This is a genomic window from Pseudomonas sp. yb_9, from assembly GCF_043103635.1.
GTDB classification, from domain to species: Bacteria; Pseudomonadota; Gammaproteobacteria; order Pseudomonadales; family Pseudomonadaceae; genus Aquipseudomonas; species Aquipseudomonas monteilii.
On record NZ_JBICKA010000041.1, the window covers coordinates 1 to 110775 of the forward strand.

General features: G+C 62.9%; 104 protein-coding genes (1 of these 104 only partly in view). 69 read left to right on the top strand and 35 right to left on the bottom strand.

The annotated features are described in order from the left end of the window. Positions 1-8: 8 nt before the first annotated feature. The gene (locus tag ACF8MI_RS09695; RefSeq protein ID WP_060497355.1) at positions 9-650 is read right to left on the bottom strand and encodes a TetR/AcrR family transcriptional regulator; all 642 of its coding nucleotides are present in this window, start codon (positions 648-650) and stop codon (positions 9-11) included. Positions 651-889: 239 nt separating this feature from the next. On the opposite strand from ACF8MI_RS09695, the gene ACF8MI_RS09700 reads away from it, so the two are divergent. The 10 genes from ACF8MI_RS09700 (at position 890) to ACF8MI_RS09745 (ending at position 11656) form a co-directional block, all read left to right on the top strand. Next, the gene (locus ACF8MI_RS09700) at positions 890-2293 is read left to right on the top strand and encodes an LLM class flavin-dependent oxidoreductase (RefSeq protein WP_104834091.1); all 1404 of its coding nucleotides are present in this window, start codon (positions 890-892) and stop codon (positions 2291-2293) included. A 19-nt stretch (positions 2294-2312) separates the two neighbouring features. Then, positions 2313-3275 carry an AMP-binding protein gene (locus ACF8MI_RS09705; protein ID WP_060497353.1) on the top strand — a complete coding sequence of 321 codons (963 nt, stop codon included), beginning with the start codon at positions 2313-2315 and terminating at the stop codon, positions 3273-3275. After that, the gene (locus ACF8MI_RS09710; RefSeq protein ID WP_060497352.1) at positions 3272-4039 is read left to right on the top strand and encodes an ABC transporter ATP-binding protein; all 768 of its coding nucleotides are present in this window, start codon (positions 3272-3274) and stop codon (positions 4037-4039) included. Before ACF8MI_RS09705 ends, ACF8MI_RS09710 begins: the two co-directional genes overlap by 4 nt. Beyond that, the gene (locus tag ACF8MI_RS09715; protein WP_060497351.1) at positions 4039-4920 is read left to right on the top strand and encodes a branched-chain amino acid ABC transporter permease; all 882 of its coding nucleotides are present in this window, start codon (positions 4039-4041) and stop codon (positions 4918-4920) included. The genes ACF8MI_RS09710 and ACF8MI_RS09715 overlap by 1 nt, the downstream gene beginning before the upstream one ends. A 4-nt stretch (positions 4921-4924) precedes the next feature. Next, positions 4925-5989: a branched-chain amino acid ABC transporter permease gene (locus ACF8MI_RS09720; protein WP_200928754.1), complete on the top strand. Its 1065-nt coding sequence runs from the start codon at positions 4925-4927 to the stop codon at positions 5987-5989. Between the two features lie 80 nt (positions 5990-6069). Then, on the top strand, positions 6070-7434 hold the full coding sequence (locus tag ACF8MI_RS09725) for an ABC transporter substrate-binding protein (RefSeq protein ID WP_060497349.1): 1365 nt from the start codon (positions 6070-6072) through the stop codon (positions 7432-7434). Then, positions 7431-8201, top strand: a complete 771-nt coding sequence (locus ACF8MI_RS09730) for an ABC transporter ATP-binding protein (protein WP_156868141.1) — start codon at positions 7431-7433, stop codon at positions 8199-8201. The genes ACF8MI_RS09725 and ACF8MI_RS09730 overlap by 4 nt, the downstream gene beginning before the upstream one ends. A 319-nt stretch (positions 8202-8520) precedes the next feature. Then, complete coding sequence (locus ACF8MI_RS09735) at positions 8521-9864, top strand: OprD family porin (protein WP_392517475.1); 1344 nt, start codon at positions 8521-8523, stop codon at positions 9862-9864. Positions 9865-10032: 168 nt separating this feature from the next. After that, positions 10033-11268, top strand: coding sequence for an SfnB family sulfur acquisition oxidoreductase (locus ACF8MI_RS09740; protein ID WP_060497346.1), 1236 nt, complete (start codon positions 10033-10035; stop codon positions 11266-11268). A gap of 10 nt (positions 11269-11278) precedes the next feature. Continuing rightward, on the top strand, positions 11279-11656 hold the full coding sequence (locus ACF8MI_RS09745) for a hypothetical protein (RefSeq protein WP_060497345.1): 378 nt from the start codon (positions 11279-11281) through the stop codon (positions 11654-11656). 44 nt (positions 11657-11700) lie between these two features. Here the strand turns inward: ACF8MI_RS09745 and ACF8MI_RS09750 are convergent, their stop codons facing one another. Then, complete coding sequence (locus ACF8MI_RS09750) at positions 11701-12942, bottom strand: acyl-CoA dehydrogenase family protein (RefSeq protein WP_200928752.1); 1242 nt, start codon at positions 12940-12942, stop codon at positions 11701-11703. Between the two features lie 282 nt (positions 12943-13224). Between ACF8MI_RS09750 and ACF8MI_RS09755 the strand changes: the two genes are divergently transcribed. Together ACF8MI_RS09755 and ACF8MI_RS09760 are read left to right on the top strand one after the other, a co-directional pair. Beyond that, positions 13225-14325: an efflux RND transporter periplasmic adaptor subunit gene (locus tag ACF8MI_RS09755; RefSeq protein WP_200928751.1), complete on the top strand. Its 1101-nt coding sequence runs from the start codon at positions 13225-13227 to the stop codon at positions 14323-14325. A 6-nt stretch (positions 14326-14331) separates the two neighbouring features. Then, a complete protein-coding gene (locus tag ACF8MI_RS09760; RefSeq protein WP_104834096.1) occupies positions 14332-17397 on the top strand; it encodes an efflux RND transporter permease subunit in 3066 nt (1021 codons plus the stop codon). Between the two features lie 139 nt (positions 17398-17536). Here ACF8MI_RS09760 and ACF8MI_RS09765 read toward each other — a convergent pair whose 3' ends face one another. The 3 genes from ACF8MI_RS09765 to plsB all read right to left on the bottom strand — a co-directional run bounded on the left by ACF8MI_RS09765 (position 17537) and on the right by plsB (position 21218). Next, positions 17537-18223 carry a DUF4197 domain-containing protein gene (locus ACF8MI_RS09765; RefSeq protein ID WP_060497341.1) on the bottom strand — a complete coding sequence of 229 codons (687 nt, stop codon included), beginning with the start codon at positions 18221-18223 and terminating at the stop codon, positions 17537-17539. Positions 18224-18256: 33 nt separating this feature from the next. Next, complete coding sequence (locus ACF8MI_RS09770) at positions 18257-18655, bottom strand: YbaY family lipoprotein (protein ID WP_060497340.1); 399 nt, start codon at positions 18653-18655, stop codon at positions 18257-18259. A gap of 76 nt (positions 18656-18731) precedes the next feature. Next, on the bottom strand, positions 18732-21218 hold the full coding sequence (gene plsB, locus ACF8MI_RS09775; RefSeq protein WP_060497339.1) for a glycerol-3-phosphate 1-O-acyltransferase PlsB: 2487 nt from the start codon (positions 21216-21218) through the stop codon (positions 18732-18734). Between the two features lie 232 nt (positions 21219-21450). Between plsB and ACF8MI_RS09780 the strand changes: the two genes are divergently transcribed. After that, positions 21451-21660, top strand: a complete 210-nt coding sequence (locus ACF8MI_RS09780; protein ID WP_003252255.1) for a cold-shock protein — start codon at positions 21451-21453, stop codon at positions 21658-21660. A gap of 76 nt (positions 21661-21736) precedes the next feature. Here ACF8MI_RS09780 and ACF8MI_RS09785 read toward each other — a convergent pair whose 3' ends face one another. The 4 genes from ACF8MI_RS09785 to ACF8MI_RS09800 all read right to left on the bottom strand — a co-directional run bounded on the left by ACF8MI_RS09785 (position 21737) and on the right by ACF8MI_RS09800 (position 26784). Beyond that, positions 21737-22114 (bottom strand): hypothetical protein, encoded by a 378-nt coding sequence (locus ACF8MI_RS09785; protein ID WP_016712948.1) that lies wholly within the window; start codon positions 22112-22114, stop codon positions 21737-21739. Between the two features lie 17 nt (positions 22115-22131). Further along, entirely contained in the window at positions 22132-22944 is an 813-nt protein-coding gene (locus ACF8MI_RS09790) for a putative RNA methyltransferase (protein WP_060497338.1), read from the bottom strand. Next, complete coding sequence (gene dapE, locus ACF8MI_RS09795; RefSeq protein ID WP_060497337.1) at positions 22944-24095, bottom strand: succinyl-diaminopimelate desuccinylase; 1152 nt, start codon at positions 24093-24095, stop codon at positions 22944-22946. Before dapE ends, ACF8MI_RS09790 begins: the two co-directional genes overlap by 1 nt. A gap of 97 nt (positions 24096-24192) precedes the next feature. Further along, positions 24193-26784, bottom strand: a complete 2592-nt coding sequence (locus ACF8MI_RS09800; RefSeq protein WP_060497336.1) for a glycosyltransferase — start codon at positions 26782-26784, stop codon at positions 24193-24195. 119 nt (positions 26785-26903) lie between these two features. On the opposite strand from ACF8MI_RS09800, the gene tcdA reads away from it, so the two are divergent. After that, a complete protein-coding gene (tcdA, locus tag ACF8MI_RS09805; RefSeq protein ID WP_164524974.1) occupies positions 26904-27713 on the top strand; it encodes a tRNA cyclic N6-threonylcarbamoyladenosine(37) synthase TcdA in 810 nt (269 codons plus the stop codon). 49 nt (positions 27714-27762) lie between these two features. On the opposite strand, the gene ACF8MI_RS09810 is transcribed toward tcdA, so the two are convergent. The 4 genes from ACF8MI_RS09810 to ACF8MI_RS09825 form a co-directional block, all read right to left on the bottom strand. Next, positions 27763-28173 (bottom strand): SufE family protein, encoded by a 411-nt coding sequence (locus ACF8MI_RS09810; protein ID WP_200928749.1) that lies wholly within the window; start codon positions 28171-28173, stop codon positions 27763-27765. After that, positions 28170-29375, bottom strand: coding sequence for a cysteine desulfurase (locus ACF8MI_RS09815; RefSeq protein WP_060497333.1), 1206 nt, complete (start codon positions 29373-29375; stop codon positions 28170-28172). Before ACF8MI_RS09815 ends, ACF8MI_RS09810 begins: the two co-directional genes overlap by 4 nt. Positions 29376-29456: 81 nt before the next feature. Continuing rightward, positions 29457-30491 carry a 2,3,4,5-tetrahydropyridine-2,6-dicarboxylate N-succinyltransferase gene (gene dapD / locus ACF8MI_RS09820; RefSeq protein WP_060497332.1) on the bottom strand — a complete coding sequence of 345 codons (1035 nt, stop codon included), beginning with the start codon at positions 30489-30491 and terminating at the stop codon, positions 29457-29459. 31 nt (positions 30492-30522) lie between these two features. Beyond that, positions 30523-30870 carry an ArsC family reductase gene (locus ACF8MI_RS09825; RefSeq protein WP_060497331.1) on the bottom strand — a complete coding sequence of 116 codons (348 nt, stop codon included), beginning with the start codon at positions 30868-30870 and terminating at the stop codon, positions 30523-30525. A gap of 309 nt (positions 30871-31179) precedes the next feature. Here ACF8MI_RS09825 and ACF8MI_RS09830 point away from each other — a divergent pair, with 309 nt between their 5' ends. After that, positions 31180-32826 carry a Na+/H+ antiporter gene (locus ACF8MI_RS09830; protein ID WP_104834099.1) on the top strand — a complete coding sequence of 549 codons (1647 nt, stop codon included), beginning with the start codon at positions 31180-31182 and terminating at the stop codon, positions 32824-32826. Positions 32827-32931: 105 nt separating this feature from the next. On the opposite strand, the gene dapC is transcribed toward ACF8MI_RS09830, so the two are convergent. Genes dapC through map form a run of 3 tightly spaced genes read right to left on the bottom strand, consistent with a single transcriptional unit; the run spans position 32932 to position 37685 of the window. Next, complete coding sequence (gene dapC, locus ACF8MI_RS09835) at positions 32932-34128, bottom strand: succinyldiaminopimelate transaminase (RefSeq protein ID WP_060497330.1); 1197 nt, start codon at positions 34126-34128, stop codon at positions 32932-32934. A gap of 30 nt (positions 34129-34158) precedes the next feature. Beyond that, positions 34159-36861 carry a [protein-PII] uridylyltransferase gene (locus ACF8MI_RS09840; protein ID WP_060497329.1) on the bottom strand — a complete coding sequence of 901 codons (2703 nt, stop codon included), beginning with the start codon at positions 36859-36861 and terminating at the stop codon, positions 34159-34161. 41 nt (positions 36862-36902) lie between these two features. Further along, a complete protein-coding gene (gene map, locus ACF8MI_RS09845) occupies positions 36903-37685 on the bottom strand; it encodes a type I methionyl aminopeptidase (protein WP_060497328.1) in 783 nt (260 codons plus the stop codon). Between the two features lie 335 nt (positions 37686-38020). Between map and rpsB the strand changes: the two genes are divergently transcribed. The 23 genes from rpsB (at position 38021) to ispD (ending at position 64038) form a co-directional block, all read left to right on the top strand. Then, complete coding sequence (gene rpsB, locus ACF8MI_RS09850; protein ID WP_003252287.1) at positions 38021-38758, top strand: 30S ribosomal protein S2; 738 nt, start codon at positions 38021-38023, stop codon at positions 38756-38758. A 185-nt stretch (positions 38759-38943) separates the two neighbouring features. Further along, positions 38944-39807 carry a translation elongation factor Ts gene (gene tsf / locus ACF8MI_RS09855; protein ID WP_104834100.1) on the top strand — a complete coding sequence of 288 codons (864 nt, stop codon included), beginning with the start codon at positions 38944-38946 and terminating at the stop codon, positions 39805-39807. A gap of 180 nt (positions 39808-39987) precedes the next feature. Then, on the top strand, positions 39988-40731 hold the full coding sequence (gene pyrH, locus ACF8MI_RS09860; RefSeq protein ID WP_003252294.1) for a UMP kinase: 744 nt from the start codon (positions 39988-39990) through the stop codon (positions 40729-40731). Beyond that, positions 40728-41285, top strand: a complete 558-nt coding sequence (gene frr / locus ACF8MI_RS09865) for a ribosome recycling factor (protein WP_060497326.1) — start codon at positions 40728-40730, stop codon at positions 41283-41285. The genes pyrH and frr overlap by 4 nt, the downstream gene beginning before the upstream one ends. Before the next feature lie 15 nt (positions 41286-41300). Next, on the top strand, positions 41301-42056 hold the full coding sequence (gene uppS, locus ACF8MI_RS09870) for a polyprenyl diphosphate synthase (protein ID WP_016712933.1): 756 nt from the start codon (positions 41301-41303) through the stop codon (positions 42054-42056). Continuing rightward, positions 42056-42871, top strand: a complete 816-nt coding sequence (locus ACF8MI_RS09875) for a phosphatidate cytidylyltransferase (RefSeq protein ID WP_104834101.1) — start codon at positions 42056-42058, stop codon at positions 42869-42871. Before uppS ends, ACF8MI_RS09875 begins: the two co-directional genes overlap by 1 nt. Beyond that, positions 42868-44058 (top strand): 1-deoxy-D-xylulose-5-phosphate reductoisomerase, encoded by a 1191-nt coding sequence (gene ispC / locus ACF8MI_RS09880; RefSeq protein ID WP_200928748.1) that lies wholly within the window; start codon positions 42868-42870, stop codon positions 44056-44058. Before ACF8MI_RS09875 ends, ispC begins: the two co-directional genes overlap by 4 nt. 33 nt (positions 44059-44091) lie before the next feature. After that, on the top strand, positions 44092-45444 hold the full coding sequence (rseP, locus tag ACF8MI_RS09885) for an RIP metalloprotease RseP (RefSeq protein WP_200928747.1): 1353 nt from the start codon (positions 44092-44094) through the stop codon (positions 45442-45444). A gap of 73 nt (positions 45445-45517) precedes the next feature. Continuing rightward, positions 45518-47878, top strand: coding sequence for an outer membrane protein assembly factor BamA (bamA, locus tag ACF8MI_RS09890; RefSeq protein ID WP_060497323.1), 2361 nt, complete (start codon positions 45518-45520; stop codon positions 47876-47878). Positions 47879-47922: 44 nt separating this feature from the next. Continuing rightward, the gene (locus tag ACF8MI_RS09895) at positions 47923-48426 is read left to right on the top strand and encodes an OmpH family outer membrane protein (RefSeq protein WP_003252311.1); all 504 of its coding nucleotides are present in this window, start codon (positions 47923-47925) and stop codon (positions 48424-48426) included. Between the two features lies 1 nt (position 48427). Continuing rightward, a complete protein-coding gene (gene lpxD / locus ACF8MI_RS09900) occupies positions 48428-49483 on the top strand; it encodes a UDP-3-O-(3-hydroxymyristoyl)glucosamine N-acyltransferase (RefSeq protein ID WP_060497322.1) in 1056 nt (351 codons plus the stop codon). A gap of 114 nt (positions 49484-49597) precedes the next feature. Further along, positions 49598-50038, top strand: a complete 441-nt coding sequence (gene fabZ, locus ACF8MI_RS09905) for a 3-hydroxyacyl-ACP dehydratase FabZ (protein ID WP_003252314.1) — start codon at positions 49598-49600, stop codon at positions 50036-50038. Next, on the top strand, positions 50035-50811 hold the full coding sequence (lpxA, locus tag ACF8MI_RS09910; RefSeq protein ID WP_016712927.1) for an acyl-ACP--UDP-N-acetylglucosamine O-acyltransferase: 777 nt from the start codon (positions 50035-50037) through the stop codon (positions 50809-50811). The genes fabZ and lpxA overlap by 4 nt, the downstream gene beginning before the upstream one ends. Position 50812: 1 nt before the next feature. Beyond that, positions 50813-51940, top strand: coding sequence for a lipid-A-disaccharide synthase (lpxB, locus tag ACF8MI_RS09915; RefSeq protein WP_156867814.1), 1128 nt, complete (start codon positions 50813-50815; stop codon positions 51938-51940). Between the two features lies 1 nt (position 51941). Next, the gene (rnhB, locus tag ACF8MI_RS09920) at positions 51942-52565 is read left to right on the top strand and encodes a ribonuclease HII (protein WP_060497320.1); all 624 of its coding nucleotides are present in this window, start codon (positions 51942-51944) and stop codon (positions 52563-52565) included. 126 nt (positions 52566-52691) lie between these two features. Further along, positions 52692-56216: a DNA polymerase III subunit alpha gene (gene dnaE, locus ACF8MI_RS09925; RefSeq protein ID WP_104834104.1), complete on the top strand. Its 3525-nt coding sequence runs from the start codon at positions 52692-52694 to the stop codon at positions 56214-56216. 106 nt (positions 56217-56322) lie between these two features. Then, positions 56323-57270 carry an acetyl-CoA carboxylase carboxyltransferase subunit alpha gene (locus ACF8MI_RS09930; RefSeq protein WP_028698702.1) on the top strand — a complete coding sequence of 316 codons (948 nt, stop codon included), beginning with the start codon at positions 56323-56325 and terminating at the stop codon, positions 57268-57270. A 140-nt stretch (positions 57271-57410) separates the two neighbouring features. Further along, positions 57411-58694 carry a tRNA lysidine(34) synthetase TilS gene (gene tilS, locus ACF8MI_RS09935; protein ID WP_200928746.1) on the top strand — a complete coding sequence of 428 codons (1284 nt, stop codon included), beginning with the start codon at positions 57411-57413 and terminating at the stop codon, positions 58692-58694. Between the two features lie 269 nt (positions 58695-58963). Beyond that, entirely contained in the window at positions 58964-60592 is a 1629-nt protein-coding gene (locus tag ACF8MI_RS09940; protein WP_060497317.1) for a CTP synthase, read from the top strand. 3 nt (positions 60593-60595) lie between these two features. Continuing rightward, on the top strand, positions 60596-61441 hold the full coding sequence (gene kdsA, locus ACF8MI_RS09945) for a 3-deoxy-8-phosphooctulonate synthase (RefSeq protein ID WP_060497316.1): 846 nt from the start codon (positions 60596-60598) through the stop codon (positions 61439-61441). A gap of 153 nt (positions 61442-61594) precedes the next feature. After that, positions 61595-62884 carry a phosphopyruvate hydratase gene (eno, locus tag ACF8MI_RS09950; RefSeq protein WP_060497315.1) on the top strand — a complete coding sequence of 430 codons (1290 nt, stop codon included), beginning with the start codon at positions 61595-61597 and terminating at the stop codon, positions 62882-62884. Between the two features lie 168 nt (positions 62885-63052). Next, positions 63053-63334 (top strand): cell division protein FtsB, encoded by a 282-nt coding sequence (ftsB, locus tag ACF8MI_RS09955; RefSeq protein ID WP_016712918.1) that lies wholly within the window; start codon positions 63053-63055, stop codon positions 63332-63334. Continuing rightward, positions 63331-64038 carry a 2-C-methyl-D-erythritol 4-phosphate cytidylyltransferase gene (ispD, locus tag ACF8MI_RS09960; RefSeq protein ID WP_060497314.1) on the top strand — a complete coding sequence of 236 codons (708 nt, stop codon included), beginning with the start codon at positions 63331-63333 and terminating at the stop codon, positions 64036-64038. Before ftsB ends, ispD begins: the two co-directional genes overlap by 4 nt. Positions 64039-64095: 57 nt before the next feature. Here ispD and ACF8MI_RS09965 read toward each other — a convergent pair whose 3' ends face one another. Then, complete coding sequence (locus tag ACF8MI_RS09965) at positions 64096-64992, bottom strand: LysR substrate-binding domain-containing protein (protein ID WP_156867812.1); 897 nt, start codon at positions 64990-64992, stop codon at positions 64096-64098. Between the two features lie 107 nt (positions 64993-65099). On the opposite strand from ACF8MI_RS09965, the gene ACF8MI_RS09970 reads away from it, so the two are divergent. The 8 genes from ACF8MI_RS09970 (at position 65100) to rpoS (ending at position 72546) form a co-directional block, all read left to right on the top strand. Then, positions 65100-66212, top strand: a complete 1113-nt coding sequence (locus ACF8MI_RS09970; RefSeq protein ID WP_016712915.1) for an S-(hydroxymethyl)glutathione dehydrogenase/class III alcohol dehydrogenase — start codon at positions 65100-65102, stop codon at positions 66210-66212. A gap of 8 nt (positions 66213-66220) precedes the next feature. After that, positions 66221-67075 (top strand): S-formylglutathione hydrolase, encoded by an 855-nt coding sequence (gene fghA, locus ACF8MI_RS09975; protein WP_060497312.1) that lies wholly within the window; start codon positions 66221-66223, stop codon positions 67073-67075. A gap of 341 nt (positions 67076-67416) precedes the next feature. After that, positions 67417-67890 carry a 2-C-methyl-D-erythritol 2,4-cyclodiphosphate synthase gene (ispF, locus tag ACF8MI_RS09980; protein WP_016501146.1) on the top strand — a complete coding sequence of 158 codons (474 nt, stop codon included), beginning with the start codon at positions 67417-67419 and terminating at the stop codon, positions 67888-67890. Then, positions 67887-68945 (top strand): tRNA pseudouridine(13) synthase TruD, encoded by a 1059-nt coding sequence (gene truD, locus ACF8MI_RS09985; protein WP_200928745.1) that lies wholly within the window; start codon positions 67887-67889, stop codon positions 68943-68945. The genes ispF and truD overlap by 4 nt, the downstream gene beginning before the upstream one ends. Then, positions 68933-69682 (top strand): 5'/3'-nucleotidase SurE, encoded by a 750-nt coding sequence (gene surE / locus ACF8MI_RS09990; protein ID WP_016712911.1) that lies wholly within the window; start codon positions 68933-68935, stop codon positions 69680-69682. Before truD ends, surE begins: the two co-directional genes overlap by 13 nt. A 35-nt stretch (positions 69683-69717) precedes the next feature. Further along, positions 69718-70356 (top strand): protein-L-isoaspartate(D-aspartate) O-methyltransferase, encoded by a 639-nt coding sequence (locus ACF8MI_RS09995; protein ID WP_164525271.1) that lies wholly within the window; start codon positions 69718-69720, stop codon positions 70354-70356. Positions 70357-70569: 213 nt separating this feature from the next. Beyond that, a complete protein-coding gene (locus tag ACF8MI_RS10000; RefSeq protein ID WP_200929485.1) occupies positions 70570-71430 on the top strand; it encodes a peptidoglycan DD-metalloendopeptidase family protein in 861 nt (286 codons plus the stop codon). 108 nt (positions 71431-71538) lie between these two features. Further along, positions 71539-72546, top strand: coding sequence for an RNA polymerase sigma factor RpoS (gene rpoS, locus ACF8MI_RS10005; RefSeq protein WP_003252351.1), 1008 nt, complete (start codon positions 71539-71541; stop codon positions 72544-72546). 514 nt (positions 72547-73060) lie between these two features. Here rpoS and fdxA read toward each other — a convergent pair. Beyond that, complete coding sequence (gene fdxA / locus ACF8MI_RS10010; protein WP_012270863.1) at positions 73061-73384, bottom strand: ferredoxin FdxA; 324 nt, start codon at positions 73382-73384, stop codon at positions 73061-73063. 140 nt (positions 73385-73524) lie between these two features. Then, a complete protein-coding gene (gene mutS / locus ACF8MI_RS10015) occupies positions 73525-76098 on the bottom strand; it encodes a DNA mismatch repair protein MutS (protein WP_060501900.1) in 2574 nt (857 codons plus the stop codon). 186 nt (positions 76099-76284) lie between these two features. On the opposite strand from mutS, the gene ACF8MI_RS10020 reads away from it, so the two are divergent. The 4 genes from ACF8MI_RS10020 to recX all read left to right on the top strand — a co-directional run bounded on the left by ACF8MI_RS10020 (position 76285) and on the right by recX (position 79553). After that, entirely contained in the window at positions 76285-77352 is a 1068-nt protein-coding gene (locus tag ACF8MI_RS10020; RefSeq protein ID WP_164524966.1) for a hypothetical protein, read from the top strand. 55 nt (positions 77353-77407) lie between these two features. Then, positions 77408-77890 carry a CinA family protein gene (locus ACF8MI_RS10025; protein ID WP_060501896.1) on the top strand — a complete coding sequence of 161 codons (483 nt, stop codon included), beginning with the start codon at positions 77408-77410 and terminating at the stop codon, positions 77888-77890. 103 nt (positions 77891-77993) lie between these two features. Next, positions 77994-79061, top strand: a complete 1068-nt coding sequence (recA, locus tag ACF8MI_RS10030) for a recombinase RecA (RefSeq protein ID WP_060501894.1) — start codon at positions 77994-77996, stop codon at positions 79059-79061. Positions 79062-79082: 21 nt separating this feature from the next. Then, positions 79083-79553: a recombination regulator RecX gene (gene recX / locus ACF8MI_RS10035; protein WP_016715436.1), complete on the top strand. Its 471-nt coding sequence runs from the start codon at positions 79083-79085 to the stop codon at positions 79551-79553. 51 nt (positions 79554-79604) lie between these two features. Here the strand turns inward: recX and ACF8MI_RS10040 are convergent, their stop codons facing one another. Next, positions 79605-80723, bottom strand: coding sequence for an LOG family protein (locus tag ACF8MI_RS10040; protein WP_060501893.1), 1119 nt, complete (start codon positions 80721-80723; stop codon positions 79605-79607). 160 nt (positions 80724-80883) lie between these two features. Here ACF8MI_RS10040 and ACF8MI_RS10045 point away from each other — a divergent pair, with 160 nt between their 5' ends. After that, complete coding sequence (locus ACF8MI_RS10045) at positions 80884-81093, top strand: hypothetical protein (protein WP_060501891.1); 210 nt, start codon at positions 80884-80886, stop codon at positions 81091-81093. 15 nt (positions 81094-81108) lie between these two features. On the opposite strand, the gene ACF8MI_RS10050 is transcribed toward ACF8MI_RS10045, so the two are convergent. After that, positions 81109-81528: a quorum-sensing-regulated virulence factor family protein gene (locus tag ACF8MI_RS10050; RefSeq protein WP_104834109.1), complete on the bottom strand. Its 420-nt coding sequence runs from the start codon at positions 81526-81528 to the stop codon at positions 81109-81111. Positions 81529-81745: 217 nt separating this feature from the next. Between ACF8MI_RS10050 and ACF8MI_RS10055 the strand changes: the two genes are divergently transcribed. From ACF8MI_RS10055 to ACF8MI_RS10065, 3 genes are all read left to right on the top strand, one after another. Beyond that, positions 81746-82456, top strand: coding sequence for a tRNA-uridine aminocarboxypropyltransferase (locus tag ACF8MI_RS10055; protein WP_060501888.1), 711 nt, complete (start codon positions 81746-81748; stop codon positions 82454-82456). Positions 82457-82635: 179 nt separating this feature from the next. Continuing rightward, on the top strand, positions 82636-83286 hold the full coding sequence (gene erdR, locus ACF8MI_RS10060) for a response regulator transcription factor ErdR (RefSeq protein ID WP_016715442.1): 651 nt from the start codon (positions 82636-82638) through the stop codon (positions 83284-83286). 73 nt (positions 83287-83359) lie between these two features. Then, positions 83360-83725: a diacylglycerol kinase gene (locus ACF8MI_RS10065; protein WP_010952700.1), complete on the top strand. Its 366-nt coding sequence runs from the start codon at positions 83360-83362 to the stop codon at positions 83723-83725. Here ACF8MI_RS10065 and finR read toward each other — a convergent pair. Then, on the bottom strand, positions 83722-84648 hold the full coding sequence (gene finR / locus ACF8MI_RS10070; protein ID WP_016715443.1) for a LysR family transcriptional regulator FinR: 927 nt from the start codon (positions 84646-84648) through the stop codon (positions 83722-83724). The genes ACF8MI_RS10065 and finR overlap by 4 nt on opposite strands. A 118-nt stretch (positions 84649-84766) precedes the next feature. Here finR and fpr point away from each other — a divergent pair, with 118 nt between their 5' ends. Then, complete coding sequence (gene fpr, locus ACF8MI_RS10075; RefSeq protein WP_004375483.1) at positions 84767-85546, top strand: ferredoxin-NADP reductase; 780 nt, start codon at positions 84767-84769, stop codon at positions 85544-85546. 123 nt (positions 85547-85669) lie between these two features. On the opposite strand, the gene ACF8MI_RS10080 is transcribed toward fpr, so the two are convergent. Together ACF8MI_RS10080 and ACF8MI_RS10085 are read right to left on the bottom strand one after the other, a co-directional pair. Beyond that, the gene (locus ACF8MI_RS10080) at positions 85670-86164 is read right to left on the bottom strand and encodes a SprT family zinc-dependent metalloprotease (protein ID WP_060501886.1); all 495 of its coding nucleotides are present in this window, start codon (positions 86162-86164) and stop codon (positions 85670-85672) included. Positions 86165-86295: 131 nt separating this feature from the next. Then, a complete protein-coding gene (locus ACF8MI_RS10085) occupies positions 86296-86895 on the bottom strand; it encodes a Yip1 family protein (RefSeq protein WP_003252385.1) in 600 nt (199 codons plus the stop codon). A 261-nt stretch (positions 86896-87156) separates the two neighbouring features. On the opposite strand from ACF8MI_RS10085, the gene ttcA reads away from it, so the two are divergent. Both ttcA and ACF8MI_RS10095 read left to right on the top strand, forming a co-directional pair. Beyond that, positions 87157-87981 carry a tRNA 2-thiocytidine(32) synthetase TtcA gene (ttcA, locus tag ACF8MI_RS10090; RefSeq protein WP_060501884.1) on the top strand — a complete coding sequence of 275 codons (825 nt, stop codon included), beginning with the start codon at positions 87157-87159 and terminating at the stop codon, positions 87979-87981. 3 nt (positions 87982-87984) lie between these two features. Continuing rightward, complete coding sequence (locus tag ACF8MI_RS10095) at positions 87985-88656, top strand: DNA-3-methyladenine glycosylase I (RefSeq protein WP_200928744.1); 672 nt, start codon at positions 87985-87987, stop codon at positions 88654-88656. A 30-nt stretch (positions 88657-88686) separates the two neighbouring features. Here the strand turns inward: ACF8MI_RS10095 and ACF8MI_RS10100 are convergent, their stop codons facing one another. Genes ACF8MI_RS10100 through arsC form a run of 3 tightly spaced genes read right to left on the bottom strand, consistent with a single transcriptional unit; the run spans position 88687 to position 90048 of the window. Further along, on the bottom strand, positions 88687-89100 hold the full coding sequence (locus ACF8MI_RS10100; protein ID WP_016715447.1) for a DUF2069 domain-containing protein: 414 nt from the start codon (positions 89098-89100) through the stop codon (positions 88687-88689). Next, the gene (wrbA, locus tag ACF8MI_RS10105) at positions 89093-89698 is read right to left on the bottom strand and encodes an NAD(P)H:quinone oxidoreductase (protein WP_200928743.1); all 606 of its coding nucleotides are present in this window, start codon (positions 89696-89698) and stop codon (positions 89093-89095) included. Before wrbA ends, ACF8MI_RS10100 begins: the two co-directional genes overlap by 8 nt. Next, the gene (arsC, locus tag ACF8MI_RS10110) at positions 89695-90048 is read right to left on the bottom strand and encodes an arsenate reductase (glutaredoxin) (RefSeq protein WP_060501877.1); all 354 of its coding nucleotides are present in this window, start codon (positions 90046-90048) and stop codon (positions 89695-89697) included. The genes wrbA and arsC overlap by 4 nt, the downstream gene beginning before the upstream one ends. An 85-nt stretch (positions 90049-90133) precedes the next feature. Here arsC and ACF8MI_RS10115 point away from each other — a divergent pair, with 85 nt between their 5' ends. Beyond that, the gene (locus ACF8MI_RS10115; protein ID WP_060501875.1) at positions 90134-90598 is read left to right on the top strand and encodes a TlpA disulfide reductase family protein; all 465 of its coding nucleotides are present in this window, start codon (positions 90134-90136) and stop codon (positions 90596-90598) included. Positions 90599-90685: 87 nt separating this feature from the next. Here the strand turns inward: ACF8MI_RS10115 and ACF8MI_RS10120 are convergent, their stop codons facing one another. The 4 genes from ACF8MI_RS10120 to ACF8MI_RS10135 all read right to left on the bottom strand — a co-directional run bounded on the left by ACF8MI_RS10120 (position 90686) and on the right by ACF8MI_RS10135 (position 95585). Continuing rightward, the gene (locus ACF8MI_RS10120; protein WP_016715450.1) at positions 90686-91090 is read right to left on the bottom strand and encodes an META domain-containing protein; all 405 of its coding nucleotides are present in this window, start codon (positions 91088-91090) and stop codon (positions 90686-90688) included. Next, positions 91087-91524, bottom strand: coding sequence for a hypothetical protein (locus ACF8MI_RS10125; protein ID WP_060501873.1), 438 nt, complete (start codon positions 91522-91524; stop codon positions 91087-91089). The genes ACF8MI_RS10120 and ACF8MI_RS10125 overlap by 4 nt, the downstream gene beginning before the upstream one ends. A 31-nt stretch (positions 91525-91555) precedes the next feature. Continuing rightward, complete coding sequence (locus ACF8MI_RS10130; RefSeq protein ID WP_060501872.1) at positions 91556-92545, bottom strand: 2-hydroxyacid dehydrogenase; 990 nt, start codon at positions 92543-92545, stop codon at positions 91556-91558. Positions 92546-92831: 286 nt separating this feature from the next. Further along, positions 92832-95585 (bottom strand): response regulator, encoded by a 2754-nt coding sequence (locus ACF8MI_RS10135; RefSeq protein ID WP_104834111.1) that lies wholly within the window; start codon positions 95583-95585, stop codon positions 92832-92834. 193 nt (positions 95586-95778) lie between these two features. On the opposite strand from ACF8MI_RS10135, the gene ACF8MI_RS10140 reads away from it, so the two are divergent. From ACF8MI_RS10140 to ACF8MI_RS10170, 7 genes are all read left to right on the top strand, one after another. After that, positions 95779-96498, top strand: coding sequence for a response regulator transcription factor (locus ACF8MI_RS10140; protein WP_060501868.1), 720 nt, complete (start codon positions 95779-95781; stop codon positions 96496-96498). Positions 96499-96501: 3 nt separating this feature from the next. After that, positions 96502-97887: a cell wall metabolism sensor histidine kinase WalK gene (locus tag ACF8MI_RS10145; RefSeq protein WP_060501865.1), complete on the top strand. Its 1386-nt coding sequence runs from the start codon at positions 96502-96504 to the stop codon at positions 97885-97887. Between the two features lie 102 nt (positions 97888-97989). Further along, positions 97990-98889: a cysteine synthase CysM gene (cysM, locus tag ACF8MI_RS10150; protein ID WP_060501863.1), complete on the top strand. Its 900-nt coding sequence runs from the start codon at positions 97990-97992 to the stop codon at positions 98887-98889. Further along, positions 98890-100248, top strand: a complete 1359-nt coding sequence (rlmD, locus tag ACF8MI_RS10155; RefSeq protein ID WP_060501861.1) for a 23S rRNA (uracil(1939)-C(5))-methyltransferase RlmD — start codon at positions 98890-98892, stop codon at positions 100246-100248. A 96-nt stretch (positions 100249-100344) separates the two neighbouring features. Continuing rightward, positions 100345-102585: a GTP diphosphokinase gene (gene relA, locus ACF8MI_RS10160; RefSeq protein WP_200928742.1), complete on the top strand. Its 2241-nt coding sequence runs from the start codon at positions 100345-100347 to the stop codon at positions 102583-102585. 64 nt (positions 102586-102649) lie between these two features. Further along, positions 102650-103483: a nucleoside triphosphate pyrophosphohydrolase gene (gene mazG, locus ACF8MI_RS10165; RefSeq protein ID WP_060501859.1), complete on the top strand. Its 834-nt coding sequence runs from the start codon at positions 102650-102652 to the stop codon at positions 103481-103483. Between the two features lie 26 nt (positions 103484-103509). Then, on the top strand, positions 103510-104049 hold the full coding sequence (locus ACF8MI_RS10170; protein WP_060501857.1) for a DUF2058 domain-containing protein: 540 nt from the start codon (positions 103510-103512) through the stop codon (positions 104047-104049). A gap of 46 nt (positions 104050-104095) precedes the next feature. Here the strand turns inward: ACF8MI_RS10170 and ACF8MI_RS10175 are convergent, their stop codons facing one another. From ACF8MI_RS10175 to purM, 4 genes are all read right to left on the bottom strand, one after another. Next, positions 104096-104278, bottom strand: coding sequence for a hypothetical protein (locus tag ACF8MI_RS10175; protein WP_016715461.1), 183 nt, complete (start codon positions 104276-104278; stop codon positions 104096-104098). Between the two features lie 183 nt (positions 104279-104461). Then, positions 104462-105172 (bottom strand): DUF3108 domain-containing protein, encoded by a 711-nt coding sequence (locus ACF8MI_RS10180; protein ID WP_016715462.1) that lies wholly within the window; start codon positions 105170-105172, stop codon positions 104462-104464. A gap of 8 nt (positions 105173-105180) precedes the next feature. After that, positions 105181-105834 (bottom strand): phosphoribosylglycinamide formyltransferase, encoded by a 654-nt coding sequence (gene purN, locus ACF8MI_RS10185; protein ID WP_060500788.1) that lies wholly within the window; start codon positions 105832-105834, stop codon positions 105181-105183. Further along, entirely contained in the window at positions 105834-106892 is a 1059-nt protein-coding gene (purM, locus tag ACF8MI_RS10190) for a phosphoribosylformylglycinamidine cyclo-ligase (protein ID WP_003252437.1), read from the bottom strand. The genes purN and purM overlap by 1 nt, the downstream gene beginning before the upstream one ends. Positions 106893-107213: 321 nt before the next feature. On the opposite strand from purM, the gene ACF8MI_RS10195 reads away from it, so the two are divergent. The 4 genes from ACF8MI_RS10195 to ACF8MI_RS10210 form a co-directional block, all read left to right on the top strand. After that, positions 107214-108272, top strand: a complete 1059-nt coding sequence (locus ACF8MI_RS10195; RefSeq protein WP_104834113.1) for a DUF2066 domain-containing protein — start codon at positions 107214-107216, stop codon at positions 108270-108272. A gap of 12 nt (positions 108273-108284) precedes the next feature. Further along, positions 108285-109358, top strand: coding sequence for an AI-2E family transporter (locus ACF8MI_RS10200; RefSeq protein ID WP_019099297.1), 1074 nt, complete (start codon positions 108285-108287; stop codon positions 109356-109358). A gap of 153 nt (positions 109359-109511) precedes the next feature. Further along, positions 109512-110219: a DnaA regulatory inactivator Hda gene (hda, locus tag ACF8MI_RS10205; protein ID WP_003252443.1), complete on the top strand. Its 708-nt coding sequence runs from the start codon at positions 109512-109514 to the stop codon at positions 110217-110219. Positions 110220-110346: 127 nt separating this feature from the next. Next, positions 110347-110775, top strand: partial view of a C40 family peptidase gene (locus tag ACF8MI_RS10210; protein WP_200928741.1) — the 5' portion only. 210 nt of this gene lie beyond the right edge of the window; only the first 429 of its 639 coding nucleotides appear in the window; the start codon lies at positions 110347-110349; its stop codon lies beyond the right edge, outside the window.

The window sequence follows — 110775 nt, forward strand, 5'->3', positions numbered from 1 at the left end:
CCCGAATTTCAGGGTTTGAACGCCCGCACAAACACCCCCACCACCTCCCGCACATGCGCCTCGGCCTCTTCGCCTTCCAGCGGCCCCGCACAGCCCAGCAGCAAGCGATAATCCGGCGCGCCTTTCACCAGGCAGAAGAAGTGCTCCGCCGCCCGCAGCGTGTCGTCAATGCGCAGCAGCCCACGTTCATTCGCCCCGCGCAGCAGCGCTTCCATCCCCGCCAGCACACGCTTGGGCCCGGCCTCGTAGAAATACTCGCCAAAACTCGGGTCCAGGCTGCCCTGAGCCATGATCAGGCGGCTGAGCTTGACCGCTTCGTCACTGCTGATCAGTGCCTGGAAACCACGGGCAATGGTCAGCAGTACCTCTTCTATTGGTACACCTTCGGGGTACTCGAACAACAGGTCAGGCAGCTGGATCTGGCAGGTGGCCATGACCGCCGAGCAGAACAAGGTCTGCTTGTCGGTGAAGTGGCTGTACACGGTGAGCTTTGAAACACCTGCCGCCGCAGCGACCGCATCCATGCTGGTGTTGGCATAGCCAAGGCTAAGGAACAGCGCCTTGGCCGCTTCGAGAATCGCTTCGCGCTTGGCCAGGTCCTTTGGCCGGCCTGGGCCGATGGGTGCGTCGTTGGGCATTGTGGTCTGCATCTGGTTGAAGAGTCGTTCATCTTAACGGGTCAGGCGCCATCCGGCTAAAACCAACCCGCAAAACCTGCTGTTCGCCAGTAGACAGTTGATCGACACTGGTGTCGTCACGCAAGCATTGGACGTGTTGCTTTGTTTTGTAAAGTACTGATTTTTAACGACTAATTTGTTGGCATGAATCGTGTTGATAGAGCAGTAAGGGCACCTTGCAAGGGTGCCGAGCCTATCGAACAGGAGTCCCCATGCCACGTGAAATTCGTTTGAACGCCTTCGAAATGAACTGTGTCGGCCACCAGTCGCCCGGCTTGTGGCGCCACCCCAAGGACCGTGCCTGGCAGTACAAGGACCTGGACTACTGGACCGACCTGGCCAAGCTGCTGGAGCGCGGCAAGTTCGACGGCATCTTCATCGCCGACGTGATCGGCATCTACGATGTGCTGGGCGGCAATGGCGACGCGGCCATCCGCCAGGCGGCCCAGGTGCCGGTGAACGACCCGCTGGCACTGATCACACCCATGGCGCTGGTCACCGAGCACCTCGGCTTCGGCCTGACGGCCTCGCTTACCTTCGAGCACCCGTACCCGTTCGCCCGTCGGCTATCGACCCTCGACCACCTGACCAAGGGCCGCATCGGCTGGAACATCGTCACCTCCTACCTCGACAGCGGTGCGCGCAACCTGGGGCAAAAGGCGCTGAGTGACCATGACGCCCGTTACGACTACGCCGACGAGTACCTGGAGGTGCTGTACAAGCTGTTCGAAGGCAGCTGGGAAGACGGTGCGGTGGTGCGCGACCGCGAAACCGGGCTGTTCACCGACCCGCGCAAAGTCCACGAGATCCGCCATCAGGGCAAACACTTCCAGGTCCCGGGCATCCACCTGTGCGAACCGTCGCCGCAGCGCACACCGGTGTTGTACCAGGCCGGAGCGTCCAGCCGTGGCAAGCACTTCGCCGCTGGCCATGCCGAATGCGTGTTTGTCGCCGCGCCGTCCAAGGTCATTCTGAAAAAGACCGTGGCCGATATTCGCCGCCGCGCCGCCGAAGCCGGGCGCGACCCGCGCAAGGTGCTGATCTTCAACATGCAGACAGTGATCGTCGACGATACCGATGCCAAGGCCCAGGCCAAATGGCAGGAGCTGAAAAGCTACGCCAGCTATGAAGGCGCCCTGGCGCTGATTTCCGGCTGGACCGGCATCGACTTCAGCAAGTACCAGCCCGACCAGGTGCTGGAGCATATCCACACCAATGCCATCCAGTCGGCTGTCGAGGCGTTTTCCACCGCCGACCCGAACAAGCGCTGGACCGTGCAGGAGCTGGCCGACTGGGTCGGCATCGGCGGCTTTGGCCCGCTGATCGTCGGCAGTGCGCAGACCGTAGCGGACGAGTTGCAGGCCTGGGTTGAAGAAACCGATGTCGACGGCTTCAACCTGACCTATGCCCTGGCCCACGAAACCTTCCGCGATGTGGTCGAGCTGCTGGTGCCCGAACTGCAGCAACGGGGGGCCTACAAGACCGAATACCGCCCCGGCACCCTGCGCGAGAAGCTGTTCGGTGACGGCCCACGGCTGCCGGCCACGCACCCGGCTGCCGGTTACCGCGACCTGAGCCGCCAACCCACCCCGGCCAGCATTACCGAGCCGGCCTGAGCCGACAGGGAGCCACGCGATGAATGTGCATGAATTTACCCCGCCGCAGGCTGATGCCGTGGCCGACAGCCACTTGCAGGCCCTGCAGCGCTGGGCCCGGGAGCGCCCAACCCGGGTCGCCCTGCGCCATCGGCGCCTGGGCGTGTGGAAGGCCTGGCGCTGGATCGACGTACAGCGAGAGGTCGAACGCCTGGCCGATGGTTTGAGCCAGCAGGGTTTTGTGGCAGGCGCGCGGCTTGCCTTGAGCGGTGCCTACGAGCCCAGCCTGGTGTTGCTTGCGTTGGCCGCACGGCGCCTGAATGGCCATACCCTGCTGATCCCCGCCAACAGCCGTGGCGAAGACTTGCAACGCCAGCTGCGCCTGGCCCACCCGGGGTTCGCCTTTGTCCAGCGCCGCGAACAAGTGGCGCAATGGCTACAAACGGGGTTGCACGGCCAATGGCCGCTGCAGTTGTTTGTGCCGCAAGCCGACGCCGTGCTCACAGGCCAATGGCAGGTTCAGCCGCTGTCGGCGCTGTTTGTCGGTGCTGCACCTGCAGCGCAGCGTTTGGGGTGGGCACAGGTCACCCGGGACGAGGTGCTCTGGGTCGATGAAGGCAGTGAATGGCGCGAAGGCCTGACACACCTGCTCGACCGCTGGCTGGAGCGGGGTGAAGGCCTGGCGTTTCCGGAAACGGCCGAGTCGGCCAGCCGCGATCGCCGCGAAATCGCCCCGACGGCGTTGCTGCTGTCTGCTGAACGGGTGCAGGCACTGGCCGATGAAATAGAGGCACGGCTGCCGCCTGCTGGCAGTTGGCAACGGCGGCTGTGCGACTGGGTGCAGCAAGATCCGCAACGCGGCTTGCGGCGCTGGCTGAAAACCCGCGTGCGGCAATTGCTCGGCTTCCAGCGCCTGCAACGCATCGATGTGCCCAGCGCCCCTGTTGCCTCGGGCACGGCGCGGCCGGCCTGGCTGCGTGATTACCTGGAGCGTGCGGCATGAGCGCCTTGCTGGAGGTGCGCAACGTGTCGCTGTCGTTCAAGGGCGTCAAGGCAATATCAGACCTGTCATTCAGTGTAAGGCGTGGGGAGATCTGCGCCCTCATCGGGCCCAATGGCGCGGGCAAAAGCTCGCTGCTGAACATCCTCAACGGCGTCTATCGCGCTGATGCCGGCCAGCTGTTTTTCGCCGAACAGCCGCTGCGCCGCCCGCACCCGCTGACCGCCGCACGGCTGGGCATTGGCCGCACGTTCCAGAACAACGCGTTGTTCAAGAAGATGAGCGTGCTCGACAACCTGCTGACCGGGCTGTCGCGTTTTCAGCGCAGTTTCTTCCTGGAGCAGGCGCTGGGGTTGCCGCGTGCCCGCCGCGAGGCGCGGGCGTTTGCCGAACGCGCCGAGCAGGTGCTGGAGTTTCTGGAATTGCAGGCCTGGCGCGAGGTGGCCGTTGGCAGCCTGCCCTATGGCCTGCAGAAACGCGTGGAGCTGGGCCGTGCGCTGATCGCCCATCCGACGCTCTTGCTGCTCGACGAACCGATGGCCGGCATGAACACCGAAGAGAAGCAGGAAATGAGCCGCTTCATCGCCGATATCAATCGTGACCTTGGCACCACGGTGATCCTGATCGAGCACGACATTCAAGTGGTGATGGGCCTGTCCAGCCATGTGGTGGTGCTGGATTACGGGCGCAAGGTGGGGGATGGCTCGCCCGCCGACGTGCAGGCCAACCCCGATGTAATCGCCGCGTACCTGGGGGCCGCACACTGATGAACTTCTTCCTCGAAACCCTGATCGGCGGCCTGCTCGCCGGCACCATGTATTCGCTGGTGGCGATCGGCTTCGTGCTGATTTACAAGGCCAGCGGCGTGTTCAACTTTGCCCAGGGCGCCATGCTGCTGTTTGCTGCACTGACCTTCGTCAGCCTGCACCAGCAAGGCCTGCCGTTTGCCGTGGCGCTGGCCATTACCGTGGTGGTGATGATCATCGGCGCACTGCTGATCGAACGGCTGGTGCTGCGGCCACTGGTCAACCGCTCACAGATCACCTTGTTCATGGCCACGCTGGGCCTGTCGTTCATCATCGAAGGGTTGGCCCAAGGGCTGATGGGGGCTCAGGTGCGCGCGCTGGACCTGGGCATCGAAGACGTGCCGCTGTTCGTCGGCGACATCATGATCAGCCAGTTCGACCTGGTGGCCGCTGGTGTTTCCGCTGCACTGGTAGCGCTGCTGGCCGTGCTGTTCAACCGCACCCGTATCGGCCTGGCCTTGCGCGCGGTGGCCGACGATACCCGTGCGGCGTTATCGCTGGGCATCAACCTCAACCGCATCTGGCAGGTGGTGTGGGCCGTGGCAGGCGTGGTCGGGCTGGTGGCCGGGCTGCTGTGGGGCGCACGCCAAGGCGTGCAGTTCTCGTTGTCGCTGGTGGTGCTCAAGGCGCTGCCGGTACTGATCATCGGTGGGTTCACCTCGATTGGCGGGGCGATTGTCGGCGGCCTGATCGTGGGTGCCGCAGAGAACCTGGCCGAAGCCTACATCGGGCCGTTGATCGGCGGTGGCATCACCCCTTGGTTCGCCTACTTCCTGGCGCTGATCTTCCTTTACATCCGCCCGGCCGGCCTGTTCGGCGACCGAGCCATCGAACGGGTATGACCGCATGACCACGACTGCCGCGCGCCTGACAGCGCGCTTCGACGATGCACCGCTGACCCTGGTGGCACGCCACCGCCCGTTGGGCCTGGCCCTGTTGCTGCTGGTGGCCTTTGTCGTGCTGCCCTGGTTGGGCAGCGACTACTGGCTGAATGCGATTCTCATCCCGTTCCTGGTGCTGTCGCTGGCCGGCCTTGGCCTGAACCTGCTGACCGGCTACACCGGGCAGACCTCGGTGGGGGCGGCGGGCTTCATGGCGGTGGGGGCCTTTGCCACCTACGGCTTGCTGCTGCGTGTGCCGGGGCTGCCATTGCCGCTGGCGCTGCTGGGCGGTGGCCTGATCGCCGGGGTGGTAGGGCTGGTGTTCGGCCTGCCCAGTTCGCGCATCAAGGGTTTCTACCTGATGGTCACCACCCTGGCCGCGCAGTTCTTCCTGGAGTGGGTGTTCGCCAAGTTCCCGTGGTTCTACAACTACGCCTCGTCCGGCACCATCAGCGCACCGCGCCTGGAACTGTTCGGGCATAACCTGGCCACGCCAGCAGGGCGCTACCTGCTGACCCTCAGTTGCGTGGTGGTACTGACCTGGGTGGCGGTCAACCTGGTGCGTAGCCAGATGGGCCGTAACTGGATGGCGATCCGCGACATGGACACCGCCGCCGCTGTCATCGGCATCCAGGTGGAGCGCTACAAGCGCCTGGCCTTTGCCGTCAGCGCGTTCTACCTGGGCATTGCCGGGGCGTTGTGGGCCTTTGCCTACCTGGGCACGGCCAGCGCCGGCAGCTTCGACATCAACCGCTCATTCCAGATCCTGTTCATCATCATTATCGGCGGCATGGGCAGCATTGCCGGCAACTTCATTGGCGCGGCCTTCATCAGCCTTACGCCGATCTTGCTCAGCCATGCCGGGCAGTGGCTGTTCAACGGCCATGTCGATGCCGGGCAATTGCAGAACCTGCAGAAAATCCTGTTCGGCAGCCTGATCATCTGGTTCCTGATCAAGGAGCCCGAGGGTCTGGTGCGCCTGCTGGGCAACCTGCGTGAACGCATTCGCGTCTGGCCGCTGCGCTTCTGAGCGATCCCACACCCATCGACAGCACCTTGACCCGGCCACGGGAGAGGAGGTTCACAACCCTTCACCTAAAAGTATCGACCATGCGAAAAACCATCACTCACGTACCTTTCAAACGTCACGCCGCTGCCCTGGGGCTTGCTCTGGGCCTTGCCTCGGCCTGGCAGCCGGTGGCCCAGGCCGCCAGCAACGAACAGTTCTTCCCGTTGGCCACCTACCGGGTTGGCGCTTACGCCTCCAGTGGCATTCCGGTATGGGCCGGGATGATCGACTACCTGCGCTACATCAACGAGGTCGAAGGCGGTATCAACGGCGTAAAGCTGGTCTGGCAGGAATGCGAAACCGAATGGACGGCCGAGAAGGGCATCGAATGCTATGAGCGCTTCAAGAATGGCCTGAACGGTGCGCCGGTGGCGTTGTATCAGCCTAACGGCGCACCGGCAGCCTACGCCCTGGCGGAAAAGGCCGAGGCCGACAAGATTCCGCTGATCACCCTGGGCTATGGCCGCACCGAAGCCACCGACGGCCGGGTGTTTCCCTACAACTTCCCGGTGATGCTGACGTTCTACAGCGAGGCCTCGGCGTTCATCAACTACGTGGCCGAGCGCGAAGGCGGGCTGGACAAGCTCAAGGGCAAAAAGATTGCCACTGTCTACCACGACTCCGCCTATGGCCGCGAAACCCAAGGGCCAATGGCACTGCTGGCGCAGAAATACGGCTTCGAGAACATCCAGATACCGGTGGCCGACCCGGGCAACGAACAGGCCGGCCAATGGCGCCAGGTGCGCCAGCAGAAGCCGGACTGGGTGTTCTTGCGTACCTGGGGTGTGTCCACGCCGGTAGCGATCAAGACGGCGGCACGTTTCGGCTTCCCGGTAGACCGCATCGTCGGCGACATCTGGGCCAGCTCCAACGAAGACGTGCTGCCGGCGGGCGAGGCTGGCAAGGGTTACCTGGCATTGACGCCCTATCCCGGCGGCGCCGATTTCGACATTCACCAGCGTATCCGCAAGTACATCGTCGACACCGGCAAGAGCGACCTCAAAGACCCGAAAAGCTTCGGCAGCGTGTACTACAACTCTGGCCTGGTGAACGCGGCCATCGCCGTCGAGGCCATCCGCACCGGGCAGAAGAAGTTCGGCAGCCGCCCACTGACTGGTGAGGAAGGGCGCTGGGGCCTGGAGCACCTGGACCTGGGCGATGCCCGTCTGAAGGAAATCGGCTTCCTTGGCCTGATGCAGCCGCTGAAGCTGTCGTGCAGCGACCATGAAGGGGGGGGCGCGGCCAAGGTGCAGCAATGGGATGGCCAGAAGTGGACGCTGGTGACCGATTGGGTACAGGCCGACCGCGCCACCCTGCGCCCGCTGATCGATGCCAAGGCAGGCGAGTTTGCCCGTGAGAAAGGTGTTACCCCCCGCGAATGCGCCAAAGACGAGGCCACCCCATGACCCACAGCCCGCTTGCTGCCGAGCATGCCCACCCGCTGTTGGGCGTGCAGGATATCGAAGTGATCTACGACGGCGCGATCCTGGCCGTGGCCGGGGTTTCCCTGCGGGTCGGGCAGGGCGACATCGTCGCCTTGCTGGGTGCCAATGGCGCAGGCAAGAGCACCACGCTCAAGGCCATTTCCGGGTTGCTGCAAGCCGACCGTGCGCGGGTCAGCCGTGGCCACATCCTCTTCCAGGGCCAGGACACCGCCGGCATCGCTGCCAACCGCCTGGCGGCCCAAGGCATTGTGCATGTGCTGGAGGGGCGGCACGTGTTTGCTCACCTCACGATCGAGGAAAACCTGCGTACCGGGGGCTTTCTGCGCAAGCCGGCACGGCGCGAACTGGAACAGGCGCTGGAGCGCATCTATGCCTGGTTCCCGCGTTTGAAAACCAAGCGCAAGACCCAGGCCGGGCTGACCTCGGGTGGCGAGCAGCAGATGCTGGCCATCGGCCGTGCGCTGATGACCCAGCCACGGCTGGTGCTGCTGGACGAGCCCTCGATGGGGCTGGCGCCGATCATCGTCGAAGAAATTTTCGACATCGTCGCCCAGCTCAATGCCAAGGAAGGCATGAGTTTTCTGGTGGCCGAACAGAACATCAACGTTGCCCTGCGCCATGCCGACTATGCCTACATCCTGGAGAACGGCCGGGTGGCGGGTCAGGGGGCTGCTACGGAGTTGGCTGCGCGCGAAGACCTGCGGCATTTCTACCTGGGGGGCAACTGAAAGGGTAATGCCGGTGGTTTATCGGCGCCTGTGCGATCGAGCGCCGCCCGCGCGGCGCATCGCGAGCTGCGCTCGCTCCTACGTTTGTTTCCGACCAGTAACGCCTGTGGCTGGCGTGCGCGACCGCTTGGTTAATACGACGCGATATCGCGCCATGCGCCAAGGCGTACGCGCACAAATCCCACAGGAATAACTGGCCCGAAACAAACGTAGGAGCGAGCGCAGCTCGCGATGCGCCGTGCGGGCGGCGCTCGATATCCGGCTCACCACAAAACTCCCCGCCCCGGCGGGGTTATCCAACTCATAAGGACGTTCTGCCATGCGCTCGCGCAACTACCCATCCGTCACCCTCGCCCTGGCCATCGGCTTGACCACGCCGGCATTCGCCGAAGACGAAGGTTTTCTCGGCGGCACTCAACTGCAAATCATCAACCGCAACTATTACTTCAGCCAGGACTACCGCAACGGCGATTTCATCCGTAACCCCAACACCGGCGAACGCCAGAGCCAGCACCGCGAATGGGGCCACGGCATCATCGCCAACCTGCAGTCGGGGTTCACCCAGGGCACGGTCGGCCTTGGCCTGGACGTGCAAGGCCTGGTCGGGCTGAAGCTGGACGGTGGCAATGGCACGGTGGGCAATGGTGTAGGGGTGCCGGGCATAGTCTCGCGCTCGGGCAGCAACTTCGATGGCGAGCCCAAGGATGCCTATGGCAAGGTCGGCGTAGCGCTGAAGGCGCGCGTGCGGGACACCGAACTGCGCTACGGCGATGTCAGCCCGACCAGCCCGGTGCTGCATGCCAGTGACATCCGCCTGCTGCCGCAGACCCTGCGCGGTGTCATGTTCAATGACCACTCACTGCAAGGCCTGAGCCTGCAGGGCGGCAAGCTGGAGTCCAGCAGCGACCGCAACGCCAGCAACCACCGTGGCGACCTTGGCACCGTGTACGCCGGGCGGCTGAAGGGCGCCAATGACGTGGTGTACCTGGGTGGCGACTACCGCTTCAACGACCAGCTGAACCTGCGCCTGCACGCCAGCCGGCTGGACGATGTGTGGAACCAACAGTTCTTCAACGTTGACTACGTACAGCCGCTGGTCGACAGCCTGACCCTGAAAACAGGCCTGGATTACTACCGCACCCGCGACAGCGGCCAGGCGCTGGCCGGCAAGATCGACAACGACTCATGGAGCGTGCATGCCGGGGTCAACGCAGGCGGGCATGGCTTCAAGCTGTCGTATACGCGCATCGACGGCGACACGCCGTTCGACTATGTGTGGAACACCTACGACATCCAGCTGGACGCGGCATCGCAGGTGTCCGACTTCAACAACCCCAATGAACGGGCCTGGGAAGCGCGCTACGACTACAACTTTGCTGTGCTCGGGCTGCCTGGCCTGTCGCTTACCGCCCGCTATGTGCGTGGCAGCGATATCGATGGTACCCGCGCAGGCGGCGCCTACAGCTACTACAACGGCATCGAGGATGGTCGCCACTGGGAGCGCAACCTGTGGGTGCGCTACGTGGTGCAGGGCGGGCCGGCCAGGAACCTGTCGTTCAACGTGATGCAAGCCACCCATCGGGTAGGCGGCGGCCATACCGCCGAGGCCAACGTCGACGAGTTGCGGGTGATCGTCGAGTACCCGCTGGACATCAGCCTTTGAGTGGCCCCGGCGAACTGTTTGCGGGGCAACAGACAATCTGCAGTTTGTCGGCCTCGGGGCTTTTCGAATGCCAGGATAATTCGCCTAAATATCTGAATTAAAAGGATTTTTAAGGTTGGCACAGGTTCTGCTCAACAACTGTGGAACCTGTTACGCATGGAGCAGCACATGACGACCTTTTCACCCGCATCCAGCCTGCCTGGGCAGGCCCGTTCGGCGCCACGGCGCGCCGCCCATGTCATCCGCAGCGATGCCGAAGCCATCGAAGTCGCGCAGCGCCTGGCCGAGGAATTTGCCCAGGAAGCTGCCCTTCGCGACCGTGAGCGGCGCTTGCCGTGGGATGAGCTTGACCGCTTTTCCGACAGCGGCCTTTGGGCAATCACCGTGCCCAAGGAGTACGGTGGCGCGGGCGTGTCCTACGCCACGCTCAGCGAAGTGATTGCAACCATTTCGGCGGCCGATTCGTCCCTCGGCCAGCTGCCGCAAAACCACTTTGGTGTACTCAGCAACCTGCGCCTGACCGGCAGCGAAACGCAGAAGCGTGACTACTTCGCCAAGGTGCTGCAGGGCTACCGCTTCGGCAATGCGTTTTCTGAGTCGCGTGGCCAGTATGTGACCACCTTCCAGACGCAAATCCGCTTCAACGGCGACAGCGCCGTGGTCGACGGCGAGAAGGCGTACTGCACCGGCGCCTTGTTTGCCCATATCGTTCCTGTTGCTGGCGTTGATGAAGAAGGGCGGCCGCATATCGCCTTTGTCCCGCGTGATGCCGCAGGTCTCACCGTGATCGACAGTTGGGACGGCTTTGGCCAGCGCATTACCGCCAGTGGCCAGGTGCGCCTCGATGGCGTGCGGGTTCCGGCGGGCGATGTGATACCGGCCTGGAAGGCCTACGACCAGCCCACCGCCGATGGCCCGATCTCGCAGATCATCCAGGCCGCTGTGGACACCGGTATCGCCCGTGGCGCTTTCGCCGCGACCTTGCAGGTGGCCCGCCAGGCAAGGCCATGGGCCGACAGTGGCCTGCAGCATGGCTGGCAGGACCCGTTGAGCCAGGCGCTGATCGGCGAACTGGCCTGGCGCCTGCAGGCAGCCGAAGCCATCTTGCGTCGTGCGGCGCAGGCCGTGGACCTGGCGGTTGCCCAGCCTGACGAAGCGCACGTGGCGCAAGCCTCGGTGATAGTCGGCCAGGCCAAGGTGCTGTCAACGGCCATTTCGCTGGAGGCTTCCAGCCGCCTGCTGGAACTGGGTGGTACGCGCAGTGTTTCGGCCAGCCGGGGGCTGGACCGCTTCTGGCGCAATGCCCGCACGCACACCCTGCATGACCCGGTGCGCTGGAAGTACCACTTGGTCGGTAACCAGTTGCTTAACGGCATCAAGCCGCAACGTCACGCCTGGAACTGAGGAGGCGCACATGTCCAATACACATTCCCACGGCCGGAACGATCTGGTCTATGCCCGTCAGGTGGAAGCGGCCCTGCTTGAGTTCTTGCGTGACCGCGATGCCCGCCACGAAACCCTGGTGATTGCCACGGTGGGTGAGGTGCGCATTGCAATTGATGCGGCCGATGCATTGCTGGAGCGGGCCGATGATTCGCAGGCATCGGCAATTGCGTTTCGCCTGGCGGCTGCCGAGGGCGCTCGGCTTGCTGGCGAAGCGTATTTCGAGTTGGCCGGTCGCAGCGTGGCGCGGCCAGAGGTGAGCGGTGGTGAGCCTGTGCTGGCAACCCAACGGCGGTTGTTGGGGGATCACTACCTCAACGGTGCGGCGTTGGCCGATGGCCTGGAGTAAACGCTGATATTGTCGGGGCTGCAAAGCAGCCCCAATCCGGCCATTCAGGACTGCTTGGCCCCCCCACCAATCTGCCACACATACGGCGGTTCAGTACCGTTCACATGCCAGTCGCCGACAATGCGCTCCTTGTAGATTACCGGGTTGTGCGAAGCCGCCGTGCGGGCGTTGCGCCAGTGGCGGTCGAGCTGGCGGCTGGTGCTGGTGGTGGACGCACCCAAGGCATTGAACAGGTCGCTGGTGGCGCGCAGTACCAGGTCGATGGCTGCCACCTGAGCCTGGGCCGACTCCAGTTCGGCCAGCACATTGGCCTGCTGCTCTGCGGCCGGGTCATTGGCAAAACGTGCCAGGTAAGCCTGTTGGCTAGCCTCGGCGGCGCGCAAGGTCGCGGCTTCGGCGGCATACACCTGGCCCGAGGCCTTGCCGATCACTTGCAATACCTGTGGGTCCTCACTGACTGCCGCGCCGTTGCCATGGCTGAACACCCGGGTGCGCTTGCGAATCTCGTGGCTGAAGTCGCGCACGGCGGCACGCCCGGAACCGGTGATCACCGCCAGCAGCACCAGCTGGTAGAACGCGGTCTGGTATTTGAAGCGGGTGGCGAAGTCGATGATGTTCTCTTCCTCGACCACGGCATTTTCGAACACCGAGGTACCGCTGCCGGTGGTGCGCTGTCCGAATCCGTCCCAATCGTCGCTCTGGCGGATGCCGGGTTGTCGGGTGCGAATGGCGGCGATCACGTCGGCCCCGGTGTCGTCGCGGCGGGCGAACAGGTCGATCCAGTCGGAGAAAAGGCTGCCGGTGCTGTAGTACTTGGTGCCGTTGACCACCCACTGTTCGCCCTGACGCGAGACGCGGGTGATGACATCGCCAATCTTCACCGCGCCTATCTCGGTCCAGGCGCAGCCCACCAGGTCACCCGCAACGAAGCGCTTGAACCACACATTTTGTGGCGCGCTGGCATGGGCGTTGAGGCGGTCCTCGACGAAGGCGAAATGGCCGCGCAGGGCCTGGGGCACGTTGGAATCGGCTTCGGCCAGTTCGATCAACAACTGGAACAGCTGTGGCAACGAAGCGCCGCCACCGCCGTGCTCGACCGGTACGCGCACGGCACCAAAGCCGGCCTCCTTCAGCCAGCGGATCGGGTCGTGGGGCAGGGTGCGGTTGCGTTCGCGTTCCACGCTGCTTTCGGCAATGCGCGTGAAGATGGGCCTGAAGCGTGCCGCGAGCGTGGCGTAGTCGGCGCCGTTGGCGGGGACGGGCAGGTGTTGTTCGAGGGCAGTCATCGGAGTACTCCAAGTACATGAAGGAGGGGGTGTACCTTTGATTGCACAGGTCGTGCCGGTTGGTGGAACGCCCGTGATACGGGGCTTTCGGCGTATACAAAGGATTTCTGGCTGTGGCGGGGCGGGGCAAGTTGTTGATTGGCTGTGGGCTGTGCAACAGCTGGCGGCCGTTGAAAATCCGTCTGGATTTCTTTGTAACGCCAGCTTCCCGGCACCGACTGCCTGATTTAATATACTTGCCAGTATAAATATTCGATGTGCACCTCTGCGAAAGGATTCATCATGTTGCGCCATGCCTTGTCCATCGCTCTGCCCGCCGTTGCCGTGCTGTTACTGGCGGCGTGCGGTCAGGAAGCCACACCACCTGCAGCGCCGCGCCCGGCGCTGGTGGTGCAGCCGCAGCCGGCTGAAGCCGCTGCCGACAGTTACCCCGGTGAAGTGCGTGCGCGCTTCGAGCCGGAGCTGGCTTTCCGCATTGGCGGCAAGGTCAGCAAACGCCTGGTCGAGGAAGGGCAGCGGGTCAAGGCCGACCAGCCGCTGGCTGAACTGGACCCGCAGGACGTGCGCCTGCAACTGGAAGCCAACCGCGCCCAACTGGCAGCCGCCGAGGCCAACCTGGCACTGGTGCGCGCCGAGCGCGACCGCTACCAGAAACTGCTGGACCGGCAGATGGTCAGCCATTCCCAGTTCGATAACGCTGAAAACCTCTACCGTGCCGGCCTCGCCCGCATGAAGCAGGCCAAGGCCGAATTCGATGTGGCCGGCAACCAGGCCGAATATGCCGTGCTGCGTGCCCCACAGGCCGGGGTGATCGCCAAGCGCCAGGTTGAAGTGGGCCAGGTGGTCGCCGCCGGGCAGACCGTGTTCACCCTGGCCGCCGATGGCGAACGGGAAGTGGCTATCGGCCTGCCAGAGCAGCAGTTCGCCCGCTTTGCCGTGGGCGAGCCGGTGAGTGTGGAGCTGTGGTCGCACCCACGGGAGCGCTTCCAGGGCCGTATCCGCGAGTTGTCGCCGGCCGCCGACCCGCGTTCGCGCACTTTCGCGGCGCGCATCGCTTTTACTTCGGCGGCTGCACCGGCCGAACTGGGCCAGAGCGCCCGGGTGTTCATCGCTCATGATGGGCTGATTCCGTTGGCAGTGCCGTTGTCGGCGGTGACGGCCGAAAACGGGGAGGCCTATGTCTGGCGGGTTACCAAGGACAGCCGCTTGGAGCGGGCCGTGGTGCGCCTTGGCGCCTATGGCAGCGACAGCGTGCCAGTGCTCGAAGGCCTTGCCCCGGGCGACTGGGTGGTCGCCGCCGGCGGTCATGTGCTGCGCGAGGGCCAGGAGGTTCGCCCTGTGGACCGCAGCAACCGTGTAGTGAACCTGACGGCCAAGGAGTAAGTCCCGATGGGTTTCAACCTTTCTGCATGGGCGCTGCGCAACCGCCAGATCGTCCTGTTCCTGATGATCCTGCTGGCGGCCATTGGCGCCATGTCCTACACCAAGCTGGGCCAGAGCGAAGACCCGCCGTTCACTTTCAAGGCCATGGTCATCCGTACCCTGTGGCACGGTGCCAGCGCCGAGGAAGTGTCGCGCCAGGTTACCGAGCGCATCGAGAAGAAGCTGATGGAAACCGGCGAGTACGAGAGGATCGTCTCGTTTTCACGCCCCGGCGAATCGCAGGTCACCTTCATGGCCCGCGACTCGCTGCATTCCAAGGACATCCCCGAGCTGTGGTACCAGATCCGCAAGAAGGTCGCGGACATCCGTCACACCTTGCCACCGGAAATCCAGGGCCCGTTCTTCAACGACGAGTTCGGCACCACCTTCGGTAACATCTATGCGCTGACCGGTGAGGGCTTCGACTACGCGGTGCTCAAGGATTACGCCGATCGCATCCAGATCCAGCTGCAGCGGGTCAAGGATGTGGGCAAGGTCGAGCTGGTCGGCCTGCAGGATGAGAAAATCTGGATCGAGCTGTCCAACCTCAAGCTGGCCACCCTTGGCGTGCCACTGCAGGCGGTGCAACAGGCCCTACAGGAGCAGAACGCGGTGAGCACCGCCGGCTTCTTCGAAACACCCAGCGAGCGCCTGCAACTGCGGGTGAGCGGGCGCTTCGACAGTGTCGAGCAGATTCGCCAGTTCCCCATCCGCGTGGGTGACCGCACCTTCCGCATCGGCGATGTCGCCGAAGTGCACCGCGGCTTCAACGACCCGCCCGCGCCGCGCATGCGCTTCATGGGTGAGGATGCCATTGGCCTGGCCGTGTCGATGAAGGACGGCGGCGACATTCTGGTGCTGGGCAAGGCCTTGGAAGGCGAATTCGAGCGCCTGGCGCGCAGCCTGCCGGCCGGCATGGAGCTGCGCAAGGTGTCGGACCAGCCAGCGGCGGTCAAGGCCGGCGTGGGTGAGTTCGTGCAGGTGTTGGTCGAGGCCCTGGTCATCGTCCTGCTGGTGAGCTTCTTCTCGCTGGGCCTGCGCACCGGCCTGGTGGTGGCGCTGGCCATCCCGCTGGTGCTGGCCATGACCTTCGCCGCCATGCATTACTTCGGCATCGGCCTGCACAAGATCTCCCTCGGCGCTTTGGTGTTGGCGCTGGGCTTGCTGGTGGACGATGCGATCATTGCGGTAGAGATGATGGCGATCAAGATGGAGCAGGGCTACGACCGCCTCAAGGCGGCCAGCTATGCCTGGAGCAGTACTGCCTTCCCGATGCTCACCGGCACCCTGATTACCGCAGCGGGCTTCCTGCCCATCGCCACGGCTGCGTCCAGCACCGGCGAATACACCCGCTCGATCTTCCAGGTGGTGACCATCGCCCTGCTGACTTCATGGGTGGCGGCGGTGGTGTTCGTGCCTTACCTGGGCGAGCGCCTGCTGCCAGATCTGGCCAAGTTGCATGCCGCACGCCACGGCAAGGACGGCCACGCGCCAGACCCTTACACCACGCCGTTCTACCAGCGTGTGCGGCGAGTGGTGGAGTGGTGCGTGCGGCGGCGCAAGACCGTGATTCTGCTGACCATCGCCGCCTTTGTCGGCAGCATCCTGCTGTTCCGTTTTGTGCCCCAGCAGTTCTTCCCGGCCTCCGGGCGCCCGGAACTGATGGTTGACCTGAAGCTGGCTGAAGGGGCCTCGCTGACCAATACCGCCGAGCGGGTCAAACAGTTGGAGGCGCTGCTCAAGCAGCAGGACGGTATCGACAACTACGTGGCCTATGTAGGCACTGGCTCGCCACGCTTCTACCTGCCGCTGGACCAGCAGTTGCCGGCCGCCAGCTTTGCCCAGTTCGTGGTGCTGGCCAAGTCGATGGATGACCGCGAGCGCCTGCGCAGCTGGTTGATCAGCACCGTGGACCAGCAATTCCCCGACCTGCGCGCCCGCGTTACGCGCCTGGAAAACGGCCCGCCCGTGGGCTACCCGGTGCAGTTCCGGGTGACCGGCGAACACATCGAGAAGGCCCGCGCGCTGGCGCGTGAAGTGGCTGACAAGGTGCGGGAGAACCCGCATGTGGTCAACGTGCACCTGGACTGGGAAGAACCGAGCAAGGCGGTGTTCCTGGAGATTGACCAGGACCGCGCCCGTGCCCTGGGCGTGAGCACCGCGCACTTGTCCAGCTTCCTGCAAAGCTCGCTAACCGGTACTACGGTCAGCCAGTACCGCGAAGACAACGAACTGATCGAGATTCTGCTGCGCGGTACACAACAGGAACGCGGCGAACTGGGCAACCTCGGTAGCCTGGCATTGCCCACCGATAACGGCCAGAGCGTGGCGCTGTCGCAGGTAGCCACCCTGGAATACGGCTTCGAGGAGGGCATTATCTGGCACCGCAACCGCTTGCCGACCGTGACCGTGCGTGCCGATATCTACGACAAGGAGCAACCGGCCACGCTGGTGAAGCAGATCGAGCCTACCCTGCGTGACATCCGCGCCAAGCTGCCGGATGGCTACCTGCTGGAGGTCGGCGGCACGGTAGAGGACTCCGAGCGCGGTCAGAAGTCGGTCAACGCCGGCATGCCGCTGTTCGTGGTGGTGGTGCTGAGTTTGCTGATGATCCAGCTGCGCAGCTTCTCGCGCACGGTGATGGTGTTCCTCACCGCGCCGCTTGGGCTGATTGGCGTCACCCTGTTCCTGCTGGTGTTCCGCCAGCCGTTCGGCTTTGTCGCCATGCTCGGCACCATTGCCCTGGCGGGGATGATCATGCGCAACTCGGTGATTCTGGTGGACCAGATCGAGCAGGACATCGCAGCGGGCATGGAGCGCTGGCAGGCAATCATCGAAGCCACGGTGCGGCGCTTCCGCCCGATTGTGCTGACCGCGCTGGCGGCGGTGCTGGCGATGATTCCGTTGTCACGTAGCGTGTTCTACGGGCCGATGGCGGTGGCGATCATGGGGGGGTTGATCGTGGCCACGGTGTTGACCCTATTGTTCCTGCCGGCGTTGTATGCGGCGTGGTTCAGGGTGAAGAAAACCTGAAGACCGCAGGGGAGGGCTTTGCCCTCCTTTCGCAACACAAGGCCGCTCCTACAGACGATCGCATACCCATGAAGTATCGCGTTCCGGTGTAGGAGCGGCCTTGCGTCGCGAGAGGGCTGCAAAGCAGCCCCCGGGGCTATCACAGGGCGCCGAATACCTTCTTGGCCAGGCTGGTAGCTGCCTGGGCCGGGTTCTGGCGAATGCTCTGCTCCTGCTTGCCGATCATCTCGAACAGGCCATCCAGCGCCTTCTCGGTCACGTAGTTCTCGATGTTGGCGTCATCTTTGACCAGCCCAAGGCCTTTGGCCTGTGCGGCAAAGGCATTGTACTGCTGCGCCACGCCAACCTTGTCGGTAGCTTGCTTCACAATCGGCAGGAACTTGGCGCGGATCTGCTCGCGGCTGCTCTTGTTCAGGTACTGGGTGGCCGAGTCGTCACCGCCGCTGAGGATGCCTTTGGCATCGGTCACGCTCATGTTCTTCACAGCATCCACCAGAATTGCCTGGGCCTGCGGCACGGCAGCTTCGGCGGCCTTGTTCATGCTGGTTTCCAGGGCTTCGACCTGTTCACCTTTGCCGAACATTTTCATTGCCTTGGCGGCTTTGCCCAGGTTGCCCGGCAATTCGATGCGCACGTCCGGGTTGTTGCTGAAACCGCCCGGGGTGCTCAGTTGCTTGACGGCCAGTTGCGCGCCTTGGGTCAGGGCATCTTTCAGGCCGCCGGTGGCGTCTTTCTGGGTCAGGTCACCCAGCGACAGGGCCAGGGCACTGGCCGACAGCAGCAGGCCGGCGCACAGGGTGGTGAAACGCAGGGAGGTGCGGATCATGAAGCTTTCCTTGTAAACAGATAGAGGCGGGTATCAGCGAACCGGGTCGACCTTGATGCGTACAGATTTCGGGTCGCTGCCGTCGAGCGTCACACCATGGTGCTCGGTACTGATAAACAGCAGTTTGCCATCCAGCTCGATGCGCGCACTCACCGAGTAGCGGTGGCCGGGCTTGACTTGCGCAGGGTCGTAGGTGAGGTGGAACGGCAGCGGCACGTTGCCTTTGACCGGGCCGGCCTGGCGGGCCAGGGTCACGGCAGGGGCGTCCATCAGCGAAACATCCTGCAGTTCCACGCTTAGGGTAGCGGCAGGTGGCAGGGCAATACGTTGCAGGTAGAAGACTTCACCGTCCAGGCTGGCCTGGGTGGATGGGGTTTGGCTGGAACAGGCTGCGAGCAGTGATGCGCAACACAGCATAAAGAGTTTTTTCATGGAGTCTCCGGTGTCCTTGGCGTTGGCTTGTGGCCAACCCCAGGGACTTTAGCGGATTTTCCCGGCAGATAAAGCGTTAGAGGGTCGAAGTTTCCAGGCCATCGTCACGGTGCAGGGCCACTTGGCGGATCGACAGGCGTAGCTCCGCAGACAGCACACGCTTGGCCACGCCCTCGGCCAGTTCGCCGAGCTTGTCGTGGTAACCCAGCTTGCCTTGAGCGTCGGCATGCAGCACGCCTTGCTCAAGCAGGGTCTGGATGAAGTGGCGGAACAGCGTTTTGTCGAAGAACTCCGGTGCATTCAGGCCATGCAGGATCGACAGGCGTTGGGCCATCATCACGCACAGGTCCTCCAGCGCCTCGGCGCTGAGGCTGTTCTGCCCGTTGTTGAGCAGCAGCGAAGTGGCCATGTAGAAGCGCTGCAGGGTCTGGGTGATGGTGCGGGCGAGCAGGGTCAGCAACACGAACTGCCGCGAGCTGGGCGCCGGGCGTACATACACCTCGCCGTCCAGACGCAGCAGGCCTTGCTCCACCAGCGCGGCCAGCCACTGGTCGATCACTTCCTCCAGCTGCTCTGGCGTCCAGCGCAAGAACAGTTCGGCCTGCAGGTACGGGTACAGCGCCTGTACATACTGGCCCAGCAATTCGCGGCTCATGCGCGAGCTGCTGAGGAAGAAGCTGGCCAGCAGCGCCGGCAGGGCGAAGATGTGCAGCACGTTGTTGCGGTAGTAGGTCATCAGGACCGCATTGCCTTCATCCAGGTACAGGATGCGGCCCAGGGCGTCCTTCTGTTCGGCCACCAGGTTCATGCTGCGCACATGTTCGATCAGTGCCTGGCCGTCGCCGTCGGGCAGGGTGGTATGGGGCGAGTAAGGCACTTGGCGCAGCAGCGCCAGGTACAGGTCCAGTACGCGGGTCAGGGCACGTTCGTCCAGGGCCATGCGGCTGGTGGACAGCAGCGCCAGGGCCACCAGGTTGACCGGGTTGATGGCAGCCGCCTCGTTCAGATGACGGGCCACGGTTTCACCCAGGCGGGTGGTGGCAGCGTTGAGCCATTCCGGGCGGTACTGCGGGCCATGGTCTTGCTCACGCCAGCCGGGCTGTTGTTCGTCGAGGAAGCCGGCCAGGCGGATCGGCTCGCCGAAGTTGACGTAAACCTGGCCAAAGCGCTGCTTGAGCGCGCCAAACACCTTGAAAATGTCGAACACCGACTCCTTCTTCTTGCTGGCGCCGCGCAGTTCGCCCAGGTAGGTGCGGCCTTCGAGTACGCGCTCGTAGCCGATGTACACCGGCACGAATACGATCGGCGTGCGCGACGAGCGCAGGAAACTGCGTAGGGTAATGGCCAGCATCCCGGTACGTGGTTGCAGCATGCGCCCGGTGCGCGAGCGACCGCCTTCAACGAAGTACTCGACCGGGAAACCCTTGGTGTACAGGGTGTGCAGGTACTCGTTGAACACGGCGGTGTACAGCGGGTTGCCCTTGAACGTGCGGCGCATGAAGAACGCACCGCCACGGCGCAGCAGGTTGCCCACTACCGGCATGTTGAGGTTGATGCCCGCGGCCACGTGCGGCGGGGTGAGGCCGTTGCGGAACAGCAGGTATGACAGCAGCAGGTAGTCGATGTGGCTGCGGTGGCACGGCACGTAGATCACTTCGTGGCCGGGGGCGATGCCCTGCACGTGCTCGATGTGGTTGACCTTGATGCCGTCGTAGATCTTGTTCCAGAACCAGCTCAGCACCACTTCAAGGAAGCGGATGGCGGTGTAGGTGTAGTCCGAGGCGATCTCGTTGCCGTAGCGCAGCGCCTGGGCTTCGGCCTTGGCCAGTGGCAGGTTTTCGCGCTGCGCCTCGTCGACGATGGCCTGGCGCACCTGCGGTGCGTGCACCAGGCCTTTGACCAGGTTGCGCCGGTGCGAGATGTCCGGGCCGATGACCGCCGTCTTGAGGTTGCGAAAATGCACGCGCATCAGGCGTTGGGCCATGCGCACGGTGCGCTCGTGCCCCTTGTTGTGCTGCACCAGTTCGCGCAGGTGGATAGGCGCGGAGAACTGCACCCGGGTCTTGCGCCCCAGAATCAATACGGTCAGCAGCCGGCGCAGGCGCCCGGTAACCGCCCAGCTGTCGGCGAACAGCAGCTTCCACGGGCTGGATTCACTGGCCGGGGTCTGGCCCCAGAACACACTGACGGGAATGATCTGCGCATCTTCCTCGGCATGCTGGGTGACGGCAGCGACCAGGCGCTCAAGCGTTGGTGGCGCGCCGCGTTTGTCCTGGCGGCCCAGCCAGTCCGGGTCGGGGGTGAGGTAGAAGAACCCGGCCGGCTCCTGCAGTGGGCCCACGGCTACCGGCAATACCGGGCGCGGCAGCCCCGCTTTGGTGCATTCGTGGTCGAGCACGGCCAGGTCGGTGAGCGCGGGCGACGGCAGCGCATAGAACACCGGCCGGCTGCGGTCGAGGTTGAGGGACATGGACGACTGGTTGATGGTCTCGGAGCGCACCCACAGGTACAACAGGCGACGCAGGCCGCCGAAGATCAGGCGGTGCAGGGGGGAACGGGTCATGGGGTGTGTGCCCTGGGTGTGATGTTCAGGTGAGTATCCAGCTAATTAGTCTGCCGTATCGGCGTAAGTTCAGCAAAAATCGGCCAACTGCGGGACCGTCATCAATTTTTTTTGTTCTGTGTCATATACTCGGCCTGCCACTTGCAGGATATTTCGGCAAGCGGCGTTGGCACGGGGCCGTGAGCTCATGCCTACAAGGCGATCTTCACAATAAAAATCCGGAGTAGTTCAGATGTCGTCTCGTGAGACTGGGAATGTAAAGTGGTTCAACGATGCCAAGGGTTATGGCTTCATTCAGCGCGAAGGTGGAGCGGATGTATTCGTCCACTATCGGGCGATCCGCGGTGAGGGGCATCGTACCCTGGTCGAAGGGCAGCGCGTGGAATACGCCTGCGTGCAGGGCCAGAAAGGCCTGCAAGCCGAAGACGTAGTAGGGCTCTGAGCCTCAAGCTGTAAGCCTCAAGCTGCAAGTGACCGTGTACTTGCAGCCTGATGCGATCCCTCTTGTAGCTTGCTGCTCAAGAAGTACGCCAGGTGATTTCCTCTTCACCGTCGGCGCTGATGCGGACCCAGCGGTCGGCATCTTCTTCCCCGTCTTCCTCCACCCAGCCACCCGGCGCACAGCGCACTTCCACACCCAGTGCGGCGAAGGCGGCGCGGGCACAGGCGACATCATCCGCCCATGGCGTCTGGTCGCTTTCCAGGTACAGGCTGTTCCATTTCCCTACAGCCTTGGGTAACCAGGTGACCGGAATGTTACCGGCCTGGCATTTGAAGGTATGACCTTTCTGCTTCCATTCGCTGCACGGGCCGATTGCCTGGGCGAGCCACTCGGCAATCTGCTTGTGGTCGACGTCGGCGTCCTTCAGGTAGATCTCGATATCAGGTTGGCGCATAAGGGCTCCGGGTGTGCTCAGTCTTGGCGCACGAAATAGTCATAACGCATGGAAACCGTAACCTCGAACGGCTCGGCCTGGTCGATGACCCGCGCGCGTTTTTCGGCGCTGGCGCGCCAGCCGTGCGGGGTCATGGCCAGCAGGTCGGCGCGGGCCTTGGGTTCGGCCAGGCTCAGGCGGAACTCAAGGGTTTCGCTGTGGGCATGGGCCATCCCGTCGGGGACCAGGACCAGGTGTTTGTCGTCGGCGTAAGGGCGTACTTCATCGTAGAGCACTTCGCGCAGTTCCATCAGGTGGCCGCTGGTAGGGCCGACCCGCATCAGGCCGCCGCCGGGGCTGAGCAGGCGCTTGGCCTCGGCCCAGTCCAGTGGGCTGAATACACTGGCGATGAACTGGCAACTGGCGTCGGCCAGGGGCACGCGGGCCATGCTGGCGACCATCCAGGTGACTTCCGGTGCACGACGGCAGGCACGCTTGACCGCCTCGCGGGAAATGTCCAGCGCGTAACCGTCGGCGGCCGGCAGGGCCTGGGCGATCTGTGCGGTGTAGTAACCCTCGCCGCAGCCGATGTCCAGCCAGGCGCCGGGCTGGCGCTCGGCGGCAAGCTCGGCCAGGCGACTGGCCACCGGGGCATAGTGCCCGGCATCGAGGAAGTCGCGACGGGCCTCGACCATGGCCTGGTTGTCACCCGGGTCGCGGCTGTTCTTGTGCTGTACCGGCAGCAGGTTCAGGTAACCCTGGCGGGCGCGGTCGAAGTGGTGGCCGGCCGGGCACACCACACCGTTGTCGAGCCGGCTCAGCGGCGCCTGGCAAAGGGGACAGGCGAGCATCAGGCGAGCAACCGGACCAGGGTCTGGTAGTAGATTTCGGTCAGCAGGTCGAGGTCGCTGGCCAGAATCCGCTCGTCCACCTGGTGAATGGTGGCGTTGACCGGGCCCAGCTCGACCACCTGCGTACCCATGGTGGCGATGAAGCGGCCATCGGAGGTACCGCCGCTGGTGGACGGCTGGGTGTCGCGGCCGGTGACGCCCTTGATGCTGGCCGCCACAGCGTCCAGCAGTTCGCCCGGTTCGGTGAGGAATGGCAGGCCAGACAGCGCCCAGTCGATCGACCAGTCCAGTTCATGCTTGTCGAGAATCGCCGAGACGCGCGCCTGCAGGCCTTCGACGGTGGACTCGGTAGAGAAGCGGAAGTTGAACAGTGCAGTCAGCTCGCCCGGGACCACGTTGGTGGCGCCGGTGCCGGAATTGAGGTTGGAGATCTGGAAGCTGGTCGGCGGGAAGAACGCGTTGCCTTCGTCCCAGTGCTCGGCTGCCAGCTCCGCCAGGGCCGGGGCGGCCAGGTGGATCGGGTTGCGTGCCAGGTGCGGGTAGGCCACGTGGCCTTGCTTGCCGCGCACGGTCAGTTTGGCACCCAGCGAACCGCGACGGCCGTTCTTGACCACGTCACCCAGCAGGGTGGTGCTGGAGGGTTCGCCGACGATGCACCAGTCCAGGCGTTCGTTGCGCGCTTTCAGGCGTTCGACCACCGCCTTGGTGCCGTGGTGAGCCGGGCCTTCCTCGTCGCTGGTGATCAGGAAGGCGACCTTGCCACGGTGGTTCGGGTAGTCGTGCACGAAGCGCTCGCTGGCGATCACCATGCAGGCCAGGCTGCCCTTCATGTCGGCAGCGCCACGGCCGCAGAGCATGCCGTCGGCGTCGATCAGCGCTTCGAACGGTTCATGCTGCCATTGCTGCACCGGGCCGGTCGGCACCACGTCGGTGTGGCCGGCAAAGCACAGCACCGGGCCCTCCTGGGTGCCGTGGGTGGCCCAGAAATTGTCGACGTCTTCAATGCGCATCGGCTCCAGCTGGAAGCCCACAGCGCCTAGACGGTTCATCATCTGCGCCTGGCAATCGGCGTCGACGGGGGTGACCGAGGGGCGACGGATCAGGTCGCAGGCCAGTTGAAGGGTAGGCGAGAGCTCGGCAGGGGCCGTCATGGGGGACTCCGGGGCAAGGCAAGGCGGGGAAATCTGAGGGGCGTTATCTTATATCAAACAGACAGTCCAGTGGGGCCGCTTTGCGGCCCCACTAGTCTCAAGCTTGTTGCGGTTCCGCAGCCTTTTCCACCGGCTTGGGCAGCGAAGACAGCAAGGCCATCACCAACGCCGCGACATACGGCAATGACTGTACCAGCAGCATCGCCACCCAGAAGCGCATGTCCGAACTCGGCAGCCCCTGCACCAGGTAGATGCCCAGCGCCGCGCCCCACAGCAGCAACATGATGAACAGCTCTTCGCGCGCTTCGGAAAGCGCCACCAGCAACCCATGGCTGTCGGCATTCTTCGGTGTGCGGAAGAACGGCATGCTGCTGGTGAAGAACCCGTACAGCACCGCCTTGGCGATGGTGTGCGACAGCGCCAGGCCAGCCAGCGCTGCGGCGAAGGCGTCTTTCAAGTTCACGCCTACTGCACGGCGATACAGGAAGATGATCTTGCCCACCTTGAAGAAGAACAGCGCCAGCGGCGGGATTGCGAAGATCATCAGCGGCGGGTCCACGCGGTGCGGGACGATGATCATCGCCGCCGACCACAGCAGCGCGCCGATGGTGAAGAAGATGTTCATGCCATCGGCGATCCATGGCAACCAGCCGGCCAGGAAGTGATAACGCTGGCCCCGGGTCAGCTCGCTGTCCTTGCCGCGCAGCAGGGCGCTGGCGTGGTGCTTGATGATCTGGATGGCGCCATAGGCCCAGCGGAAGCGTTGCTTCTTGAAGTCGATGAAGGTGTCAGGCATCAGGCCCTTGCCGTAGCTGTTGTGGGCGTAGGCCGCCGACAGGCCTTTTTCGAACACACGCAGGCCCAGTTCGGCGTCTTCGCAGATGCACCATTCGGCCCAGCCCAGCTCTTCTAGCACCGTGCGCCGGGTCATGGTCATGGTGCCGTGCTGGATGATCGCGTCACGGTCGTTGCGGGTGACCATGCCAATGTGGAAAAAGCCCTTGTACTCGCTGTAGCACAGCTTCTTGAACGCGCTTTCGTGCTGGTCGCGGTAGTCCTGCGGCGACTGCACCACGGCAATTTTCGGGTCGGCGAAGTGCGGCACCATGTGCTTGAGCCAGTTGCGGTCGACGCAGTAGTCCGAGTCGATCACCGCGATCACTTCGGCGTCCTTGGCGGTGTGCGGGATCAGGTAGTTCAGCGCGCCACCCTTGAAACCGGCCAGGGGCGCGACGTGGAAGAACTTGAAGCGCTCGCCGAGCTTCTCGCAGTGGGCCTTCAGCGGCTCCCATACGGCTGGGTCCTTGGTGTTGTTGTCGATCACCAGCACTTCGTAGTCGGGGTAGTCCAGTGCGGCCAGGGCATCGAGGGTCTGCTTGACCATCTCGGGTGGCTCGTTGTAGCACGGCACATGCACCGACACCTTGGGCCGGTAAGCGCTGTCGGCCTGCACCGGCAGGAATTCGCGGCGGCGCTTGTGTATCCATACCGCCTCGGCCAGTTCGTGGGCTTCGGTCAGCAGCACAATGAACACGCCCAGCGCGCCAAGGGCCAGCAGCACGCCCACGGTCAGGCTGAACCAGGTGCTGTATTGCTGGCTGTAGTCGTAGGCGATCCACACCAGCACCGACCCGCACAGGAAGGTGATGAAGGTGAGGAAGGTGCGGCCGCGCTGACGCAGGGCCGAGCCGTCGATGAACAGCACCATCAGGGCGATCATGGCCAGCACGACCGACGCCACGGCCAAAGCACGCCACTGCGGGATCGCCACCACCGGGCCGTCGAAGTTGAACTTTTGCTGGCGCTCGGCGTTGTACACGCCCCAGTAGGCCCCTACCGAGCCTTCATCGCTGGCCTTCCACGGCTGGTCATAGGCTTCGATGACGAAGTAGTTATAGCCACGGCGGTTGAGGGTGTTGACCAGCGTTCGCAGGTAGATGGCCTGGTCGGCCTGGGTGGCATCGGCACCTCCGCGCATGCGGCCGTTGCTCGGCCAGCCGACCTCTGACAGCAGCAGGGGTTTACGCGGGAACTGGTGCCGCAGTTCACGGGCACGGTCGAGCACGAACTCGACCGAATCCTTCATTGGCACGAACTCCCAGTAGGGCAGGATGTGCGCAGCAATCAGGTCGACGTGCTTGGCAATTTCCGGGTTTTCCTTCCAGATGTGCCATTGCTCACTGGTGGTCACGGGCACCTTCACCGCTGCACGCACCCGGTCCAGGTACTTGATGAGGTTTTCCGGGGTAACCTCTTCACGGAACAGCGCCTCGTTGCCGACCACGACCCGCACCACACTGCGAGAGGTGTTGGCCAACTGGATGGCGGTGGCGATTTCGCGCTCGTTGCGTTCCAGGTCCGGGCTGATCCAGATGCCCAGCGTCACCCGCAGGCCGAACTCCTCGGCCAGGCGCGGGATGTCGGCCTGGGTGCCCTCCACGGTGTAGATGCGGATGCTGTCGGTCAGTTTGCTCAACTGCTCCAGGTCCTGGCGCATCTCGTCGTCCGTGGGGTACTGGCCTTTTTGCGGGCTTTCACCCAGGCGGAACGGCGAATACGAAAAGCCAGAGATCTGCTCTGGCCAGGCGGGGGCGGAAACCGGGCGGTTGATCAGTGCCCAGAACCCGGTGAACAACGCGGCGATGGCCAGGACCACGACCAGGTTCAGGCCAAATTTACGTGAAGACATTGTCGTCCATTTGTGTCGAAGTGATAGGACATTAAAGCAGGGTTGGCAGTGTCTTTCCTAACGATGCAGGCGATGGGCCGGCTGGCTTATAATGCGCGCCGGTTTTTTGGGGTATGAAGATGAGCACAGAAGATCCACGCTTCGCCGGCGTTGCCCGGTTATACGGCGACCAAGGGCTGCAGCGCCTGGGCCAGGCCCACGTGGCTGTGGTCGGGATTGGCGGGGTAGGCTCGTGGGTGGCTGAAGCGCTGGCCCGCAGCGGCGTAGGGGAAATCACCCTGTTCGACCTGGACGATGTGTGCGTCAGCAACACCAACCGCCAGGCCCATGCCCTGGAAGGCCAGGTGGGGCGGCCCAAGGTCGAGGTCATGGCCGAGCGCCTGCGGGCGATCAACCCGGCGTGCACGGTGCATGCGGTGGCCGACTTCGTTACCCGCGAGACCATGGTTGAGTACATTACCGAAAACCTCGACTGCGTGATCGACTGTATCGACAGCGTCATGGCCAAGGCGGCGCTGATCGCCTGGTGCCGTCGGCGCAAGATCGCCATCGTCACCACCGGGGGTGCCGGTGGGCAGATCGACCCCACGCAAATCCAGATTGCCGACCTGAACAAGACCTTCAACGACCCGCTGGCTTCGCGGGTGCGTTCCACCTTGCGTCGCGATTACAACTTCTCGCGCAATGTCAGCCGCAACTATGGCGTGCCATGCGTGTTCTCCAGCGAACAGCTGCGCTACCCCAAGGGCGATGGCAGCGTTTGTCTGCAGAAGAGTTTCGTGGGTGAGGGGGTGCGGCTGGACTGCTCGGGTGGCTTTGGTGCGGTGATGATGGTGACCGCGACCTTTGGCATGGTGGCGGCGAGCAAGGCGATCGAGAAGCTGGTGGCCGGTGCGCGGCGGCCTTCGGAGCGGGTCAAAGCTGAATAAATTGCGCTGGCTTCTTCGCGGGCTCGCCCGCGAAGAAGCCAGCGCCGATTTAGCGGTTGGACGCCAACTCCGCCATCCGCTGCAGCACTGCATGTAGCCCATTACTGCGCGATGGCGACAGCTGACGCTCCAACCCCAGCTGGGTGAACCAATCGCGCAAGTCGAGCCCAACCAGCTCTTCACTGGGCAAGCCTTGCACTCGCACCAGCAACAACGCCAGCAAGCCGCGTAATAAGCGCGCATCGCTACTGGCCTTGAACCGCCAAAGCCCGTCAACGTGCTCGGCCACCAGCCAAACCAGGCTTTCGCAGCCATGCACCCGGTTGGCGTCGGTCTTCTCGGCATCATCCAGCGGTTCCAGCCGCTCTCCCCACTGCATCAGCAGCCGCGCCCGCTGTTCCCAACCCTTGCCCTGTTCAAAAGCCTCCAGCGCCAGACGTGCTTGCTCCGGCATGCTCATCGCAGCAGCTCCAGGCACTGATCCAGCGCAGCGAAGAAGCGCTGAAGGTCATCGCTGTCGTTGTACACGCCCAGCGACACTCGAATTGCGCCTTCAAGGCCCAAGCCTTTCAGTAGTGGCATGGCGCAATGGTGCCCGGCTCGTACGGCAATGCCTTGCTCGGTGAGCAGGTGGGCGATATCGGCATTGTGCACCCCCTCGATAACGAAGCTGGCCAAGGCCGCCTGTGGCGCACCGAGCACCCGCACGCCCTCGCGGTCGGCCAGCCCACGGAGCAGGTGCTGGTGCAGGCTGGTTTCGTGGGCTTCGAGCGCCTGGGCGTCGAGGCTGGCCAGATAGTCCAGGGTTGCGCCCAGACCAATCACCCCGGCGATTGGCGGTGTACCCGCCTCGAAGCCCAGCGGGGCCGGGCGGAAGCTGGCGCTCTGGTACTCGGCCAGTTGCACCATCTCGCCCCCGAACTGCCAGTGGCGCAACAGTTCCAGTGCCTGAGGGCGGCCATACAGCACGCCAACCCCGTCCGGGCCATACAGTTTGTGGCTGGAGAACACATAGAAGTCGCAACCCAGGTGCTGCACATCATGGCGACCATGCACCACCCCCTGGGCACCGTCGACCACGGTCAGTGTGCCCTGGGCGCGGGCATGGGCCAGTAGCGCCGGCAGTGGCTGCCAGGTGCCCAGCACGTTGGACAGCTGGCTGACCGCCAGCACCCGGGTGCGGGGGCCGATCAGTTGCAGCGCCTGCTCCAGGTCGATGCGGCCTTGGGTATCCAGCGGCAGCACCACAAGGCGCAGGTTGCGCCGACGCGCCAGCTGTTGCCAGGGCAGCAGGTTGGCATGGTGCTCCAGCGCGCTGACGGCGATTTCGTCACCGGCTTCGAAGCGATGTTCCAGGCCGTAGGCCAGAAGGTTCAGCGCCGAGGTGGCGCCGTGGGTGAACACGATCTGCCGGGAGTCCGCGGCATTCAGCCAGGCGGCGACCTTGTCGCGGCTGGTCTCGAACGCCTGGGTTGCCAGTGCGCCGGGCAAGTGCTGGGCACGGTGCACGTTGGCCGCGCCATGGCCGTAATAATGGCTCAGGGCGTCAAGCAGGGCTTGCGGCTTCTGGGTGGTGGCGGCACTGTCCAGGTAGGTCTGGTGCTGCCGTTGCAGGGCGGCGATGGCGGGGAAGTCGGCACGCCAGGGGGAGGGCTGGAACATGTTCACGGGGCCTGGAATGAAAATCGGGTCTGGCGCGGTGGCGCCAGACCCGATCTTAACACCTCAAACCCGGGAAGGTTCTCAGTTGTGGGCGTGCAGCGCTTCGTTCAGCTCGATGGCCGACTTGTGGGTCTTGCACTCCACGGCGCCGTTCAGCGAGTTGCGGCGGAACAGCAGGTCGGTCTGGCCAGCCAGGTCGCGGGCCTTGACCACTTTGACCAGCTCGTTGTTCTCGTCCAGCAGGTTCACCTTGGTGCCCGCGGTGATGTACAGGCCGGCTTCGACGGTGTTGCGGTCGCCCAGCGGAATGCCGATACCGGCGTTGGCGCCGATCAGGCAGCCTTCACCCACCTTGATGACGATGTTGCCGCCACCGGACAGGGTGCCCATGGTCGAGCAACCGCCGCCCAGGTCCGAGCCCTTGCCAACGAATACGCCAGCGGACACGCGGCCTTCGATCATGCCAGGGCCTTCGGTGCCAGCGTTAAAGTTGACGAAGCCTTCGTGCATGATGGTGGTGCCTTCGCCGATGTAGGCGCCTAGGCGCACACGGGCGGTGTCGGCGATACGCACGCCGGCAGGGACCACGTAGTCGGTCATTTTCGGGAACTTGTCCACCGAGAACACTTCCAGCAGCTCGCCCTTCAGGCGCGCTTCCAGTTGCAGCTCGGCCAGTTCGGCCAGATCGACCGCGCCCTGGTTGGTCCAGGCCACGTTCGGCAGCAGCGGGAAGATACCGGCCAGGCTCACACCGTGCGGCTTGACCAGGCGGTGCGACAGCAGGTGCAGCTTCAGGTAGGCCTCTGGGGTGGAGGTCAGGGCAGCGTCTTCGGCCAGCAGGGTGGCGACCAGCGGCTTGTGGCTCTCGGCCAGGCGGGTCAGCAGGGCGGCCTGGGCCGCGTCAACGCCTTTCAGGGCTTCGGCCAGTTGCGCGGCCTGGGCGTTGCTGAAAGCGATGGCCTGGTTGCCACCTTCATAGCCCAGCACCGGGGCTACAGCAGCGACCAGTTCGGCGCTCGGGTTGAGCAGGGGTTGTGCGTAGAACACTTCAAGCCAGGCGCCCTGGCGGTTCTGGGAGCCGACACCGAAGGCCAGGCTGAACAGGGTATTGGACATGTGATTACCTCGTGCGAAATAGGGGAGGGGCTCAGGCCAGGGCAGCGGCGTACAGGTCGGGCTTGAAACCGACCAGGGTACGCGCGCCAAGGTCCAGCACCGGGCGTTTGATCATCGACGGCTGGGCCAGCATCAGCTCGACGGCCTTGGCCTGGTCGAGGTCGGCCTTGCTGATGTCGTCCAGCTTGCGGAAGGTGGTGCCAGCACGGTTGAGGATGACTTCCCAGCCGTGTTCGTCGCACCAGCGGTTCAGGCTGTCACGGTCGATGCCTTGGGTCTTGTAGTCGTGGAATTCGTAGGCGATGGCCTTGTCTTCGAGCCAGGTACGCGCCTTTTTCATGGTGTCACAGGCTTTGATGCCGTAGAGCGTGTAGGTCATTGTGTGCATTGGGGTCACAGGTTGCCCCAATCTCTCCGTTTTCCGAATGTCAGTCGCGGGATTATGCGGGAACGAACCTGTGAGCGCCACGGGTGTGCTTGTCTTGAGCCTTACAGTGTGTCGGAGATCGAGCGCCGCCCACGCGGCGCTCGATCTCCGATCTACCGAGGTATCATCATGTTACATATTCCAGGGCGACCTGCGACTATCGTGCAGCGGCCCCAAACCGCCGCTCGCCGCTAACATATTGTTTCAATGGCGATGTTTCGCCCTGCTATCGTTTCTGGTTCACAAAGGAAGCTTTCCCGGATGCAGTCCGCTTACACCGTCCTCATCCTGCTGACGCTGGTCAGCCTGTCGAAGCTGGTTGGCCGCATGGTGCCGCTGCCCTTGCCGTTGGTGCAGATTGCCGCCGGTGCCTTGCTGGCCTGGCCGACATTGGGCCTGCATGTGGCCCTGGACCCCGAATTGTTCCTGTTCCTGTTCTTGCCGCCGCTGCTGTTTGCCGACGGCTGGCGCATCCCCAAGCGTGAGTTGTGGCGAATCCGTGGGCCGGTGGTGGCATTGGCCGTAGGGTTGGTGTTGTTCACCGTGGTCGGAGCCGGTTACTTCATTCACTGGTTGTTGCCGAGCATCCCGCTGCCGGTGGCCTTTGCCCTGGCGGCAGTACTGTCACCCACCGATGCTGTGGCCGTGTCGGCCATCACCCAGGACCGCCTGCCCACGCCGCTGATGCACATGTTGCAAGGCGAGGCGCTGATGAACGATGCGTCTGGCCTGGTGACCTTCAAGTTTGCCCTGGTGGCGGCAATCACCGGGGTGTTCTCGCTGGCTGATGCGAGCTTCACCTTTATTCTGGTGGCGTTGGGCGGCCTGGCGGTGGGTGTCGCCCTGAGCTGGCTGATCGGCCGCCTGCGTGCCTGGATGATCGCCCGCGGCTGGGATGATCCGGCCACCCACGTCGTGTTCATGTTGCTGCTGCCGTTTGCCGCTTATGTATTGGCAGAGCGCCTGGGCGTATCGGGCATCCTTTCGGCGGTGGCGGCCGGCATGATGCAAAGCTGGCTCGACCTGTTGCCACGGCAGACCAGCACGCGGCTGCTCAACCGCAGTGTGTGGTCACTGCTGGAGTTCGCCTTCAATGGGCTGATCTTCCTGCTGCTGGGCCTGCAATTGCCGGACATCATCAAGGCCGTGGTCAGCCACGAACCCACTGTTTGGCCGACCCTGGCCTACCGTTGCCTGGATGTAGTAGCGATCTTTGCTGCGCTGATCTTGCTGCGGTTCATCTGGGTACAGAGCATCTGGCGGTCGATTGGCGTGGTCCGCCGCTGGCGCGGCAAGCCCGCGCTGGTGCTGATGCCCACGGCGCGCTCCTGCTGGTTGCTGACGCTGGGTGGCGTTCGCGGTGCCGTTACCTTGGCCGGTGTGATGTCTATTCCGTTGTTGATAGGGGCGGGCAAGGCCTTCCCGGAACGTGACCTGCTCATCTTCATTGCCGCAGGGGTGATCTTGTTGTCGCTGATAAGCGCCTGTATCGCGCTGCCGTTCTTGTTGCGCGGGGTAACCAAGAGCGCAGACGAGCGCTTGCACCAGGAGGTGCAGGAGGCCTGGCGGCGTACGGCCGAGGCGGCGATCCACGCCCTGGAGGCTGAAGAGGTGATCGACAGCAATGCCCCGCAGGACGCCGCGCAGGCGACACTGGCAACCGAGCTGAAGGCGCGGTTAATGGCGGAGTACCGGGATGAGCTGGACAGCTATAACGACAGTGCCGAGGCGAAGGCGCTGGCCGAACAGATGGACTTGCTGGAGCGGCGTTTGCGCTTGCGTGCGCTGCGGGCGCAGCGGCTGGAGCTGTATAACCTGCATCGCCAGCACGAGGTGGGGGATGAGGTGGTGCGGCAGGTGCTGGGGGAGCTGGATATGAGCGAGGCAAACCTGGGGCCGGTCAAGTAGACCCTATCAAGGCCATTCGCGGGCAAGCCCGCTCCCACAGGTACTGCGCTGATTATGAATGCAGCGTAGTACCTGTGGGCGCGGGCTTGCCCGCGAATAGGGCTGTCAGCGGCTTTGCAGGAATGCGCGAATCCGCTCTGCCGCCTCGATGCATTCAGCCAGCGGTGCAACCAGCGCCATGCGCACACGCCCGGCACCCGGGTTTACGCCGTCCACCTCACGCGACAGGTACGACCCCGGCACCACGGTCACATGTTGGGCTTCGAACAGGTCACGGGTGAATTCGGCATCGTCACCCGGCACCTTGGCCCACAGGTAGAAGCTGCCGTCCGGGCGCTGCACGTCCAGCACCGGCTGCAGAATGTCCAGCACGGCATCGTACTTGGCGCGGTACTGGTCGCGGTTCTCGCGCACATGCGCCTCGTCCTGCCAGGCGGCAATGCTGGCCAGCTGGGTTTGCACCGGCATGGCGCAGCCGTGGTAGGTGCGGTACAGCAGGAACGGCTTGATGATCTCGGCGTCGCCCGCCACGAAGCCCGAACGCAGGCCCGGCAGGTTGGAACGCTTGGACAGGCTGTGGAACACCACGCAACGTTTGAAGTCGCTGCGGCCCAGTTCGGCGCAGGCGGTCAGCAGGCCTGGAGGCGGCGCATCTTCGTCGAAGTACAGCTCGCTGTAGCATTCGTCGGCAGCGATCACGAAGTCGTGCTCGTCAGCCAGGGCGATCAGCTTCTTCAGGGTTTCCATCGGCACTAGCGCGCCAGTGGGGTTGCCTGGCGAGCACAGGAACAGGATCTGGCAATGTTTCCACACTTCGGCTGGCACCGCGTCGAAGTCGGGGTTGAAACCATTGCTTTCCAGGCACGGCAGGTAGTGCGGAGTGGCCCCGGCCAGCAGCGCTGCGCCTTCGTAGATCTGGTAGAACGGGTTGGGGCTGACCACCAGGCCATCATCGGCGCGGTTGACCACGGCCTGGGTGAAGGCGAACAGCGCTTCGCGGGTACCGTTGACCGGCAGGATGTGGCGGTCGGCGTCCAGCCAGCCGGCGGGCACGCCAAAGCGCCTTTCGCACCATTGGCCAATCGCCTGGCGCAGAGCCGGCAGGCCGATGGTGCTGGGGTATACCGCCAGCTTGTCGAGGTTGTCGGCCATGGCCTGGGCGACGAACGCCGGCGATTCGTGCTTCGGCTCACCGATCGACAGGGCGATGGCGCGTTTGTCCGCCGCAGGCTTCACACTGCCCAGCAGGGCGCGGAGCTTTTCGAAGGGGTAGGGCTGAAGCTGGGTTAAGGCATGGTTCATCGGCGCAAGGTCTCGTCAATCGTCTAATCGTTAAAAGGTCACGCGGGTCGGGCTGGCGTCGCTACCTTGGCCGGCCTGCAGTTGCTGCACGATGGCTTCCTGCAGGCGGCTGCACAGCTGCGGGTCGGACAGCGGCTGGTTGTCGGCATCGGTGATGAAGAACACGTCTTCCACCCGTTCGCCGAGGGTGGCGATCTTGGCGTTTTGCAGCGACAGGTCGAACTCCAGGAAAATCCGCCCAAGCCGGGCCAGCAGCCCCGGGCGATCGGGCGCCGTGATTTCGAGGATGGTCACCGGGCGCTGGGCATCGTTGAGGATGGTCACCTGCGGCGGGAAGTCGAAGTGCTTGAGCTGGCGCGGTACCCGGCGCTGGATGATGGTCGGGTAGTCCTCGGGGTTGCGCAGTGCTTCGGTCAGGCCGTCGCGAATCTGTTTGACCCGCTGCGGGTTGTCGCCGATCGAGCCGCCGTCGTTATCCAGCACGATGTAGGTGTCGAGGGTGAACTGGCTGCTCGACGTGATGATCCGCGCGTCATGAATGTTCAGGTTCAGCTGCGACATGGCGGCCACCGTCACGGCGAAGAAATCATGCTGGTCGGGGGCATAGATGAAGATCTGCGTGCCGCCTTCGAACTCGCGCTGGGTGGTTTCCTTGATCAGCACCAGCGGCCCGCCATCGGCGGGTTGCTGCAGAATCGCGTCACTGTGCCAGGCCACGTCGGCGGCGTTGTGCTTGAGGAAGTAGTCATCGCCCAGTTGCGACCACAGCTGCTCGACGTCGTCCGGGTCGGTGCCTTCGCGCACCAGGATGTCCAGCGCTGCGGATTGTGTCTGGCGAATTTGCTCTTCGCGGTCCAGCGGGTTTTCCAGGCCCCGGCGCAGGGCACGCTTGGTCTCGGTATACAGCTGACGCAGCAGGCTGGCCCGCCAGGAGTTCCACAGGCTGGGGTTGGTGGCGTTGATGTCGGCCACGGTCAGCACATAGAGGTAGTCCAGGCGTGTCTCGTCACCCACGTGCAGGGCAAAGTCGTTGATCACCTGCGGGTCGGACAGGTCCTTGCGCTGGGCGGTGGTCGACATGACCAGGTGGTTCTGCACCAGCCAGACGATCAGGCGGCTGTCCCAGGCCGGCAACTGGTGGCGCTCGCAGAACTTCTTCGCATCCACTGCACCCAGTTCGGAGTGGTCGCCCTGGCGGCCTTTGCCGATGTCGTGGTACAGGCCAGCCAGGTAGATCAGCTCGGGCTTGGGCAGGCGGCCCATGAGCTTGCTGGCCAGCGGGAATTTCTCGGACACCGGCGTGTATTGCAGCTTGCGCAGGTGCTTGATGAGGTTGAGGGTGTGCGCATCGACCGTATAGATGTGGAACAGGTCATGCTGCATCTGCCCGACAATCAGCCCGAACTCCGGCAGGTAGCGGCCAAGGATGCCGTAGCGGTTCATCCGACGCAGGTTGCGGTGGATACCGATTTCGCACTTGAACAGCTCGATGAACAGGCTGGTGTTGCGGATATCGGTGCGGAACGTGTCATCGATCAGGTGCCGGTGCTCGCGCAGCAGGCGCACGGTATCGGCACGCACGCCTTTGATTTCCGGGTGTTGGGCCATCAGCACGAAGATTTCCAGCATGGCGAACGGCGTGCGCTTGAACACGTTCGCGTGGGTGGCCTCGATATAGCCATCATGCAGGCGGAAACGCGCATTCAGCGGCTGGGTGGTGCCGCTGTCGTCGTCGGCGAGGATCACTTCCTCGAAATGCTGGATGATCAGGTCGCACAGCTGGCTGATGCTCATCACCACCCGGTAGTACTGCTGCATGAACTGCTCGATTGCCCGCTTGGGGTTTTCGTCGCTGTAACCCAGCAGTGCGGCCAGGCTGCGCTGATGATCGAACAGCAGTCGGTCCTCGGCGCGCCCGGCCAGCATGTGCAGGGCGTAGCGCACCTTCCACAGAAAGTCCTGGGAGGAGGCCAGCAGCTCGTTCTCGCTTTCCAGCAAAAAGCCTTCGCCAGCCAGTGCATGCAGGTTCAGGGTGCCGTACTGGCGGCGCGCCACCCACAGTACCGTCTGGATGTCGCGCAGGCCGCCTGGTGAACCCTTGACGTTGGGTTCGAGGTTGTACTCGGTGTCGTTGTACTTGTGGTGGCGGGCCTTGAGTTCGGCGCGCTTGGCCAGGAAAAATTCCTTGCTCGGCCACATGTGTGCGGTGCTGGTTACCTCCAGCATGCGCTGGCGCAGAGCCTCGGGGCCGGCAATGGTGCGGCTTTCCATCAGGTTGGTGATGACCGTCAGGTCGGCGCGGGCCTGTTCGGCGCACTCGTCGACGGTGCGCACGCTCTGGCCCACTTCCAGGCCGATGTCCCACAGCAAGGTGAGAAAACGTTCGATGGCATCGCGGTACTGCTCGTGCTCGGCGGCGCCCAGCAAGATCAGCAGGTCGATGTCCGAATGCGGGTGCAGTTCACCGCGCCCGTAGCCGCCCACCGCAACCAGGGCGATGCCGCTGTGGTCGCCCCAGTCGAATTGGTTCCACGCCTGTTGCAGGATGTTGTCCACGAGCCAGGCGCGGGCTTCGATCAGTGGGCGGATTTCGCCGCCCGCGCGAAAACGCTTGTCGAGCACCTCGCCGGCCAGGCGGATGGCTTTCTTGAAGGCGGCGATAGGGCTCGCCTTGAGGGCCAGTTCCGCCTGGAACTGGCCGCGGTCGAACAGCTCGGGATCCACCTGTGGCATCGCGTCACGTTCCTGTCGTGGGGTGGCCTGTCGGAGTACGGTCAGGCCGAGGTGCGCGGGATGGTGTCGTCCTTGCGCAGGGTGAAGATCTCGTAGCCGGTCGCGGTCACCACCAGGGTGTGCTCCCATTGGGCCGAGAGCTTGCGGTCCTTGGTGATGGCGGTCCAGCCATCGCCCAGTACCTTGGTGTCGGCCTTGCCCTGGTTGATCATCGGCTCGATGGTGAAGGTCATGCCTTCTTTCAGTTCCATGCCGGTGCCGGCACGGCCGTAGTGCAGGATTTGCGGCTCTTCGTGGAACACCTTGCCGATGCCGTGACCGCAAAACTCGCGCACCACCGAGAAGCCGTTCTTTTCCGCGTGCTTCTGGATCACTTCACCGATGTCGCCCAGGCGGCAGCCCGGCTTGACCAGCTCGATGGCCTTGTACATGCACTCCTGGGTCACCTTGGACAGGCGTTCGGCCCATACCGGTACGGTACCCACGTGGAACATCCGGCTGGTGTCGCCGTGGTAGCCGTCCTTGATCACGGTGACGTCGATGTTGAGCGTGTCACCGTCTTTGAGCGGCTTGTCGTTGGGGATGCCATGGCAGACCACATGATTGATCGAGGTGCAGATCGACTTCGGGTAGCCCTTGTAGTTGAGCGGTGCCGGGATGGCCTGCTGGACGTTGACGATATAGTCGTGGCACAGGCGGTCGAGCGCTTCGGTGGTGATACCGGGCTTGACGTGCTCTTCGATCATTTCCAGCACGTCGGCGGCCAGGCGGCCAGCGATGCGCATCTTTTCGATGTCTTCTGCGGTCTTGATGGTGACGGTCATTACAGGCTCTCTACGGCGCCGTATACGGCGCGAACAAACGGGAAAGGCCTTATTCTATCAGAGCGTCAAGGATCAAGCTGCAAGCTGCAAGAAGAAGCGGATCGCGTGCAGGCTGCTTTTTCTTGCAGCTTGTCGCTTGCAGCTTGCAGCTGTTCTCACCGGGTTCCGTTCGGCCGCGGTCTGTGGTATAAAATGCGCCGCTTTCGGGGACGACCCCGTCAGCACTTAAACCCACACACGTGTCGACACGATGACCTGGGTGCCCCGAGTTGCGAGATTCGCGGGTTGGTCATTGGGATACGTGGAGGCCCAACCCGACTTATCAAGGAACTATCATGTCCCAAGTCAACATGCGCGATATGCTGAAGGCCGGTGTGCACTTCGGCCACCAGACCCGTTACTGGAACCCGAAAATGGGCAAGTACATTTTCGGCGCGCGTAACAAGATCCACATCGTCAACCTGGAAAAAACCCTGCCAATGTTCAACGACGCTCTGTCGTTCGTTGAGCGCCTGGCCCAGGGCAAGAACAAGATCCTGTTCGTCGGCACCAAGCGTTCCGCTGGCAAGATCGTCGCCGAGCAAGCTGCTCGTTGCGGTTCGCCATACGTTGACCACCGTTGGTTGGGCGGCATGCTGACCAACTACAAGACCATCCGCGCTTCGATCAAGCGTCTGCGCGACCTGGAAACCCAGGCCGAAGACGGCACTTTTGCCAAGCTGACCAAGAAAGAAGCCCTGATGCGCTCCCGCGACCTGGAAAAACTGGATCGCAGCCTGGGCGGCATCAAGGATATGGGCGGTCTGCCAGACGCTCTGTTCGTTATCGACGTTGATCACGAGCGCATCGCGATCACCGAAGCCAACAAGCTGGGCATCCCGGTTATCGGCGTTGTCGATACCAACAGCAGCCCTGAAGGTGTTGACTACATCATCCCGGGTAACGATGACGCCATCCGCGCTATCGAGCTGTACATGACTTCGATGGCTGACGCAGTCATCCGCGGCCGCAACAACGTTGCCGGCGGCACCGAAGTTTACGCTGAAGAAGCGGCTGCACCTGCTGCTGAGTAATAGGCGCTAGCGTCTACTTGGCACGCAAAAAGGGGGCTCTGCCCCCTTTTTGCCACCTTGAAATCCTGCTGTCAGCATCGGCCCCGCATCATGGGCTCGCTGAACTGAAAACAGCGGATTAGCAGAATTGAACGCCCGTGACGAACGGGTGGAATGGTTGAAAAACTTTCCAAGAGGATTTTGAAATGGCAGCAATTACTGCAGCGCTGGTAAAAGAACTGCGCGAGCGTACCGGCGAAGGCATGATGGATTGCAAGAAGGCCCTGGAAAAGGCCGGCGGCGACATCGAGAAAGCCATTGACGACATGCGTGCCTCGGGCGCCATCAAGGCCGCCAAAAAGGCTGGCAACGTCGCTGCTGAAGGCGCTATCGCGGTCAAGACCGACGGTAAATCCGCCGTCCTGCTGGAAGTGAACTCGCAGACCGACTTCCTGGCCCTGCAAGACGACTTCAAGAGCTTCGTCGCCGAAAGCCTCGAGCAAGCCTTCGCCGAGAAGCTGACCGACGCTGCTCCGCTGATCGCTTCGCGTGAAGCTGCTCGTGAAGCCCTGGTTGCCAAGTGCGGCGAGAACGTCAACATCCGTCGCCTGGTGCGCGTTGAGGGTGACGTTGTCGGTGCCTACCTGCACGGCAACAAGATCGGCGCTGCCGTTGTCCTGAAAGGCGGCGACGTCGAGCTGGCCAAGAACATCGCCATGCACGTTGCGGCTTCGAACCCTGAGTTCCTGGATTCGTCGGAAATCTCCGCCGAGGCCATCGAGCGCGAGAAGGGTGTCTTCCTGCAGCTGAACGCCGACAAGATCGCCGGCAAGCCGGAAAACATCGTTGAGAACATGATCAACGGCCGTATCACCAAGTTCAAGGCCGAAGCCTCGCTGAAAGAGCAAGCTTTCGTCATGAACCCGGAAGTCAAGGTTGGCGAACTGGCCAAGAAAGCCGGCGCTGAAATCGTTTCCTTCACCTACTTCAAAGTAGGCGAAGGCATCGAGAAGCCAGTCGACGACTTCGCTGCTGAAGTTGCCGCTCAGGTAGCTGCTGCCAAGCAGTAAGACAGCCCCGTCTGTCGCCCAAAAGAGGCTGCCCGCTCACGCGCGCAGCCTCTTTGTCAAAACGGCGAAGGGTTTATAAAACTCGCCGCCGCTGGCACCAAAACGGTGCCACGCTACAGTTAGCAGGCTGCAAACAGCCCGCACGAATTTTCTAAAAGTACGCCGCAGGAGAGACTCGCAATGGCTCAGCAGGTGAGTGGTCGCCAACCTCGCTATAAACGCATTTTGCTCAAACTTAGCGGCGAGGCCCTGATGGGCTCGGAAGACTTCGGGATCGACCCGAAAGTGCTGGATCGCATGGCCCTTGAAGTTGGCCAGCTGGTAGGGATCGGTGTCCAGGTCGGCCTGGTGATCGGTGGTGGCAACCTGTTCCGCGGCGCCGCGCTCAGCGCAGCCGGCATGGACCGCGTCACCGGCGACCACATGGGCATGCTGGCCACCGTGATGAACGGCCTGGCCATGCGCGATGCGCTGGAGCGCTCGAACATCCCGGCCCTGGTCATGTCGGCCATTTCCATGGTCGGTGTCACCGATCATTACGATCGTCGCAAAGCTATTCGCCACCTCAACTCCGGGGATGTGGTAATTTTCTCCGCCGGTACCGGCAACCCGTTCTTCACCACCGACTCCGCGGCCTGCCTGCGCGCCATCGAAATCGATGCCGACGTGGTGCTGAAGGCGACCAAGGTCGATGGTGTGTACACTGCCGATCCATTCAAGGACCCACACGCCGAGAAGTTCGATCACCTGACCTACGATGAGGTCCTGGATCGCAAGCTAGGTGTGATGGACCTGACCGCAATCTGCCTGTGCCGTGACCACAAGATGCCATTGCGGGTATTCAACATGAACAAGCCTGGCGCCCTGCTGAACATCGTGGTGGGTGGCGCTGAAGGTACTCTGATCGAGGAAGGCCAAGCATGATCAACGACATCAAGAAAGACGCGCAGGAGCGCATGGGCAAGTCCATCGAAGCCCTGGCTCGCAACCTTGCGGCGATCCGCACCGGTCGCGCTCACCCAAGCATCCTGGACAGCGTCAAGGTCACTGCCTGGGGTAGCGAGATGCCGCTGAACCAGGTGGCCGCGATCACCGTCGAAGATGCCCGCACCCTGAAGATTGTCGCGCACGACAAAAACCTCAGCGCTGCCATCGAAAAGGCCATCCTCACCTCCGACCTGGGCCTGAACCCGTCCAGCGCCGGTACCACCATTCGCGTGCCAATGCCGGCCCTGACCGAGGAAACCCGCAAGGGTTACACCAAGCAGGCCAGCGGTGTGGCCGAGGATGCCAAGGTCGCTGTGCGCAATGTGCGCCGCGATGCCCTGGGCGACCTGAAGAAGCTGACCAAGGACAAGGAAATCAGCGAAGACGAAGAACGTCGCGCGGCGGACGAGATCCAGAAGCTGACCGACAAGTACATTGCTGAAGTCGATGCTGCTTACAAAGCCAAGGAAAAGGACCTGATGGCCGTCTAAGGCCGGGGTTTTTTAATGGAAAAGTCCAAGTTGGCGGCACCGTCCTCGGTGCCGCGTCATGTCGCGATCATCATGGATGGCAACAACCGCTGGGCGAAAAAGCGCCTGCTGCCCGGCGTTGCCGGGCACAAGGCGGGTGTCGACGCCGTTCGCGCGGTCATCGAAGTCTGTGCCAAGTCCGGGGTCGAGGTACTGACCCTGTTCGCCTTCTCCAGTGAAAACTGGCAGCGCCCGGCCGAAGAGGTTGGTGCGTTGATGGAGCTGTTCTTCTCGGCCCTGCGCCGTGAGGCCAAGCGCCTCAACGAGAACAACATCAGCCTGCGCATCATCGGTGACCGTTCGCGTTTCCACCCTGAATTGCAGGCCGCCATGCGCGAAGCCGAGGCGCTGACCGCCGGCAACAATCGCTTCATCCTGCAGATCGCAGCCAACTACGGTGGCCAGTGGGATATCGCCCAGGCCGCCCAGCGGCTGGCGCGGGAAGTGCAAGCCGGTCACCTGCGCCCGGAAGACATCACCCCGGGGCTGCTGCAGACGTGCCTGGCAACCGGCGAGCTGCCGCTGCCGGACCTGTGCATCCGCACCGGTGGCGAGCACCGCATCAGCAATTTCCTGTTGTGGCAACTGGCCTACGCCGAGTTGTACTTCTCCGACCTGTACTGGCCGGACTTCAAACACGAGGCCATGCGCAATGCCCTGGCCGATTTCGCTTCGCGCCAGCGCCGCTTCGGTAAGACCAGCGAGCAGGTCGAGGCTGGAGCTCGTGCTTAATGCTTAAACAACGCATCATTACCGCGCTGATCCTGCTGCCGATCGCGCTGGGCGGTTTTTTCCTGCTCAACGGTGGGGACTTTGCCCTGTTCATCGGCTTCGTGGTGACCCTTGGCGCCTGGGAGTGGGCGCGCTTGGCCGGGCTCATGGCCCAGCCGCTGCGCATTGCCTATGCCTTGGTGGTCGCCGGGGCGCTGATGCTGCTGTACATCCTCCCGGAACTGGCGCCCTGGGTGTTGGGCGCTGCGGTGATCTGGTGGGGCATGGCCACCTGGCTGGTGCTTACTTATCCGCGCAGCAGCGAGCTGTGGGCCAGTGCCGCCTGTCGGTTGCTGATTGGCCTGCTGGTATTGCTGCCAGCCTGGCAGGGGTTGGTGCTGCTCAAGCACTGGCCGCTGGGCAACTGGCTGATCCTCTCGGTCATGGTGCTGGTCTGGGCTGCCGACATCGGCGCGTACTTCTCTGGGCGGGCGTTTGGCAAGCGCAAGCTCGCCCCGCAGGTCAGCCCTGGCAAGAGCTGGGAAGGTGTGTATGGCGGCCTGGCCGTCAGCCTGTTGATTACCCTGGGTGTCGGCATCAGCCGCGACTGGGGCTTTGGCCAGCTCTTGCTGGGCCTGCTGGGCGCCGCGTTGCTGGTGATGTCCTCGGTGGTCGGTGACCTGACCGAGAGCATGTTCAAGCGCCGCTCCGGCATCAAGGACAGCAGCAACCTGCTGCCTGGCCATGGGGGTGTGTTGGACCGCATCGACAGCCTGACCGCAGCGATCCCGATCTTCGCTGTGCTGCTGTGGGCTGCCGAATGGGGTGTGATGTGAGTCGCCCGCAGCGTATTACCGTGCTCGGAGCCACTGGCTCCATCGGCCTGAGCACGCTGGATGTGATTGCGCGACACCCCGATCGCTACCAGGTGTTTGCCCTCAGCGGCTATTCGCGTATCGATGAATTGCTGGCCCTTTGCGTGCGCCATCGTCCGGCGTTCGCCGTGGTGCCGAGCGCTGAGGCCGCTTCGCGGCTGCGCGAAGGCCTGTCTACGGTCGGTTGCGCTACCGAAGTGCTGGAGGGGGAGGCCGGGCTTTGCCAGGTGGCGTCGGCAGCGGAAGTACACGCCGTGATGGCAGCCATTGTCGGTGCGGCCGGCCTGCGTCCTACCTTGGCCGCCGTCGAGGCGGGCAAGAAGGTGTTGCTGGCCAACAAGGAAGCCCTGGTGATGTCTGGCGCGCTGTTCATGGAGGCGGTACGGCGCAGTGGTGCCGTGTTGTTGCCAATCGACAGCGAGCACAACGCGATTTTCCAGTGCATGCCCGGCGATTATGCGCGCGGTTTGAGCGCGGTCGGCGTACGCCGGATTCTGCTCACGGCGTCCGGTGGCCCGTTCCGTGAAACACCGGTCGAGGCACTGCTGGACGTGACCCCGGAACAAGCCTGCGCGCACCCTAACTGGTCGATGGGGCGCAAGATTTCCGTCGACTCGGCCAGCATGATGAACAAAGGGCTTGAGCTGATCGAAGCCTGCTGGCTGTTCGACGCCGCGCCGGCCAAGGTAGAGGTGGTGGTGCACCCGCAGAGCGTGATCCACTCCCTGGTCGACTATGTGGACGGTTCGGTGCTGGCGCAGCTGGGGAACCCGGACATGCGCACGCCGATCGCCAATGCCCTGGCGTGGCCCGAGCGGATCGACTCCGGAGTGGCACCGCTGGACCTGTTCGCCATCGCCCGTCTGGATTTTCAGGCGCCCGACGAACAGCGCTTCCCTTGCCTGCGCCTGGCGCGGCAGGCTGCCGAGGCCGGTAACAGTGCGCCCGCTGTGCTCAACGCAGCCAACGAGGTGGCGGTCGAGGCATTTCTCGGGCGGCGTATCCGCTTCCCGGAGATCGCGGGTATGATCGAGCAGGTGCTCGACCAAGAGCCCGTCGTGCCGTTGCCATCGCTGGATGCGGTGTTTGCCGCCGACCAGCGTGCCCGGGAGCTTTCCCGTGAGTGGCTGAGGCGTCACGGTCGCTGAAGCCGGCCTGCTGAACATCATTCGGAGATGGACATGACAGCGCTCTACATGATTATCGGCACCCTCGTGGCCTTGGGTGTGCTGGTCACCTTCCACGAATTCGGCCACTTTTGGGTGGCGCGCCGCTGCGGCGTCAAGGTGCTGCGCTTCTCGGTGGGCTTCGGCACGCCGTTGCTGCGCTGGCATGACCGCCACGGGACCGAGTTCGTAGTCGCGGCGATTCCGCTGGGTGGCTACGTCAAGATGCTCGACGAGCGCGAGGGCGATGTGCCGCCTGCGCTGGCCGGGCAGTCGTTCAACCGCAAGTCGGTTCGCCAGCGTATCGCGATCGTCGCGGCAGGCCCGATTGCCAACTTCCTGCTGGCCATCCTGTTCTTCTGGGTGCTGGCAATGCTGGGTACCCAGCAGGTCCGTCCGGTGATCGGTGCGGTCGACAGTGACAGCCTGGCTGCGTCGGCTGGCCTGACCGCAGGTCAGGAAATCGTCTCCATTGACGGCAAGCCGACCAACGGTTGGTCGGCGGTCAATCTGCAGCTGGTTCGCCGTCTGGGTGAGAGCGGCACTTTGCAGGTTGGCGTGCTCGACGAAGGCGCCACTGCCGAGCGCCAGTTGCAGGTCAAACTGGACAGCTGGCTCAAGGGCGCCGACGAGCCGGACCCGATCCAGTCGCTTGGTCTGCACCCTTGGCGCCCGGCGATCGTGCCCGTACTGGCCGAGATCGATCCGAAGGGGCCAGCTGCCGCTGCGGGCCTAAAATCCGGTGACAAACTGCTGGCGGTCGATGGCGTGGCCGTGACCGAATGGCAACAGGTTGTCGACAGCGTGCGTGCGCGCCCGGATGCCAAAGTAATCGTGCGCGTGGAGCGTGATGGCGCGGCCCTGGACGTTCCGGTGATCCTGGCCCGCAAAGGCGAGGGCAAAGCAGTCGGTGGCTATCTGGGTGCCGGGGTAAAAGGTGGCGAATGGCCTGCCAGCATGCTCCGCGAAGTCAGCTATGGCCCGCTGGAAGCGGTGGGTGAGGGCTTGTCGCGCACCTGGAACATGAGCGTCCTGACCCTTGAGTCGCTGAAGAAAATGCTGTTCGGAGAGCTCTCGGTAAAAAACTTGAGTGGACCGATAACCATTGCTAAAGTGGCGGGCGCTTCGGCCCAGTCCGGCGTGGGGGATTTCCTGAATTTCCTGGCCTACCTGAGCATAAGCCTGGGGGTTCTTAACCTGCTGCCCATTCCGGTACTGGATGGGGGGCATTTGCTGTTTTACCTGGTCGAGTGGGCGCGCGGTCGTCCGCTGTCGGATCGGGTGCAAGGTTGGGGGGTCCAGATCGGTATCAGTTTGGTCATAGGGGTGATGTTGCTCGCCCTGATCAACGATCTGGGTCGACTATAAAGCTTCGCTCAATTGCGAACCTGCCGTGTTGTAGCGGCGGGTTGTTTATTGCCAGTTGGAATAAAAGGACTTCATGAAACGTCTGCTGCTAACTGCGGTCATGTCCGCACTGATGATCGCTGAAGTTCACGCCGAGTCCTTCACCATCTCCGATATTCGCGTCAACGGCCTGCAGCGGGTTTCCGCCGGCAGTGTGTTCGGTGCCCTGCCGCTGAACGTCGGCGACCAGGCGGACGACCGCCGCCTGGTGGACTCGACCCGTTCCCTGTTCAAGACTGGGTTCTTCCAGGACATTCAGCTGAACCGCGATGGCAATGTGCTGATCATCAACGTGGTCGAGCGCCCGTCGGTGTCGAGCATCGAGATCGAAGGCAACAAGGCAATCAGCACCGAAGACCTGATGAAGGGCCTGAAGCAATCGGGCCTGGCCGAAGGCGAGATCTTCCAGCGTGCCACCCTCGAAGGCGTGCGTAACGAGCTGCAACGCCAGTACGTGGCCCAGGGCCGCTACTCGGCCGAGGTCGACGCCGAAGTGGTGCCGCAACCGCGCAACCGCGTCGCGCTGAAGATCAAGATCAACGAAGGCACCGTCGCTGCCATCCAGCACATCAACATCGTTGGCAACAACGTGTTCGACGATGAAACCCTGGGGCAGTTGTTCGAGCTGAAGACCACCAACTGGCTGTCGTTCTTCAAGAACGACGACAAGTACGCCCGCGAAAAATTGTCCGGCGACCTGGAGCGTCTGCGCTCCTACTACCTGGACCGCGGCTACATCAACATGGACATCGCCTCCACCCAGGTGTCCATCACGCCAGACAAGAAACACGTCTACATCACCGTCAACATCAACGAAGGCGAGAAGTACACCGTTCGCGACGTGAAGCTGTCCGGTGACCTGAAAGTGCCGGAAGACCAGGTCAAGTCGCTGCTGCTGGTGCAGCCGGGCCAGGTGTTCTCGCGCAAGGTGATGACTACCACGTCCGAGCTGATCACCCGCCGCCTGGGTAACGAAGGCTATACCTTCGCCAACGTCAACGGCGTACCTCAGCCGAACGACCAGGACCACACGGTCGACATCATGTTCGTGGTCGACCCGGGCAAGCGTGCCTACGTCAACCGCATCAACTACCGCGGCAACACCAAGACCGAAGACGAAGTGCTGCGTCGCGAAATGCGCCAGATGGAAGGCGGCTGGGCCTCGACCTACCTGATCGACCAGTCCAAGACTCGTCTGGAGCGCCTGGGCTTCTTCAAGGAAGTCAACGTAGAGACCCCGCCGGTGCCGGGCACCGACGACCAGGTCGACGTCAATTACAGCGTCGAAGAGCAAGCTTCGGGCTCGATCACCGCCAGTGTCGGTTTCGCCCAGAGCGCCGGCCTGATCCTCGGCGGTTCGATCAGCCAGAGCAACTTCCTCGGTACCGGTAACAAGGTATCCGTCGGCCTGACCCGTTCGGAATACCAGACCCGCTACAACTTCGGCTTCGTGGACCCCTACTTCACGGCCGACGGCGTCAGCCTGGGCTACAACGCCTTCTACCGCAGCACCAACTACGACGACCTCGATGTCGACGTGGCCAGCTATGCGGTGGACAGCTACGGCGCGGGCGTTAGCCTGGGCTACCCGATCAGCGAAACCTCGCGCCTGACCTATGGCCTGAGCGTGCAGCAGGACAAGATCAAGACCGGTAAGTACACCGTTGACGAGATCTTCGATTTCCTCGAGCAGGAAGGCGACAACTTCCTGAACTTCAAGGCCTCGATCGGCTGGTCCGAGTCGACCTTGAACAAAGGTGTGCTGGCTACCCGTGGTCACTCGCAAAGCCTGACTCTGGAATCCACCATTCCGGGTAGCGACCTGTCGTTCTTCAAGCTCGACTACCGTGGTCAGCTTTTCAAGCCGATCACCAACGACTACACCCTGCGCCTGCACACCGAGCTGGGCTATGGTGACGGTTACGGCAGCACCTCCGGCCTGCCGTTCTACGAGAACTACTTCGCGGGTGGCTTCAACTCCGTCCGTGGCTTCAAGGACAGCAGCCTGGGCCCACGCAGTACGCCGAGCCGCGGCGCGGCCGACGGTGGCAAGCCAGGTACCATCCGCGACCCGGATCAGGATCCGTTGCCGTTCGGTGGTAACGTGCTGGTGCAAGGTGGTGCCGAGTTGCTGTTCCCGCTGCCGTTCGTCAAGGACCAGCGTTCGCTGCGCACCTCCGTGTTCTGGGACGTCGGTAACGTGTTCGACACCAATTGCGGCAACAAGCCTGATTGCGAGAAAGTCGGTTTCTCGGGCATGGCCAGCTCGGTTGGTCTTGGTGTGACCTGGATTACCGCACTGGGCCCGCTGAGCTTCAGCTTGGCAATGCCGGTGAAGAAGCCGGACGATGCCGATACCCAGGTGTTCCAATTCTCTCTGGGCCAGACCTTCTAAGGTCGGCCCTTGCTTAATGACAACGGTTTATCCAGGAGTGCATCGTGCGTAAATTGGCTCAACTGGCCGTAGTGGCCGCGGCGCTGGTCGCCACCCCGGCTTTCGCCGAAATGAAGGTTGCCGTGCTGAACTATCAGATGGCCCTGCTGGAATCGGATGCTGCCAAGAAGTACGCAGTTGATGCCGAAAAGAAGTTCGGCCCGCAACTGACCAAGCTGAAAAGCCTGGAAAGCAGCGCCAAGGGCATCCAGGACCGCCTGATCAAGGGCGGCGACAAGATGCAGCAGCAGGAGCGTGAGCGCCTGGAGCTCGAGTTCAAGCAAAAGGCCCGTGACTTCCAGTTCCAGTCCAAGGAACTGAACGAAGCCAAAGCCGTTGCCGATCGCGACATGCTCAAGCAACTGAAGCCAAAGCTGGATGGTGCTGTCGAGGAAGTGATCAAGAAGGGCGGCTACGACCTGGTCCTCGAGCGTGGTGCGGTCATCGATGTCAAGCCTCAGTACGACATCACCCGCCAGGTCATCGAGCGCATGAACCAAGCCCGTTGATATGAGTGTGACCATGACGCTAGGCCAGCTGGCCGAGGCCCTCGGTGCCACCCTCAAGGGGCCCGAGGCGTTGCAGATTACCGGGCTGGCCACCTTGCAGGAGGCAGGCCCCGGTCAATTGAGCTTCCTCGCCAACCCGCAGTACCGCAAGTACCTGGATAACTGCCAGGCGGGTGCGGTATTGCTCAAGGCTGCGGATGCCGAAAGCTTCGCTGGCAATGCCCTGATCGTGGCCGACCCGTACCAGGCGTATGCGCGTATTTCCCACTTGTTCGACCCCAAACCCAAGGCTGTGGCGGGAATCCATCCCAGCGCCGTGGTGGCTGAGGACGCGCAGGTGGACGCCAGCGCCAGCATCGGGCCGTTCGCGGTTATCGAAAGCGGTGCGCGCATCGGGGCTGATGTCAGCATCGGCGCACATTGCTTCATCGGTGCGCGTTGCGTTGTAGGTGAAGGCGGCTGGCTGGCGCCGCGGGTGACGTTGTATCACGACGTCACCATCGGCAAGCGAGTAGTCATCCAGTCAGGTGCTGTGATCGGCGGCGAAGGCTTCGGCTTTGCCAATGAGAAAGGCATCTGGCGCAAGATTGCCCAGATTGGCGGCGTCACCATTGGTGATGACGTTGAAATCGGCGTCAACACTGCCGTCGACCGTGGTGCGCTGTCCGACACGCGGATCGGCGACGGGGTAAAGCTCGACAACCAGATCCAGATCGCCCACAACGTGCAGATCGGTGACCACACGGCCATGGCGGCTTGCGTGGGCATCTCCGGCAGTACGCGCATCGGCAAGCATTGCATGCTGGCCGGCGGCGTAGGCCTGGTAGGGCACATTGATATTTGCGATAACGTATTTGTTTCCGGGATGACAATGGTAACCCGTTCGATCACTGAACCCGGTTCCTATTCTTCCGGCACAGCCATGCAGCCTTTGGCTGACTGGCGCAAGAGCGCTGCGCGTATCCGTCAGCTCGATGACATGGCCAAGCGTCTTCAGCAGCTGGAAAAACGCGTCGATACCGTGACCTCAGGTGGCCTGCCGACATCAGAAGGCTGATACCATTCCCTGAGCAAGAGTGAACAGTCGCTAGCTGGCTCCTCTTTGGATTGCAAAAGGAGCGTGTGGTCAGCACCTGCGCTCCCTATTCTTATTACAGGCTTCCCCCCCGAAATGATGGACATCAACGAGATTCGCGAATACCTGCCTCACCGTTACCCGTTCCTGCTGGTGGACCGAGTGACGGATCTGGACTTCGAGGCCCAGAGCATTCGTGCCTACAAGAATGTCAGCATCAACGAGCCGTTCTTCAATGGCCACTTCCCGGCGCACCCGATCATGCCGGGTGTCCTGATCATCGAAGCCATGGCCCAGGCGGCCGGCATCCTTGGCTTCAAGATGCTCGATGCCAAGCCGGCCGACGGCACCCTGTACTACTTCGTCGGCTCCGACAAGCTGCGTTTCCGTCAGCCGGTACTGCCGGGTGACCAGTTGGTGCTGGAAGCCAAGTTCCTCAGCCGCAAGAGCATGATCTGGAAATTCGAGTGCCGTGCCCTGGTCGACGGCAAGCCGGTTTGCTCGGCAGAGATCACCTGCGCGGAACGCTCCCTATGAATTCGATTGATCCTCGGGCCATTATCGACCCGTCGGCCAAACTGGCCGATGGCGTCGAGGTCGGCCCTTGGTCGATCGTTGGCCCCGATGTGGAAATCGGGGAGGGCACCGTTATCGGCCCGCATGTTGTGCTCAAAGGCCCGACCCGCATCGGCAAGCACAACCGTATCTTTCAGTTTTCCTCGATCGGTGAAGACACCCCGGACCTCAAGTACAAGGGTGAACCGACGCGCCTGGTGATCGGTGACCACAATGTGATCCGTGAAGGGGTGACCATTCACCGTGGTACCGTTCAGGACCGCGCCGAAACCACCGTGGGTGACCACAACCTGATCATGGCCTATGCCCACATCGGCCACGACAGCGTCATTGGCAATCACTGCATCCTGGTCAACAACACAGCCCTGGCCGGCCATGTGCATGTGGGTGACTGGGCGATCCTGTCTGGCTACACCCTGGTGCACCAGTACTGCCATATCGGCGCCCACGCGTTTTCCGGCATGGGTACGGCGATTGGCAAGGACGTTCCGGCTTTTGTTACCGTGTTTGGCAGCCCGGCCGAAGCCCGTAGCATGAACTTCGAGGGCATGCGCCGTCGCGGTTTCAGCGACGAGGTGATCCATGTGCTGCGCCGTTGCTACAAGATTGTCTACCGCCAGGGCCTGACCGTCGAAGACGCGCTCAAGGAGTTGGCGGAAATGGCCGCGCAACATCCTGAGGTCGAACTGTTCCGCCAGTCGATCGTGAACTCCGCCCGCGGCATCACCCGCTGACATGGCCCCGCTTTGCGTAGCCTTGGTCGCAGGTGAGGCCAGCGGCGATATTCTGGGGTCCGGCCTGATGCGTGCCCTCAAGGCGCGCCACCCGGATGTGCGTTTCATAGGCGTTGGCGGCCCGTTGATGGAAGCCGAAGGCCTGCAATCGTACTTCCCCATGGAGCGCCTGGCTGTCATGGGCCTGGTCGAAGTGCTGGGGCGCCTGCGCGAGTTGCTCAAGCGCCGCAAGCTGCTGATCCAGACGCTGATCGCCGAAAAGCCGGATGTATTCATCGGCATCGACGCCCCTGACTTCACCCTCAACATCGAGCTGAAACTGCGTCAGGCCGGGATCAAGACCGTGCACTACGTCAGCCCGTCGGTCTGGGCGTGGCGGCAGAAGCGTGTGCTGAAGATTCGCGAAGGCTGCGACCTGATGCTGACGCTGTTGCCGTTCGAGGCGCGGTTCTATGAAGAGCAGGGCGTGCCGGTACGTTTTGTTGGCCACCCGTTGGCCGACACCATACCGCTTGAAGCCGACCGCCCGGCTGCGCGCGCTGCGTTGGGCTTGGGCGAGGGGCCGGTAGTGGCACTGATGCCGGGTAGCCGGGGTGGGGAAGTCGGGCGACTGGGCGTATTGTTCCTTGATGCCGCAGAGCGCTTGTGCCAACAGGTGCCGGGCGTGCGCTTCGTGCTGCCGTGCGCCAATGCCGCGCGCCGTGCCCAGGTCGAGCAGATGCTCGAAGGGCGGCAGCTGCCGCTGACGCTGCTGGATGGCCAGTCGCATCAGGCCCTGGCGGCCTGTGATGCCGTACTGATCGCCTCTGGCACCGCCACCCTCGAAGCGTTGCTGTTCAAGCGGCCTATGGTGGTGGCCTATCGCCTTGCGCCCTTGACCTACTGGATTCTCAAGCGCCTGGTGAAAAGCCCCTACGTCTCATTGCCGAACCTGCTGGCCCAGCGCGAGCTGGTGCCCGAGTTGCTGCAGGATGACGCCACCAGCGAAGCGTTGGCCAATACCCTTGCGCCGCTGGTGCGTGATGGCAGCCGGCAGACCGAACGTTTCGACGAAATTCACCGCACCCTGCGCCGCGACGCCTCCAATCAGGCGGCCGAGGCGGTACTGGCCCTGCTCAAGGACCGCTGACATGCAAATTGGACTGGACTTCAACCTGGTCGAGGACCTGGTCGCCGGCGTTGACGAAGTGGGCCGTGGCCCACTGTGTGGCGCGGTGGTGACGGCGGCGGTGATCCTCGATCCTGCGCGCCCGATCCTGGGCCTGAACGATTCGAAGAAGCTCACCGAAGCCAAGCGCGAGGCGTTGTTCGACGAAATCCGTGAAAAGGCGCTGAGCTTCTGTATCGCCCGTGCCGAGGTCGATGAAATCGACCGCCTGAACATCCTGCAGGCCACGATGCTGGCCATGCAGCGTGCGGTGGAAGGCCTGCACATCACGCCGAAACTGGCCCTGATCGATGGCAACCGCTGCCCGAAGCTGGCCGTACCGGCCTCGCCGGTGGTCAAGGGCGATAGCCAGGTGCCGGCGATCGCGGCGGCTTCGATCCTGGCCAAGGTGACACGAGACCGGGAGATGAGTGCATTCGAGCTGATCTACCCGGGTTATGGCATTGGCGGGCACAAGGGCTACCCGACCCCAGTGCACCTCGAGGCGCTCGCACGATTGGGGCCTACGCCCATTCATCGGCGTTCCTTTGCCCCGGTGCGGGCGGCCTGGGACGCACGTGAAGGCGTCATCGATTCCCTGATCTGACCCGTTGGGGCCGCTGTGCGGCCCTTCGCGGGCAAGCCCGCGAAGGGCTGCGACGCAGCCCAAAAACCCTCTCGCAATTAAGCTACAATCCCGCCCTTGTCGTTCAGCACTGCTACAGGATTTTCCATGTCGGTTCCCTTCGTTCACCTGCGCGTCCACTCCGAATTCTCGCTGGTCGACGGCCTGGTGCGGGTCAAACCGCTGGCCAAGGCGCTGGCGGGGATGAACATGCCGGCGGTGGCGATCACCGACCAGAGCAACATGTGCTCGCTGGTGAAGTTCTATAAGACCGCCATGGGCGCCGGCATCAAGCCGATCTGCGGCGCCGACCTGTGGCTGGCCGGTGCCGACCCGGAAGCGCCGCTGTCGCGCATCTGCTTCCTGGCCATGGACCCCAAGGGCTATCGCAACCTCACCGAGTTGATCTCGCGTGGCTGGACCGACGGCCAGCGCAATGGCCTGGTCATCCTGCAGCGTGAATGGATCGCCCCTGTCAGTGAAGGCCTGATTGCCCTGTCTGCGGGCAAGGAAGGCGACATCGGCATGGCCTTGCTGGCTGGCCGGGACGACGAAGCCCAGGCCCTGCTGCAAGACTGGATGGGCATGTTCCCCGATCGCTTCTACGTTGAAGTGCAGCGCACCAACCGCGCCCGTGACGAAGAGTACGTGCACGCTGCGGTAGCGCTGGCAGACAAGCTCGGCGCCCCGCTGGTGGCCACCAACGACGTGCGCTTCCTCAAGCAAGCCGACTTCGATGCCCACGAAACCCGCGTGTGCATTGGCGAGGGCTGGACCCTCGACGACCCGCGCCGCCCGCGTAGCTACAGCGATCAGCAGTACCTGAAGTCGGCCGAGGAAATGGCCGAGCTGTTCAGCGACCTGCCTGATGCCATCGCCAACACGGTCGAAATCGCCAAGCGCTGCAATATCCAGGTTCAGCTGGGCAAGTACTTCCTGCCCGATTTCCCCACGCCCAATGGCATGGGTATCGACGATTACTTGCGGCATGTGTCCCACGAAGGCCTGGAAGAGCGCCTGGCGGTGCTGTGGCCGAAAGAGACCACGCCCAATTACGAAGAAAAGCGCCAGGTGTACCTGGACCGCCTGAAGTTCGAGCTGGACATCATCATCCAGATGGGCTTCCCCGGCTACTTCCTGATCGTTATGGACTTCATCAAGTGGGCCAAGAACAACGACGTGCCGGTAGGCCCGGGCCGTGGTTCGGGTGCTGGCTCGTTGGTGGCCTACGTACTCAAGATCACTGACCTCGACCCGCTGGCCTACGACCTGCTGTTCGAGCGCTTCCTTAACCCTGAACGTATTTCCATGCCCGACTTCGACGTCGACTTCTGCATGGACGGCCGTGACCGGGTGATCGACTACGTGGCCGAGGCTTACGGCCGCAACGCGGTGAGCCAGATCATCACCTTCGGTACCATGGCCGCCAAGGCAGTGGTGCGTGACGTGGCGCGGGTGCAGGGCAAGTCCTACGGCCTGGCCGACCGCCTGTCGAAGATGATCCCGTTCGAAGTGGGCATGACCCTGGAGAAGGCCTACGAGCAGGAAGAGATCCTGCGCGACTTCCTCAAAGGCGACGAAGACGCCCGCGAAATCTGGGACATGGCCTTGAAGCTGGAAGGTGTGACCCGGGGTACCGGCAAGCACGCCGGTGGTGTGGTTATCGCGCCGACCAAGCTCACCGACTTTTCGCCGATCGCCTGTGACGAAGAGGGCGGTGGGTTGGTAACCCAGTTCGACAAGGATGACGTCGAGGCTGCGGGCCTGGTGAAGTTCGACTTCCTCGGCCTGCGTACGCTCACCATCATTAAGTGGGCGATGGAGATCATCAACCGCGAGCAGGCCAAGAAGAACCTGCCGGATCTCAACATCGACTTCATCCCGCTGGACGACCGCAAGACGTACGAGTTGCTGCAAAAAGCCGAGACCACGGCGGTGTTCCAGCTCGAATCGCGCGGCATGAAGGAGCTGATCAAGAAGCTCAAGCCCGACTGTCTGGAAGACCTGATCGCACTGGTGGCACTGTTCCGCCCGGGCCCGCTGCAATCGGGCATGGTGGACGACTTCATCAACCGCAAGCACGGCCGCGCCGAGCTGGCTTACCCGCACTCCGACTACCAGTATGAAGGCCTCAAGCCGGTACTGGCACCGACCTACGGCATCATCCTGTATCAGGAACAGGTGATGCAGATTGCCCAGGTGATGGCGGGCTATACCCTGGGCGGCGCCGACATGCTGCGCCGGGCGATGGGTAAGAAAAAACCCGAGGAAATGGCCAAGCAGCGCGGTGGTTTCATCGAAGGCTGCGTGGCCAACAATATCGATGCGGACCTTGCCGGTAACATCTTCGACCTGGTAGAGAAGTTCGCCGGTTACGGGTTCAACAAATCCCACTCCGCGGCTTATGGCCTGGTGTCGTACCAGACCGCCTGGCTGAAAACCCACTACCCGGCGCCGTTCATGGCTGCGGTACTGTCGGCGGACATGCACAACACCGACAAGGTGGTGGTGCTGGTCGAGGAAGTGCGCAGCATGAAGCTGCGCCTCGACGCGCCGGATGTGAACTTCTCCGACTTCAAGTTCACCGTCAACAACGACGGCCGCATCGTCTATGGCCTGGGTGCCATCAAGGGCGTGGGTGAAGGCCCGGTGGAGGCAATTGTAGAGGCCCGTGCCCAGGGCGGCCCGTTCAAGGACCTGTTCGACTTCTGTGAACGTATCGACCTCAAGCGGGTCAACAAGCGTACCCTGGATGCGTTGATCCGAAGTGGCGCGCTGGACCGCCTGGGGCCGCATTTCCATGACGAGATCAAGGCCTATCACGCCAACATCGACATCAACCGTGCAACTTTGATCTCTGCGTTGGGTGAGGCCATCAAGGCTGCCGAGCAGGCAGCCCATACCGCTGACAGCGGCCATGTCGACCTGTTCGGCAGCATGTTCGACGCGGCGGATGTCGATGTTTATGCCAACCACCGCAAGGTGCGTGAACTCACCCTCAAGGAGCGCCTGAAGGGGGAGAAGGACACCCTCGGCCTGTACCTCACCGGCCACCCGATCGACGAGTACGAGGCCGAAATCCGCCGCTTTGCCCGCCAGCGCATCGTCGACCTGAAGCCGTCGCGTGAAACCCAGACGATCGCCGGCATGATCATTGCGCTGCGGGTGATGAAGAACAAGAAGGGCGACAAGATGGGCTTTGTCACGCTGGATGACCGCTCCGGGCGCATCGAGGCATCGTTGTTCGCCGATGCGTTCATGGCGGCACAGTCCTTGCTGCAGAACGATGCCATGGTGGTGGTGGAGGGTGAGGTCAGCAACGACGACTTCTCCGGTGGCCTGCGCCTGCGGGTCAAGCAGGTGATGACCATGGAAGATGCGCGCACCAAGCTGGCCGAAAGCTTGCGCCTGAAGGTGGCGCACGACGCATTGAAGGGCGACCGCCTGAAGTGGCTGGGCGAACTGATTACCCGCCATCGCGGTGCCTGCCCGATTACCCTGGAATACACCGGCAGTGATGCCAAGGCCATGCTGCAGTTCGGCGACCAGTGGGCAATCGACCCGGCCGACGGGCTGATTCAGGCGCTGCGTGACCAGTTCGGACGTGAGAACGTCTTCCTGCAATATCGTTGAACCGAAAAAAATTTAATCTCGACCTGAATGCGCCTGATCCCTTAAGGTAGGGCGCCAAACGGATCAACCGGCCGGCCGCCTGGCCGTAGACCCAAGACGGATGACTATGAACCCGAATTTTCTCGATTTCGAACAGCCGATTGCCGACCTGCAAGCCAAGATCGAAGGCCTGCGCCTGGTAGGCAACGACAACTCGCTGAACATCAGCGATGAAATTGCCCGTCTGCAAGACAAGAGCAGCACCCTGACCGAAAGCATCTTCGGCAACCTGACCAGCTGGCAGATCGCCCGTCTGGCCCGTCATCCGCGTCGTCCTTACACCCTGGACTACCTGGAACACATCTTCACCGAGTTCGAAGAGCTGCACGGTGACCGCCACTTCTCCGACGACGCCGCCATTGTGGGGGGTACCGCACGCCTGGACGGCAAGCCGGTCATGGTCATCGGCCATCAGAAGGGCCGTGAAGTGCGTGAGAAGGTGCGCCGCAACTTCGGCATGCCGCGCCCGGAAGGCTACCGCAAGGCTTGCCGCCTGATGGAAATGGCCGAGCGCTTCAAGATGCCGATCCTGACCTTCATCGACACCCCGGGTGCCTACCCGGGTATCGACGCCGAAGAGCGCAACCAGAGCGAGGCAATCGCCTGGAACCTGCGTGTGATGGCTCGCCTGAAAACCCCGATCATCGCGACCGTAATTGGCGAGGGTGGTTCTGGCGGTGCATTGGCCATCGGTGTGTGTGACCAGCTCAACATGCTGCAATATTCCACCTACTCGGTGATCTCGCCGGAAGGTTGCGCTTCGATCCTGTGGAAGACTGCCGACAAGGCAGCTGATGCGGCCGAGGCCATGGGCATCACTGCCGAGCGCCTGAAGAGCCTGAACATCGTTGACAAGGTGATCCAGGAACCGCTGGGCGGCGCCCACCGCGACCCGGCCAAGATGTCGGAAAGCATCCGCGCCGACCTGGTGCAGCAGCTGGACATGCTCAGCAAGTTCGACAACGACGCGCTGCTGGCCCGTCGTTACGAGCGCCTGATGAGCTACGGCCTCTGATAGCGAGATGAATGGCACCGGCTTCGCCGGTGTTCGCGGGCAAGCCCGCTCCCACAGGGACAGCGCTCTTCTGCACTGAGCGAGCAACTTGTGGGAGCGGCCTTGCCCGCGAATGCATTCTTGAATGGAGTGCGGGTTCGATGATCAACCTCACCCCTTGGCTCAACGCCCCAGCCTGGTACATCGCCTTTTCAGGCGGCCTCGATTCCACCGTCCTCCTGCACCTGCTGGCCGACTACGCTCGCCATCACACATCCCCCCCGCTGCGTGCGATCCACATCCATCACGGTCTGCAAACCGCCGCCGACGCCTGGCCCGCACACTGCCAAGCCATCTGCGACAATCTCGGCATTGAACTCCAGGTCATCCACGTCCAGGTCGCCCCCGGCGCCAGCCTCGAACAGGCCTCTCGCGATGCCCGCTATGCCGCGTTCAAACAAGCCCTGAGCCCCGGCGACATCCTGTTCACCGGCCAGCACCGTGACGACCAGGCCGAAACCCTGCTGTTTCGTCTGTTGCGCGGCGCCGGTCTGCGTGGCCTGGCTGCAATGCCGATGCAGCGGGCGCTAGGGCAGGGCAGTCTGGTCAGGCCTTTGCTGGCTTGTGCTCGGCAGCAGCTGCAAGCCTATGCCCGAATGAAGGGGCTAGCCTGGATCGAAGACCCGTCAAACGCCGACACACATTTCGCCCGCAACTTCCTGCGTGGCGAGGTGCTTCCGCATTTGCAGCAACGTTGGCCGCAAACCACCCAGAACCTCGCCCGCGCCGCAGAGCACCTGGGCGAAGCCTTGGGGCTGCTGGACGAGCTCGCCCAAGGTGACCTTGCGTGCGCAGAAAGGGGGGCGCCGAAGGCCTGGGCCGGGTTGGACTCGCTCGATCTGGCATCTCTGGTCGCGTTGTCGCCCGCCCGTCAGCGCAATGCCCTGCAGTATTGGCTGAGCCTTCGCACCCGTTTGCCAGACACCCGCCACTGGGCCGGCTGGGCGGACCTGCGTGATGCTGCCGGGGATGCGCAGCCGGTCTGGCGGCTCGCCGACGGGCACCTGCTGCGCAGCCATGGGCGCATCTGGTGGCTGAGTGGTGACTGGCTACAGCTGCCCGTCGGCGAGTTGGTATGGGGGAACCCCACCGTGCCGCTGTTGCTGCCAGGTAACGGCAGCGTGCGTCTTGCGGTCGCACAGCCGCTCGCAGACCTGCGCATCGCCTACCGCCAGGGCGGCGAAATGCTGGACATCCCCGGCCGTGGGCGGCGCGACCTCAAGCGCCTGCTCAACGAGTTGCAGGTGCCGCATTTCCTGCGCCCACGCCTGCCGCTGCTGTATCAGGGCGAGTGTTTGCTGGCGGTGGCCAACCTGCCGGGGTTGGTGCAGGCGGATTGCCAGCTGCACTGGCAGTTACCGACGAACGCGCAAGGTTTGAGCTGAAGGGTACATTCGGGTAGACTACCCTCCCTTCTTGATACAGCTTCTGTGGGTTCCGCGAAAACACAGGAGTTGCCGATTACCAAGCAGTTTTTTGCTGGGCTGATTCTGGAAATGACGAGCGAGCTCCATGCCGGGGATACCCCTGGTCTGTACAGACGCGGCAGTTTTTCGAGATGCACTGTGATTGACGCAGGTGATCGGGGGCTTCGGCCTTCCTTCGCTTTCTCCGGCGGCGCTGGCCGCTTTAACGCAGACTTCTAGGGTTTTTCATGACGCGCTACATATTCGTCACGGGCGGTGTTGTTTCTTCATTGGGGAAAGGCATTGCCTCGGCTTCCCTGGCGGCCATCCTGGAAGCGCGGGGCCTGAAGGTCACCATGCTCAAGCTGGATCCGTACATCAACGTCGATCCGGGCACCATGAGCCCGTTCCAGCACGGTGAAGTGTTCGTCACCCACGATGGCGCCGAGACCGACCTCGACCTGGGCCACTACGAGCGGTTCATCCGCACCACCATGACCCAGAACAACAACTTCACCACCGGCCGCATCTACGAGCACGTGCTGCGTAAAGAGCGTCGTGGTGATTACCTGGGCGCGACCATCCAGGTCATCCCGCACATCACCGACGAGATCAAACGTCGCATCATCAAGGGTGCCGGCGATGCCGACGTGGCCCTGGTGGAAATCGGCGGTACCGTGGGTGACATCGAGTCGCAGCCGTTCCTCGAGGCCATCCGCCAGCTGCGCGTCGAAGTGGGCTCCAAGCGCGCCATGCTGATGCACCTGACCCTGGTCCCGTACATCGCCACCGCTGGCGAAACCAAGACCAAGCCGACCCAGCACTCGGTCAAGGAGCTGCGCTCCATCGGCCTGCAGCCTGACGTGCTGATCTGCCGCTCCGACCACCCGGTCGATGCCTCGTCGCGTCGCAAGATCGCGCTGTTCACCAACGTTGAAGAGCGTGCGGTGATTTCGCTGGAAGACGTCGACACCATCTACAAGATCCCGGGCGTACTGCACGCACAGGGCCTGGACGACTTCGTCGTCGAGCGTTTCGGCCTGCAGTGCAATGGCGCCGACCTGTCCGAGTGGGACAAGGTGGTCGATGCCAAGCTCAACCCTGAGCAGGAAGTGACCATCGCTATGGTCGGCAAGTACATGGAGCTGCTGGACGCGTACAAGTCGCTGATCGAAGCGATGAGCCACGCCGGCATCACCAACCGTACCAAGGTCAACCTGCGCTACATCGATTCGGAAGACATCGAGAACCAGGGCACCAGCCTGCTCGAAGGCGCCGATGCCATTCTGGTGCCGGGCGGTTTCGGCCTGCGCGGCGTGGAAGGCAAGATCACTGCGGTGCAATACGCCCGTGAAAACAAGGTGCCGTACCTGGGTATCTGCCTGGGCATGCAGGTGGCCGTGATCGAATTCGCCCGTAACGTCATGGGCTGGAAAGACGCCAACTCCACCGAGTTCGACCGCAACAGCGGCCACCCTGTGGTCGGCCTGATCACCGAGTGGGCCGATGCCACCGGTGCCGTCGAAACCCGCAACGAGGCTTCCGACCTGGGCGGCACCATGCGCCTGGGCGCACAGGACTGCCAGCTGGCTGCCGGTTCCAAGGTGCACGACTGCTACGGCAAGGACGTGATCACCGAGCGTCATCGCCACCGCTACGAAGTGAACAACAACCTGCTGCCGCAACTGGTAGACGCTGGCCTGGTGGTTTCTGGCCGTTCCGAAGACGGCGCGCTGGTGGAAGTGGTCGAGTCCAAGGACCACCCATGGTTCGTCGCCTGCCAGTTCCACCCGGAGTTCACCTCCACCCCGCGTGACGGCCACCCGCTGTTCAGTGGTTTCGTCAAGGCAGCCCTGGCTCAGAAGAACAAGGCCTGATCAATGACCCAGAAGATCATCCGCGTCGGTAACATCGAGATCGCCAACGACAAGCCGTTCGTCCTGTTCGGCGGCATGAACGTCCTGGAGTCCCGTGACCTGGCAATGAAGGTCTGCGAGGAGTACGTGCGGGTGACCGAGAAGCTCGGTATCCCCTACGTGTTCAAGGCCAGTTTCGACAAGGCCAACCGTTCGTCGGTGACGTCTTACCGTGGCCCGGGCATGGAAGAAGGGCTGAAGATCTTCGAAGAGATCAAGCGCACCTTCAACGTGCCGGTGATCACTGATGTGCACGAGCCCTACCAGTGCGAGCCGGTGGCCAAGGTGTGTGACATCATCCAGTTGCCAGCCTTCCTTTCGCGCCAGACCGACCTGGTCGTCGCGATGGCCAAGACCGGCGCTGTGATCAACATCAAGAAGGCGCAATTCCTCGCGCCGCACGAGATGAAGCACATCCTCGCCAAGTGCGTTGAGGCCGGTAACGACCAGCTCATCCTGTGTGAGCGCGGTTCGAGCTTCGGCTACAACAACCTGGTGGTCGACATGCTCGGCTTCGGCATCATGAAGCAGTTCGAGTACCCGGTGTTCTTCGACGTGACCCACGCCCTGCAGACGCCGGGCGGTCGCGCTGATTCCGCCGGTGGCCGCCGCGCCCAGGTCACCGACCTGGCCAAGGCGGGCATGAGCCAGGGCCTGGCCGGCCTGTTCCTCGAAGCCCACCCGGACCCGGACAACGCCAAATGCGATGGCCCATGCGCCCTGCGCCTGGACAAACTGGAGCCATTCCTGGCCCAGCTCAAGCAACTGGACGACCTGGTGAAAAGTTTTCCGACGGTAGAAACCGCGTAAAGCTCATTTCTCGGGTAAAGTACCGCCCGATCCACCCCTGACCAATCGGTCAGGGGCTCCCTTCACCCGGCCTGCCCCCTGCAAATCCGCCTGGTGAACGGCAAGAATTTCTTAAGCTAAGTTGTTTTCGTCAATTCTGGAGTGCTTACAACAATGGCAAAAATCGTCGACATCAAAGGTCGTGAAGTTCTCGATTCGCGTGGCAACCCCACCGTGGAAGCCGATGTACTGCTCGACAACGGCATCATCGGCAGCGCTTGCGCGCCGTCCGGTGCTTCCACCGGCTCGCGCGAAGCGCTGGAGCTGCGTGATGGCGACAAGAGCCGTTACCTGGGCAAGGGCGTGCTGAAGGCTGTCGCCAACATCAACGGCCCGATCCGTGACCTGCTGCTGGGCAAGGACCCTTCCGACCAGAAGGCCCTGGACCACGCCATGATCGAACTGGACGGTACCGAGAACAAGGCCAAGCTCGGCGCCAACGCCATCCTGGCTGTTTCCCTGGCTGCCGCCAAGGCCGCTGCCCAGGACCAGGACCTGCCGCTGTACGCGCACATCGCCAACCTGAACGGCACTCCGGGCCAGTACTCGATGCCGGTTCCGATGATGAACATCATCAACGGTGGCGAGCACGCCGACAACAACGTCGACATCCAGGAGTTCATGGTTCAGCCGGTTGGCGCCAAGACCTTCTCCGACGGCCTGCGCATGGGCACCGAAATTTTCCACCACCTCAAAGCCGTGCTGAAGGCCCGTGGCCTGAACACCGCCGTGGGTGACGAAGGTGGCTTCGCCCCTAACCTGGCTTCCAACGAAGACGCCCTGGGCGCCATCGCCGAAGCGGTCGAAAAAGCCGGCTACAAGCTGGGCACCGACGTGACCCTGGCCCTGGACTGCGCGGCTTCCGAATTCTACGAAGACGGCAAGTACAACCTGTCCGGCGAAGGCAAGTCGTTCGACGCCGAAGGTTTCGCCGAATACCTGAAAGGCCTGACCGAGCGCTTCCCGATCATCTCGATCGAAGATGGCCTGGACGAGTCCGACTGGGCTGGCTGGAAGATCCTCACCGACAAGATTGGTGAAAAGGTACAGCTGGTGGGCGACGACCTGTTCGTGACCAACACCAAGATCCTGAAGGAAGGCATCGAGAAGGGCATCGGTAACTCGATCCTGATCAAGTTCAACCAGATCGGCTCGCTGACCGAAACCCTGGAAGCCATCCAGATGGCCAAGGCTGCTGGCTACACCGCAGTGATCTCGCACCGCTCCGGTGAAACCGAAGACTCGACCATTGCCGACCTGGCCGTGGGTACCGCTGCTGGCCAGATCAAGACTGGTTCGCTGTGCCGTTCCGACCGCGTTTCCAAGTACAACCAGCTGCTGCGCATCGAAGAGCAACTGGGTGCCAAAGCGGTTTACCGTGGTCGTGCCGAGTTTCGCGGCTAAGCAAGAGATGGTAAAAAGACAGCAGCCGGAGTTGTAGGAACGTTCGTATTGATCTTTCCTTCATCCCAACGGGTTTCTGTCAACGAAGCCTGGCCTCGGCCAGGCTTCGTGCTATTCGAGGCCCCGAAGTAACAAGTACGCGGCAGCCTTTTTAACCTGGATAACGTGATGCGCAGTCCCTATTGGGTGTTCCTCGTTCTGCTCCTGCTGCTGGGTGGCCTGCAGTACCGCCTGTGGGTGGGTAATGGCAGCCTGGCGCAAGTGACCGAACTGAAGCAGCAGATTGACGAGCAGCATGCCGAGAACGAGCGCTTGCTTGAGCGCAACCGCGTGCTCGATGCCGAAGTGCTGGAGCTGAAAAAAGGCATGGAGACCGTTGAAGAACGGGCTCGCCACGAATTGGGAATGGTCAAAGAGGGCGAAACCCTCTTCCAGTTGCCACAGAAATGATCGATACCTTACCGGCCTTCTGGGCCGTGATTCCTGCTGCGGGCGTAGGTGCCCGCATGGCTGCCGACCGCCCCAAGCAATACCTGGAGCTGGCTGGGCAGACCATCCTCGAGCACAGCCTCGACGGTTTTCTTGGCCACCCGGCACTCAAAGGTGTGGTGGTCAGCATTGCTGAAGATGACCCGTACTGGCCGGCCCTGCGTTGCGCCAGCGACCCGCGCATCCAGCGCGCAGCGGGTGGGCGCGAGCGTGCCGATTCGGTGCTCAATGCCTTGCTGTTGCTGCATGCCCATGGCGCCTCGGACAGCGACTGGGTGCTGGTGCATGATGCTGCGCGGCCGAATTTGGCGCGCAGCGACCTGGACAAACTGTTGTCGGAGCTGGCGGACGACCCGGTGGGTGGCCTGCTGGCGGTACCGGCGCGCGATACCCTCAAGCGTGCCGATGGCAGCGGCCGGGTAAGTGCTACCGTGGACCGTAGCACCATCTGGCAAGCGTATACGCCGCAGATGTTCCGCCTTGGCGCGTTGCACCGGGCGCTCGCTGAGTGCCTGGTGTCGGATGTGGTAGTTACCGATGAAGCTTCTGCCATCGAATGGTCCGGCCAGGCGCCGCGTTTGGTGGAAGGGCGTAGCGACAACATCAAGGTGACCCGGCCGGAAGACCTTGAATGGTTGCGCCAGCGCTGGGCTGGGCGGCGCTGAAGGCTCAAACCGGTGTTGGCTTGCCCGCGAAGAGGCCGGTAAAGCCAGCATATCCCTTCAGCCGAAACGATATTCCGGCAACCCCGCCAACCCCTCCTTCAGGTAATCCACCAGCCGCCGCACTTTGGGCGACAGGTGCCGCTGCTGCGGATACAACGCCCACACCGCCGTATTCGGCGGCTGGTGCGCTTCCAGCAACGACACCAGAGCCCCCGTATTCAGGTGCTCCAGCACGTAGTAATCCGGCAACTGGCACAACCCCATCCCCTGCAATGCCGCATCCAGCACCGCCTGCCCGCTGTTGCAGCGCCAGTTACCCTGCACCCGCTGGCTTATCTCGCGCCCATCCTGCTGCAATGCCCACAAGTCCGAACTGCCCACCAGGCAATTGTGCCGCGCCAACTCTGACAGGCTGTGGGGTCGACCATAACGTTCCAGATAAGCCGGCGAGGCACACACGTACATGCGCCGGGGGGCGAGGCGGGCGGCCACCAATCGAGAGTCGGCCAGCCGCCCCAAACGGATGGCCAGGTCCATGCCTTCGTGCAGCAGGTCGAGGGTGTGGTTGCTCAACTCCACCTCCACCCGCAGCTGCGGGTACAGCGCTATGAACCGTGTCACGAGCGGCACGATGAAGCGCTCGCCGTACGCTACCGCGCACGTCATGCGCAGCAATCCCTTTGGCTCGCTGGCTAAGTCGCCCATGGCGCGCAGGGCTTCCTCGCGGCCATCCTGAAGACGTTGGCAATGCTGCAGAAAGGTTTGCCCGGCCTCGCTCAAGGTCACCCGACGTGTACTGCGGTAGAGCAGGCGTGTTTGCAGGCGCTCCTCTAGCCGGGCGATCTGGCGGCTGATGTGCGACGAAGAAACCCCCAGGCGTTCGGCCGCCGCCGTGAACTGGCCAGATTCGGCCACGGCGACGAATTCGTCGATACCTTCCCAGCGGCTGCTCATTGATTATCCCTGTATGGCAATAATGTTTTGTCTTTGCCTGGATTATTCATCAAAAGGCACTGAATTACACTGCAAGCCTGAATCGACACTCTGTCTGGAGACCTTTGATGATCAAGTCCCGTGCCGCCGTAGCCTTCGAAGCCAAGAAACCCCTGGAAATCGTCGAAGTCGACGTGGCCATGCCCAAGGCCGGTGAAGTGCTGCTGCGCGTGGTCGCCAGCGGTGTCTGCCACACCGACGCCTACACCCTGTCCGGTGCCGACCCGGAAGGCATCTTCCCGTCGATCCTCGGCCACGAAGGTGGCGCGATCGTTGAGGCGGTAGGCGAGGGCGTGACCTCGGTGGCCGTTGGCGATCATGTGATTCCGCTCTACACCCCGGAATGCGGCAAGTGCAAGTTCTGCCTCTCGGGCAAGACCAACCTGTGCCAGGCCATCCGTGCGACCCAAGGCAAGGGTCTGATGCCAGACGGCACCACGCGCTTCTCGTACAAGGGCCAGCAGCTGTTCCACTACATGGGGACCTCGACCTTCTCCGAGTACACCGTGCTGCCGGAAATCTCCGTGGCCAAGATCCAGAAAGAAGCCCCCCTGGAAAAGGTGTGCCTGCTGGGCTGTGGCGTCACCACCGGTATTGGTGCGGTGCTCAACACCGCCAAGGTCAAGCCGGGTGATACCGTGGCCATCTTCGGCCTGGGCGGCATCGGCCTGTCGGCGGTGATCGGTGCGGTCAAGGCCAAGGCCTCGCGCATCATCGCCATCGACATCAACCCGGCCAAGTTCGAGATCGCCCGCCAGCTGGGCGCCACCGACTGCATCAACCCGAAAGACTACGACCGCCCGATCCAGGAAGTGATCGTCGACCTCACCGACGGTGGCGTGGACTTCTCCTTCGAGTGCATCGGCAACGTGCAACTGATGCGTGCGGCGCTGGAGTGCTGCCACAAGGGCTGGGGCGAGTCGGTGATCATCGGCGTGGCCGGTGCCGGCCAGGAAATCGCCACCCGTCCGTTCCAGCTGGTGACCGGCCGGGTATGGCGCGGTTCGGCGTTCGGTGGCGTGCGTGGCCGCAGCGAGCTGCCAAGCTACGTGGAAATGTCCGAGAAGGGCGAGATCCCGCTGGATACCTTCATCACCCACACCATGGGCCTGGAGGATATCAACAAAGCCTTCGACCTGATGCATGAAGGCAAGAGCATCCGCAGCGTGATCCACTTCTGAGGTACGCCATGAGCCTGGATAACATCTCCTGCCAGAAAAGCTTCGGCGGTTGGCACAAGCGTTACCGGCATCACTCCAAGGTGCTGGGCTGCGACATGGTATTTGCCGTGTACTTGCCGCCGCAGGCCGAGCTGGGTGAGAAGCTGCCGGTGCTGTACTGGCTTAGCGGCCTCACCTGCACCGACGAGAACTTCATGCAGAAGGCCGGCGCCCAGCGCCTGGCCGCCGAGCTTGGGCTGATCATCGTCGCCCCCGACACCAGCCCGCGTGGCGAGCAGGTGCCGGGCGACCCGGACGGCGCCTGGGACTTCGGCCTGGGCGCGGGCTTCTACCTCAACGCCACCCAGCAACCTTGGGCCAAGCACTACCACATGCACGACTATGTGGTGGAGGAGTTGCCCGCGCTGATCGAGGCGCACTTCCCGGCATCGGGCGAGCGCAGTATCAGTGGCCACTCCATGGGCGGGCATGGCGCACTGGTGTGCGCCTTGCGCAACCCGGGGCGCTACCGTTCGGTGTCGGCGTTCTCGCCGATCAGCAACCCGATGGATTGCCCCTGGGGCGAAAAGGCCTTCAGCCGGTACCTGGGTGACGACCGTGCGCGCTGGCGTGAGTGGGATGCCAGTGTGCTGTTGGCCGAAACGCCGGCCGGCGAGTGCCCGCCGTTGCTGGTGGACCAGGGCGACCGTGACGACTTCCTCGAAAAGCAGCTCAAGCCTGAAGCGCTGGAGCAGGCGGCACGCAAAGGGGGGCATGAACTGACCCTGCGCCTGCAGCCGGGCTATGACCATAGCTACTACTTCATTGCCAGCTTCATCGAGGAGCACCTGCGCCATCATGCGGTGGCATTGGGGCGGGTGTAAGACGTAGCGTTTTTGGTGCCTGTGAGATCGAGCGCCGCCCGCGCGGCGCATCGCGAGCTGCGCTCGCTCCTACGTCTGTTTCGCGCCAATTATTCCTGTGAAGATTGCGCGCGAACGCTTTGGCGCATGGCTCGATATCGCGTCGTACAAACAAGGCGGTCGCGCGCGTCTGTCACAGGCGTTACTGGCTCGAAACAAACGTAGGAGCGAGCGCAGCTCGCGATGCGCCGCGCGGGCGGCGCTCGATCTGCCAGACGCTGAAAATCCCAAGGCGATCACCTCCAGCCCAATGCCTCAAAAGCAGGTAGAATCACGCCCTGACTTATTCAGGGCGTTTTCTTATGCGTATTGGCCACGGCTACGATGTGCACCGTTTCTGCGACGGTGATTTCATTACCCTGGGCGGGGTGCGTATCCCCCACAAATACGGCCTGCTGGCCCACTCCGACGGCGACGTGCTGCTGCACGCCCTGAGCGATGCCTTGCTGGGTGCTGCGGCGCTGGGCGATATCGGCAAGCACTTCCCCGACACCGACCCACAGTTCAAGGGTGCCGACAGCCGCGTGCTGCTGCGCCATGTGGTCGGCATCGTCAAGGCCAAGGGCTGGAAGGTCGGCAATGTAGACGCCACCATCGTCGCCCAGGCGCCGAAGATGGCCCCGCACATCGAGACCATGCGCCAGCTGATCGCCGAGGACCTGCAGGTCGAGCTCGACCAGGTCAACGTCAAGGCCACCACCACCGAAAAGCTGGGCTTCACCGGCCGCGAGGAGGGTATTGCCGTGCATTCGGTCGCCCTGCTGCTGCCAGCATGACCGAACTGGAACTGCTGGGCCCGCGCGCATCGGGCGAACCACTGGGCACCGCCGTCCTTAAGGCGGTGGCCGAAGACTTCCAGGTCGACGAAGTGCTGGATATTCCACTGTCCGGCCAGGGCGAGCACTTGTGGCTGTGGGTCGAGAAGCGTGAGCTGAACACCGAAGAGGCCGCTCGCCGCCTGGCGCGCGCCGCCGGTGTGCCGGTGCGCACCATCAGCTATGCCGGGCTCAAGGACCGTCAGGCCCTGACCCGTCAGTGGTTCAGCCTGCACCTGCCAGGCAAGGCCGACCCGGACCTGTCGTGTGCCGAGGATGCCAGCCTGCGCGTGCTCAAGCAGGTGCGTCACCAGCGCAAGCTGCAGCGTGGCGCGCATTCGGCCAACGGCTTCACCCTGCGCCTGACGGCCCTGGCGGCGGATCACCAGGCGCTGGACGCGCGCCTTGAACAGCTGAAGCAGCACGGTGTACCCAACTATTTCGGCACCCAGCGCTTCGGTCACGGCGGCGGCAACGTCCATGACGCCCTCGACTGGGCGGCGCGCAACGCCTTGCCCGAGCAGCGCAATGTGCGTTCGCGGCTGCTTTCGGCCGGGCGCAGCTACCTGTTCAATCAGGTGCTGGCTGCGCGTGTCGCCGAAGGTAGCTGGGCGCGGGCGCAGGTCGGCGACCTGCTGGCATTCACTGACAGCCGTAGCTTTTTCCCGGCGGGAGAGGCGGAATGTGCCGACCCGCGCCTGGCGATTCTCGATCTGCACCCGACCGGCCCGATGTGGGGCGAGGGCGCTTCGCCTGCTGACGGGGCCACTGCCCGCCTGGAAAACGCCGTCGGTGCAGATCAACCGGCACTTTGCCAGTGGTTGGCCCAGGCGGGCATGGATCACGAACGGCGCATTTTGCGGCTCCCTATTGGCGGCCTGACATGGCATTATCCCGAGCCTGATATCCTGCAACTGGAATTCGTCCTGCCGGCCGGATGCTTCGCCACCGTGGTGGTGCGTGAAGTCGTGGATCTGGTGTCGGCAGGGCAGACGGACAGCCCATGCGTATTCTGATTTCGAACGACGACGGTGTTACCGCGCCCGGCATCGCCGCGCTGCACGCTGCGCTGGCGGATTACGCCGAGTGCTCGGTGATCGCCCCGGAGCAAGACAAGAGCGGCGCCAGCAGTTCGCTGACGCTGGACCGGCCACTGCACCCGCAAACCCTGGCCAACGGTTTCATCAGCCTCAACGGCACGCCGACCGACTGTGTGCACCTGGGGCTCAATGGGCTGTTGCCGCACACGCCGGACATGGTCGTGTCGGGGATCAACCTCGGTGCCAACCTGGGCGATGACGTGCTGTATTCGGGCACGGTCGCCGCCGCGTTGGAAGGCCGCTTCCTGGGTGGCACGTCGCTGGCGTTTTCGCTGTTGTCGCGCCAGCCGGACAACCTGCCGACCGCGGCCCATATCGCCCGCCGCCTGGTCGAGGCCCAGTCGCGCCTGGCGCTGCCACCCCGCACCGTGCTCAACGTAAACATTCCCAACCTGCCGCTGGAGCACATTCGTGGCATCCGGCTCACCCGCCTCGGTCACCGGGCGCGGGCGGCGGCACCGACCAAGGTGGTCAACCCGCGCGGCAAGGAAGGTTACTGGATCGCCGTGGCCGGCGATGCCGAGGACGGCGGTCCGGGTACCGACTTTCACGCGGTGATGCAGGGCTATGTATCGATCACCCCGTTGCAACTCGACCGCACCTTCAATGATGCCTTCGAGCAGCTCGACGGTTGGCTGGAGGGCCTGCTCTGATGCGCGAGGACGATATGCTGCGCCGCGGCATCGGCATGACCTCCCAGCGTACCCGGGAGCGGCTGATCCAGCGCCTGTGCGAAGAGGGCGTTTCGAACACCAAGGTGCTCGACGTGATTCGTCGTACCCCGCGCCACCTGTTCGTCGACGAGGCACTGGCGCATCGCGCCTACGAAGACACCGCATTGCCCATCGGCCACAACCAGACCATCTCGCAACCGTTCATGGTTGCCCACATGAGCGAGCTGCTACTCGAGGCCGGGCCGCTGGACAAGGTGCTGGAGATTGGTACCGGCTCAGGCTACCAGACGGCGATCCTGGCCCAGTTGGTGGAACGGGTGTTTTCGGTGGAGCGTATCAAGGTGCTGCAGGACCGGGCCAAAGAGCGCCTGGTGGAGCTGAACCTGCGCAACGTGGTATTCCGCTGGGGCGATGGCTGCGAAGGCTGGCCGGCGCTGGCGCCGTACAACGGCATCATCGTCACGGCGGTGGCGCCAGAAGTGCCGCAGGCATTGCTTGACCAGCTTGCCCCCGGGGGGCGCATGGTGATCCCGGTGGGGGCGACCGGTGAAGCGCAGCAACTGATGCTGATCGTGCGCGAGGAGCATGGATTCTCTCGGCGCGTGCTGGGGGCCGTGCGCTTCGTTCCGCTGCTCAATGGTCCGCTGGCCTGAGGCGTGCGGGTATGAGCCGCGCGGTATTTTTGCGCCAGCGGCGAATTCTTGCCGCTTCGCCCTGTCTATCTGGCGGTAGAAAGCGCTAGCTCGCTCCGGGTATTGCAACAGCCTTTTCACCCGCCTGCCAATACTGGCCGGCTTGGTTATAATTGCAACAATATTGCATTTTTTGTCTTCATATCGTTTTTCGGCACCATGAGGGGAGCGCGGGTGGGTCACACAGTCATTCGGCAGCGCAAGGACGGGTCGGGTTTCAAGCTTCTGGTGATTGCACTGGCCATGGGCACGCTACTGGTGGGTTGCTCGAGCACCAGCAGCAACAGCAGTGCGCGGGTGGTCGACCGCAATAACACCGTGCCCAAGCGCCCGGCGGTGACGTCCGGGCAGTACATCGTCAAGCCGGGTGACACGCTGTTCTCCATTGCCTTCCGCTATGGCTGGGACTACAAGGAGCTGGCCGCACGCAACGGCATCGCGGCGCCTTATACCATTCGCCCAGGGCAAGCGATTCGTTTCAGCAGCGGTTCCAGCAGCAGTACCACGGTGGTGTCCAGCCCCTCTTCATCGAGCCGCACCACGGTCACCCGCAGGCCTGTGAGCACGACTGCCGTGACGCCTGCCAACACCAGCAAACCGGCAACGCCGACAACCTCCACCCCTACACCGGTTGCCACCACCGTGCCTGCGGCAGAGCGCGCCGTAGGCGGCTGGACCTGGCCTGCCAACGGCGTGCTGATTGGAAAATTTGCTTCAAACGGTAGTTTGAATAAAGGCATTGATATCGCCGGTGATTTGGGACAGCCTGTTTTTGCTGCGTCTGATGGTGCGGTGGTTTACGCCGGGAGTGGTTTAAGGGGCTACGGCGAGCTGATCATCATCAAGCACAGTGATACCTACGTCAGTGCCTACGGTCATAACCGCAGGCTGTTGGTTCGGGAGGGGCAGCAGGTCAAGGCAGGGCAGTCGATTGCTGAAATGGGGTCTACGGGCACAGATCGGGTGAAGCTGCATTTCGAGATTCGCCGCCAGGGCAAACCCGTCGATCCACTCCAGTTCCTGCCACGCCGTTGATCGTTGTACCCGGCCTGTTCCTGTGATGTAGAGGGGACAGGCTCAAGCGCTGCCAGGGATAAAGGTGCCGCTCGAGTCTGAGTTCGAACTCAGCAAAGGACTATAACAATGGCTCTCAGTAAAGAAGTGCCGGAGTTTGACATCGACGATGACGTCCTCCTGATGGAGACGGGTATCGTTTTGGAAACGGATGTGGTGTCAGACGAACCTGCTGTATCTTCGGTTCGGACGAGGGCCAAGTCGGGCTCTTCGCTCAAGCAACACAAGTACATCGATTACAGCCGGGCGCTCGATGCCACCCAGCTGTATCTGAACGAAATCGGCTTCTCGCCGCTGCTTTCGCCGGAAGAGGAAGTGCATTTTGCGCGTTTGTCGCAAAAGGGTGACCCTGCTGGCCGCAAGCGCATGATCGAAAGCAACCTGCGCCTGGTTGTTAAAATTGCCCGTCGTTACGTGAACCGTGGCCTGTCGCTGCTCGACCTGATCGAGGAGGGCAACCTGGGGCTGATCCGTGCGGTCGAGAAGTTCGACCCGGAGCGTGGTTTCCGTTTCTCGACCTATGCGACCTGGTGGATTCGCCAGACCATCGAGCGGGCGATCATGAACCAGACCCGCACCATTCGCTTGCCGATCCACGTGGTCAAAGAGCTGAACGTCTACCTGCGTGCGGCCCGAGAGCTGACCCAAAAGCTGGACCACGAACCCTCCCCGGAAGAAATCGCCACCTTGCTGGAGAAGCCCGTCGCCGAGGTCAAGCGCATGCTCGGCCTGAATGAACGGGTGTCTTCGGTGGATGTGTCGCTTGGCCCGGATTCGGACAAGACCCTGCTCGACACCCTGACCGACGACCGCCCCACAGACCCGTGCGAGCTGCTTCAGGATGACGACCTGTCGCAGAGCATCGACCAGTGGCTGGGGGAGTTGACCGACAAGCAGCGGGAAGTGGTGGTGCGCCGCTTTGGCCTGCGCGGGCATGAAAGCAGCACCCTGGAGGATGTTGGGCTGGAGATCGGCCTGACCCGGGAACGGGTGCGGCAGATCCAGGTGGAAGGGCTCAAGCGCCTGCGTGAGATCCTGGAGAAGAACGGCCTGTCCAGCGAGTCGTTGTTCCAGTAGCGAAAGCCTGTAATGCAAAACGCCCCGATGACCTCGGGGCTTTTTTGTGTGTCGCGATGGGCTGCAAAGCAGCCCCAAAATCTGCCAGCCACAGCAGATGTCGAATATGTACTGCGCCACCCCAGTAACATTGCATGTAAGCCTTTTCTTACTTGTTTTGTAGGCCATCTATGCAAATCTCAGTAAATCATTGTCGTTTTTAGCCCCGGTATTTTTCCAACTCATTGAAAATCAAGTGTTATTCGCCTGTGTGGAAATGTGTCCCGTGTAATACCTTGTGAGGTTTCGCGCTTGCCGGCCCGGCTCAACCCGCTAGTATTCGAACTGTGCACACGGACATGCACAGGCTTCCAGGGAGGAGGCCAAGGACATCGCAAGACGCGATTTCATCAGGATGATGTTTGGGACAAGCAGGGACTACGGAAAAAATGTGGGCGGGTCAAACCGCCCCTTTTTTTTGCTCGCAGAAAAACAAAAAAAGGCCCCGAGGGGCCTTTTTCGTGTCCGGGCGCTATCAGCGCTCCAGGTCTGCAATCTTGCCAGTCTTGCCGTCCCACTCTTCAGCGTCCGGCAGGGCGTCCTTACGTTCGGTGATGTTCGGCCAGACTTCCGCCAGTTCGGCGTTCAGCTCGATGAAGTTCTCCATCCCGGCTGGGATTTCGTCTTCCGAGAAGATGGCTTGTGCTGGGCACTCCGGTTCGCACAGGGCGCAGTCGATGCACTCGTCCGGGTGGATGACCAGGAAGTTCGGGCCTTCGTAGAAGCAGTCCACCGGACAGACTTCCACGCAGTCGGTGTATTTGCATTTGATGCAGTTGTCGGTGACGACGAAGGTCATTTCTAGTTCTCTCCTCAGGCGACGGCGGCGGCCCTTCCTCTCAGGGCCGCGCGGTTTACAGGTATGTGGCTGCAGGCCAGGCTAATAACCTGCAGCACCAGCAAACCGCGGCGGATTCTACCAGCTTGTAGTGGCTGCCGTTATAACAGGTTCTTTAGTTGATATAGCATTTCGATAGCTTGACGCGGGGTCATGTCGTCCAGTTGCAGCTTGCCCAGCTTCTCGATGGCCGGGTGCGGCAGGCTGGCGAACAGGTCGCTCTGGTGCGGCACCTGTGGCGTGTCCTTGGCTTTTTGCGCCGGGGACGGCTCATGCGGCAGGCTGGTGGTTTCCAGGCGCCCCAGGTGTTCGCGGGCGCGCTGGATGACCGCCGTCGGCACGCCGGCCAGTTGCGCCACGGCCAGGCCGTAGCTTTGGCTGGCAGGGCCAGGCAGAACGTGGTGCAGGAACACGATGCGTTCGTTGTGCTCGGTGGCATTGAGGTGCACGTTGGCCACCAGCGGCTCGCTCTCCGGCAGCACGGTGAGCTCGAAGTAGTGGGTGGCGAACAAGGTGTAGGCACGCAATTGCGCCAGGCGCTCGGCGGCGGCCCAGGCCAGCGACAGGCCGTCGAAGGTACTGGTGCCACGGCCTACTTCATCCATCAGCACCAGGCTGCGGTCGGTGGCGTTGTGCAGAATGTTGGCGGTTTCGCTCATCTCGACCATGAAGGTCGAGCGCCCGCCAGCCAGGTCGTCGCTGGAGCCGATGCGGGTGAAGATGCGGTCGACCAGTGACAGCTCGCAGCTGGCTGCCGGTACGAAGCTGCCGATGTGCGCCAGCAGCACGATCAGGGCCGTCTGGCGCATGTAGGTGGACTTACCGCCCATGTTCGGGCCGGTGATGATCAGCATGCGCGTGCTGTTGTCCAGGCCCAGGTCGTTGGCAACGAATGGCGTGGTCAGCACCTGTTCCACCACCGGGTGGCGGCCCTGCTCGATGCGCAGGCACGGCTCGTCGACGAAGCGCGGGCAGTTCAGGTCGAGGTTAAGCGCACGTTCGGCCAGGTTGCTGAGTACATCCAGTTCGGCCAAGGCGGCGGCGCTGTCCTGCAGCGGCGCCAGGTGGCTGATCAGGGTTTCCAGCAAGGCGTCGTAGAGCATTTTCTCGCGAGCCAGGGCACGGCTTTTGGCTGACAGTGCCTTGTCCTCGAACGCTTTCAGCTCAGGGGTGATGAAGCGCTCGGCACCCTTGAGCGTCTGGCGGCGGATGTAGTCGCCCGGTGCCTGCTCGGCCTGCTTGGTTGGCAGCTCGATGAAGTAGCCGTGCACGCGGTTGTAGCCGACCTTGAGGTTGGCCAGGCCGGTGCGGGCCTTCTCCCGGGCTTCCAGGTCAATCAGGAACTGGCCGGCGTTTTCGCTGATGGCCAGCAGCTCGTCCAGCTCGCTGTCATAGCCGGCCTTGAGCACGCCGCCGTCGCGGATCACCGCCGGCGGGTTATCGATGATTGCACGCTCCAGCAGGCTGGCCAGCTCCGGGTAGGTGCCGGTAATCGCTGCCAGGCGCGCCAGATGCGGCGCCTCAAGCTCGGTCATGGCGTTCTGCAGCTCGGGCAATGCGCCCAAGGCATCGCGCAGGCGCGCCAGGTCACGAGGGCGGGCATTGCGCAGGCCGATACGGGCGAGGATGCGCTCGATATCGCCAATTTCCTTCAGCTGTGGCTGCAGCTTCTCGAAGCGGTAGCCGTCGAGCAGGCAGCGGATCGAGTCCTGACGTGCTTGCAGTACTTTGAGGTCGCGCAACGGGCGGTTCAGCCATCGGCTCAGCAGACGGCTGGCCATGGCGGTCTGGCAACGATCGACCACCGATTGCAGGGTGTTGTCACGCCCACCCGCCAGGTTGATGTCCAGCTCCAGGTTGCGCCGGCTGGCGCCATCGAGGATGACCGTGTCGTCCAGGCGCTCGTGGCGCAAGCTACGCAGGTGCGGCAGGGCCGTGCGCTGGGTTTCCTTGGCGTAGGTCAGCAGGCAACCGGCGGCGCCAATGGCCAGGGTCAGCTTGTCGCAGCCAAAGCCTTTGAGGTCCTTGGTTGCGAACTGCTGGCACAGCGCCTTGCGCGCCGAGTCGCGGTCGAAGTCCCACGGGGCGCGGCGGCGGGCGCCTGGGCGCTTCTCGGCCGGCAGGTCGCGGGGCCAGTCGTCGGGGATCAACAGCTCGACCGGGTTCAGGCGCTCGAGTTCGGCCAGCAGGTTTTCCCAGCCTTTGATCTCCTGCACGCTGAAGTTGCCGCTGGTGATGTCCAGTACAGCCAGGCCGAACAGGCGTTCGTCGCCGAGCAGCGCGGCAATCAGGTTGTCGCGGCGCTCGTCGAGCAGGGCTTCGTCGCTGACCGTGCCGGGGGTAATGATGCGCACCACCTGGCGCTCCACCGGGCCCTTGCTGGTGGCCGGGTCGCCGATCTGTTCGCAAATCACCACCGATTCGCCGAGCTTGACCAGCTTAGCCAGGTAGCCCTCCAGCGAGTGGAACGGAATGCCGCACATAGGGATGGACTGGCCAGCCGACTGACCGCGCGCGGTCAGGGTGATGTCCAGCAGTTTCGCGGCCTTCTTGGCATCTTCGTAGAAGATCTCGTAGAAGTCGCCCATGCGGTAGAACATCAGCTGGTCCGGGTGCTGGTTCTTCAGCTTCCAGTACTGCTGCATCATCGGGGTGTGTGCGGAAAGATCTGACATTCAGGGCCTTACAGCGGGTGATCTGGTTGGCGATGGTAAACCCGCAATGGTACAGGCTTTTTTGTTGTGATGCAGGCGCAGGCTTCGGGGCATACGCACACGCCTGGCGGGCAATGGTGGAGCTGCGCCGCGTTACCCTCTAGAATGCGCGGCCCTCGACGAACGCCCCTAGCCGTGACCTGCACGATGAATGTGTCCAGCCCTGTCCCTCATGTTAAGCAACAGCTGATCTACCTCCTGTACGGCGAGCGCCGTATCTATCAGCTGGAGGCCAAACTCAGCATCCTCACCGCCATTGCGCGCTGCAAGCCGGCAGAGCTGCCGGTGATCCGTGTGCTTACCGACCAGCCGAAGGCCTTTGTCGGCTGGCCGGTGGAAGTGATTGCCCTGAACGAGCAGACCCTGCAGGCCTGGACCGGCGACGGCGGCTACACCCACCGGCGCAAGGCCTGCGCCATTGCCCAGGCCGGGCAGTGGGCGGACAAGACCGTGTTCATCGATACCGATACGGTGTTCCTGCAGTCACCGCTGAAGTTGTTCAGCCAAGTCGATGCCGGGCAGTTCCTGGTCGACGAAGTGGAAACGAGCTGGGCCGAGGCTTCGCGCAGCAACGACTACCTTCGCTTCAGTGCCGGGCTCGCCGAGGCTGGACATGCGCCGGCCGACGATTTGCGGCTCTGCAACAGTGGCGTAATGGGCTTCACCCGCTGCAACGTCGGCATTGCCGAGCGCGCCATCCCGCGCATCGATGCCTGGCTACCCTATACCGGCGACCTGCACACCATCGAACAGATTGCCTTTTCCTTCGAGTTGCACGGGGCGCAGGTGAATGAAGCACGTGGCGTGATCAGCCATTACTTCGCGATGAAGCAGTACGTGCATGCCGTCCTGGAAATTTTCTTTGCCAGGCACGGCGAAGGTTTCCATCCGCGTATGCCTGGCTTGGCCCTCAAGGTGCCGGCACATCGCCCCGTCCCTTCGTGGTGGGCGCGGCTTTCGGTGAAGTGGAGCCTCAAGCGTGTGCCGCGGGAGCTGCGTGGTATCGGCCGCAAGCTGCTGTACGGCAGTGTGATGAGCGGCGACGACTACCAGCGTGCGTGCAAGGTGATCTGGTGGCGTTCGGCAATCGAAGACATGCGCAAGCTGGGCGGCTTGGACTGGAGCCGGGAATGGCCGGAAGGGCTGCCGCGCCTTGGACGGCGTGACGAACGTGCGTTCAGCGAAATAGCCCGGGGCAGCCTGGAGGTTTCCTGAGCCAGGGCCTACCGCAGGGTGATAGGGTAGAGGCCCGCCTTCAAGGAGCCCTGACATGGACCCGATCACCACGCTTGCCACGCGTCTGGGTGAGCATCTGCGCCGCTTCAGCGCGCAGGTGACCACTGCTGAATCCTGCACCGGCGGCGGCATTGCCGAAGCCATCACCCGTGTACCCGGTAGCTCGGCCTGGTTCGAGGCCGGTTATGTCACCTATTCCAATGCCCAGAAAACCCGCCAGCTGGGGGTGCCAGAGGTGCTGTTCGGCCAGGTGGGCGCGGTTAGCCAGGAAGTGGTCGAAGCCATGGTCAAAGGCGCCCAGGCCGCCAGTGGCGCGCGCTTTGCCGTGGCGGTAAGCGGAGTGGCCGGGCCGGACGGTGGCTCGCCCGCCAAGCCGGTGGGTACCGTGTGGCTGGCCTGGGGCGATGGCAGTCGGGTCTTCAGCGAGCGCCGGCAGTTCGACGGTGACCGCGAGGCGGTGCGCCGACAGACGGTGATCGCCGCGTTAGACGGCTTGTTACAGCTTGGTGCCGAGTAAATCGACGACAGGGGTTTGCGTGAGCGCCGGCCTGTGGAATAATACTGGCTACTTATACAGGTATTCCGGCCGTCAGGGCCACGTCGAACACGTGAGGATTTCAATGGACGACAACAAGAAGCGCGCCTTGGCTGCGGCCCTGGGTCAGATCGAACGCCAGTTCGGTAAAGGTGCAGTCATGCGCATGGGCGACCACGAGCGCCAGGCGATCCCGGCCATCTCCACCGGCTCGCTGGGCCTGGACATCGCACTGGGCATTGGCGGCCTGCCAAAAGGCCGTATCGTCGAGATCTACGGCCCGGAATCGTCGGGTAAAACCACGCTGACCCTGTCGGTCATTGCCGAAGCCCAGAAAAACGGCGCCACCTGCGCCTTCGTCGACGCCGAGCACGCCCTCGACCCTGAATACGCGGGCAAGCTGGGCGTCAACGTCGACGACCTGCTGGTTTCGCAGCCGGACACCGGCGAACAGGCCCTGGAAATCACCGACATGCTGGTGCGTTCCAACGCTGTTGACGTGATCATCGTCGACTCCGTGGCCGCCCTGGTGCCGAAGGCCGAAATCGAAGGTGAAATGGGTGACATGCACGTAGGCCTGCAGGCTCGCCTGATGTCCCAGGCGCTGCGCAAAATCACCGGTAACATCAAGAACGCCAACTGCCTGGTCATCTTCATCAACCAGATCCGTATGAAGATCGGCGTAATGTTCGGCAGCCCGGAAACCACCACCGGTGGTAACGCCCTGAAGTTCTACGCCTCGGTGCGCCTGGACATCCGTCGTACGGGTGCGGTCAAGGAAGGCGACGAGGTGGTCGGCAGCGAAACCCGCGTCAAGATCGTCAAGAACAAGGTTTCGCCACCGTTCCGTCAGGCCGAGTTCCAGATCCTCTACGGCAAGGGTATCTACCGCAACGGCGAAATCATCGACCTGGGTGTTTCCCAAGGTCTGGTCGAGAAGTCCGGTGCCTGGTATGCCTACCAGGGCAACAAGATCGGCCAAGGTAAAGCCAACGCCGCCAAGTACCTGGCTGAGAACCCGGCGATTGGTGCCGAGATCGAGAAGCAGATTCGCGACAAGTTGCTGACTTCTGGCGCTGTCGCTGCGGCTGGTAAAGCTGCGGCTGCCGAAGCAGATGCCGACGACATGGCCGACGCTGAAGCCGGTTATTGATTGCGCGGTAGATAGCTGAACATGTCCGCCGTACTCGACACCCCCGTCGCCATTCGGCGGACAGCCATGGACCTGCTCGCGCGACGTGAGCACGGTCGCGTCGAGCTGACGCGCAAGCTGCGTCAGCGCGGCGCTTCGGATGAGCTGATCGAGCCTGAGCTCGATCGGCTTGCCGAAGAAGGGCTGCTGAGTGAAGCCCGCTACCTTGAAAGTTTTATCCGCTACCGTTCCGGCTCTGGCTATGGCCCTGCGCGTATTCGCGAAGAGCTTGGGCAGCGTGGTTTGGCGCGTGCTGATATCGAGCAGGCGCTACGCGAGAGCGAGGTGGATTGGGCAGAGCGTATGCGTGATGTGTGGCAGCGCAAGTTCGCCGGGCAGCGCCCGCAAGACCCGCGCAGCCGTGCCCAGCAGACCCGGTTTCTCGCTTACCGGGGCTTCCCCATGGATTTGATCGGTCGCCTGCTCAGTGGGCGTGATCTCGACGATTATTGATCGGTCAGTTAGCGCTATTGGGGCTGCGCAGCAGCCCCAAACGACGCGTTATCAACTCACTTTCAATGCCTCCCTGGCCCGTTGCGTGGTATGCATCGGCTGCGGCTTGGCCCAGTTTTCCGGCAGGTTGATGAAATCCACCAGCTCGCGCAGCCGGCCCTGATCCCGGCCATTGAAGGCGAACGACAGACGGGTCAGGTGGCTGAAATTACCCACCTCATGCTCGGCGCCACTGTCTGGCTGCTGGTGATACTTACCACTCAGGCGCAAGTCGGCAAAATCTTCCTGGATGTCATACAGCGCTGCTTCGCTGAGCGGGTGGTGCATGCGGATTACGAACTGGCTCTTCAGCCAGCGGCTGGAGTGGTAGTTGCTGTAGAACTGGTTGATTTCCTTCACCGCCTCGTCGGCACTGTGCACCAGGCGCACCAGCTTCAGATCGCTCGGCAGGATGTAGCGGTTTTCTTCCAGCTGGCGGCTGATGAAGTCCAGGCAGTCTCGCCAGAAGCTGCCACCAGGCGAGTCCAGCAGTACCACCGGCACCAATGGGCTTTTGCCGGTCTGGATCAGGGTCAGAACCTCCAACGCTTCGTCCAGGGTGCCGAAACCGCCTGGGCACAGCACCAGGGCATCAGCCTCTTTGACAAAAAACAGCTTGCGGATGAAGAAAAAGTGGAACGGCAACAGCTTGTCGGTACCGCCTACCGTGGGGTTGGCATGTTGTTCGAAGGGCAGGGTGATGTTGAACCCCAGGCTGTGCTCGCTGCCGGCGCCTTCGTGGGCGGCCGCCATAATGCCGCCACCCGCTCCAGTAATGACCATCAGATCGGAGCGTGCCAGGGTGGCGCCCAGTTCGCGGGCCAAGGCATACATCGGGTGTTCCAGCGGGGTACGTGCCGAACCGAACACGGTCACCTTGCGCCGACCCTTGTAGCGCTGCAGGGTGCGGAACGACTGGTCCAGTTCGCGCAGGGCTTGCAAGGTGATCTTGGCGCTCCAGCGGTCGCTGTCGTCATGGGCCATGCGCAGGATGGTCAGCATCATGTCGCGGTACAGCGGCAAGTTGGGGCTGTCGGGTGCTACCAGTTGCAGTTGTGCGTCGATGTTGCTCAGGTCGATGTTGTTGTCGCGGAAGTGGTTGAACAGCAGTTCATTCGATTGGTAAGGCATGCAACGTCTCCTTCTGCACCAATGCCTATGACCTCAATCTAGACCGTCGCGCCCGATCGTGCCGGGTTGTTTGGCAGCGCCGCCCGTCGGCATGCACCCCTCGGCGGTACGGGTTTGGTTAACTGGTAAAGCGAAACGTGTCGATGCAGGAGGTGGCGGTATGCATCGCTTGATCATCGAAGTGGACGGGCAGCTCTACCGGATGCTGGAGCGCGCGGCCCAGGTGCATCACCTGAGCCTTGAGGCCGAGTGCCGCCGCAGGTTGGAGGGGCTGGAGTGCCAGTCGCGTTACCTGCAGGCTTTGTTGGCCGAGATGCGCGCCGATGCCGCCGGAGGGCGCTGGTGCGCCCGCGAGAAGGAGCAGGTGTAGCGTGATGCGCGGCGGTTACTTCTTCTTGTTGCCGGCCACGCAGCTGGCACTGTCGAAGGCTTGATCCATGATTGGCTGGTTGGTCTTGTAGACCGTGAAACGGTAGACCATGACCGCACCCTTGGACATCAGGTTACGGAACCCGCTGTTGCGGCAAACGCTGTCGCCCAGCTGGCTGCGTACCTGCTCGGGGTTGGCCTGCATGCGTTCGGCGTGGCTCTGGCGCACGCTCAGGTGGTTGACCAGCGCCTTGCCCTCTACGGTGTAACCCTGGTCGAGGATGTCCTCGTTGATGGCGCGCGGGGTGCCGATGCTGCTTTCTTTGGCAACCTTCTGCAGCATCTTGTTAAGGTCGTAGTCCTGCTTGGATGCCGCCTGTGCTGCCAACGGCAGGGCAAGCAACAGGGTCAGGGCGGGGGCGATAAGGCGCAGCATGAATCTCTCCTGGTTCGATGACTGGCGCTTTGACATGCGCGGGTCGACGGTGTTCCGTGAGATCGCGCAAGGCAAGATCCGGGCACGGTAAAGGCCCGATTATAAAGACCGCCTTGCAGCCTGCACAGCAATTGCCCCCTGTTCTGGTAGACTGGCGCCCTTGTGTTCTCCGAGCCATCCTTGTGCCCATTTCCAAATCGACCAGAGGCCTGCCGGCATGAGCCATGCGGTAGCGCGCCTGCGCGCCGAACGCCTGGCCCGCAGCAACAAGCCATTCATCGCCCGTGGTTCGCGTGCAGAGCGTTGCCCGGATTGCCGGGTGATTGCCACCCATTGCCTGTGTGCCTGGAAACCCCGTGTACAGGCTGACTCCGGCGTGTGCCTGCTGATGCATGACACCGAGCCGTTGAAGCCTACCAACACCGGCTGGCTGATTGCCGACCTGATCGAAGACACCTCCGCTTTCGGCTGGCTGCGCACCTCGGTGGACGAGCGTTTGCTGGCCCTGCTCGACGACCCACGCTGGCAGCCCTATATCGTCTTCCCGGGCGAGTTCGTGGCTGAGCAGCGGGTGGTCAGCGAGGTGGTGCGCGAGCCGGGCAAGCGCCCGTTGTTCATCCTGCTGGATGCCACCTGGACCGAGGCGCGCAAGATGTTCCGCAAAAGCCCGTACCTGGACCGCTTCCCGGTGTTGAGCCTGCAGGCCGAGCAGATGTCGCGTTACCGCCTGCGGCGTTCCAAGCGTGACGATCACTTCTGCACGGCAGAGGTGGCCGCCATGTGCCTGGACCTGGCCGGCGACAGCCAGGCCTCGCAGGCACTGGATGCCTACCTGGATGTGTTCAGCCTGCATTACCTGAGCGGCAAGCGGCGCCTGCCGCTGGATGATCAGGACGACACCCACCAGCGGTTGCATACCTTCCTATAGTCCAAGGGGCATAACCCCTGCTTTGGTTCATAATGACGGGGCTGGCAGCCAGGGTGGGCGAGACGGCAGGGCGATCGGCTTGACCACCCTTGACCGTGCTCGGCATCCTTGGCGCCGATTCCCCGCCGGACGCTTCCCTTACCCTCGAGCGCCTGGCACAGAACAGGATCCTTAGATCGATGGCCACTTACGAAATCCTGATTGCCGATGACCACCCACTGTTCCGTGGCGCTCTGCGCCAGGCCGTTACCCTCGGCCTGGGCCCGGATGTACGCCTGGTCGAAGTCGCGAGCATTGCCGAACTGGAAACCCGTCTGAGCGAAAAAGCCGACTGGGACCTGGTGCTGCTGGACTTGAACATGCCGGGTGCTTACGGTTTTTCCGGGCTGGTGCTGTTGCGCGGGCAATACCCGCAGATTCCCGTGGTGATGGTATCGGCGCAGGAAGAGGCTGCCGTGGTGGTCAAGTCCCGCGAGTTCGGCGCCAGTGGCTTCATTCCCAAGTCCAGCACCCTGGAAGTCATCCAGGATGCCGTGCGCAAGGTGCTCGATGGCGAGGTTTGGTGGCCGCCGCAGGCGTTCGAAAAGGTGGATGTGTCGGCTGAGGCCAAAGCCGCCAGCGAAGGCCTGGCCAGCCTTACGCCGCAGCAGTTCCGCGTACTGACCATGGTCTGCGAAGGCTTGTTGAACAAGCAGATCGCCTATGAGCTGAACGTGTCGGAAGCAACCATCAAGGCCCACGTGACCGCGATCTTCCGCAAGCTGGGCGTGCGCACCCGCACACAGGCTGCGCTGCTGCTGCAACAACTTGAATCGGTTGCCAGCAACTGACTGCGCGTGGCTTCACGCTTTTTTGACCCGTGCCGGTCTAGTCTGCTGGCCTTTCCGTTGTGAAGTGACTCACATGACATCGCCATTCAAGGGCCAGACCGGCCTCAAACGCATCTTCAACGCCGCCGGCTACTCACTGGACGGCCTGCGCGCCGCCTTCAAGGGGGAGGCTGCGTTCCGCCAGCTGGTACTGCTCAACGTGCTGCTGATCCCGATCGCCTTCTGGCTGCCGGTCAGCCGTGCGGAACGGGCGATCATGATCGCGGTGTGCCTGTTGGGCTTGATCGTCGAGCTGTTCAACTCGGCAGTGGAAGCGGCCATCGACCGCATCTCGCTGGAGCGTCACCCCCTGTCGAAAAACGCCAAGGACATGGGCAGCGCCGCACAGCTGGTGGCGCTGACCATGGTCGCGCTGGTGTGGGGTGTGATCCTGCTTTAAGCGATTGGCGGCAGCACGATTTCATCACTGCGGGTAAAGCCCGCGGTGAAGCTGCGGCAAAGTTCCAGAAACTCACGCATGGCCGAGGTCTGGTATTTTTGTTTGTGCCAGATGAAGTAGAACTGGCGCATCAGATCCAGCTCGGGGGTTTCGACCGCTACCAGGCTGCCTCGGCGGAAAGCATCCCGCAGCGCCAGGCGTGAAATGCAGCCAATGCCCAGGCCCGACTCGACGGCGCGTTTGATGGCTTCTGTGTGTTCCAGCTCCAGGCGGATATTGAGGTTGGCGCGGTGATGGCGCATGGCCTGGTCGAAGGTCAGGCGCGTGCCTGAGCCTTGCTCGCGCAGTATCCACGCTTCTTGCGACAAGCTTTCGATATCGGCGCGGCCCAGCGTGGCCAGCGGATGCTGCGGCGCGCAGAACACCACCAGTTCGTCCTCCACCCAGGGCTGCACTTCCAGGTCCGGGTGGTTGCAGTCACCTTCGATTAGACCCAGATCAATTTCGTAGTGCGCCACCTGTTGCACGATATGCGCAGTGTTCTGTACATGCAGCTTCACTTGGCTTTCCGGGTGGGTCTGCATGAAGCTGCCGATCAGCAGGGTGGCCAGGTAGTTGCCGATGGTCAGTGTGGCGCCGACCGCCAGCGAGCCGAAACCGGACTTGCCATTGAGCAGGTCTTCGATTTCCTTGGCCTGGTCGAGCAGGGCCACCGCCTGCGGTAGCAGCTGATGGCCCAAGGCGTTGAGGGCCAGTCGCTTGCCGGCACGGTCGAACAGCTGGCAGCTCGATTGCCGCTCCAGTTCGGTAATTGAAGTGCTGGCGGCCGACTGCGACAACGCCAGCAGGCTAGCGGCCCGAGAGACGCTTTGATGCTGGGCGACGGCGACGAAGACCTGCAGTTGACGAAGTGTGAATCGCATATCGATATAACCGATAACACATATCTTGATAATCCAGTTAACAGATATTGTCGCTGCCCCTAAACTATCGCGCAACTGCGCGTTTTGCGCGCCGCGTTTTTCTTCAGGAGCCCCATCGATGAGCAACATGAACCACGAACGTGTCCTCAGTGTGCACCACTGGAACGACACCCTGTTCAGCTTCAAGTGCACCCGCGACCCGGGCCTGCGCTTCGAGAACGGTCAGTTCGTGATGATCGGCCTGCAGCAGGAAAGCGGCCGTCCGCTCATGCGTGCCTATTCCATCGCTTCGCCGAACTGGGAAGAGCACCTGGAGTTCTTCAGCATCAAGGTGCCGGACGGCCCGCTGACCTCGCAGCTGCAGCACCTGAAGGAAGGCGATGAGATCATCATCAGCAAGAAGCCTACCGGCACCCTGGTACTCGATGACCTGAACCCGGGCAAGCACCTGTACCTGCTGAGCACCGGTACTGGCCTGGCGCCGTTCATGAGCGTCATCCAGGACCCGGAAACCTACGAGCGCTTCGAAAAAGTGATCCTGGTGCACGGCGTGCGTTACGTGAACGAAGTGGCCTACCGCGAGTTCATCACCGAGCACCTGCCGCAGAACGAGTTCTTCGGTGAGTCGGTTCGCGACAAGCTGATTTACTACCCGACCGTGACCCGCGAGCCGTTCGAGAACCAGGGCCGCCTGACCGACCTGATGCGCAGCGGCAAGCTGTTCAGCGATATCGGCCTGCCACCGATCAACCCGCAGGATGACCGTGCGATGATCTGCGGCAGCCCGAGCATGCTCGACGAGACCAGCGAAGTGCTGGACAGCTTCGGCCTGAAGATCTCCCCGCGCATGCGTGAGCCGGGTGACTACCTGATCGAGCGTGCCTTCGTCGAGAAGTAAGGCGCAGGCTGGTACAAGAAGGCGACCCTCGGGTCGCCTTTCTTATGCCTGGAGGCTTTGTATCGCTGTACCGGCCCTTTCGCGGGCAAGCCCGCGAAAGGGCCGGTACAGAAAACACACAATCTATTCGACGCGCGTCTCGCCGCTGTACACCAATATCCCCCGGCACCGCTTGCACAGGTACCGCCGCCCCTGGCGCACCAGCTTGTGCCGCTGCGCCGTAAACGGGAAGTCACCCTGCGGGCACGGGCAACGGTAAATGTAGCGGGTGACCGCGCGCCGTTGCACTTCGTAGTTGTGGCACCGGTTGGGCGGCAGCTCGTACACCCCGCGCATGATCAGCTGCCACTCCTCGCCATGGGCCTGGATGCGGTCGCCGAACAGCTGGTGGGCCACCAGGTGTGCCACTTCATGGGCCACGGTCTGGCGCAGGAAGTCTTCTTGGTTTTCGCGGTAGAGCTGCAGGTTGAAACGCAGCAGGTTCTCGTGCAGGTGGGCAACCCCGGCTTTTTGCCCGCGCAGCTTGAAGCTGACTTCCGGGCGCGGGAAGGGGCGTTTGAAGAAGGTTTCGGCTTGCTGGTAACAGGTTTCGACGCGTTGTCTGAGCAGCTCGGGCATGGCGGGGTGGTTCTCCTGACCGGGCATTATGCCGCAACTGCAGCGGGGGTGCCGAGCCACCGGTCAGCGCACAGCCAGAGGCCGCCTTGCGGCGGCCCCTGGTTGATGCCCCAGTGTTGGTTGAATCTGTTCTAGTTGGTGTAGACGGGCCCCACGCCCAATCCCCATATAATCACCGTGGCGGCCATGATCGCCACCAGTACCACAAGGCCCACCGCCAGCACGGAGCTTGAGAACAGGAAGCCTTCGTCGGAGGGTATGTTCATGAACGTCGGTAAGCCGACATACAGCAGGTACACCGTGTAGCAGATGGCGGCCGTGCCGATCAGCATGCCCAGCCACAAGTGCGGGTAGAGCGCTGCCAGGCCGCCGATGAACAAAGGGGTGGCGGTGTAGGTGGCAAAGGCGATGCACTGCGCCATGGACGGGTTGGCATCGTAGGTGCGGGCCATCCAGTGGATGAATGCACCCATTACCGCCACCCCGGCGAGCATTGCCAGGTACGACATGATGCTCATCCAGATGGCGCTTTCCATGGTCAGCATCACGGCTGGCCGGTCGCCGATCACCCAGCCGACCTGGGTGGTGCCGATGAACGCCGAAACGGCGGGAATCGCCGCCAGGATAAGGGTGTGCGTCAGGTACATGTGGCTGATGGTTTCTTCTTCGCCACGGATTTCCCGCCATTCCTGGTCGGGATGGGTAAATAGCCCCACAACGTGATGAATCATGCCGTCACTCCTCTCAATGTTGCCAAACGCCCCCCAGATGGAGCGCAAGCGGCCCGAGGCCCGAACACCGATGCAAGCGGTAATGTGGCCTTATGTCGCAGTATAGGAAGCTGTTGCCGGCATAAACCGTGCTTTTTAGAGCAAATTGCGCTGTCAGGCGTACTGTTGATTACAACGAAGTCTTTATCGGAATGCCTACAGCGGCGCCGCGTTTGTGCGTAAAATAGCCGCCTTTTGTCACACCTCGCGGATTCAAGCGCTATGGGCACCCTCTCGGTCAACCAGAACAAACTGCAAAAACGCCTGCGTCGTCTCGCCGGCGAAGCCATCACCGACTACAACATGATCGAGGATGGCGACAAGGTCATGGTCTGCCTGTCTGGCGGCAAGGACAGCTACACCATGCTCGACGTTCTGTTGCACCTGCAGAAGGTGGCACCGATCACGTTCGAGATCGTTGCGGTGAACATGGACCAGAAGCAGCCTGGCTTCCCCGAACACGTGCTGCCAGCCTACCTCAAGGAGCTGGGCGTCGAGTACCACATCGTCGAGAAGGACACCTACTCGGTGGTCAAGGAGCTGGTACCCGAGGGCAAGACCACCTGCTCGCTGTGCTCGCGCTTGCGCCGTGGCACCCTGTACACCTTCGCCGATGAAATCGGTGCGACCAAGATGGCCCTAGGACACCACCGCGACGATATCGTCGAAACCTTCTTCCTCAACATGTTCTTCAACGGTGCGCTCAAGGGCATGCCGCCGAAGCTGCGCGCCGATGATGGCCGCAACGTGGTGATCCGCCCGTTGGCCTACTGCAGCGAGAAGGACATCCAGGCTTACTCGGACATGAAGGAATTCCCGATCATCCCGTGCAACCTGTGCGGCTCGCAGGAAAACCTGCAGCGCCAGGTGGTCAAGGACATGCTGCTGGACTGGGAGCGCAAGCACCCGGGCCGTACCGAGAGCATTTTCCGCGCCCTGCAGAACGTGGCACCGTCGCAACTGGCCGACCGCAACCTGTTCGATTTCACCAGCCTGAAGATCGACGAAAACGCTACCCCGCGCTTCCTCGACGTTGTGAACATCTGACCTATGCGCGATTACCAGTGGCTGCATGAGTACTGCCTGAACCGCTTTGGCTCGGCCCAGGCGCTGGAGGCATTCCTGCCGCAGCCGCGCACGCCGGCGCAGCTGCGGGGCATCAGTGATGACCGCTACCTGTCGACCCTGGCCTTGCGTGTGTTCCGCGCCGGGCTCAAGCACAGCCTGGTGGACGCCAAGTGGCCGGCGTTCGAGCAGGTGTTCTTCGGTTTCGACCCGGAGAAGGTGGTGCTGATGGGCGCCGAGCACCTGGAGCGGCTGATGCAGGATGAGCGCATCATCCGTCATATGGGCAAGCTCAAGAGCGTGCCGCGCAATGCGCAGATGGTGCTTGATATCGCCAAAGAAAACGGCAGCTTTGGTGAGTTCATCGCCGATTGGCCGGTGACCGACATTGTCGGGTTATGGAAGTACCTGGCCAAGCATGGCAATCAGTTGGGCGGGTTGTCGGCGCCGCGCTTCCTGCGCATGGTCGGCAAGGATACCTTCATCCCTACCGATGACATGGCGGCGGCGCTGATTGCGCAGAAAGTGATCGACAAGCAACCGACCAGTCAACGTGACCTGGCCCTGGTGCAGCAAGCCTTCAATCAGTGGCACGAAGAGAGCGGACGGCCGCTGTGCCAGTTGTCGGTGATGCTGGCGCATACCGTCAACCATTGAGATTTTGGGGCCGCAAAGCGGCCCCAGATGTTAATTACCTTCGCCCGCCAGGCGCCGCTCATGCTGGAACTTCCAGCGCACATACAGCAGCCCGGCAATGAACAACCCCAGGCTCACCAGCACTTCAACCCAGCCGAACACCGCCCGCGCCGGGTCGAACGCCGCCAGCACGCCCTTGATGAAATAGATGTTCACCACGAAGCAGGTCCAGGCATGTGCCCGGGCGCTGCCTGTCAGCATGCCCGGCAGCAGCAACAGCAGCGGCACCAGTTCGATCGCCAGGATCACCTCGACCCGTGCGCCATGCAGGTTGGCGAACCAAAGGTTGTTCACCACCAGCAAAGCGATCAGACCGAAGAAGAACGCCAGGCTCAACGCCCTTGTCAGGCGCAGGCGCGGTGCCAGCCATTCCAGTGGCGGCAACACCTTGGGCTTTTTAGCCACGCGCGGCCTCCAGGGCCTTGGCGGTGGTCGCCAGGCGTTGGCCAAGGGCGCGGCACAGGGCAATCTCGTGTGGGTCCAGTTCGCGCTTGCCGTCGGCACCGGCATGGTGGCTGGCGCCATAAGGGGTACCGCCGCCACGGGTTTCCAGCAAGGCCGATTCGCTGTAGGGCAGGCCCATCACCAGCATGCCGTGGTGCATCAACGGCAGCATCATCGACAGCAGGGTGGTTTCCTGGCCGCCGTGCAGGCTGGCGGTGGAGGTGAACACACCCGCTGGCTTGCCGACCAGCTCGCCCCCCAGCCACAGGCTGCTGGTGCCATCCAGGAAGTACTTCAGCGGCGCCGCCATGTTGCCGAAGCGGGTCGGGCTACCGAGTACTAGGCCGGCGCAGTGGCGCAAGTCGTCCAGGGTGGCGTACAGCGCACCACTGGCCGGAATTTCCGGCGCAACGGCTTCACATTCGGTAGAAATCGCAGGCACTGTGCGCAGGCGCGCCTCCATGCCGGTCAGTTCGATGCCACGGGCGATGTGCCGGGCCATTTCGCTGGTTGAACCGTGGCGGCTGTAATAGAGCACCAGGATGTAGGGCGCGCTCACGGCAGGATCTCCAGCACTTTTTCCGGTGGACGGCCGACCACGGCCTTGTCACCGGCAACGAGGATTGGCCGCTCGATCAATTTGGGGTGCCGGGCCATGGCATCGATCAGTTGTGCGTCGGTCAGCGCCGGGTCGGCCAGGTTCAGGTCCTTGTACTCATCCTCGCCAGTGCGCAGCAGTTGGCGCGGGGCGATGCCCAGCTTGCCGAGCACTGCCTTGAGGGTGGCGGCGTCGGGCGGGGTTTCCAGGTAGCGCACAATGGTTGGTGCCAGGCCGCGGGCTTCGAGCAGTTCAAGCGCGCCGCGGGATTTCGAGCAGCGCGGGTTATGATAGAGCGTCAGGTCAGTCATGTCGGGTCGCATCCAGCTGGGTGTGGCGGCTATTCTAACCGCAGCGACTGACCCATTTGCTCTAAAACTCGAGAAGGATTGACCCATGGCAAGGCGTCTGGCAGCAGTACTGGCCATCACCGCGAGCCTGTTGCTCGGTGGTTGCGGTGCCGATTATGGCGTGGACCAACACGGTAATACGGTTAAGGCCGAACAGATCGACGGGCACTGGCTGGTGCTCAACTACTGGGCTGAATGGTGCGGGCCGTGCCGTACCGAAATCCCTGAACTGAACGCGGCGGCCAAGCAGTGGGCGGCCGATGGCATCAAGGTGGTGGGGGTGAATTTCGATGGCTTGCAGGGGCAGGACCTGAAACAGGCCGCTGAAACCCTGGGCATCGGTTTTACCGTGCTGGCCCAGGACCCGGCCGAGCGCTACGACCTGCCACGCAGCGAGGCGCTGCCGGTGACCTACATCATCGATGACAAGGGCAAGGTGCGTGAGCAGCTGTTGGGCGAGCAGACCCTGGAAGGGCTACAGGCCAAGATCAAGGCCCTCAAACAGGGGTGAGTTGCAAGCTGCAAGCACCAAGGAAAGGCAGATCGGTGCTCACTCTGCTTTTTCTTGTGGCTTGAAGCTCGCAGCTTGTAGCTGTTTTCAGCCTTCCTCCGGCCAGAACCGCAGCGGTTTACCCTGGGCTGGCCAGAAGCGCATCTGCTCCACCGGCGACACATCCCAGCGCTGCACCGTTTCCAGTGCCTGCAAGAAGCGCTTTTCCTGCTCCATCAACGCTGGCGCGCACAGCTTGCGGGTCTTGCCGACCTTGCCAAAGCTCAGGTGCTCACCGTCCAGCGTGTACGGCGCAAACCAGTGGTTGCAACCGCCATTGCCATAGGCGCGGCCGTCGCTGGCCAGAGTCAGCGTGAGGTGGCTGTAGTCGATCAGCGGGCGTTCGCCAATCCATTCCAGCACATAGCTGCGTTCCTGCTGCAGCTTCGAAGGTTCTGCGGCGCAGCCGAGCAGGCCGGTGGCAATCAGCACGCCGGTCAGCAGATTTTTCACTCGGCGCTCTCCTGGCAACGCGGGCACAGGTGTTTGTCGCCACGGCTGGCCCAGCCCAGTTCGGCAATGCGCGCGCTGGCGGCGGGTTGGCGGGCTTGTTTGCCCAGCTTGGCGTCCACGGCAAACTCGAAGTCCAGCACGGCATCGCAGCTGTCGCACTCGACCTGCCAGGTGAGGATTTCCAGCTCGTTGAACACCGGGCCGCTGGCCACGGCAACCCACTGGCCGCGCGGGTTGATCAGGTGACGCACGCTTTCCACGGTCAGGCGCATGGACAGGTCCTTGCTGCCTTTGAGGGTGACCAGCAGGGTGTCGCCTTTGTGCATCGAGCCGCCGTTGCCAGTGACCTGGTAGCGGCCTGGCACCAGTGCGCGGCACTCGATCAGGGTGTGTTGCGGGTTGAAAAGGGTGTAACGGAAATCGTGCTCGACCATGGGTCCTCCAGAAATGCCGCGTATCCTAGCATTAACCCATCACCAGATTCTGTGGATTGCCCGCCGCCCAGCGGTTGATGTTGTCCAGCGTGATCGCGGCGATGGCATCCAGCGCCTCACGGGTGAGGAAGGCCTGGTGAGCCGTGATGATCACGTTGGGGAAGGTCAGCAGGCGCGCCAGCACATCGTCCTGCAGGGGCAGATCGGAGCGGTCTTCGAAGAACAACTGGGCTTCTTCTTCGTAGACATCCAGGCCCAGGTAGCCGAGTTGGCCGCTTTTCAGCGCATCGATCAGTGCCGGGGTGTCGACCAGCGCGCCACGGCCCGTGTTTATGAGCATGGCTCCGGGTTGGAGGTGGGCCAGGCTTTGTGCATTGATCAAGTGGCGAGTGTGCTCGGTCAGCGGGCAGTGCAGGCTGATGATGCGGGCTTCGCGCAGCAACTCGGGCATGCTCAGGTAGCGTGCACCCAGGGCCAGCAGTTCCGGGTTGGGGTAGGGGTCGTAGGCCAGCAGTTGGCAGCCGAAACCGGCCATGATGCGGGCAAAGGCCGCGCCGATCTGGCCGGTGCCGACGACACCGACGGTTTTGCCGTGCAGGTCGAAGCCGGTCAGCCCATGCAGGGTGAAATCACCTTCGCGGGTACGGTTGTAGGCCCGGTGCAGGCGCCGGTTGAGGGCCAGGATCAACGCCACGGCGTGCTCGGCCACGGCGTGTGGCGAGTAGGCCGGCACGCGAACCACCGCAAGGCCCAGCCGCTGGGCTTCGGCCAGGTCGACGTGGTTGTAGCCGGCCGAACGCAGGGCGATCAGGCGTGTGCCACCGGCGGCCAAGCGCTGCAGCACCGGGGCGTCGAGTTCGTCGTTGATGAAGGCACAGACAACTTCGTAGCCGCTGGCCAGGGCGGCGGTGTCGAGGGTCAGACGGGCAGGCTGGAAATGCAGCTCCAGGGTGCTGCCACTGGCGGCCCGGGTGAAGCTTTCCTGATCGTAGTGCTGGCTGCTGAACAACAGGGCGCGCATGGTGGGGGCTTCCTTTGTGGTGCATGTCTTGGGTGGGCGTTGCTTGTGAGATCGAGCGCCGCCCGCGCGGCGCATCGCTCGCTCCTACGTTTGTTTCGGGCCAAATATTCCTGCGGATTTTGCGCGCGAACGCTTTGGCGCATGGCTCGATATCGCGCCGTACAAACAAGGCGGTCGCGCGCGCTTGTAACAAGCGTTACTGGCCGAAAACAAACGTAGGAGCGAGCGAAGCTCGCGATGCGCCGCGCGGGCGGCGCTCGATCTCACAGGCGCCAAATTCATCCAGTCAAGCGCTCAATCTGGCCTGCGCCGCCAGCCGGCTGATCGCACCGTCCAGCTCATCCAGCGCCTGCTGTGCCTGCGGACTTTCCTGTTTGAGCAAGGTCTCGCTGCGCTGGCAGGCCGCGCGCAACTGCGGCACACCGCAATAGCGCGATGCGCCGTTCAGGCGGTGTACCTGCTCGATCAGGCCATTGCGGTCGTCTGCATCGCGGGCCGCACGAATGGCTTCGCGGTCTGCCTCCAGCGAAGCCAGCAGCATGCTCAGCATATCGGCTGCCAGGTCCGCCTTGCCAGCCGCCAGGCGCAAGCCTTCTTCGGGGTCGAGTACCTTGAGCTCGTCGCTGTTGGCCAACAGCTCGGTTTGCGCCTGCTGCGGTGTGCCCAGGCTCAGGCCCGTCCATTTCATCACCACCTGGGCCAGTTGCCGTTCGCTGATAGGCTTGGTCAGGTAGTCGTCCATGCCGCTGTGCAGCAATGCGCGTTTTTCATTGGCCATGGCGTGGGCGGTAAGGGCGACGATCGGCAGCGGGTTGCCGCTTTGGGTATTTTCCCAAAGCCGAATCTGCTCTGTGCAGGCGCGGCCATCCATGCCGGGCATCTGCACGTCCATCAGTATCAGGTCGAAGGGCTCGTCCTGTACGGCCTTCACCGCGGCATAACCGTTGTCTACGGCCAGCACCTCGGCGCCAAGGTCTTCAAGCAGGGTCTGTACCAAGAGCAAGTTGGCGGCATTGTCGTCGACGCACAGGATTTTCGGCTGCCGCTGGCCGTTGATGCTGTTCGCTTCGCCCAGCGGGCGGCGTGGTTGCACCAGCTCCAGCAGCAGACGACGCAGTTTGCGGGTGCAGGTCGGCTTGGACAGCAACTGGCCATGACCATTGGGCAGGAACGGGTGGTAAAGGGCTTGCTCGGTGGTCGGGCACAGTACCACGCATTGGCAGTGGTAGCGCTCAAGCTGCTGGTGGTAGCGGCCCAGTTGCTCGGGCGACAGGTTGCCCAGGTTGGCCCCGAGTACGGCGAACTCGAACGGCTGGCCGGCCTGGCTGGCAGCTTGCACCGCCTGCAGCAACTGGTCGTAGGAGGTGAACAGGCTGACGCTGAGGCCACAGTCTTCCAGTTGGTGTTCCAGCGCCTGACGGGCCAGCTCGTGGCCATCGACGATGGCGGCGCGCCGGCCCAGCAGCGGCTGTAGCGCAAACGCCTCGACATCGTCGTGGGCTTTGGGCAGGTTGAGGCTGATCCAGAACTGCGACCCTTCGCCCGGGGTGCTGTCGACGCCGATTTCGCCGCCCATCTGCTCGATCAGGCGTTTGGAAATCACCAGCCCCAGGCCGGTGCCGCCGGGTTGGCGTGCCAGCGAGTTGTCGGCCTGGCTGAAGGCCTGGAACAGCGTACGTACATCCTGCGGCGACAGGCCGATACCGGTGTCCTGCACACTGATGCGCAGCTGTGCGCTGTCTTCATGCTCGTCTTCGAGCATGGCGCGTACGACGATGGTGCCTTCGCGGGTGAACTTGATGGCGTTGCTGACCAGATTGGTCAGGATCTGCTTGAGCCGCAGCGGGTCGCCGATCAACGAAGCGGGCGTGTCGCGATAGATCAGGCTAAGCAATTCCAGCTGCTTGGCGTGGGCGGCCGGTGCCAGGATGGTCAGCGTGTCCTGAACCAGGTCACGCAGGTTGAACGGGATGCTGTCGAGCACCAGTTTGCCGGCCTCGATCTTGGAGAAATCGAGGATCTCGTTGATGATCCCGAGCAAATTGTCGGCGGATTTCTCGATGGTGCTCAGGTAGTCCAGCTGGCGCGGCGTCATTTCGCTTTTTTGCAGCAGGTGGGTAAACCCCAGAATGCCATTGAGCGGGGTGCGGATCTCGTGGCTCATGTTGGCCAGGAACTCCGACTTGATGCGGCTGGCCTCAAGCGCCTCCTTGCGCGCCATGTCCAGCTCGATGTTCTGGATCTCGATGGTTTCGAGGTTCTGGCGCACGTCTTCGGTGGCCTGGTCGATGCTGTGCTGCAGTTCTTCATGGGCATTCTGCAGGGTTTCGGCCATGCGGTTGATACCGCGTGCCAGCTCGTCCAGCTCATGGCTGCCCATGGTTGGCAGGCGTTCTTCCAGGTGGCCGTCCTTGAGCTGGTTGACCGCGTGCTTGATGCGCTCGATGGGGCCGTTGATGGTGCGGCTCATGCGCAGCGCCAGCAGGCCGCTGAGGGCCAGGCAGGCGAGGATCAGCAACAGGCTGGTGAACAGGTTGCGATAACCGCGCAGGAGCGTGCCGTCGTGCGACAGCTCGATCTCGACCCATCCCAGCAGGCGCTCGGCCTCGGCCGGTATGGCATCGGTGGCCAGATCTCGGTGATGGCCGAACACGGGCATCAGGTAGCGGGTGGCGTCATTGCCGCTGCGCTCCAGCAGTTGGGTGCCCGTGCCACCGCTGGGGGGCTGGTTGAGCATACTCGGGCCGGCGTGGGCCAGGCGTGTGCGGTCCGGGGCCAGGAAGGCGACGGCCCGTACGTCGGACTGTTCCAGGGTTTGCGCGGCGATACGCTCCAGTTGCGCTGGCGCGAGCCGGGCCATGGCGGGGGCGGCCAGTGGCGCCAGTTGTTCGGCAATCATCTTGCCACGCTGCAACAGCTGGGTGCGCAGGTCGTTCTGTTGCAGCCAGGTGAAGTAACTGCCCAGCACCAGGGCCATCAGGCCGGCCGGCAGCAGTGCCAGCAGCAGGACCCGGCTGCGGATTCCCAAGCGATCGAGCACACTCGCCTCCTGTGATGTGCCTGGATGCCATCAAGTGGTGACGGCCAAGCCGCGAAGTTACTCCGCCTGCGGCACCATTGCACCTCTTTAGTACGTGTTTTGCGCCATTGCCGGTGCATTGGTCGCAGGGCGGTTGCCTGGCAGGCGGTGGATGCTCAATAATTGCGCAATTGAGAATGCATGGCAGTTGCTAATGAATCCTGTAGCTATTCACAACTCCAATATCCTCGCCATCGAGGATGATCCGGTGCTCGGTGCCTACCTGCACGAAGAGCTGCAACGCGGCGGCTTTCAGGTGACCTGGTGCCGCAATGGGCTGGAGGGCCTGGAGACGGCAGGGCGTCAGGTGTTCGATGTGGTGCTGATGGACATCCTGTTGCCCGGGCTCAATGGCCTTGAGGCGCTGGCACAGTTGCGCAAGCGCAGCGCCACGCCGGTGATCCTGATGTCGGCGCTAGGTGCCGAGGCCGACCGTATCAGTGGTTTCCAGCGTGGGGCCGATGACTACCTGCCCAAGCCGTTCAGCATGGCCGAGCTGCAGGTGCGCATTGAGGCCATCCTGCGTCGGGTGGCCCTTGAGCGGCGTCATCAGGCGCCGCAGGAGCAGGCCGGCGGCGGTGAGCTGCAGTTCGACGAGGGGCTGTGCGATGTGCGGCTGGATGGCCGCCTGGCAGGCCTTACGCCCAGCGAGTTCCGCCTGCTCGATATCCTCAACCGTAACCTCGATGACGTTCTGAGCAAGCCATTCCTTTACCAGCAGGTGTTGCAACGCGGCTATTCGCGGCATGACCGCAGCCTGGACATGCATGTCAGTCAGATCCGCCGCAAGCTCAAGGGCATCGGCTATGACGAGCGGCAGATCCGCACCGTGTGGGGCAAGGGCTACGTGCTCAGCGCCACCGAGGCGGAGTGAGCCATGCTCGACCGCCATTCGTTGTTCTGGAAGCTGGCCATCTTGCTGGTGGGCTTCTGCCTGCTGATGATTGGCCTCAGTTATACCTGGGGCCGGCACATGGAAATCCAGAACGCTTTCCTCTCTGAGCCGGCGCGGCAAACGCTGCGCGGCTATGCCGCCGAGGCCGAGCAAGCCTGGCGTAGCGGTGGGCGGGCGGGGCTGGACCAGTGGGTGGCGGCGATGCACCAGCGTGAAAGGGGCTGGGTGGGTGTGCTGGATATCAACCTGCGGCCCCTCGACAGTGCCACCCTCAACCCGCAGATCATGCAGCGGCTGACGCGCCTGCGCGGGGTCGATTGGCCTATGAGCCGTCGCAGCGTCGACCAGCCTTGGGTGCGTGTACCCTTCCCGTCGGCGCCGGAGCAGGGCATGCTGGTGATTGAACTGCCGCAGCGGTTCAATCCGGACCAGTACCGCTTGCTGTGGCGCATCGTCACCAACGGCATCATCCCCGGCCTGTTCACCTTGCTGCTGTGCGTGGGGTTGTACCGCATGTTGATCGTGCCCCTGAACCAGCTGCGCGAACAGGCCAATGCCTGGCGTGCCGACCAGCTGTCGGCACGCCTGGATTCGCGCACCATCGCCCGGCATGACGAGCTGGGCGAGCTGGCCCGCGCCTTCGACCAGATGGCCGAGCGGCTGCAAGGCACGGTGGCCATGCAGCAGCAATTGTTGCGCGACTTGTCGCATGAAATGCGCACGCCGCTGAGCCGGCTGCGGGTGGCCTGTGACGGTGAAACCGACTTGCAACGCTTGCGTGAGCGCCTGACCCGTGAAGTGGACGGCATGCAGCAACTGGTAGAAGACACCCTGCAGTTGGCCTGGCAGGACGCCGAACGTGCGCCGATGAACCTGGAGCCGATCGAAGTCCATGCGTTGTGGGAGCTGCTGGCCGAGAATGCCAGCTACGAGAGCGGCTGGTCGCTTGAACGCTTGCGCTGTGAAGTGCCGGCCGACTGCTGGGTGCAGGGCAACCTCAACCACTTGGCCCAGGCACTGGAAAACATGTTGCGCAATGCCATTCGTCACTCGCCGGCCGAGGGTGTGGTGCGCCTGGGTGGGCAGCGCGAAGGCAGTTACTGGTGGTTGTGGCTGGAAGATGAAGGCGGCGGGGTGGCGGAAGAGGATCTGGAACGGATCTTTGCACCCTTTTCGCGTCTGGACGGTTCGCGGCCGGGGGATGGTGGTTTTGGCTTGGGCCTGAGCATTGCCCGGAGTGCCATCCAGCGTCAGGGTGGCACCTTGTGGGCGGAGAATGGCAAGGATGGGCTGCGGTTGTGGATGAGGTTGCCGTTACATGTGCCAGCCTCTTCGCGGGCACGCCCGCGAGAGGCCAGCACAGGCTAACGTTATAGCTTGTAGCTATATCGACCACAGATTGCGTGATATGGCCGCGAAGGGTTTGCCGGTATGATAGGCGCCCCTGCCGTCCGGATTGTGAAATACGCCATGACCTTGCAGTACCCAACCATCGCCGATTGCGTCGGCAATACGCCACTGGTTCGCCTGCAGCGCATTGCTGGCGAAACCAGCAACACCCTCCTGCTCAAGCTCGAAGGTAACAATCCTGCCGGCTCGGTGAAGGACCGCCCTGCGCTGTCGATGATCACCCGCGCCGAGCTGCGTGGCCAGATCAAGCCCGGTGACACCTTGATCGAAGCCACCTCCGGCAACACTGGCATCGCCCTGGCGATGGCGGCGGCAATCAAGGGTTACAAGATGATCCTGATCATGCCCGACAACTCCACCGCCGAGCGTAAGGCCGCGATGACTGCCTACGGCGCCGAGCTGATTCTGGTGACCAAGGAAGAGGGCATGGAAGGTGCCCGCGACCTGGCTGAGAAGCTGCAGGCCGAAGGCCGCGGCCTGGTGCTCGACCAGTTCGCCAACGGCGACAACCCGATCGCCCACTACAACAGCACTGGCCCGGAAATCTGGCAGCAGACCCAAGGCACCATTACCCATTTCGTCAGCTCCATGGGCACCACCGGCACCATCATGGGCTGCTCGCAGTACCTCAAGGAGCAGAATCCGGCGGTGCAGATCATCGGCCTGCAGCCCATGGAAGGCTCGGCCATTCCAGGCATTCGCCGCTGGCCCGAGGAATACCTGCCGAAAATTTTCGACGCCACCCGCGTAGACCGCGTGGTCGACATGTCGCAGCAGGAAGCCGAAGACACCACCCGCCGCCTTGCCCGTGAAGAGGGCATTTTCTGCGGCGTGTCTTCCGGTGGTGCGGTCGCAGCCATGCTGCGCCTGTCCCACGAGGTGGAAAATGCCGTGATGGTCGCGATCATCTGCGACCGCGGCGACCGTTACCTGTCCACCGGCCTGTTCGACCCGAGCTAAATGTCCAAGAAAAAAAGCAACAGCGGCCTGCGCTTCCAGCCGGCCGGCGGCAACCGTAGCCCCCAGGTCCCCGTGGGGAAGAAGCAGCGCCTGGATATCGAGCGCCTGGCCGGTGACGGCCGTGGCATTGCCTTCCTTGACGGGCGCACCTGGTTCGTCAGTGGCGCTCTGGCCGGTGAGGCTGTGGAGGCGCGCGTGCTCAATGCCCGTGGCAAAGTGGTCGAGGCCCGCCTGGAGCGCCTGCTACAGGCCAGCCCCGAGCGCCGCGAGGCGCCGTGCCGCTATTACGACCGCTGCGGAGGCTGCAACCTGCAGCACCTGCCGCACGAAGCGCAGCTGGCGCTCAAGCAGCGCACGCTGGCCGAACAGCTGCAGCGAGTAGCTGGCGTGCAGCCCGAGGAATGGGCCGCACCGCTGAGCGGGCCGGAATTTGGCTACCGACGCCGTGCCCGCGTGGCCGTGCGCTGGGACGTCAAGGCGCGTCAGCTGGAGGTCGGCTTCCGTGCCGAAGCCAGCCAGGCCATCATTGCCATCGACGATTGCGCGGTGCTGGTACAGCCTTTGCAGTCGATTCTGCGCCACTTGCCGACGGTGCTGCGTTCCTTGAGCAAACCGCAGGCGCTGGGCCACGTAGAGCTGTTCAGTGGTACCGCCGAGGCGGTGCTGGTGCGGCATGTCGCGCCGCTGCCGGCAGAAGACCTGGCGAAACTGCAGGCGTTTTGCGAGCAGGCCAATGCCCAGCTGTGGTTGCAGGGTGAAGGTGAACCCGCGCCGGTGGACGCTACCGCACAACTGGGCTTTGCCCTGACACCGTGGCAGCTGGAGCTGGCCTGGCGCCCGGGCGACTTCGTACAGGTGAATGCCCAGGTCAACACGGCGATGATCGAGCAGGCCCTGGCCTGGCTCGCACCGCAGGCCGACGAACGTGTGCTGGACCTGTTCTGCGGCTTGGGCAACTTCGCCCTGCCGCTGGCCCGCCAGGCGCGCGAAGTGGTGGCTGTGGAAGGTGTACAGGCCATGGTCGATCGGGCCGCGGCCAATGCCCGAAACAACAATGTGCATAACGCACGGTTTTTTCAGACCGATTTATCGCAGCCTTTGGCAGGCACCGGATGGGCCGCCGAGGGCTTTTCTGCGGTACTCTTGGATCCACCGCGCGACGGTGCTTTCGAGGTGGTGCAAGGCATCGCACGCCTCCAGGCCAAACGGCTGGTCTACGTATCGTGCAACCCGGCCACGCTGGCGCGAGACGCCCAGGTGCTGGTCGGTCAGGGGTACCGGTTAAAAAGGGCCGGGATTCTCGACATGTTTCCTCAAACGGCGCATGTCGAGGCCATGGCGTTATTCGAAGCGGGCTAGCAGACTGGCCCCTTGGTGCGGCTTCCATGGAATGGCAGCCTCACGGTGATCGCCAGCGCACCCGCGTGGTGCGCTGTATGGAAAGGTAAAACAAAGATGGTACAGGTGAGAGTGCACCAGCCGGTCAACACCGACGGCAGTATCAATCTCGAAGCATGGTTGGACCATGTGGTAAGCGTCGATTTGGCACTGGATCGCGCAGCGCTGAAAGAGGCCTGCGAGTTTGCCCATGAAGTCGAGAAAAAGGGCAACCCGGCCAAGCATTCCTGGGCGGACGGTACGTCCAGCTTCCAGGCGGGGCTGGAGATCGCCGAAATCCTCGCCGACCTCAAGCTCGACCAGGACTCCCTGGTGGCAGCGGTCATCTACCGCTCGGTGCGCGAAGGCAAGGTCACCCTGGCTGAAGTCAGCCAACGTTTTGGCCCGGTGGTGTCGAAGCTGATCGACGGCGTGCTGCGCATGGCTGCCATCAGTGCCAGCCTCAGCCCTCGGCAGTCGCTGGTGCTGGGCTCGCAGGCGCAGGTCGAGAACCTGCGCAAGATGCTCGTGGCCATGGTCGACGACGTGCGCGTGGCCCTGATCAAGCTGGCTGAGCGCACCTGCGCGATCCGTGCGGTCAAGGCTGCTGACGACGAGAAACGCCTGCGTGTCGCGCGCGAGGTGTTCGACATCTATGCGCCGCTGGCGCACCGCCTGGGTATCGGCCACATCAAGTGGGAGCTGGAAGACCTGTCTTTCCGCTACCTCGAACCCGACCAGTACAAGCAGATCGCCAAACTGCTGCACGAGCGCCGGCTGGACCGTGAGCGCTTCATCAGTGACGTGATGAACCAGTTGCAGAACGAGCTGCTGGCCACGGGCGTGAAGGCCGATATCAGCGGTCGGGCGAAACACATCTATTCGATCTGGCGCAAGATGCAGCGCAAAGGCCTGGAATTCAGTCAGATCTACGACGTACGTGCGGTGCGCGTGCTGGTGCCGGAAATCCGCGACTGCTACACCGCGCTGGGCATTGTGCACACGCTGTGGCGGCACATCCCCAAAGAGTTCGACGACTACATCGCCAACCCCAAGGAGAACGGCTATCGCTCGCTGCACACGGCGGTGATCGGCCCCGAGGGCAAGGTGCTGGAAGTGCAGATCCGTACCCACGGCATGCACGAAGAAGCCGAGCTCGGTGTATGCGCCCACTGGCGCTACAAGGGCACCGACGTCAAGCCAAGCTCCAACCACTACGAAGAGAAGATCTCCTGGCTGCGCCAGGTGCTGGAGTGGCACGAAGAGCTGGGCGACATCGGTGGCCTGGCCGAGCAGCTGCGCGTCGACATCGAACCGGACCGGGTTTACGTGTTCACCCCGGACGGCCATGCCATCGACCTGCCCAAGGGTGCCACGCCACTGGACTTCGCCTACCGCGTGCACACCGAAATCGGCCACAACTGCCGTGGCGCCAAGATCAACGGCCGTATCGTGCCGCTGAACTACAGCCTGCAGACCGGCGAGCAGGTCGAGATCATCACCAGCAAGCACGGTAACCCCAGCCGCGACTGGTTGAACTCCAACCTGGGCTATGTCACCACCTCGCGGGCGCGGGCCAAGATCGTTCACTGGTTCAAGCTGCAGGCGCGCGACCAGAACGTCGCCGCTGGCAAGACTTTGCTCGAACGTGAACTCAGCCGCCTGGGCCTGCCGCAGGTCGACTTCGAGCGCCTGGCCGAGAAAACCAACGTCAAGACCGCCGAGGACATGTTCGCCTCGCTGGGGGCGGGTGACCTGCGCCTGGCCCATCTGGTCAATGCTGCCCAGCAGTTGCTGGAACCCGAGCGTATCGAGCAAATCGAGCTGGTGCCGCGCAAGCCTACCGGCCCGCGTACTGGCAAGCGTGGCGATATCCAGATCCAGGGGGTCGGCAACCTGCTGACGCAGATGGCCGGCTGCTGCCAGCCGCTGCCGGGCGATGCCATTGTCGGATACATCACCCAGGGCCGTGGCGTGAGCATCCACCGCCAGGACTGTGCCTCGGTGCTGCAGCTGGCGGGCAAGGAGCCGGAGCGCATGATCCAGGTAAGCTGGGGGCCGATCCCGGTGCAGACCTACCCGGTCGATATCGTCATTCGTGCCTACGACCGCCCGGGCCTGCTGCGCGATGTTTCGCAGGTGCTGCTGAACGAGAAAATCAACGTGCTGGCGGTGAACACCCGCTCGAACAAGGAAGACAACACCGCGCTGATGTCGCTGACCATCGAGATCCCGGGCCTGGACGCGCTGGGGCGCCTGCTGGGGCGCATCTCGCAGTTGCCGAACATCATCGAGACGCGGCGTAATCGTACCCCTTGATAACCTGCATTGGGGCCGCTGTGCGGCCCATCGCCGGCAAGCCCCCGCCGAGGAGTTGCTGACAATGACCTACACCCTCGAAGACCTGCTGCACCTCATGGCCCGCCTGCGCGACCCGCAGTACGGCTGCCCATGGGACCTCAAGCAGAACTACGCGAGCATCGTCCCGCACACCCTCGAAGAGGCCTACGAAGTCGCCGACACCATCGAGCGCGGTGATTTCGAGCACCTGCAAGGTGAGCTGGGCGACTTGCTGTTCCAGGTGGTCTACTACAGCCAGCTGGCCCGGGAGGAGGGGCGTTTCGAGTTTGATGGCGTGGTCGACAGCATCACCCGCAAGCTGATTCGTCGCCACCCGCATGTATTCCCTACCGGCGAGCTTTATGCGCCGCTGGATACCCCCAGCCTGAGCGAGGCCCAGGTCAAGTCCCGTTGGGAGGAGATCAAGGCCGAGGAGCGGGCCGAGAAAAGCACGCCCGAGCAACTGTCGCTGCTCGATGACGTGCCGTCAGCCTTGCCGGCCCTGTCCCGGGCAGCCAAACTGCAAAAGCGCGCGGCCACGGTCGGTTTCGACTGGCCGTCGGCATTGCCGGTGCTGGACAAGGTGCGCGAAGAACTGGACGAGGTGTTGCAGGCCATGGCCGACGGCGATGCCGATGCCCTCGAAGATGAAGTGGGCGACCTGCTGTTCGCCACCGTCAACTTGGCCCGCCACCTCAAGCATGACCCGGAAAACGCCCTGCGCCGCGCCAACCGCAAGTTCGAGCGACGTTTCCGTTTTATCGAACAGGCATTGCGCGACAGTGGTCGCCCCATTGAAGATTGTAACCTTGACGAACTGGATGCCCTTTGGGGTGAGGCCAAGCGTCAGGAAAAGAACCTGCCCAGCTGCGGCTGAGCTGTTGCATAAGTGAGTGAACATTCATGAGCCTTTCCCTTCGCGACCAATTGCTCAAAGCCGGTCTGGTCAACCAGAAACAGGTCTCGCAGACCAACAAAGCTGAAAAGAAACAGAAGCGCATGGAGCACAAAGGCCAGGTCGAAGTCGACGACAGCCAGCAGCGCATGGCCAAGGAAGCCATGGCCGAAAAGGTCAAGCGTGACCAGGAGCTGAATCGTCAGCAGCAGGAAAAGGCCGAGCAGAAGGCCCGTGCCGCCCAGATCAAGCAATTGATCGAAGCCACGCGCCTGCCCAAGCTGAGCACCGAGGATTACTACAACTTCGTCGATGACAAGAAGGTCAAGCGCATTGCCGTCAATGCCTTGATGCGTACCAAGCTGAGTAACGGCGCGTTGGCCGTGGTGTCGCATGCTGGTGGCTACGAGGTTATCCCTCGCGAAGCGGCGATGAAGATCCAGGAGCGCGACCCTGGCCGTATCCTGCTGCTCAATACCCATGTCGAGGAAGCGGACGAAGACGACCCGTACGCCGCCTACAAGATCCCTGATGATCTGATGTGGTAAACACGAAAAACCCCGCCTTGGCGGGGTTTTTTATTTGAAGGCTGGGTCATTGCGTGGTGCGCTGGTTTTCCAGGTCTTCCAGCTCTACGCGGTACTGGTGCGCTTCGTGTTCATTGTGGAACATCCCCACCAGTTGACCTTGTTGGTGCACATCCCAGATCCGCATGCCGGCGGCCAGGCTTTCGTGGGACATTTTCGATTCGTCGCGTTCGGTTACTTGGACAGTCATCGGTAAACTCCACTTCTTCAGTTGGCTGCGACAGTGTGTCGCACACCCTCTTTATAGAGTTTGTTAGCAGGCTAAGTAAATAAAACGGGCATGAAACAAGTTTCATGAAGGCCTGTGCCTTTGCACAAGGGCATAAAAAGCCCCGCACTGGGCGGGGCTTCGGTTACTGCTTGCAGTGCTGGATCAATTGCCTTTCACCGGCTTGCCATCGACCGTGCCATCTTGCAGCACGATCACGTACTCCTTACCATCGGTCTCTACCTGGCGCAGTTGCACCAGCAGGTAGTCCCAGTTCTTGGCGAACCACAGCTCGGTGATGCGCTTGCTCTGGCTTGGATCGCGCACGCGCTCGACCTTCACCGCATCGACCTGGCCGGTCTTGGTGGTGACTTTTTCGGTGCCGAGCACGCGGAAGTCGTAGGTGTCGATCTCGTCACCATCAACCACCTGGTAGGTCATGCTCTTCTTGCCGGCGGCCACGTCATGCTGCAGGGCCAACTGGTAGGACGACTTGTCCAGCACGCCACGGTTCAGCGGCAGGCTGACGGCATCGCCACGGTCGCTGCCGGTGACTTTCTTGCCAGTCCAGTCGAAGTTCAGGTCGACCTTCTTGGCCTTGCCCAGGCCGCCGCGCTCGAAGTGGTACTTCTGCGGCAGCAGGGTGTCGTTTTCCATGCGCAGGGTGCTTTGCTCGGTCAGGCTGGCGATCATCATGGAGGCCTTGAAGTTAAGGTCCCAGGTACCATTGGCATTCTTGACCAGGCTGCGCTCGGCGGTGCCGCTCATGGGCAGCTGCTTCCAGTCAGCGGTGTAGCTGGCCGAGAAAGGCTTCAGATCAGCTGCCTGGAGGGGCAGGGCGAGCACGGCGAGAGCCAAAAGCAGGGCGCGACGCATAAATTCTCCTAGGATCGAATCAAGTGACCGCTGGCCGCCAGGGGCTGGCCATCCAGTAATGCACCCTGTTCGCCAAGACGCAAGCGCCCTTCAGCGAACCAGTGCACCGCCAGCGGGTAGATCAGGTGTTCCTGACGGTGTACCCGTTGGGCCAGGCTTTCGACAGTGTCGTCAGACGCCACCGGTACCACAGCCTGTACGACCAGTGGGCCGCCATCGAGTTCCTCAGTCACGAAGTGTACGCTGCAGCCGTGCTCGGCGTCGCCTGCCTCCAGTGCCCGCCGGTGGGTATGCAGGCCCTTGTACTTGGGCAGCAGCGACGGGTGGATGTTGAGCAGGCGGCCCTGGTAGTGGCGCACGAAGTCGCCACTGAGGATGCGCATGAAGCCGGCCAGCACCACCAGGTCTGGCGCAAAACCGTCGATGCGCGCAACCAGCGCGGCATCGAAGGCTTCACGGCCGTCGAACTGGGTGTGGTCGAGCACCACGCTGTCGATACCGGCCGCCGCGGCACGTTGCAGGCCGTAGGCATCGGCGCGGTTGGAAACCACCGCGCGGATGCGCACCGGGCTGTCCTGGCCTTGGCAGCTGTCGATCAGGGCTTGCAGGTTGCTGCCGGAACCCGACAGCAGTACCACTACATTGCAGGTCTTGCTCGGCATCAGTGTGCCTTGAGGTTCTGCAGCTCGACCTGGGCGGCGCCTTCGGCGGCTTCGGCGATGTGGCCGATGACCCACGGCTGCTCACCGGCGGCGCGCAGTTCGTTCAGGGCAGCTTCAACCTGGTCCTGGGCCACGCAGATGACCATGCCCACGCCGCAGTTCAGGACACGGTGCATTTCGTGCTCGTCGACGTTGCCTTTTTCCTGCAGGAAGTCGAACACCGCCGGACGCTGCCAGCTGGCCACGTCAACCACGGCCTGGGCGTTTTTCGGCAGTACGCGCGGGATGTTGTCCAGCAGGCCGCCACCGGTGATGTGGGCCATGGCCTTGACGGCGCCGGTGTTCTTGATCAGTTGCAGCAGCGGCTTGACGTAGATGCGGGTCGGCGCCATCAGCAGGTCGGTCAGCGGCTTGCCGTCCAGCTGGGTGTTCTCGATGTCGGTAGCGGACACTTCGAGGATTTTGCGGATCAGCGAGTAGCCGTTGGAGTGCGGGCCCGAGGACGGCAGGGCGATCAGCGCGTCACCAGTGGCAACCTTGGAGCCGTCGATGATTTCGGCTTTTTCCACCACGCCGACGCAGAAGCCGGCCAGGTCGTAGTCTTCACCTTCGTACATGCCAGGCATTTCGGCGGTTTCACCACCGACCAGCGAGCAGCCGGCCAGTTCGCAACCGGCGCCAATGCCGGTGACCACGGTGGCGGCCACGTCAACGTTCAGCTTGCCGGTGGCGTAGTAGTCGAGGAAGAACAGCGGCTCGGCACCGCATACCACCAGGTCGTTCACACACATGGCGACCAGGTCCTGGCCGATGCTGTCGTGCTTGTTCAGGTTCAGCGCCAGGCGCAGCTTGGTGCCGACGCCGTCGGTGCCGGAGACCAGCACCGGCTGCTTGTAGCCGGCCGGGATCTCGCAGAGGGCGCCGAAGCCGCCCAGGCCACCCATGACTTCAGGGCGTGCGGTGCGTTTTGCCACGCCCTTGATGCGTTCGACCAGTGCTTCGCCGGCGTCGATGTCTACACCGGCGTCCTTGTAGCTCAGGGAGGGTTGCTTGCTCATTGATCCAGGCCTTTAGGAGGGAGGGATTCTTAAAAACGACCATGGCGGCCAAGGCCGGCGGGTAAGCGGCGGCTGCCTGAAACGTCAGTGGTCTGTGAAGGCGCGCGATTTTATCAGGGTTGCCGGGCAGCGGCCATCCTCAGGCCGACGGGCAGGGCGGTAAATTGTTGAAAAAGGGCTGAGGGTGGTTGATGCGGTTGCTTGTGTATAAGCTGCAAGTAGCGAGCTTCAAGCTGCAAGATAGTGCGGCTTCGCGCTCGGCCTGCTTTTTCTTGCGGCTTGAAGCTTGGTGCTTGAAGCTCGACTGGACAGGAATCCTCCATGCGTTTGTTCAATATTCTGGCGGTCGGCGGCCTTGCCCTGATATCGGTTGCAGCCCAGGCTGAAAATGTCGCCGGCCTGTATCAGGTGCGCGAGCCAATGGCCGGGCAGGGCGCCGAAGCCCGTACTGCCGCCACTGCCAAAGCCCTCGACACCTTGGTGCTACGTCTGACTGGCGACCCCAAGGCAGCGCAAAGCCCGGCACTTGCTGAGTTGCGCAAGGACCCGCAGCAAATCATCAACCAGGTTGGCAGCGAGGCCGGCCCGCCCGAGTCGGTGGTGGTCGAGTTCGACCCCGGTAGCACCGAGCGGGCCTTGCGCAAGGCCGGCCTGGCGCTGTGGGGCAGCAATCGGCCTTCGATTCTCGGCTGGTGGCTGAACGACAGTGCCGAGGGCAGCAGCCTGGTCGGTGACGGCCAGGCCAGCGCCCAGCCCCTGCGCCGTGCCGCCCAGCACCGTGGCCTGCCGTTGCGCTTGCCGCTGGCCGACTTGCAGGAGCAACTGGTAGCCAATGCCAAGCAGATCGAAGCCAGCGACCCGGCACCTTTGCGTGAGGCCGCCGAGCGCTATGGCGCCGATGCCTTGCTGGCGGTGCATGCGCAGGAAGCCGACGGCAAATGGCAGGGCAAGTGGCAGCTGTGGCTGGGCGACCAGCGTGAGCAAGGTACGGCCGAAGGGGGCGACCCGGCTGCCCTGGCTGACGCGGTCATGTTGGCGGTCAGCAGTCGCCTGGCGCCGCGTTATGTCACCCGTCCGGGTGCCAGCAGCCAGATGCAGGTACAAGTGCAGGGGATGAACCTGCAGCGCTATGCCGAGCTTGCCCGTGTGCTCGAACCCTATGGCCCACGCCTGCAAATGGCTGAAGGCACCACCCTGACCTATGGCGTGACCGGCAACCGCGAACAGTTGCGTGCCCAACTCGGCCTGGCCAAGTTGCAGGAGCTGCCCGCTGAGCAGGTGCCGGTAGCGCCCGCCACGCCAGCACCGGCAGCCGGTGAGCAACCTACGCCGGCCCAACCTGCACCCAAGCCGTTCGACGGCCTGCGTTTTCGCTGGTAAGGGGAGCATACCGTGACCGACGTTCGTCGCTGGATCTGGCTGGGCGCTGCCCTGCTCGTCGCTGTGCTGCTTTATAGCTTGCACAACATTCTTACCCCGTTTCTGGTTGGCATCCTGCTGGCCTACCTGGCCGACCCGTTGGTTGACCGCCTGGAGCGTCTGGGGCTGTCGCGCACCTGGGGTGTGGTGGTGGTGTTCGGCCTGTTCACCCTACTGTTGCTGGCCCTGCTGCTGGTGCTGGTGCCGATGCTTGCCAAGCAGCTGGTGCGCTTGTACGAGCTGGCGCCACAGATGCTCGACTGGCTTGAGCATGTTGCGTTGCCTTGGGTGCAGAGCCGCTTGGGCCTGGCTGATGGCTTCTGGAAGTTCGACAAGATCAAGGCTGCCATCGCTGGCCACATGGGCCAGACCACCGACATCGTCGGCATGCTGCTGTCGCATGCCACGGCTTCGAGCCTGGCGCTGATGGCGTGGCTGGCTAACATGGTACTGATTCCGGTGGTGGGCTTTTACTTGCTGCGTGACTGGGACCTGATGATGGCCAAGCTGCGCAGCCTGCTGCCACGTCAGCGTGAGCCGCAGGTGGTCGGGTTGGCGGGCGAATGCCACGAAGTGCTCGGGGCGTTCGTGCGTGGGCAACTGATGGTGATGCTGGCCTTGGGCGTCATTTATTCGGCTGGGCTGATGCTGGTCGGGCTGGAACTGGGCCTGCTCATCGGTATGCTCGCAGGGTTGGCCGCCATCGTGCCCTATATGGGCTTCATCATAGGTATCGGTGCGGCCTTGGTGGCGGGGCTGTTCCAGTTTGGGGGCGACCTGTATCCGATGCTGGGCATCGTCGCGGTATTCATGGTCGGGCAGGCGCTCGAAGGCATGGTGTTGACGCCGCTGCTGGTAGGGGACCGAATCGGCCTGCACCCGGTAGCGGTGATCTTTGCCATCCTGGCCGGTGGCGAACTGTTCGGCTTTACCGGGGTGCTGCTGGCGCTGCCGGTGGCGGCCGTGATCATGGTGCTGCTGCGGCATGTGCATGACATGTACAAGGAATCGGACATGTATGCCGGGGATATCGACCCGCAGTTGTGATGTTGGGGCTGCGATGCAGCCCCCACTTGGCGCAACTTGTTGATTTTGCTTGTGCTATCTGTTGCCGTGATTGTGCGGCCCGCCTTGCGGGTATAGACTTTGCAACATTGTTCACCAAAGGCCCCCCTGCGGTCCTGCTGACCGCCCGCGAGCATGAAACCACCGATCCAGTTGCCCCTGGGTGTGCGCCTGCGCGATGACGCCACCTTCATCAACTACTATCCGGGCGCCAATGCTGCGGCATTGGGCTACGTCGAGCGGCTATGCGAAGCCGACGCCGGCTGGACCGAGAGCCTTATCTACCTGTGGGGCAAGCAGGGTGTTGGCCGTAGCCACCTGCTGCAGGCTGCCACCCACCGCTTCCAGCAACGCGGCGAACCTGCTGTCTATCTGCCATTGGCGCAACTGCTCGATCGCGGCGTAGAACTGCTTGACTACCTGGCCCAGTACGAACTGGTATGCATCGACGACTTGCACGTGATTGCCGGCAAGGCGGACTGGGAAGAGGCCATGTTCCACTTGTTCAACCGCCTGCGTGACAGTGGCCGGCGCTTGCTGCTGGCCGCCTCGGCATCCCCGCGCGAATTGCCAATCAAGTTGCCGGACCTGAAATCGCGGCTGACCCTGGCCCTGGTGTTCCAGATGCGTGGTTTGTCTGACGAAGACAAGCTGCGAGCCCTGCAACTGCGTGCTTCGCGCCGTGGCCTGCACCTCACCGACGAAGTCGGCCACTTCATTCTCACCCGCGGTGCGCGCAGCATGAGCGCGCTGTTCGACCTGCTGGAACGCCTCGACCAGGCCTCGCTGCAGGCACAACGCAAGCTCACCATTCCGTTCCTCAAGGAAACCCTCGGCTGGTAACCCCCTGAAAACGCTGGGCCAGAGCGGCAAAACAAAAAAGTCACATCTTTTTCGATAAAATTTGCAAATGGCCATGATAGAGGGCATAGTTTCACCCTTCTAAAGGATTACAGACACGGTCGTGCCCATGCTAAAGCGCTTCGCACCCCTCGTGCCACTCGCACTCGTGACCCTGCTTTTTGGCTGCGCGGCCCAAGGCCCGGCTTCTCAGCCTCAGGATCACACACCGGTCGCCGCACAATCGGTGATCAAGGCTAAAGCTTCGTCCTCGTCGGTGTTCGGCGAACCGGAAGAACTGGCCACTGAAGATGACCTGAAGGCCTTCTCCAGCAGCAAGCCTTACCAGCTGCCAGTGCTGGCGGACAGTATTCTCGAGCGTGGCATGTCGTTGATCGGCACTCGCTACCGCTTCGGTGGTACCTCGGAACAGTCCGGTTTCGACTGCAGCGGTTTCATCGGCTATCTGTTCCGCGAAGAGGCGGGCATGACCCTGCCACGCTCGACGCGCGAAATGATCAACGTCGATGCACCGAAAGTGGCCCGCAACAAGCTCAAG

What these genes read in the sequence shown, in the direction of transcription:
- ACF8MI_RS09740 (WP_060497346.1), top strand. Translation starts at nt 10,033, where the DNA reads ATGACGACCTTTTCACCCGCATCCAGCCTGCCTGGGCAGGCCCGTTCG.
- ACF8MI_RS10040 (WP_060501893.1), bottom strand. Translation starts at nt 80,723, where the DNA reads ATGCCTTACCAATCGAATGAACTGCTGTTCAACCACTTCCGCGACAAC.
- ACF8MI_RS10085 (WP_003252385.1), bottom strand. Translation starts at nt 86,895, where the DNA reads ATGATTCATCACGTTGTGGGGCTATTTACCCATCCCGACCAGGAATGG.
- ACF8MI_RS10045 (WP_060501891.1), top strand. Translation starts at nt 80,884, where the DNA reads ATGCATCGCTTGATCATCGAAGTGGACGGGCAGCTCTACCGGATGCTG.
- ACF8MI_RS09995 (WP_164525271.1), top strand. Translation starts at nt 69,718, where the DNA reads ATGACCTCCCAGCGTACCCGGGAGCGGCTGATCCAGCGCCTGTGCGAA.
- erdR (WP_016715442.1), top strand. Translation starts at nt 82,636, where the DNA reads ATGGCCACTTACGAAATCCTGATTGCCGATGACCACCCACTGTTCCGT.
- kdsA (WP_060497316.1), top strand. Translation starts at nt 60,596, where the DNA reads ATGACCCAGAAGATCATCCGCGTCGGTAACATCGAGATCGCCAACGAC.
- fghA (WP_060497312.1), top strand. Translation starts at nt 66,221, where the DNA reads ATGAGCCTGGATAACATCTCCTGCCAGAAAAGCTTCGGCGGTTGGCAC.
- mazG (WP_060501859.1), top strand. Translation starts at nt 102,650, where the DNA reads ATGACCTACACCCTCGAAGACCTGCTGCACCTCATGGCCCGCCTGCGC.
- ACF8MI_RS10145 (WP_060501865.1), top strand. Translation starts at nt 96,502, where the DNA reads ATGCTCGACCGCCATTCGTTGTTCTGGAAGCTGGCCATCTTGCTGGTG.
- ACF8MI_RS10125 (WP_060501873.1), bottom strand. Translation starts at nt 91,524, where the DNA reads ATGGTCGAGCACGATTTCCGTTACACCCTTTTCAACCCGCAACACACC.
- ACF8MI_RS09930 (WP_028698702.1), top strand. Translation starts at nt 56,323, where the DNA reads ATGAACCCGAATTTTCTCGATTTCGAACAGCCGATTGCCGACCTGCAA.
- ACF8MI_RS10050 (WP_104834109.1), bottom strand. Translation starts at nt 81,528, where the DNA reads ATGCTGCGCCTTATCGCCCCCGCCCTGACCCTGTTGCTTGCCCTGCCG.
- purN (WP_060500788.1), bottom strand. Translation starts at nt 105,834, where the DNA reads ATGCCGAGCAAGACCTGCAATGTAGTGGTACTGCTGTCGGGTTCCGGC.
- relA (WP_200928742.1), top strand. Translation starts at nt 100,345, where the DNA reads ATGGTACAGGTGAGAGTGCACCAGCCGGTCAACACCGACGGCAGTATC.
- ACF8MI_RS09735 (WP_392517475.1), top strand. Translation starts at nt 8,521, where the DNA reads ATGCGCTCGCGCAACTACCCATCCGTCACCCTCGCCCTGGCCATCGGC.
- fpr (WP_004375483.1), top strand. Translation starts at nt 84,767, where the DNA reads ATGAGCAACATGAACCACGAACGTGTCCTCAGTGTGCACCACTGGAAC.
- ACF8MI_RS09700 (WP_104834091.1), top strand. Translation starts at nt 890, where the DNA reads ATGCCACGTGAAATTCGTTTGAACGCCTTCGAAATGAACTGTGTCGGC.
- ACF8MI_RS10080 (WP_060501886.1), bottom strand. Translation starts at nt 86,164, where the DNA reads ATGCCCGAGCTGCTCAGACAACGCGTCGAAACCTGTTACCAGCAAGCC.
- ACF8MI_RS09715 (WP_060497351.1), top strand. Translation starts at nt 4,039, where the DNA reads ATGAACTTCTTCCTCGAAACCCTGATCGGCGGCCTGCTCGCCGGCACC.
- map (WP_060497328.1), bottom strand. Translation starts at nt 37,685, where the DNA reads ATGACCGTCACCATCAAGACCGCAGAAGACATCGAAAAGATGCGCATC.
- ACF8MI_RS09790 (WP_060497338.1), bottom strand. Translation starts at nt 22,944, where the DNA reads ATGCTCGCCTGTCCCCTTTGCCAGGCGCCGCTGAGCCGGCTCGACAAC.
- finR (WP_016715443.1), bottom strand. Translation starts at nt 84,648, where the DNA reads ATGCGATTCACACTTCGTCAACTGCAGGTCTTCGTCGCCGTCGCCCAG.
- ispF (WP_016501146.1), top strand. Translation starts at nt 67,417, where the DNA reads ATGCGTATTGGCCACGGCTACGATGTGCACCGTTTCTGCGACGGTGAT.
- ACF8MI_RS09695 (WP_060497355.1), bottom strand. Translation starts at nt 650, where the DNA reads ATGCAGACCACAATGCCCAACGACGCACCCATCGGCCCAGGCCGGCCA.
- bamA (WP_060497323.1), top strand. Translation starts at nt 45,518, where the DNA reads ATGAAACGTCTGCTGCTAACTGCGGTCATGTCCGCACTGATGATCGCT.
- lpxB (WP_156867814.1), top strand. Translation starts at nt 50,813, where the DNA reads ATGGCCCCGCTTTGCGTAGCCTTGGTCGCAGGTGAGGCCAGCGGCGAT.
- ACF8MI_RS10180 (WP_016715462.1), bottom strand. Translation starts at nt 105,172, where the DNA reads ATGCGTCGCGCCCTGCTTTTGGCTCTCGCCGTGCTCGCCCTGCCCCTC.
- pyrH (WP_003252294.1), top strand. Translation starts at nt 39,988, where the DNA reads ATGGCTCAGCAGGTGAGTGGTCGCCAACCTCGCTATAAACGCATTTTG.
- ACF8MI_RS10025 (WP_060501896.1), top strand. Translation starts at nt 77,408, where the DNA reads ATGGACCCGATCACCACGCTTGCCACGCGTCTGGGTGAGCATCTGCGC.
- ACF8MI_RS09830 (WP_104834099.1), top strand. Translation starts at nt 31,180, where the DNA reads ATGCAGTCCGCTTACACCGTCCTCATCCTGCTGACGCTGGTCAGCCTG.
- dapE (WP_060497337.1), bottom strand. Translation starts at nt 24,095, where the DNA reads ATGACGGCCCCTGCCGAGCTCTCGCCTACCCTTCAACTGGCCTGCGAC.
- ACF8MI_RS09825 (WP_060497331.1), bottom strand. Translation starts at nt 30,870, where the DNA reads ATGACCTACACGCTCTACGGCATCAAAGCCTGTGACACCATGAAAAAG.
- ACF8MI_RS10065 (WP_010952700.1), top strand. Translation starts at nt 83,360, where the DNA reads ATGACATCGCCATTCAAGGGCCAGACCGGCCTCAAACGCATCTTCAAC.
- rpoS (WP_003252351.1), top strand. Translation starts at nt 71,539, where the DNA reads ATGGCTCTCAGTAAAGAAGTGCCGGAGTTTGACATCGACGATGACGTC.
- ACF8MI_RS10140 (WP_060501868.1), top strand. Translation starts at nt 95,779, where the DNA reads ATGAATCCTGTAGCTATTCACAACTCCAATATCCTCGCCATCGAGGAT.
- ACF8MI_RS09840 (WP_060497329.1), bottom strand. Translation starts at nt 36,861, where the DNA reads ATGCCACAGGTGGATCCCGAGCTGTTCGACCGCGGCCAGTTCCAGGCG.
- ACF8MI_RS10115 (WP_060501875.1), top strand. Translation starts at nt 90,134, where the DNA reads ATGGCAAGGCGTCTGGCAGCAGTACTGGCCATCACCGCGAGCCTGTTG.
- arsC (WP_060501877.1), bottom strand. Translation starts at nt 90,048, where the DNA reads ATGACTGACCTGACGCTCTATCATAACCCGCGCTGCTCGAAATCCCGC.
- recX (WP_016715436.1), top strand. Translation starts at nt 79,083, where the DNA reads ATGTCCGCCGTACTCGACACCCCCGTCGCCATTCGGCGGACAGCCATG.
- rseP (WP_200928747.1), top strand. Translation starts at nt 44,092, where the DNA reads ATGACAGCGCTCTACATGATTATCGGCACCCTCGTGGCCTTGGGTGTG.
- ACF8MI_RS09760 (WP_104834096.1), top strand. Translation starts at nt 14,332, where the DNA reads ATGGGTTTCAACCTTTCTGCATGGGCGCTGCGCAACCGCCAGATCGTC.
- ispD (WP_060497314.1), top strand. Translation starts at nt 63,331, where the DNA reads ATGATCGATACCTTACCGGCCTTCTGGGCCGTGATTCCTGCTGCGGGC.
- rpsB (WP_003252287.1), top strand. Translation starts at nt 38,021, where the DNA reads ATGTCCCAAGTCAACATGCGCGATATGCTGAAGGCCGGTGTGCACTTC.
- ACF8MI_RS09725 (WP_060497349.1), top strand. Translation starts at nt 6,070, where the DNA reads ATGCGAAAAACCATCACTCACGTACCTTTCAAACGTCACGCCGCTGCC.
- ACF8MI_RS10195 (WP_104834113.1), top strand. Translation starts at nt 107,214, where the DNA reads ATGCGTTTGTTCAATATTCTGGCGGTCGGCGGCCTTGCCCTGATATCG.
- ACF8MI_RS10055 (WP_060501888.1), top strand. Translation starts at nt 81,746, where the DNA reads ATGAGCCATGCGGTAGCGCGCCTGCGCGCCGAACGCCTGGCCCGCAGC.
- ACF8MI_RS09755 (WP_200928751.1), top strand. Translation starts at nt 13,225, where the DNA reads ATGTTGCGCCATGCCTTGTCCATCGCTCTGCCCGCCGTTGCCGTGCTG.
- lpxA (WP_016712927.1), top strand. Translation starts at nt 50,035, where the DNA reads ATGAATTCGATTGATCCTCGGGCCATTATCGACCCGTCGGCCAAACTG.
- recA (WP_060501894.1), top strand. Translation starts at nt 77,994, where the DNA reads ATGGACGACAACAAGAAGCGCGCCTTGGCTGCGGCCCTGGGTCAGATC.
- cysM (WP_060501863.1), top strand. Translation starts at nt 97,990, where the DNA reads ATGACCTTGCAGTACCCAACCATCGCCGATTGCGTCGGCAATACGCCA.
- ACF8MI_RS09970 (WP_016712915.1), top strand. Translation starts at nt 65,100, where the DNA reads ATGATCAAGTCCCGTGCCGCCGTAGCCTTCGAAGCCAAGAAACCCCTG.
- ACF8MI_RS09745 (WP_060497345.1), top strand. Translation starts at nt 11,279, where the DNA reads ATGTCCAATACACATTCCCACGGCCGGAACGATCTGGTCTATGCCCGT.
- ACF8MI_RS09710 (WP_060497352.1), top strand. Translation starts at nt 3,272, where the DNA reads ATGAGCGCCTTGCTGGAGGTGCGCAACGTGTCGCTGTCGTTCAAGGGC.
- ACF8MI_RS10175 (WP_016715461.1), bottom strand. Translation starts at nt 104,278, where the DNA reads ATGACTGTCCAAGTAACCGAACGCGACGAATCGAAAATGTCCCACGAA.
- ACF8MI_RS09940 (WP_060497317.1), top strand. Translation starts at nt 58,964, where the DNA reads ATGACGCGCTACATATTCGTCACGGGCGGTGTTGTTTCTTCATTGGGG.
- ACF8MI_RS10170 (WP_060501857.1), top strand. Translation starts at nt 103,510, where the DNA reads ATGAGCCTTTCCCTTCGCGACCAATTGCTCAAAGCCGGTCTGGTCAAC.
- ACF8MI_RS10095 (WP_200928744.1), top strand. Translation starts at nt 87,985, where the DNA reads ATGCGCGATTACCAGTGGCTGCATGAGTACTGCCTGAACCGCTTTGGC.
- ACF8MI_RS09780 (WP_003252255.1), top strand. Translation starts at nt 21,451, where the DNA reads ATGTCGTCTCGTGAGACTGGGAATGTAAAGTGGTTCAACGATGCCAAG.
- rlmD (WP_060501861.1), top strand. Translation starts at nt 98,890, where the DNA reads ATGTCCAAGAAAAAAAGCAACAGCGGCCTGCGCTTCCAGCCGGCCGGC.
- eno (WP_060497315.1), top strand. Translation starts at nt 61,595, where the DNA reads ATGGCAAAAATCGTCGACATCAAAGGTCGTGAAGTTCTCGATTCGCGT.
- ACF8MI_RS09730 (WP_156868141.1), top strand. Translation starts at nt 7,431, where the DNA reads ATGACCCACAGCCCGCTTGCTGCCGAGCATGCCCACCCGCTGTTGGGC.
- plsB (WP_060497339.1), bottom strand. Translation starts at nt 21,218, where the DNA reads ATGACCCGTTCCCCCCTGCACCGCCTGATCTTCGGCGGCCTGCGTCGC.
- mutS (WP_060501900.1), bottom strand. Translation starts at nt 76,098, where the DNA reads ATGTCAGATCTTTCCGCACACACCCCGATGATGCAGCAGTACTGGAAG.
- tilS (WP_200928746.1), top strand. Translation starts at nt 57,411, where the DNA reads ATGATCAACCTCACCCCTTGGCTCAACGCCCCAGCCTGGTACATCGCC.
- ACF8MI_RS09965 (WP_156867812.1), bottom strand. Translation starts at nt 64,992, where the DNA reads ATGAGCAGCCGCTGGGAAGGTATCGACGAATTCGTCGCCGTGGCCGAA.
- ACF8MI_RS09815 (WP_060497333.1), bottom strand. Translation starts at nt 29,375, where the DNA reads ATGTTCCAGCCCTCCCCCTGGCGTGCCGACTTCCCCGCCATCGCCGCC.
- ttcA (WP_060501884.1), top strand. Translation starts at nt 87,157, where the DNA reads ATGGGCACCCTCTCGGTCAACCAGAACAAACTGCAAAAACGCCTGCGT.
- ftsB (WP_016712918.1), top strand. Translation starts at nt 63,053, where the DNA reads ATGCGCAGTCCCTATTGGGTGTTCCTCGTTCTGCTCCTGCTGCTGGGT.
- ACF8MI_RS09875 (WP_104834101.1), top strand. Translation starts at nt 42,056, where the DNA reads ATGCTTAAACAACGCATCATTACCGCGCTGATCCTGCTGCCGATCGCG.
- ACF8MI_RS10020 (WP_164524966.1), top strand. Translation starts at nt 76,285, where the DNA reads ATGAATGTGTCCAGCCCTGTCCCTCATGTTAAGCAACAGCTGATCTAC.
- fabZ (WP_003252314.1), top strand. Translation starts at nt 49,598, where the DNA reads ATGATGGACATCAACGAGATTCGCGAATACCTGCCTCACCGTTACCCG.
- dnaE (WP_104834104.1), top strand. Translation starts at nt 52,692, where the DNA reads ATGTCGGTTCCCTTCGTTCACCTGCGCGTCCACTCCGAATTCTCGCTG.
- frr (WP_060497326.1), top strand. Translation starts at nt 40,728, where the DNA reads ATGATCAACGACATCAAGAAAGACGCGCAGGAGCGCATGGGCAAGTCC.
- ACF8MI_RS09750 (WP_200928752.1), bottom strand. Translation starts at nt 12,942, where the DNA reads ATGACTGCCCTCGAACAACACCTGCCCGTCCCCGCCAACGGCGCCGAC.
- lpxD (WP_060497322.1), top strand. Translation starts at nt 48,428, where the DNA reads ATGAGTGTGACCATGACGCTAGGCCAGCTGGCCGAGGCCCTCGGTGCC.
- purM (WP_003252437.1), bottom strand. Translation starts at nt 106,892, where the DNA reads ATGAGCAAGCAACCCTCCCTGAGCTACAAGGACGCCGGTGTAGACATC.
- ACF8MI_RS09765 (WP_060497341.1), bottom strand. Translation starts at nt 18,223, where the DNA reads ATGATCCGCACCTCCCTGCGTTTCACCACCCTGTGCGCCGGCCTGCTG.
- dapD (WP_060497332.1), bottom strand. Translation starts at nt 30,491, where the DNA reads ATGTCCAATACCCTGTTCAGCCTGGCCTTCGGTGTCGGCTCCCAGAAC.
- uppS (WP_016712933.1), top strand. Translation starts at nt 41,301, where the DNA reads ATGGAAAAGTCCAAGTTGGCGGCACCGTCCTCGGTGCCGCGTCATGTC.
- surE (WP_016712911.1), top strand. Translation starts at nt 68,933, where the DNA reads ATGCGTATTCTGATTTCGAACGACGACGGTGTTACCGCGCCCGGCATC.
- ACF8MI_RS09810 (WP_200928749.1), bottom strand. Translation starts at nt 28,173, where the DNA reads ATGAGCATGCCGGAGCAAGCACGTCTGGCGCTGGAGGCTTTTGAACAG.
- ACF8MI_RS09800 (WP_060497336.1), bottom strand. Translation starts at nt 26,784, where the DNA reads ATGTCTTCACGTAAATTTGGCCTGAACCTGGTCGTGGTCCTGGCCATC.
- rnhB (WP_060497320.1), top strand. Translation starts at nt 51,942, where the DNA reads ATGCAAATTGGACTGGACTTCAACCTGGTCGAGGACCTGGTCGCCGGC.
- ACF8MI_RS09770 (WP_060497340.1), bottom strand. Translation starts at nt 18,655, where the DNA reads ATGAAAAAACTCTTTATGCTGTGTTGCGCATCACTGCTCGCAGCCTGT.
- tsf (WP_104834100.1), top strand. Translation starts at nt 38,944, where the DNA reads ATGGCAGCAATTACTGCAGCGCTGGTAAAAGAACTGCGCGAGCGTACC.
- ACF8MI_RS09705 (WP_060497353.1), top strand. Translation starts at nt 2,313, where the DNA reads ATGAATGTGCATGAATTTACCCCGCCGCAGGCTGATGCCGTGGCCGAC.
- ACF8MI_RS09720 (WP_200928754.1), top strand. Translation starts at nt 4,925, where the DNA reads ATGACCACGACTGCCGCGCGCCTGACAGCGCGCTTCGACGATGCACCG.
- fdxA (WP_012270863.1), bottom strand. Translation starts at nt 73,384, where the DNA reads ATGACCTTCGTCGTCACCGACAACTGCATCAAATGCAAATACACCGAC.
- truD (WP_200928745.1), top strand. Translation starts at nt 67,887, where the DNA reads ATGACCGAACTGGAACTGCTGGGCCCGCGCGCATCGGGCGAACCACTG.
- tcdA (WP_164524974.1), top strand. Translation starts at nt 26,904, where the DNA reads ATGAGCACAGAAGATCCACGCTTCGCCGGCGTTGCCCGGTTATACGGC.
- ACF8MI_RS10130 (WP_060501872.1), bottom strand. Translation starts at nt 92,545, where the DNA reads ATGCGCGCCCTGTTGTTCAGCAGCCAGCACTACGATCAGGAAAGCTTC.
- hda (WP_003252443.1), top strand. Translation starts at nt 109,512, where the DNA reads ATGAAACCACCGATCCAGTTGCCCCTGGGTGTGCGCCTGCGCGATGAC.
- dapC (WP_060497330.1), bottom strand. Translation starts at nt 34,128, where the DNA reads ATGAACCATGCCTTAACCCAGCTTCAGCCCTACCCCTTCGAAAAGCTC.
- ACF8MI_RS09785 (WP_016712948.1), bottom strand. Translation starts at nt 22,114, where the DNA reads ATGCGCCAACCTGATATCGAGATCTACCTGAAGGACGCCGACGTCGAC.